Source organism: Lentzea sp. NPDC036949, assembly GCF_055608075.1.
Genome location: NZ_JBVJRA010000021.1, coordinates 1 through 97,130 on the forward strand (window position 1 = coordinate 1; position 97,130 = coordinate 97,130).

Consider the following 97,130-nt stretch of genomic DNA (forward strand, 5'->3'; position numbering starts at 1 on the left):
ATCAACTGGGTCATCGGCATCGTGTTGTTCATGCTCGGTGCGATCGAGGGCTTCCTGGGCTACTCGCTGCCCGACGACCTGCTCTCGGGCACCGGTCTGCGGGTGATGGCGGCGCTGCTGATCTCGTTCCCGGTGATCGGCACCTGGCTGAACTGGTTGATGTTCGGCGGTGAGTTCCCGGGCACGGACATCATCCCGTTGCTCTACACCGCGCACATCCTGCTCATCCCGGCGATCATCCTGGGGTTGATCGGCGCGCACCTGGGTCTGGTGTGGTACCAGAAGCACACCCAGTTCCCGGGTGTGGGCCGCAAGGAGACCAACGTCGTCGGTGTGCGGATCATGCCGGTGTTCGCGGCGAAGGGTGGCGGGTTCTTCGCCGTCGTCGTGGGTGTCATCGCGATCATGGGTGGGGTGTTCCAGATCAACCCGATCTGGAACATCGGCCCGTACAACCCGGCGCAGGTCTCGGCGGGGTCGCAGCCGGACTGGTACATGGGCTGGACCGACGGCCTGGTGCGCATCTGGCCGGCGTGGGAGTTCTACCTGGGCAACTACACGATCCCGGCGCCGTTCCTGCCGTTCATCCTGGGGTTGCCGTTGCTGACCGGGATCGCGGCGGTGTACCCGTGGATCGAACGGCGGATGACCAAGGACTACGCGCATCACAACCTGCTGCAGCGCCCGCGTGATGTTCCGGTGCGCACGGCGCTGGGGTGGATGGCGATCACGTACTTCATGGTGTTGCTGCTGATGGGCGCGAACGACATCTTCGCCTACCAGTTCGACATCTCGTTGAACCTGACGACGTGGATGGGCCGCATCGGCATGCTGGTCCTGCCGCCGATCGCGTACTTCATCGCGTACCGCACCTGCATCGGGTTGCAGCGGGCGGACCGTGAGGTGCTGGAGCACGGTGTGGAGACCGGCATCATCAAGCGGTTGCCGCACGGTGAGTTCATCGAGGTCCACCAGCCGCTGGGCCCGGTGGACGACCACGGTCACCCGATCCCCCTGGCCTATCAGGGTGCGTCGGTGCCGAAGAAGATGAACAAGCTGGGTTCGGCCGGGCACCCGGTCGCGGGCAGCACGTGGTCGCCGGACCCGGTCGAGGAGACCGTGGCCCTGGAGAATGCACGCCGCAGGGCGCATGTCTCCGAAGGCCTCAGCGCCGAGGACACCGCGGGCGAGCTGGCCGGCAAGCCCTCCGACCCCAAGGCCTGAGCCTGCTGAAGCAGTGAAAAGCCCCCGTGGACGATCTCCACGGGGGCTTTTCGCATGCGTCTTCGGCTACTGCGCGTCGTCCAGGCCGATCGCGAACGCCGCCTCGTCGTCCCGCTTCGAGTAGCTGCGGAACGCGATGTGCGTGTCGGTGTTCAGCACGCCCTCGACCTTGCTGATCTTGCCCGGCACCAGCGCGGCGAGGTCCTCGTGCTTGCTGACCTTGACCAGCGCGATCAGGTCCACGTCACCGGCGCAGGAGTACACCTCCGTGACTCCGTCGATGTCGGCGATCTCCTGCGCCGCCTCGGGAATGCGCTCGGCGGCGGCCTGGATCAGCACGATGGCGGTGACCACGGCGTCCTCCTCGGGTCTCACTACGGGTACCAAAGCACCCGTAGTCTGCCCTACCCGCTGATCGCGAGCGCCACGAACTCCGCACGCTCCCGCGACACCGACCTCCCGCGCACCGGACCGCCTCAGTGCCAGCGGTCCACCAGCGGGCGTGCGCTTGACGCCTGCTCAGCCCACGGCACCCATGCCGCCGCCGCACCGGCCGGTGAGGCCCACGGTTCGTCCGCGTACACCAGGCGGGTACCGGGCTGGTCGAGCCAGCGCAGCACCACCCCGGTCTCCTCCGGCGGCGCACCGCGCAACGGGCCCGCGGTCGGGATGACCGTCTCCGCCGAGGCCACCAGCGCGTCGACCACCGGCATCGGGCGGGTGCCGCGGCGGGCGACACCGGCCGAGGCCAGCCGGCCGTAGCGGACGACCGAGAACTCCCAGCCACCGTCGCGGTCCGGGCGGGCGGCCACGAGCTGCGGCAGGGCGGCCAGCGCGGCGAGGCGCTGGGCGCGGTCCAGCGAGCGGACGAGGCCCGCGAGGCGGTCGCGGCGGGTGGCGGCCTCCTCGAAGCGCTCGGCAGTGGCCAGGGAGCCGAGCTGCTCCGCGAGACCGCGCAACGGGTCCGCGCTGCGGCCCACCACCAGGTCGCGCACCGCCACGACGGCGGGGGAGTACTCCTCCACGGTCTGCCGGCCTGCGCAGGGGGCCTGGCAGCGGCCGAGCTCGGCCAGGGCGCACGGCGAGGCGCGCTGGTTCGTGGCCGGGATCTTGAGCGTGCACGACCGCAGCGGCACGGCGTCGAGCAGCGCGTCCGCCACCGACTCGGCCGCACGGCGGGTGCGGAACGGGCCCAGCGCACCGTCGCGCGGGGTGCGGACCAGCGACAACCGGGGGAACGGCTCGTCGGTCAGCACCAGCCACCACGCGTGGTGCGGGTTCTTCGACCTCTTGTTGTACGCGGGGCGGTGCGCGCGCAGCAGCCGCAGCTCGCGCACCTCGGCCTCCAGCGAATGAGCGCACTCGACGGCGTCGACCCGCACCGCGAGCGCGACCATCTCGCGCAGCCGGCGTCTGCCCTCGCTCGCGGTGAAGTACTGCCGCACCCGCCGCCGCAGGTCCGACGCCGTGCCGACGTACAGCACCTCCTCCTTGGGCCCGCGGAAGAGGTACACGCCGGGCACCGACGGCAGGTGCGCGGCCAGGGAGCGCTTGCGGCGCTGCTCCGGCGTCACCTCCGGCAGGTACGCCAGCAGCTCCTCCAGCGAGTGCACCCCCACGTTGCCCACGCGCTCCAGCAACGCGTGCAGCACCTCGACCGTGGTGCGCGCATCGGCCAGCGCCCGGTGCGTCGGCCGGGTCCGCGTGTGGAACAGGTCCGCCAGCGCCGACAGGCGGCACGACGGCGCCTCGTCGCGGCTCAGCACCCGTCGCGCCAGTCGCACCGTGCACACCACCGGCGGCTTCGGCCACCGGTAGCCCTGCCGCTCGCACGCCGCCTTGACGAACCCGACGTCGAACCCGGAGTTGTGCGCGACCAGCACCGCTCCGGCCGCGAACTCCAGGAACGCGGGCAGCACCGTCTGCATCCGGGGCGCACCGGTCACCATCAGCTGCGTGATCCCCGTCAGCTGCGCGACCTGCGGCGGGATGCCGCGCTCGGGGTCGACGAGCGTGGCGAACTCGCCGATCACCTCGCCGCCGCGCACCTTCACCGCGCCGATCTCGGTGACGGCGTCCTGCTCGGCGCTCCCTCCCGTCGTCTCCAGGTCGAAGACGACGAACGTCGTGTCGCGCAGCGGCGTCCCGAGCTCGTCGAAGGACAGTTGACCGGTCACCCCGGTGACGTTAGCGACGGGGTCTGACAATTTTTGGAGCTAGCCTCACCGGTGTGCGGATCACGCTCCTGGGACCTTCCGGCCTGCCCCTCAGCGTCCGGCAGCGGTCGCTGCTCGCGGCGCTCGCCCTGCAGCCCGGCCACGTGGTGCGGTCGGAACGCCTGATCGAGTCGATGTGGGGTGCCGACGAGAAGCCCATGCACGTCAACGCGCTGCACCAGCACGTCTTCCGGTTGCGGCAGGCGCTGGACGGCATAGTGGTCTCCACGCGCGCAGACGGCTATGTGCTCGAAGCAGGACCTGACGACGTCGATCTGCACCACTTCCGCCACCTCGTCGCGAACGCGCGCGCTCTGGACGACGACGCGGCAGCGGCCCGTTTGTTCGAAGCAGCGCTGGCGTTGTGGCAGCAGGAACCCCTCGCGGACCTGCCCGCGGCCCCGCCGTGGAGCGATGTCCGCGCCGCACTGGAGGAGGAGCGCCTGGAGGTCGTCGAGGACCACCTGGAACGCCGGCTGCGCCTCGGCGAGGACGTCTCCGCCGAGCTGGCCGACCTGGTCGACCGCTACCCGCACCGCCAACGCCCGCGTGAGCTGCGGGGCGTCACACCGGAGCCGACCCAGCGCGTTGTGCCGCACCAGCTCCCCGCGGACCTGCCGAACTTCACCGGCCGTGCGTCCGCGTTGGCCGAGCTCGGCGCCATCGGGCGAACGGTCGTCATCACCGCGATCGACGGCACAGCAGGCGTCGGCAAGACGGCGTTGGCGCTGCACCACGCGCACACGGTCGCCGACCAGTTCCCCGACGGCCAGCTCTACGCGAACCTGCGCGGCTTCGACCGGGACACCCCGCCGTTGCCGCCCGGCGACGTGCTGGCGCGGTTCCTGCGCGCACTGGGCATCGCCGGGCCGCGCATCCCGCAGCAGCTGGAGCAGCAGACCGACCTCTACCGCATGTTGTTGCGCGACCGGCGGATGCTGGTCGTGCTGGACAACGCCGCGACCGCCGCCCAGGTCGCACCGCTGCTGCCCGGCGCGGAGGGCTGCCGCGTCGTGATCACCAGCCGCAACCGGCTCTCCGGTCTCGACGCGTGGCCGGTGCTGCTGGACGTCATGGCGCCGGAGGAGGCCGTCGCGCTGCTGCGCGGCATGCTCGGCGACGCACCCGAGCTGCCCGAGCTGGCCCGGTTGTGCGGCCACCTCCCGCTCGCGCTGAGGATCGCCGCGGCGAACGCCACCGGATCGGTCGCGGACCTGGTCGACGAGCTGCGCGAAGAAGAAGGCAGGCTCGCGGCGTTGCGAGTCGACGACGACGAACGTCTCGCCGTGCGCGCAGCACTCGACCTCTCGTTCCGTTCGCTGCCCGCAGCAGCACAAGAGCTGTTCAGGCGGTTGGGCGCCATCGCCGGTCACGACTTCACGGCCGAGGTGGCCGCACTGCTCGGCACCGGCCTCGACCAGCTGGTCACGGCGAACCTCGTGGAACGCCAAGGTGATCGCTATCACCTCCACGACCTCGTGCGCCTGTACGCACGTGATCTGCTGACGGAGGAGGAGACGAACGCACTGCGCGCACGGCTGGCGTTGTGGCACATCGGTACAGCGGCCAACGCCTCGCGCATGTGTTACGTCGCCGACGACGTGCTGTTCGAGGCAACGGACGGCCGCACGTTCGAGACGTCGGCGGAGGCCTTGGCCTGGTTGGTCGCCGAGAAGACCAACCTCGTCGCGATCGCCGCCACCGGTCCGTTCGCCTGGCGGCTCGCCGACGCGACGCACAGCTTCTTCGCCGCACGCCGTGATCACGCGAGCTGGGCCGTGGTGCGCGAGGCCGGGCTTGCGTCCGCACGGCAAGAGGGGGAGATGCGCGGCGAGGCGGCGGCACTCGCGAGCGAGGCGATCGCACGCATGTACTCCGGTCGTTCCAGCGAAGCGCTGGGGTTGGTCCAGCAGGCGCTCGACCTGGCCGAACGCGACGACTGGCCCGCCGGCACGCTCCGGTTCCTCACGGTCCTCGGCCACGTCTCCCGCGAGGTCGGCGACACCGACCGCGCCGCCGAGAGCTACCTCAGGGTCGCCGAGCTCAGCCACGAGCTGGGGCAGCTGCGGCGGGAGGCGCACGCGTTGTCCCAGCTCGGGTCCACGTGCTGGATGCGCGGCCGATTGCGGGACGCCGAGGCACACCACCGCCGGTCCTTCGCGCTCTACCAGCAGATCGGCGTGAAGAACGGGCGCCCGATCGCCGAGCTGGGCTGTGCGCTGCGCGACCTGGGGCGGCTGGACGAGGCGGTGGTGACGTTCGAGCAGGCGCTGGTGGACATCAGGGCGCTGGGCCAGCGCGGCCTGGAGTCGTACCTGCTCGACGACGTCTCCGCCGTGCACCGCGAGGCCGGGCGGCTCGACCTGGCGGTGGAGGCCGGCCGGGAGGCGTTGCAGATCGCCCTGGAGGTGAACGACCCCGGCGGCGAGGTCGACGCACGGCACAGCATCGGCGCCGCGCTGCTGCGGCTCGGTGATCCGGCCGCGGAGGAGGAGTACCGGCGTGCGGTGTCCGTTGCCCAGCGCATCGGCTACAAACACGGCGAGGCGCAGGCGCTCGCGGGTCTCGGAAGGGCAACGGGCCGCGCCGAACACCTGCACCAGGCGCTGGCCATGGCACGGGAGCACGGCTACGGCCTGATCGAGGGCACGGCGCTGACCGCGTTGGCGACGCTGCACCTGGCCGATGATCCCGACCGGGCGCTGAAGTTCGCCCAGGAGGCCGTTGACCTGCATCGACGTAACGGCTGCCGACTCGGTGAAGCCCGTTCACTGCAGGTGCTCGGACACGGTCGCGAAGGCGCGTGGGAGCAGGCCCTGGCGATCTTCGAGGAGATCGGCGTGCCGGAGGCCGGAGATGTCCGTGCGCTGCTCAAGCGCGGGGGCTCTAGCCTGTAACGGTGCCAGACCCGATGCCCGAGCCCGAGTACGACCCGCCCGCCGACGAGGTGGGCGAGTCCACTGTGGACTGGGGTGCGCTGCCGGAGCCGCTGCGGATGCGGCTCGCGGAGCTCGGCGCCGACGCCCTCGGGGAGATGGCGAAGGTCGACGTGCCGCAGCACCTGCGGCCCGTGGCCAAGTTCGCGCCGACCAAACGCGCCCGGCTCGGCGGCGCACAGGTCGTGGCCGGGCTGCGCGACTCGGCGAACTTCCGCACCGCCGTCGTGGAGTGGCTGCGCAAGAACCGGCCATCGACGCTGGAGGTGACCTCGCCGGACCCGGTGGCCGCCGCCGCGGCCGCCGTGCTGACCGGGGACGAGGTCGCACCGCACTACGTGGAGCTGGTGTCGCGGCGGGTCGGCGACGCGACGCTGCGGGCCGAGCGGGACGCGGCGGTCGTGCGCTCGGAACGGCTGGAGGGCGAGCTCGAACGGCTGCGCGCCGAACGCAGCCAGCTCGACGGCGCCGCCGAACGCGTGCGCGCGGACGCCGAGGTCGAGCTGGAACGGCTGCGCAAGCGGTTGCGCGAACAGGGCGTGAAGCTGCGCGAGGCCAAGGACGCGGCCGAGGCGGCGGCGGCCGAGGTCGAACGCGTGCGGGAACGCACGGCCGAGGAGCTCAAGCGGCTGACCGCGGAGCGCGACCGGGAACGGGAACGTGCGGAGACCGAGCGGGGCAAGGCGCAACGGGCGATCGCGGACGCCGAGGTCGCCCGGCAGTCGGCGCGGGAGGCCCGGCAGGCCGACGAGGTGCGGCTCGCGCTGCTCGTGGACACCCTCGACGGCGCGGTGACGGGACTGCGGCGGGAGCTGGCGCTGGGCGGCTCCGGACCGCGTCCCGCCGACCTCGTGCGCGGTGCGTCGGCGTCGCAGGGCGCGGTGGGACGGGTGGAGGACCCGGCGGCGCTGGACCGGTTGCTGGCGTTGCCGGCCGTGCACCTCGTCGTGGACGGCTACAACGTCACGAAGACCGGTTACCCGGAGCTGTCGTTGTCCGATCAGCGCGACCGGCTCGTGCACCAGCTCGCGGTGCTCGCCGCGCGCACCGGTGCCGAGGTGACGCTGGTGTTCGACGGCGCCGGAGTGGTCGCCGTGCCCGCGGCGGCGCCTCGCGGCGTGCGGGTGCTCTTCAGCGATCCCGGTGTTCTCGCTGATGACGTCATTCGCGCGTTGGTCACCGCCGAGCCGGAGGGGCGGCCGGTGGTGGTGGTGACGTCGGATCGCGCGGTCGCCGACTCGGTGCGCCGGCGTGGTGCGCACCCGGTGCCGTCCGCGGTGTTGCTGGCCCGGCTCGGTCGCGTTTAGTCACGCGGTAGCCTGCTCGCGTCGATCTTGGAACTGTGTGACGCGAAGGGGATCGGCGACGTGCTGTCGCGCAAGCTCACCCGCGGTGCTCTGGTTGTCGTGCTGCTCTGCTGCGCCGCCCCGGCGGTGTCCTCGGCAGCGCAACCCGCCGACCCCGCCCGCAGGTACGCCCAGCTGACCGAGCAGGCGACCAAGCTGAACGAGGAGGTGCTGCGCGCGCAGGAGGACCTCACGCTGCGCAGGGCCGAGCTCGAACGCGCCACGGCGGACGTCGCGGCGGCGCAGCAGATCGAGGTGCAGGCCAAGGCCGACGAGGAGGGCTTCCGCGGCCAGGTCGACCTGCTGACCGAGGCGTCGTTCGAGGGCGCGCGGTTCAACCAGCTCTCCGCGCTGCTCGTCGCGGACTCGCAGCAGGACTTCCTGCTGCGGCTCGAGATGATGCGAATCCTGGCCGAGGACAAGGCCGACTCGCTCGCGCGGCTGTCCGGCGCGGTGGAGAAGGCGCGGCAGGCCCACCAGGTGGCGGAGAACGCGCGCTCGCGTGCCGCCGCGGCCACCGAGGCGGCGGAACGGCTGAAGGCCGACCTGGAGGCCCGCAAGCGGGCGTTGCAGGGCCAGGTCGACGAGGTGCGCACGGCACTGGCACGGCTGCCCGCGCCGGTCGTGCAGCAGCTGCGGGATCCGGGCGACCGGTCGCGGGTCAGCGTGCCGGGTGGTGCCGCCGGGATCGCGCTGCAGTTCGCGCTGGAGCAGCGCGGGGACGAGTACCGCTACGGCGCCACCGGGCTCGACCAGTGGGACTGCGCCGGGCTCACGATGAAGGCGTACGCCGCTGCGAACGTGGCCCTGCCCCGCACGTCCGGGGGACAGGCCTCGGTCGGACGCGCGGTGTCGCGCTCCGACGTCCGAGCCGGTGACCTGATCATCTACTACGCCAGCCGCTCGCACGTGGCCATGGCGGTCGACAACGCGCGCGCTGTGCACGCCTCCACCGAGGGGCAGCCGGTGAAGATCGCGCCGATCGACGCCATCGGGCCCATCGCGGCCATTCGTCGCATCGACGGCTAGCGTTGCGCGCGTGAGGCGCTTCAGGACGGTGTTGGCGGTGCTGGTCGTCGTCACGTTCCTGCTCAGCCTCAACGTGGCGTTGCACCCCAGCGCCGTTGAGTTGCCGTCGACCGCAACACCCGATTGCACAGCAACCTCGCGGTCGGCGGCGATGGGCACGGTGACCAGCAGTTCCTGTGACGGGGAGCTGGCGGCGCGGGTGCAGGGGTTGCTCGACGAAGCGGTAGCAGCCGTATCCAATGTATTGGATATCGGTCGTGGGCTGAGCTGGTCGCGGCGCGTCGACGTCGTCATCCCCGCCTCGGACGCCGAGCTGGTGTCGCTGGTCGGGCCGGCGTTCAAGGACATGGCCGGCATCGCGATCCGCGACGGCGCCGCACAACGGGTGGTGCTCAACCGGGTGCGGGTGGCGCCGTTGTCGGACCTGGAGCTGGGCGTGCTGCTGCGGCACGAGATCACCCACGTCGCGACCCGCGACCAGACGTCGGACTCGGCGCCGCTGTGGCTGGTGGAGGGGTTCGCGGACTGGGTGGCGTTCCAGGCGACCGGGCTGCCGCTGCGGGAGGCGGCGCCGCTGCTGACGGCCGACGTGTCCGCGTTGCCCACCGACTTCACCGGCCCCGGCCGCGACCTCGCCTACCAGCAGGCGTACTCGGTCGTGGTGTACCTGCAGTCGCGGCTGGGGGAGCGCGGCGTCGTCGAGTTCTTCCTGCGCAACGCTTCGCTGTCCGCTGTGGACGCCCGCGCCGTGGACGTGGCGGACTGGCGCGACTTCCTGCGGACCACGATCGGATAGCGTTGGTCCGTGCGCCGAACCTTGCTGGTGACCAACGACTTCCCGCCCCGCCCCGGTGGCATCCAGGCCTACCTGCACGCACTGGCGACCCGCCTGCCCGCCGACTCGCTCGTGGTCTACGCGCCGAAGTGGAAGGGCGACGCCGAGTTCGACGCGCGCCAGCCGTTCCCCGTCGTGCGGCACCCGACGTCGCTGATGCTGCCGACCCCCGACGTGCTGCGCCGCGCCCGTGCCATCGCGCGCACCGAGTCGTGCGACGCCGCCTGGTTCGGCGCGGCCGCCCCGCTCGCACTGCTGGCACCGCGCCTCGGCCTGAGCCGGTCGGTCGCGAGCACCCACGGCCACGAGGTCGGCTGGTCGATGCTGCCCGTGGCCAGCCAGGCGTTGCGCACCATCGGATCCGGTGTGGACGTCGTGACCTACGTCAGCCGCTACACCCGCTCCCGCTTCGCGGCGGCGTTCGGCCCGCTCGCCGCCCTCGAACACCTGCCGTCCGGTGTGGACACGGACCTCTACCGCCCCGACCCGGCCGCACGCGCGGAGCTCCGCCGCCGCTACGGCCTCGGCGACCGCCCGGTCGTCGTCTGCGTGTCCCGCCTCGTGCCGCGCAAGGGTCAGGACGTCCTCATCCGCGCGCTCCCGCTGATCCGCCGCTCCGTGCCGGACGCGGCCCTGCTGATCGTCGGCGGCGGCCCCTACCGCGCGAAGCTCGACGCCCTCGTCGCCGAAACCGGCCAGGCGGGCAACGTCGTGCTGACCGGCTCGGTGCCGTGGGAGGAGCTGCCGGCCCACTACAACGCCGGTGACGTCTTCGCGATGCCCTGCCGCACCCGTGGCCGCGGCCTCGACGTCGAAGGCCTCGGCATCGTCTACCTCGAAGCGTCCGCGACCGGTCTGCCCGTCGTCGCCGGACGGTCCGGCGGCGCACCCGAGACGGTCCGCGACGGCATCACCGGCAACGTCGTCGACGGCCGCGACGTCGACGACGTCGCCACCAAGGTCGCCGCCCTGCTCGCCGACCCCGCTATGGCCACCGAGATGGGCCGCGCCGGCCGGGACTGGGTGAGCACCCACTGGCAGTGGGACCAGCTCGCCCACCGGCTCCAGCAGCTCATCGGCTGACCGATATCCGATATGCCATATCCAATACCCGATATATCGCCTAGCTACGGGCGGCAATGCTCAGCTGGTCACATATGACAACGTTGTCATCAGCAGCTAACCGTCGTCAGCAGACTGATGTATTGGATATGGGATATGGCGCGATAGCTCGCGCCAAGCTCAGCTCATGCCAAGCTCCAGCTCACCAAGCTTCAGCTCACCAAGCTCCAGCTCGCTGAGCTGAAGCTCGCTGGGTCCGGCGCGTTTCAGCTGAGCTCAGCTCGCTGGCGCCGGCGCGTCTCAGCTGAGCGCGCGAGCTCGCGTCTCCAGGGCGTGCAGACCTAGCTCGGTGCTGCGCCGGATCGCCTCAGCGGCAGCCGAGCGAGCTTCCACGTCCGACCCGAGGTCGCGCCGCACCGCCGCCAGCACGATCAACGCCCGCACCTCGCCGGAGGCGTACCCGATGCGCCGGGCCGTCGCGAGCGCCTGGTCCAGGTACTCCACGGCCCCGTCGAGCTGGGCCAGCGCCCGGTGGACCTCGCCGAGCGTGATCCGCACCGACGCCGCCACCTGCTGGTCACCGCCGTCAGCGACCAGCGCCAGCGCGCGTGAGGCGAGGGAGAGGGCGAGGTCGGCGTTGCCCTCGGCGAGCTCCAGGGCGGCGAGGTTCTCCAGGGTCTCGGCCTCGCCGGCGGGGACGTTGCCGATCTCCAGGGCACGGGTCAGGTGAGCGCGGGCCTCGTCGTGACGGCCCTGCAGGCGCAGCGCCATGCCGAGGTAGGTGTGGCCGTCGGCGTTGGGCGCCAGCGCCAGGGCCTGGGTGAAGTGCTCCACGGCCTCGTCGACCTCGCCCAGCTCGACGGCCAGCTGACCGAGGTTGTACAGGCCCGTGCTGACGCTGTCCTCCGAGCGCAGCATCTCCAGGCACCGCAGCAGGGCGTCCTTCGCGGCACCGAGCTGACCGGAGCGGCGGTAGACGAGGCTGAGGTTGTTCAGCACGCCCGCCTCGGCGTCCTTGTCGCCCAGCGCGCGGTACAGCTCCACGGCCCGGCTGTGGTGGTCGACGGACCGCGCGTACTCACCGAGCCGCAGGTAGAGGGTGCCGAGGTTCGCGTGCATCGCCGCCTCCGCCGGGCGGTGCGCGGACGCCTGGGCGGCCTGCAGGCCGTGGTGGGCGGTCGCGAGCCATTCGCCGACGTGCTGGCCGATCCACAGGTAGCCGCGCAGCGCGTCGGCCAGCTGGAACGCCACGGGGGCCGGGCCGTGCAGGGCGGCGTGCCGGATGGCGGCGGTCAGGTTCGGGCGTTCGGCGTCGAGCCACGCCAGCGCGTCGGCCTGCGTCGAGATCCGCGGCACCGGGCCCGACGCCGTCGACGGCAGCCGCAGGATGCCGGGGTAGAGCAGCTCGGCGCAGCGTTCTGCGCCGCGCACGTAGTGGTCGAGCAACGCCGTCAGCGCCGCCTGCTGCTCGGCCGGCGTGTCCAGCTCCGCCCGCAGCGACGCCGCGTAGTGCATCAGCTCGTCGTGGAACCGGTAGCGACCCGGAGCGGGCGACACCACCAGGTTCGCGATCACCAGCACCGTCAGCAGGCCCTCGGCGTCCACGTCGGCCAGCGCGGACGCGGCCTCCGCGGTGAAGTCCGGTCCCGGCACCAGCGACAGCAACCGGAACAACCGCTGCGGCGCCGGTGGCAGCGCGGCGTAGGCGAGCTCGATCGGCGAACCCGAGATCGTCACGTCGTCGCGCCCGGCCAGGTACGCCGCCGCCACCCGCAGCGCCAGCGGCAGGTGCCCGCACCGCGCGGCCAGCTCCGCGTGCTCACCCGGTCCCAGCAGCTTCTCCAGCAACGCCACCGACTCGCCCGGCGTGAACACGTCCACCGGCACGGTCCGCGCGCCGTTCATGGCGATCAGCCCGCGCAGGTCGTCGCGCGAGGTCACGATCACCGGGCACGACGCCGTCCCCGGCAGCAGCGCCCGCACCTGGTCGGGCGCGGAGGCGTTGTCGAGCACCAGCAGCACCCGCCGGCCCGACAGCAACGACCGCAGCATCGTGCTCTGCTCGTCCGCGTCCGGTGGGATCTCGTCCGGCGGCACGCCCAGCGCCCGCAGGAACCGCGACAGCACGTCCACCCCGTCCGCGGGCGGGCCCAGCGCGTATCCGCGCAGGTCGACGTACAGCTGCCCGTCGGGGAACCGGTCCCGCAGCACGTGCGCCACCCGCACGGCCAGCGTCGTCTTGCCCACCCCCGGTGGCCCCGCCAGCGTCACGATCGGCACCGCGTTGCCCAGTGCCCCGGTGACCAGCGCCGTGATCCGCTCGACGTGCCGTTCCCGCCCGGTGAAGTCCGGGGTGTCCGCCGGCAGCTGCAGCGGTGACGGCGGCGCGCGGTCGGGTGCCCGCTCCGGCACCGGTGCCGCGAGCTCGGGTGAGCGGACCAGGATCGCCTGGTGCAACGCCCGCAGCTCGGCCGACGGGTCGATCCCGAGCTGCTCGTCCAGGGTCCGGTCGAGCTGCCGGAACGCCTCCAGCGCCTCCGCCTGCCGGCTGCTGCGGTACAGCGCGAGCATCAGCTGCCCCCAGAACCGCTCGCGCAACGGGTGGTCCCGAGTCAGCGCGAACAGCTCCGGCACCAGGTCCGCGTGGTTGCCCAGCGCGAGCTCCACGTCGACCCGCTGCTCGTGCACGGTCATCAGCAGCTCGGTCAACCGCGGCGCGTGCTCGGCGTACAACGTCTCCGAAGGCACGTCCGACAGCACCGGCCCGCGCCACAGCTCCAACGCTTCAGCAAACGCTTTCCGCGCCTCGACCAGGTCGTTCGCCGCCGCCGCTCGTCCGCGTGCCGCCGCGTCGGCGAACCGGTGGACGTCCACGGCCAACGGGTCGACGCGCATCCGGTAGCCGTCGGCGGCGGTCTGGATCAGCGACGGGTCGCCCAGTGCGGCACGCAACCGCATCACGTACGTCTGCAACGTGCCCCGCGTCCGCGCGGGCGGCGCGTCACCCCACACGTGCTCGACCAGTTCCGTCACGGGCACCACGCGGTTGGGCCGCAGCAGCAGCGCCGCGAGCAACGCCCGGTGCTTGCCGGCGCGGAGCAGGACGGCGGAGTCGCCCAGGCGCACCTCCATCGGGCCGAGCAGCCGGAACTGCGGACCCGAGGTCATTGCCTTCCCCCTACGCGCGCCGGATGATCCCGTCTCACTCACAGCCTATTAGCGCGCTGTCGCCGAGTGACATCGGCGCGTCAGCGATACGTCAGCGCCGTCCGGCAGTCTTCTACTCGTCCCGGTCGGGGGGCCGGGGCAACAACACTTCTCGGGTTCCGCGGAAGTTCGCGGATCACGATCGCTGGGGGTCGAAAGGCCCAGGAGCTCTCTTCCAGCTCCTGGGCCTTTCGCGCTGTTCAGGACCTACTTCGCGTAGATCGCGTCGATGTCGGAGGCGTACGTGTTCGCCACGACCGACCGCTTCAGCTTCAGCGACGGCGTCATCTCGCCACCGGCCTCGGTGAAGTCCACCGGCAGCACGCGGAACTTGCGGATCGCCTCCGCCTTGGACACCGACCTGTTCGCCTCGTCCACCACGGCCTGGATCTCGGCCAGCAGGTCGGGGTCCTCGACCAGGTCGGGCACCTCGGCCGAGGCCGGCTTGCCGTGCGACTCCTTCCAGGCCGGGAAGAACTCCGGGTCGATCGTGATCAGCGCGCCGATGAACGGTTGCTTGTCGCCGACGACCATGCACTGCGAGATCAGCGGGTGCGCCCGGATGCGGTCCTCGAGCTGTGCGGGGGAGACGTTCTTGCCACCGGCGGTGACGATGATCTCCTTCTTGCGCCCGGTGATCCTCAGGAAGCCCTCGCCGTCGAGCTCGCCGATGTCACCGGTGTGGAACCAGCCGTCCTCCAGCGCCTCCTCGGTGGCGGCCTCGTTGTTCCAGTAGCCGGTGAAGACGATGTCGCCCTTGATAAGGATCTCGCCGTCCTCGGCGATGCGCACCGACGTGCCGGGCACCGGCAGGCCGACCGTGCCGACCTTCTCCTGGCCCTTGAACGTCACGCACGCCGCCGCCGACGTCTCGGTCAGGCCGTAGCCCTCGTAGACCGGGATGCCCGCGCCGCGGAAGAAGTGCGACAACCGGTCGCCCAGCGGCGCACCACCGGACACTGCGGCGACCGCGCGGCCACCGAGCGCGGCGCGCAGCTTCGAGAACACCAGCTTGTCGAACACGGCGTGCTTGACCCGCAGGCCGAAGCCGGGGCCGCCGTCGTCGAGCGCCTGGCTGTAGGCGACCGAGGTGGCCTCGGCGGCGTCGAAGATCTTGCCCTTGCCGCCGGCGTGCGCCTTCTGCTTGGCGCCGTTGTAGACCTTCTCGAACACGCGCGGCACCGCGACGACGAACGTCGGGCGGAACTGGCCGAGGTCGCCGACGAGGTTCTGCACGTCCGCGGTGTGGCCCAGCGTGGCACGCGAGTACACGCACGCGAGGTACAGGGCACGCGCCAGGATGTGCGCGAGCGGCAGGAACAGCAGCAGCGAGTTGCCGGCCGCGAGGATCTCCGGGAACCGCGACAGCGCCGACCGCACCTCGGACAGCAGGTTGCGGTGCGTCAGCGTGCAGCCCTTGGGGCGGCCGGTGGTGCCGGAGGTGTAGACGAGCGTCGCCGTCTCGTCCGCCTTCACCTGGCCGCGGCGCTCGTGCACCTGCTCGTCGGTGATCTCGGCACCCAGCGCCGTCAGCTCGTCGACGGCGGGCGCGGAGCCCTCGATCTGCCACACGTGCCGCAGTTCGGGCAGCGTGCCGACGACCTCGTCGACCAGCGCGCGGTGCTGCGCGGCCTCGACGAACACCGCCTTCGCGCCCGAGTCGGACAGGATCCACTGGATCTGGCCTGCCGACGAGGTCTCGTAGATCGGCACGACCACGCCGCCCGCCGCCCAGATGGCGAAGTCGAGCAGCGACCACTCGTAGCGGGTCTTCGACACCAGGCCGACGCGGTCGCCGTGCTCCAGGCCGGCGGCGATCATGCCCTTGGCGACCGCCATCACCTGCGCGGCGAAGTCCCGCGCGGTGATGTCGACCCAGGTGCCGTCGACCTGCCTGCGGAAGCTGACGGCGTTGCCGAACCGTTCCGCGTTGGCCCACACCATGTCGGTGAGGTTCTCCTCAGGAGCCACTGCGGCGGTGGCGGGGACGCTGAACTCGCGCACGTCAACCTCCGTACGATGATTTGTTACTGGTGGGGAAACTTAGCGTGTGATTCCGGCGATACAAAGGTTGGTACGCCCTTCCGTTACCTTTTGACCCCATGGCCAGTGTGGACGTCGTCGACGAGACATTCCTGGCGGTCCCGCCCAGCGTGGTCGCCGCAGCCTTCTCCGTGCCGTCGTCGTGGCGGGCGTTCTGGCCGGACCTGGAGCTCGACGTCTACGCAGACCGGGGCCAGGAGGGCCTGCGCTGGACGGTGGGCGGCGCGCTCGTGGGCACCATGGAGGTCTGGCTCGAGCCGATGCTCGACGGCACCCTGCTGCACTACTTCCTCCGCGCTGATCCGCCCGCCGGGTCGCTCACCCCGCGCAGCGCGCGCCGTGAGGTGCAACGCCGCCAGCTCGCCGCCAAGTCCGTGGCACTCGGCCTCAAGCTGACCCTGGAGGACGGCCGTCCGGCCGGCTGCCCTCCGGCCGGGTGATCGACAGTGGCACGTGTCTCGTGAAACCCCGGTGCGCCCGTTGAACTAGGTTGGGACCGTGCGGGTTCACGTGGTTTCGGATGTGCACGGCAACGCGGAGGCGCTGGCGCGTGCCGGTGACGGGGCGGACGCGCTCGTCGTGCTGGGCGACCTCATCGACTTCGTGGACTACTACGACCACTCCAAGGGCATCATGGGCCGCGTGTTCGGCCCGGAGAAGGTCGGGGTCTTCGCCGAGCTGCGCCGCGGCACCCGGCGCGCCGACACCGCGGGCTACGTCCGGTCCCTGTGGGACGGTCTGGACGACGCCCGCGCGGTCGTGGAGGAAGCGGTGCTGGAGCAGTACCACGCGTTGTTCGGGGCGATGTCCGCGCCGACGTACGCGACACCGGGCAATGTGGACAGTCCGCACCTGTGGTCGCGGTTCGCCCGCGACGGCGTGCACGTCGTCGACGGCGCCGCGGTGGAGATCGGCGGGCTGCGGTTCGGGTTCGCGGGCGGCGGGCTGCTCATGCCGGGACACGTGCGCAACCCCGACGCGCCGTGGTTCCCGTACCTGCGCACCGAGCAGGACATGGCGGCCGCGCTGGACCGGATGGGGGAGGTCGACGTGCTGTGCACGCACATCCCGCCGCAGGTCCCCGACCTGACCTACGACGTCGTCGCGCGCCGCCCGGAGTGGGGCTCGCGGCCGGCGCTGGACAAGATCGTGCGGGAACGCCCGCGCTGGTCGGTGTTCGGGCACGTGCACCAGCCGCTGGCCCGCCGGGTGCGCGTCGGCTACACCGAGTGCATCAACGTCGGGCACTTCCAGCGCAGCGGCAAGCCTCACGTCCTCAACTGGTAAAGACGCGAGTAGCCTCCTGTTCCATGGCCGACGAGTCCACTCAGTCCATCGTCATCGACGCGCCGCCTGAGAAGATCATGGCGATCATCGCGGACTTCCCGTCGTACCCGGACTGGGCGAACGGGATGAAGGAGGTCGAGGTCCTCGACACCCGCGACGACGGCCGCGCCGAGCAGGTGCGGTTCGCGATCGACCAGGGTCCCGTGAAGGACGAGTACACGCTGAGGTACGACTGGGCGCCCGACGGCCTCTCGGTGCGCTGGGACCTCGTCAAGGGCACCATGCAGAAGTCGCAGCACGGCAGCTACGTGCTGGAGCCGTCGGGGACCGGCACCAAGGTCACCTACACGCTGTCGGTGCAGCTGGTGATCCCGATGATCGGGCTGTTCCGCCGCAAGGCCGAGAAGCTGATCCTCGACACCGCGCTCAAGGAGCTCAAGAAGCGCGCGGAGAAGGCGGCTTGAGCCGGGTCCTGCTCTTCACCGGCAAGGGCGGGGTCGGCAAGACCACCCTGGCCGCCGCGACGGCGGCGACGCTCGCGGCGCACGGCCGCAAGGCGCTCGTGGTGTCGACCGATCCCGCGCACTCCCTGGGCGACGCGCTCGACGTGCGCCTGGGTGCCGCCCCGTCCGAAGTGGACGGTGCAGGCGGCCTGTTCGCCTGCCAGATCGACCCCCGCGGACTCGTCGACGACGCCTGGGGTGACCTGCGCGGGCACCTGCGCACGGTGCTGGCCGGCGCCGGGGTCGACGAGCTCGACGCCGAGGAGCTGACCGTCCTGCCGGGCGTGGAGGAGCTCCTCGCGCTGGCGGAGGTGCGCAGGCTCGCCGCGGCCGGACCGTGGGAGGTCGTGGTCGTCGACTGCGGTCCGACGGCGGAGACGCTGCGGCTGCTGTCGCTGCCCGAGGCGTTCGCCGGCTACCTGGAGAGGCTCTTCCCGACGCACCGGCGCGTGGTGCGCGGCCTGCTGGCCGGTGTCGCGGGTACCGGCACCGTCGAGAAGTGGGACGCGACGGCGGACGCGCTGAGCCGGCTGGCGGAGCGGCTGGACGCGCTGCGGTCGATGCTCGCGGACCCGTCCTCGTGCTCGGTGCGGCTGGTGCTCACGCCCGAACGCGTGGTCGCCGCGGAGACCCGGCGGACGCTGACCGCGTTGGCGCTGCAGGGGATCCGGGTCGACAGCGTGATCGCGAACCGGCTGGTGCCGTCACCGGGACCGGCGCGCGGCGCGGCCGCCACGTGGCTGCGGACCCGGCGGCACGAGCAGGACGCGGTGCTCGCCGAGCTGACCGGCATCGGCGAGATCCGCACGGTCGACCACCGCGCGTCCGAACCCGTGGGCGTGACGGCGTTGCTGGAGGTCGCGGCGCAGCTGTACGGCGACGAGGACCCGTTGCCCGGTGCCGCGGTGTCGGAGTCGCTGCTGGAGGTGTCGGGCAGCGGACGCGGGCTCGACGCCCGATACTCGCTGCGGATCGCGTTGCCGCTGGCCGATGACACGGAACTGGACCTTGCGCGCGTGGGCGACGACCTGGCGTTGACCGTCGATGGCCGGCGTCGGCTCGTGGCGCTGCCCTCGTTGCTGAGGCGCTGCATCGTGACCGGTGCGGAGATGGACTCGGCCGGCGTGACGGTGGGGTTCCGGCCGGACCCGGCGCTGTGGCGTTGACCTCGTGGCGCTGATCAGGAGTTTTTCATGACCGAGAACAACGGCAAGCTCGCCGAGGAGCTGCGGCTGCTCATCGACACCGCCGCCGAGCGCATGCAGCCGTGGCTGCAGCGCGTGGCCGAAGCGGGCGATGGCGCGCACGCGCCGGAGACGTGCGGCTGGTGCCCGGTGTGCAACGGCGTCGCACTGCTGCGCGGCGACCGTTCCGAGCTCGCCGCGAAGGCCGCGGAGCACGCCGCCGGGCTGGTGGCGGTGCTGCGGGCCGCTCTGCGCGAACCGGGCACGCCCGCACCGGCCGAACCGGCCGAACCCGCTGACGCCGGGCAGCGCGTTCAGCACATCAAGGTCGTCAGGAAGACCGACTAGTGCTCACCGTCGGAGTCGATATCGGGGGCACCAGTGTGCGCGCTGGTGTCGTGGACGCGCGTGGGTCCGTGCTCGACACCTCGCGCGCACCGACACCCGCTGGCGAACGTGCACTTGAAGACGCGCTCGTCGCCGCCGTGGAAGAGGTCGCGGCCCGGCACGCGGTGGACGCCGTCGGCCTCGCCGTCGCCGGGTTCATCGCCTCGGACCGCCGCACGGTGCGGTTCGCGCCGCACCTGGCGTGGCGGCAGATGAACGTCGCCGACCGCATGAGCGACCGCCTCGGCCTGCCCGTCGTGCTGGAACACGACGCGAACGCCGCCGCGCTGGCCGAACACCGCTTCGGTGCCGCTCGCGGCGCCAAGACCGCTGTTCTGGTGGCCATCGGGACCGGTATCGGCGCGGCCCTGCTGCTGGACGGCGAGGTGTTCCGCGGCGCGTACGGCGTTGCACCCGAGCTCGGTCATCTGCGCGTGGTGCCCGACGGCCGTCCGTGCCCGTGCGGCAAGAACGGCTGCTGGGAGCGCTACTGCAGCGGGACGGCGTTGAGTGCGACCGCCGTGGAGCTGCTGGCCAAGCACCCCGGCATCTCGACCGTGCTCGGCCGTGAGGCCGCAGGCGACTCACGCGCCGTGACGGGTCGTCGGGTCGCCGGTGCCGCACGCGACGGTGACCCGTTGGCGCAACGCGCGATGGCCGACCTGGCGCGCTGGCTCGGCGAGGGCCTGGCGCTGGTCGCCGACGTCTACGACCCCGAGGTGATCGTCATCGGGGGAGGGGTGTCGGAGTCGGCGCCGCTGTTCCTCGACGACGCCCGCGAGCGCTACGCCGCCGTCGTGACCGGCGCCGGTCACCGCCCGCTGGCCAGGATCCGCACCGCGCAGCTCGGCGACGACGCCGGCATCGTCGGTGCGGCGACCCTGGCCCGCGAGACGGTGTCGTCGATGGCCCGCAACCACCACCGCCCCTGAGTCAGCTCTTCAGGGGGTCGTGGCCCCAGTTCATGAGCGAGTAGCGCCACCGGCTGCTCTCGATCTCGCTGGTGGGCTGGTCGGGCCGCTGGGCGAGGTGGCGGTGCACGTAGCCGACCACCTTGCGCATGTGCCCGTAGTCGTCATCGGTCAGGTCGGCCTTCTTCGCCTGCAGCAGCGCGACGATGCGGCGACCGGACGCGTGCCCGGTCGACTCGCCGCCGCTCTTGTCACCGACCTCCTTCGACTCGGCGGTGCCGAGCCACTTCTCCAGCTGGCTCGCGGTCATGTTCACGGCCTCGCCGAACTCCTTGCGCGTCTGCTCCTCGTCACCCACGTGCGTGTCCTCTCCTCCGTGTCGATCCCTGGCGGCCGGGTACCCGTGGTTACGCCGAACGACGCAACGCGACGAAGGGTCGGACGATGAGCGAGCACCCGTACAAGCCCGGCGACGAGGTCGAGTGGTCGAGTCACGGCAGCCGCACCCACGGCGAGGTGGAGGAGGAGATCATCACCGAGAAGCAGGCCGCCGGCCGCAAGGTGAAGGCGTCCGAGGACGAGCCGCAGTACCGCGTCCGCAGCGCCAAGAGCGGCCGCGACGCCGTCCACAAGCCGAGCGCCCTCCACCCGCACCGCTCGTCGTCCTCCGACTGACCGCCACTTGCCTCACCTTTGCAACGAGTCTTTTGCGGACGTCGTCAAAAGACTCGTTGCAAAGCAGCAGGTCAGCTTGGGCTCGGCGGCGTCTGGTTACTGGCTGCGGCGGTAGTCAAGAGCTGTGGGGCTAGCTGAGGCCAGCTGATATATCGCGAGAGGAGTGTCGCGGCGAGCGTGTCGGGGTCTGTTCGCCCGCCGCGAACACTCGGTCCGAAATGCCCGGTTCTGCCTGTCGAGGGCCGCGGGACTGTCGGTCTTCGCGAGGAGAATGAAAGCAAGGGGTCCCCCTTCGCGGGGGACCCCTGCGTCAGCTCGGAGAAGCGGTGGTCTGGGCGTCAGCGGCCGAGCACGCGCAGGATGCGCGGCCGGCGGCGCTTGGCGCGGTCGGCGTCCTTCTTGCCCAGGGTCGCCAGGGCGCGGGCCATCATCAGGTGCTGCATCTGGTCCATGCCGGCACCATAAGCACCGCCGAAACGTTATCTGAAGGTGTGAGTGGCCGTTATCACGCCGTTATCGACCCGGCCGTGAGGTGTCACACCTGGGCGCCGTCGTCCCAGCCCGAGTCCGGCGGCGGGGTGTTGCGCATGCGCAGGATCAGCAGGCCGATGCCCGCGCACAGGGCCACGAGCGACAGCGGCGTGCCCAGGCTCGCGTGCAACCCGAAGAGCCCGGGGGCCACCAGCAGCACGATGCCCAGCACCAGGATCAGCAGCGCCACGATCGTCGAGGCGCGCAGCACCGGGAACGGCGGCGGCTCCGGCGGCACGTAGTGGTCGTCGGCTTCGGACCGGTCGCGGTCGTCGTCCTCCGGTTCGGGGAGCACGTCCTCGGCCGGGTCGTCCCGGTCCTCGGTCCGCGTCCTCACGTCCTCCGTGCCCGCCTCGTCGAGGTCGAGCCAGTCCTTGCCGACCCCGTCCCGCTCGAGACCCGCGACGATCTCGGCAAAGAGCTCGTCGACGTTCTCGGGGCCGTCGGTCGAGTCGCGCCGGGCGTTCATCCAGAGCCTCTCCATGTGCCGCAACCCTCTGACCCCTCATCGTTGCACGGAGCGGATGTGTTGCGGGTTACGGCAGTCGGCTCAGTCACGCCCGTGACGCACAACCGCGGGACTCGTTGTGTGAGCAGCGGTCGGCTCCGTAGGCTGGTTGCCGGGATCAAGGTTCGCGGGGTCTAGGGAGGCGCTTCCCAAAGTGCTGTACTGGTTGATGAAGCACGTCCTCCTGGGACCGGTTCTGCGGCTGTTCTTCCAGCCGAAGATCATCGAGGGCGCCGAGAACATCCCCAAGGAGGGTGGCGCCATCCTGGCGAGCAACCACCTCGCCGTCTCCGACTCGTTCTTCCTGCCGCTGATGCTGTCGCGGCGGGTCACCTTCCCCGCGAAGATCGAGTACTTCACCGGCACGGGGATCAAGGGCAAGCTGCAGAAGTGGTTCTTCTCCGGCGTCGGCCAGGTGCCGATAGACCGGTCCAGCGCCTCCGCCGCGCAGGGCGCCCTCGACACCGGTGTGCGGATCGTGCGCGAGGGCAAGCTGCTCGGCATCTACCCCGAGGGCACCCGTTCGCCCGACGCCCGCCTCTACAAGGGCAAGGTCGGGGTCGCGTGGATCGCGCTGGAGTCCGGTGCGCCGGTCATCCCCGTGGCGATGTTCGGCACGGACAAGGCCAACCCCATCGGCTCGAGGATGTGGAAGCCGCACCCGATCCGCATCAAGATCGGCAAGCCGCTCGACTTCTCGCGCTACGAGGGCCTGTCCGGCGACCGGTTCGTGCTGCGGTCGATCACCGACGAGATCATGTACGCGCTCATGGAGCTTTCCGGCCAGGAGTACGTCGACGTCTACGCGGCCAAGGCCAAGGAGCTGCCCGGCAACGCGTCCGAGCAGGGCGGGAAGGCCGACCGGGTGCCCGAGAAGAAGGCGAGCTGAGCGGCACCCTAGGGTGTCGCGGTGCGGTTCTTCTACGACTGTGAGTTCATCGAGGACGGGGTGACGATCGACCTGGTGTCGATCGGTGTGGTCGACGAGGAAGGCCGCGAGTTCTACGCCGTGTCCACCGAGTTCGACCCCGAGCGCGCGGGTCCGTGGGTGCGGCAGAACGTCCTCAACCAGCTGCCCTCACCCGCGGACAAGGCGTGGCGCAGCCGCGCCCGCATCCGCGAGGACCTGCTCGACTTCCTCGGCGCCCGCAACGCCGCGCGCGACGACGTCGAGCTGTGGGCGTGGTTCGCCGCCTACGACCACGTGGCGCTGGCGCAGCTGTGGGGCGCCATGCCGGCGTTGCCGCGCGCCCTGCCCCGGTTCACCCGCGACTTGCGGCAACGCTGGGACGACGTCGGCCGCCCCAAGCTGCCCGCCCCTCCCGCCGACGCCCACGACGCCCTGGCCGACGCGCGGCACAACCTCGCGCGCTGGAAGGTGATCGAGGAACACCGGCAGAAAACCGGTTTTCCGGTCCGGTAAGTGAGACCCGCATTGCTGCACCGATACAGCTCGTGAAAGTCTGCGTGACACAGAACACGAGAGATGGGGAAGCAGATGCGCATCGGTGTGCTCACTGGCGGTGGTGACTGCCCCGGTCTGAACGCCGTGATCCGGGCCGTGGTCCGCAAGGGCATCAAGGCACACGGCTGGGAGATCGTCGGGTTCCGCAACGGGTGGCAGGGCCCGATCGAGAACCTCACCAAGTCGATCGACCTCGCGGACGTCGAGGAGATCCTGACCCGCGGTGGCACGATCCTGGGCTCGTCGCGCACGAACCCCTACAAGGTCGAGGGCGGTGTCGACCGCATCCGCGAGACCATCGCGGCGAACAACGTCGACGCCATCATCGCGATCGGCGGCGAGGACACCCTCGGTGTCGCCAAGCGCCTGACCGACGACGGCATCGGCGTCGTCGGCGTGCCGAAGACGATCGACAACGACCTCGGCGCCACGGACTACACGTTCGGCTTCGACACGGCCGTCCACATCGCGACCGAGGCCATCGACCGCCTGCGCACCACGGCCGAGTCGCACCACCGTGCGCTCGTCGTCGAGGTCATGGGCCGGCACGCGGGCTGGATCGCGCTGCACTCCGGTCTCGCCGGTGGCGCGAACGTCATCCTCGTCCCGGAGCGCCCGTTCAGCGTCGACAAGGTCGTCGAGCACGTCGAGCGCCGCTTCGAGAGCGAGTTCGCGCCGATCATCGTCGTCGCCGAGGGTGCGATCCCCGAGGGCGGCGCCGAGGTGCTGCACTCCGGTGAGCGCGACGCGTTCGGCCACGTCCGCCTCGGCGGTGTCGGCCAGTGGCTCGCGGAGGAGATCGCGGACCGCACCGGCAAGGAGTCCCGCGCGGCCGTCCTCGGCCACATCCAGCGCGGTGGTACGCCGACCGCCTACGACCGCGTGCTCGCGACGCGCTTCGGCCTGCACGCCGTCGACGCCGTCGCCGCCGGTGACTTCGGCACCATGGTCGCGCTGCGCGGCACCGAGATCGTGCGCGTGAAGCTCTCCGAGGCCACGGCCGAGCTCAAGACCGTCCCGGCCGAGCGCTACGAAGAGGCCGAGGTCTTCTTCGGCGCCTGACCCGGTAGCTCACGGGCAACCGATATATCAGTTGTGCAAAAGACGTTTGCGGACGACCGCAAACGTCTTTTGCATGAGTGGCGATTTGTGCTGGTCAGAAGGCTTTGACGTCGAGGTAGGCGGCGAAGGTGCCGAGCCAGTGGTCAGCCATGTAGCCGTGGCCGCCGAACACGTAGGTCCACCCGGCTTCGCGGTGTGCGGCGGAGGCCGTGCGCGCCAGGTCCGCGTACCGGTGCCCGGCCGGCACCGCGTCGGCGATCGCCTCCCAGTTCCAGGCGCGCGACAACGCGAGCCCGGCCAGGTGCGAGCCGTACGGGTCACTGGGGTCGTCGACCGGGAACGGCTCACGCAGCGACCGCCACCGTTCCGCGTCCAGCTCCGGCAGGTAGGCGTCGAGCCAGGCGGCGAACTCGCCGGTGCCCAGCGCGCGCCGCATCAGGTCGGCCGTCGTCAGCGCGGGGGACAGGAAGTCGGCGGCGTCCGGTTCGAACCCGCCGTACGCCTTCTCGTCGCCGTGCCAGCGCAACGCCGCCTCGGCGCACGCGGTGACCAGCTCGGTGTCGCCGTTCGCCTGAGCCGCGTCGAACACCAGCCCGGTCGCGAACGCCGTGTTGCTGTGCGTCCCCGTCCGGATCGGCAACCGGGCCGCCGAGACCCACTCCAGCCACCGGTCGCGCAGCACGTCCGCGATCGGCGCCACCGACCACGGCAGCCCGGACGACCGCAGCTCCGCGTCGAGCAGCAGCAACCACGCCCACCCGTAGGGCCGCTCCCAGTACCGGCCCGCCGGTGAGGCGAAGAACGCGGCCTCCACGGCGCAGTTGTCCTGCGTGACCAGCTTGTCCAGCACGTCCCGCGCCAGGTCCGCGCCCTCCAGCTCCGGCCGCAACCGCAGCAGCCGCACCGCGAGCCACGTCTGGTGCACGCAGGAGTGCCAGTCGAACGACCCGGCGAACACCGGGTGCAGCACCCGTTGCGGCACCAGCCGGTCGTCGTTGTCGATCACGTGGGTCCAGTGCACGGGGTGGTCGCGCTGGACGTTGTCGATCGCGATGGCCAGCAGCCGGGCCGCGGTGCGGTCATCCAATCGGGTGGCATTCATGTGGCAATCATGCAATGTGACGTCTCAACAGGGCAGAGGCCAGCTGCCGCTGCCGATCGTTGACAACTGACAGACGACCGGGCAAAGCCGCTCGTCAACCGGTCGTGGCCGCGGTCGTGATCTTCGGCGGGCGGCTGACAGGGCCGACCCGGTCTCTCAGTGTGGAACAACTAAGCTGAGCAGCGTGAACTGGACCGTGGACGTGCCCATCGACACGCTTCCCGAGCTTCCGCCGCTGCCTCCCGAGATGCGCAAGCGCCTGGACGACGCCCTGTCGCGCCCGGCCGCCCAGCAGCCGGAGTGGCCCGACGCCGAACAGGTGCGTCGTGTGCGGACGGTGCTCGAGAGCGTGCCGCCGATCACCGTGCCCGCCGAGATCGACCGGCTGCACACGCAACTGGCGCAGGTCGCGAACGGTCAGGCGTTTCTGCTGCAGGGTGGTGACTGCGCGGAGACGTTCGCGGACAACACCGAGCCGCACATCCGCGCGAACATCCGGACCCTGCTGCAGATGGCCGTGGTACTGACCTACGGCGCGAGCCTGCCGGTGGTGAAGGTCGGCCGCATCGCCGGCCAGTACGCCAAGCCGCGTTCGTCGAACATCGACGCCCTCGGCCTGCCGTCCTACCGCGGCGACATCATCAACTCCCTGGTGGCCACGCCCGAAGCCCGTGTCCCGGACCCCGGTCGCATGATCCGCGCGTACGCCAACGCCGGTGCCGCGATGAACCTGCTGCGGGCGCTGACCGGCGCGGGTCTGGCCGACCTGCACCGCGTGCACGACTGGAACCGCGACTTCGTGCGCACCTCGCCCGCCGGTGAGCGCTACGAGGCGCTGGCCGGTGAGATCGACCGCGGCCTGCGGTTCATGTCGGCCTGCGGGGTCACCGACCAGTCGCTGCACGGCACCGAGATCTTCGCCTCGCACGAGGCGCTGCTGCTCGACTACGAGCGCGCCCTGCTGCGCCTGGACACCACCGGTGAGCAGCCCAGGCTGTACGACCTGTCGTCGCACTTCGTGTGGATCGGCGAGCGCACCCGCCAGCTCGACGGCGCGCACATCGCGTTCGCGGAGCTGCTGGCCAACCCGATCGGCCTGAAGATCGGCCCGTCGACGTCGCCGGAGATGGCCGTGGAGTACGTCGAGCGCCTCGACCCGCGGGGCGAACCGGGCCGCCTGACGCTCATCTCGCGCATGGGCAACCAGAAGGTCCGCGACGTGCTCCCGGCGATCGTGGAGAAGGTCGAGGCCAGCGGCCACAAGGTCATCTGGCAGTGCGACCCGATGCACGGCAACACCCACGAGTCGAGCACCGGCTACAAGACCCGCCACTTCGACCGCATCGTCGACGAGGTGCAGGGCTTCTTCGAGGTGCACCGGCGCCTGGGCACCCACCCCGGCGGCATCCACATCGAGCTGACCGGCGAGGACGTCACCGAGTGCCTGGGCGGCGCCCAGGAGATCTCCGACGCCGACCTGGCCGGCCGCTACGAGACGGCCTGCGACCCGCGCCTGAACACCCAGCAGTCACTGGAGCTGGCGTTCCTCGTCGCGGAGATGCTGCGCTCGTAGGTTTCCTGAAGACCGGCTGAAGAACGGAGGGCCCCGCGTCGAGAACGCGGGGCCCTCCGTGTTCTCACGGTCAGAGACCGATGATCGTGATCTCGGTACCGCGGCGCACCTTGCTGCGCGGCTGCGGGTCCTGGTTCACGACGGTCGCGTTGCCGCTCTTGTTGAACTCGACCTTGACCTTGAAGCCGAGGCGTTCGAGCTCCTCCTTGGCCTCGCGGACCTTCTTGCGGGTCACGTCCGGCACCTCGACCTCGCTGGTGTCCTCGAAGAACACCGTGACGCGCTTGCTCGACCCGACCTCCAGCACCGTGTTGGCCGCGGGATCGGTCCGGGTGACCCGCAGGTCGTCGGGGTTGCCGCCGTTCTGGCCCGCCTCCACCGGTTCGAGGCCCAGGCGCTGCAGCTCGGCGAACGCCTCGTCCCTCTTCTTGCCCTTCAGGTCCGGCACGGTCACCCGCGGCGCCGGGCCCTTGCTCAGCACCAGCGTGACCGGCTTGCCGATCTCCAGCGCCGTACCGGGCCGCGGGTCGAGCGCCACGACCTTGCCGATCGGCACGGTCTCGTGGAACGCGTCCTTCGCCGGGTCCTTGGTCGCCGTCAGACCGACCGCCTCGACCTCCTTGGTCGCGACCTCCACCTCGACGCCGACGGTCACGAACGGCACGACCGGCTTGCCCCGCGACACGATGAGCTTCACCGACTCGCTCTTACGCATCTCCGTGCCCTTGCCCGGCTCGGTGCGGATGACCTCACCCAGCGGCACCGTGTTCGACGGCTCCCGCACGACCAGCGGCGTGAGGTCGGCGCTCGACAGCAACCGGGTCGCGTTCGTCTCCGACTGACCCGACACCTCCGGCACGGTCGTCCAGCGGCCCGCGCTGAGGTACCAGGAGAACAGCCCGGCGATCAGCACCAGCACCGCGGCAACGGACCCCCAGATGGTCATCAGCCGCTTCTTGCGCTTGCGCTCCTCCTCGGCCGCGTCGACCTTCTTCTTGCGCTCAGGGGGGCGCCGGCGGGGCGGTTCGGGCCGCTGCATCGTGCGGGTGGCCGTCGCGGCCGGAGGAGGGCCGGTGTTGACCGTCGTCATCGCCGGCTTGCGCACCGGCGTCGTCGCCTCGGCCACGGCCACCGGCGTCACACCGACGGCCACCGGGACGGGGCGCATCACGACGGTCCTGTCGTTCTCGGGCGCCGTACCGGGAACGGGCACCGGCTGCGGCGTCAGGCCCAGCTCCGCGCCCACGCGTTCGAGCTCGGCGAGGAACGCGTCCGCGTTCGCCGGCCGCAGCGCAGGGTCGCGCCGCGTCGCCTTGCGCACGAGCGTGTCCAGGGCCAGTGGGATCTCGGGGATCGACGGGACGTCCGAGGTCACGTGCCGGTAAGCGACGGAGATGGGGGTCTCACCGCGGTAGGGCGCCTGCCCGGCCAGCATCTCGTAGAGCACGATCCCGGCCGAGTACACGTCACTGCGCGCGTCCGCCGAACCCGTCTCCACCTGTTCGGGTGAAAGGTAGGCGACGGTGCCGAGGATCTCGCTGTCGCTGGTGATGCCGTTCTCACCGATCGCGCGCGCCAGCCCGAAGTCGGCGACCTTCACCTGGCCGGCCGACCCGATCAGCACGTTCTCCGGCTTCACGTCGCGGTGCACCAGGCCGGCGCGGTGGGCCGCACCCAGCGCGGACAGCACCGGGCCCAGCACGCTGAGCGCCGTGGCGGGAGGGAGCTTGCCGCGCTGGTTGAGCAGGTCGCGGAGGTTGCCGCCGTCGATCAGCTCCATCACCAGGTACACCTGGTCACCGTCGACGCCCTGGTCGTGCACCGACACCACGGCCGGGTGGTGCAGCTGCGCCGACGCACGCGCCTCGCGTTCGAAGCGCGCGACGAAAGCGGGGTCCGCGGTCAGGCGCGGATCCATCACCTTCACGGCGACCTCGCGGTCAAGGCGGGTGTCGCGACCTCGATAGACGGTGGACATGCCACCGCGCGCGAGCACGGAGTCCACCCGGTAGCGCTGCTCCAGCAGTCCACCCATCACGTTCGAAACCGACCTCTCCACAGTGCGAGATGGTAAAGCTCAGGATGACCCGGTTGGCGGAAGGGCGTTCACAGTTGAGTTATGGCATCGTGACCCCCGTGAGTGCGATTCCTGCCGCTGCGGATGTACTGGCTGCCGACCTGGAGGTTCTTCCCCTCCCGGAGGTGGCCGACCGATTGGGACTTCCGGTCACCCGGGTCCACCAAATGCTGCGCGACGGGCAGCTGCTCGCCGAGCGGCGCGACGGCGTCCTCGTCGTTCCCGAAGCCTTCCTCGCCGCCGCGGGGGTCGTGAAGGGGCTGCCCGGCACCATCACGGTGCTGCGCGACCAGGGCTTCTCGACGAACGAGATCCTGCGCTGGCTGTTCGCGGAGGACGACAGCCTCCCCGGCACTCCGATCGAAGCATTGCGCGGAGACCGTGGGCGTGAGGTGAAGCGACGCGCCCAGGCGATGGGCTTCTAGATCACCCGATGCGGCGGTTCCGGGCGTCTCCGCAGACCAGAGGCGTCCGGAACCCCTGACCCGACGTGCCCGGCCGCGACGCCGAACGTCGCCGGGTAACGCCGGCCTCATCCGGTGGACGCTCGGGCGAGCACCACCCGGCCTGCTGTGCCGGCGCTCATTCGTAGCGGGTGGACAGGCCGAACGGGTCCGGCTTCACCAGCGACCTCGCCGCGAGCGCAGACACCAGCAACGCGAAGAACAGGTAGCCCCACGAGTACAGCGCGGTGTCGCCGTTGGGGAACGTCACCAGCAGCAGGAACACCGAGGCCAGCGACACCGCCACCAGCGCGCCCGTGGTCCACGCGAACCCGGCGGCCAGCGCCAGCGGCCAGCTGAAGTACCACGGCAGCGTGGCGGGGGACAGCAGCGCGACCGCCAGCATCGTCACCGCGCCGCGGCGGATCGCGTTGCGGACCTCGCCGTCGCGCGACGCCCACCACTGCGTGTACGCGATCCAGACGAGCACGATCGACCCGAGGGCCCGTGCGACGCCGAGGAAGATGCCGCCGTCGACGTAGACGAACCAGTTGACGACCATCCGCACGAAGTCGCCGACCGCGCTCGGGACCGACAGCCAGTTGATGATCATCGACGAGCTGCGCAGCGCCGGGATCCAGCCGAGGCCCACCCCCGCGACGAGCGTGCACGCGAGGAACGCCCCGGCGAACGCCGCCACACCGGGCAGCAGCGCCTTGCGGAACCGGGCGCGCTTGTCGCCCTCCAGCCGCGCCGCCCAGATCCACACCAGGAACGGCACGACCACGACCGCCGTCGCCTTCACCGAGAACGCGAGGCCGAGCAGCACGAAACCCAGCACGTGCCTGCGGTCGAGCACCAGCAGCACACCGGCGGCCATCAGCCCGATCATCAGGAGGTCGTTGTGCGCGCCGCCGACCAGGTGGATCAGCAGCAGCGGGTTGGCCGCCACCAGCCACAGCGCGATCGCCGACTTCCCGCCCAGGTGCCGCGCGATGCCGGGCAGCGCCCAGCACAGCAGCACCAGCCCGCCGGCCAGCGCGAAGCGCATCGCGACGACGCCGAGGATCACGCTCGCGTCGGTGGCCCACACGATCGCCTTCGCGACCAGGATGAACAGCGGCCCGTACGGTGCCGGCGTGTGCTGCCAGACCCAGCTGACGTTGTCGCTCAGGGTGCTCTGCAGCACCGCGGGCCCGACCTCGTACGGGTCGTAGCCGGTCAGCGCGAGCTGGCCCTGCGCGAGGTAGCTGTAGATGTCCTTGCTGAACAGCGGCGGTGCGAACAGCAACGGCAACGTCCACACCGTCACCGCGACCAGCACCGCGAAGTCACCGATCTCGCCCCACCGCACGAGGCGGCCCAGGCGGACCCACGCCCAGATGACGAGGCCCAGGCCGATGTAGAGCACCATGTTGGCCAGGTCGTGGCCGTGGCCGTAGCGCAGCCAGCTCAGCCCGACCTTCGTGAGCAGCGGGTCCCGTTGCAGGATCGCGCCCGCGCCCATTCCGCCCAGCGCGATCAGCGCGACGCCCAGCAGGCCGAGCATGGTCGTGCGGATGGGGATGGCGTAGGGGTTCTTCTCGAGCACAGCTTCAAGAGGCTCCTGTGGAGACACCTCGGAGCTCGTGCGGGGAAGGGACGGGGTTGCAGCCATCGCCCGAACATCGTTGCACAAGGCGCGGAAGCGTCAGCAAGCAACGGCCCCCACTGGTCACGAGGAGTTAATCAGCGCACACGGCCGACGAGCGGCGGTCGTCCTCAGAAGGTCCGCTTCGTCGAGCTGATCGCGAGCTCGGCGAGCTTCGCGGCGGCCGGTTCCGCGACGGGGGCGTCGTCGAGCGCGGCGAGGGCGCTCTTGGTGAGGTCCTCGATGCGTTCCTCGACGGCGTCGACGGCGCCGACCTCGACGAGCTGGCGGCGGACCTCCTCGACGGTGGCGAGGTCGAGGTCCGGCTTGCCGAGCGCGATGTCCAACACATCGGCACCGAACTGCATGCCCAGCGCCACGAGCAGGGTGCGCTTGCCCTCGGCGAGGTCGTCGCCCGCGGGTTTGCCGGTCACCCCGGGGTCGCCGAACACGCCGAGCAGGTCGTCGCGCAGCTGGAACGCGACGCCGATGTCGGCGCCGAACGCCCGCAGCCCGTCGACCAGCTCCGGTGAGCCGCCGGCCATCGCCGCGCCCATGTGCAGCGGCCGTTCGACGGTGTAGGCGGCGGTCTTGAGCCGGTCGATCCGCACCGCCGCGTCCGCCGACGAGTCGCCCCGCGCCTGTGTGAGGACGTCGAGGTACTGGCCGGCGAGCATCTCGGTGCGCATGTCCCGCCACGGCTCGCTCAGCCGGCGCAGCACGTCCGACGGCAGCCCGGCGGCGAAGAGCATGTCGTCGGCCCAGGCCAGTGCGATGTCACCGATGAGCACCGCCGCCGACATGCCGAACCGCTCCGGCGAACCGAGCCAGCCCTGCTCGCGGTGCCGCTCGCCGAACGCGATGTGCACGGTCGGCTTGCCCCGGCGCACCGAGGAGGCGTCCATCAGGTCGTCGTGGATCAACGCGCACGCCTGGATCAGCTCCAGCGAGCTGACCGCGGTGAGCACCTCACCGGCGAGCTCGCCGTCGGGGTCGCCCCCCGCCGCGCGCCACCCCCACCACGCGTAGGTCGGGCGGATGCGCTTGCCGCCGCCCAGCACGAACCCGGACAGCGCGTCCACCGCGCTCGCGAAGCTCGGGTCCATCGCCTCGCCCGACGCGCGCCGGGAGGCCAGGTACGTGGTCAGCGCTTCTTCGACGTGCGCGGGCAGTGCGACGTCGACGGGGTGGTGGGACACCCCTCCATGGTCCGCTGTGTCGGGTGCCACCCGCACGTCGGGGCGACCCCGTCCACATCGTGAGCCACCGTCCCACCAGGCGGACGACCCATTAGGGTGGGGACCATGACGTCGGTGGTGGAGCGGCTGCAGGGGCAGTCCCCCAAGTTCTCGGTCGAGTTCCTCCCGCCGAGGAACGCGGACGACGAGCGTGTCCTGTGGACCGCCGTGCGCGAGCTGGAGGCGTTCGACCCGGCGTTCGTCTCGATCACCTACGGCGCCGGCGGTTCGAGCCGCGACCGCACGATCCGCGCCACCGCCCGCGTCGCCCAGGAGACGACGCTGCTGCCGGTCGCCCACCTCACCGCCGTCGACCACTCGGTGGCCGAGCTGCGCAACGTCATCGGCTGGTACGCGGCGGTCGGCGTGCGCAACGTGCTGGCGCTGCGCGGCGACCCCCCTGGCGACCCGATGGGCGAGTGGGTCGCGCACCCGCAGGGCCTGACCTACGCGGAGGAGCTCGTGCGGCTCGTGCGCGAGCTCGGCGACTTCTGCGTGGGCGTGGCGGCGTTCCCGTACGGCCACCCGCGCTCCGGTGACCTCGCGACCGACGTGAAGTTCCTGGTGCGCAAGCTGAACGCCGGCGCGGACTACGCGGTGGCGCAGCTGTTCCACGAACCGGAGCCGTTCCTGCGCATGCGCGACAGCGTGGCGGCGACGGGCTGCACGGCGACGTTGCTGCCGGGGATCATGCCGATCCTGTCGCCACGCGCGCTCACGAAGATCGTGGAGCTGTCCGGCGCCGACCTGCCGGTGGAGCTGGCACGCCGGCTGGACCGCTACGCCGACGACCCGGCCGGGTTCCGCGCGACCGGCATCGACATCGCCACCGAGATGTGCCGGCGCCTGCTCGACGAGGGCGTGCCAGCGCTGCACTTCTACACGATGAACCGGGCCAAGGCGACGCGCGAGGTGCTGGGCCGCCTGGGCCTGGTGACGCGCGCCTAGACCGTCACGTTGCGCTTGTGCGCGAGGAGCGCGAGCACGACGACGATCAGCGCCGCACCGCCGGTGAGACCCGCGACGAGCAACACCCAGCCGAGGAACGAGCTGGAGTTCTCGCCCGCGTACTGCACGGTGGCCTGCAGCATCGACGCCTGACCGGGTTTCGGAGACCACGCGATCGTGTTGTTCTCCTCCTCCCGGCCGTTGGTGTTCACGACCCGGCCGGGGAAGCTGACCTTGACCTGGATGTCCGCGCGTTCCACCGGCACCTGGGTCAGGTCGACCGAGCCCGACAGCGTGACCAGGTCGCCGGATCGCCGGAAGTTCAGGCTGTAGCGGCTGTTCGACGAGCTGGTGGCGGTGGAGAGCGTGCGCATCTCCTCGAACGACAACCCGTTGAAGAACAGCTGCGTGCCCGCGTACGACTCCACCCGGTACGGCTTGGTGGTGACGCGGCTCGCGAGCTCCGGCGGCACCTTGAGCTGGGGACCGGGGTCGTTGTCCTGCGTGGGCGGGGTGGCCGCGACGATCTCACCTGAGACGCGGTCGTCGTCGGACACGGCCATCGCCGCGTACACGCGAACGCAACCGCTCAACGAGAACAGGGTGAGCAGCAGGAAGACCGGCACGAGCAGTGCCGAGGATCTACGCACGGCGGACATCCTGCCAGGACGGCCGGGACGACGCAGTCCCTCCTTTGGTCGTGAGCTTGACTAACTACCTTTTGGCGTCGATCACCGCGAGGTAGCGTCTGCGGCCATGGCATCCGTGCACGACATCAGCAACAAGTTCGTCACCGACCACGTGGCGCTCGACCCCATCACGGCCACCAGCCTGGGCTTCGCCGGTTCCGACGACCAGCTGACGGACTTCTCCCCGGAAGGGCACGCGGCACGCGACGAGGTCGCCGCCCGCGCACTCGCCGACATCACGGCCGCCGACCCCGCGGATGCTTCTGAAGCGGCGGCGAAGGCCGTGTTCCAGGAAAGGGTCGGCCTCGAACGCGAGCTGTACGCCGCCGGCCTCACCGAATCCTCGCTGAACGTGATCGCGAGCCCCATCCAGTCGGTGCGCGACATCTTCGACCAGATGCCGACCGACACGCCCGGGCAATGGGCCACGATCGGGCGGCGTCTCGCGGCGGTACCTGCCTCCCTGTCCGGTCTGCGGGCCTCGCTGTCGGCCGCCGCGGCCCGCGGGAACGTGTCCGCGCTGCGCCAGGTGACCAAGGTGGCCGACCAGTGCGACACGTGGGCCGGCACGTTCTTCGGCTCCTTCGTCGCCAAGGCGGACGTCCCCGGCTCGGTGCGCGCCGACCTCGACTCCGGCGCCGCGGCCGCGTCCGCCGCCTACGCCGACTTCGCCTCGTTCCTGCGCACGTCGCTGGCACCGCTCGCACCCGAGAAGGACGCCGTCGGCGAGGAGCGCTACCGCCTCGGCTCCCGCTACTTCACCGGCTCGAAGCTCGACCTGGCCGAGGCCTACGCGTGGGGCTGGGAGGAGTTCCTCTCCATCGAGGCGGAGATGAAGGAGGTCGCGGCACGGCTCAAGCCCGGCGCCTCGCTCGCGGAGACGGCGGCGTACCTCGACGAGCACCCCCGCTACCAGGTGCACGGCCAGGACGGCCTGCGGGCGTGGATGCAGGAGCTGTCCGACAAGGCCCTGCTCGACCTGCGCGACGTGCACTTCGACCTGCCGGACGCGCTGATGAACCTCGAGTGCAAGATCGCCCCGCCCGGCGGTGGCGTCGGCGCCTACTACACGCCGCCGACCGCGGACTTCTCCCGGCCCGGCCGCATGTGGTGGTCGGTCGCCGAGGGCAAGACGGTGTTCCCGACGTGGCGGGAGACCTCGACGGTCTACCACGAGGGCGTGCCGGGGCACCACCTCCAGTGCGCGACGGCGGTGTACCAGTCGGAGAGCTTGAACGACTTCCAGCGCCTCATGTGCTGGGTGTCGGGTCACGGCGAGGGCTGGGCGCTGTACTCGGAACGCCTCATGCGCGAGCTCGGCTACCTCGACGACGACGGCGACCTGCTCGGCATGCTCGACGCGCACCTGTTCCGCGCCGCCCGCGTCATCATCGACATCGGCATGCACCTGGAGCTGGAGATCCCGCAGGGGACCGGGTTCCACCCCGGTGAGCGCTGGACGCCCGAGCTGGGCCTGGAGTTCATGCTCACCAGGACGCTGACCGAGGCCGCGCACGTCCACGACGAGATCGACCGCTACCTCGGCTGGCCCGGCCAGGCCCCGGCGTACAAGATCGGCGAACGCCTCTGGCTCGCTGCCCGCGAGGACGCCCGTGCCCGCAAGGGCGCGGACTTCGACCTCAAGCAGTTCCACCAGCAGTCGCTGGAGATGGGCTCGATGGGCCTCGACACCCTCCGCGAACGCCTCGCCGCGCTGTAGCTGCGTTCAGCAAGCGATGTGCGATGTGCGATGTGCGATATCCGGTATATCGGCGTGAGCACCGGCTGCGCCCCAGCTGACTGATACACCGGATATCGCACATCGGTGGTGTGCAACGCCACACCGGTCAGGACACGGCGGCGGCCCACCGCACGCGGACGCGGTTCGTGAACGGGTCGGCGTCGTCGGTGCGCACGAACTCCAGCCACGGCCCGCCGGCCTCCGGCCGCACCGAGGCGAACCCGTCCCCACTGCGCACCACCGGGTGCCCGGTCGCCCGCGCCGCCGCGAGCGGGTCGTGCGCGTCGACGACCACCGCCGCGATCGCACCGGTGTACTCGGGACGTGGTTCGAGCACGCAGAACTCGTTGCCCTGCGGGTCTCTCAGCACCACCCACGGCACGTCGCGCTGTCCGACGTCGGCGTGCTCGGCACCCAGTTCCACCGCCCGCGCCACGATGTCCGCCTGGTTCTGCGGCGAGGTCGACGCCAGGTCGAGGTGCACCCGGTTCTTCTCGATCTTCGGCGCGTCGCTCCACACGAACGTCAGCTCGACCTCGTCGCCCGCGAGCTCGGACCAGAACGCCGCCAGCGCGGAGGGATCTGCGGCGTCGAACGTGATTTCCACTCGTACGAGGGTACTGTCTCGCGGGTGACGAAGCTGGTGCTCGGACCGCTCCTCAGGTACGTCGACTCGACCTCGGCCACGGTGTGGGTCGAGACGGACGCGGCGTGTGAGGTGACCATCGCCGGCCACACGGCGAGGACGTTCCAGGTGGGCCGCCAGCACTACGCCCTGGTGCGCATCGAGAACCTGGGGCCCCGCACCGAGTACGACGTCCGGCTCGACCGCGAGCTGGTCTGGCCGGAGCCGGGCAGCGACTTCCCGAAGCCGGTCATCCGCACCGGCCGGGTGCGCCGCATCGCGTTCGGTTCCTGCCGCGCCGCCCCCGACCAGCCGCTGGGCCCCGACGCCCTCGACGCCTTCGCGCAACGGCTGATGCGCCAGCCGGAGGAGGAGTGGCCGCAGGCGTTGCTCCTGCTGGGAGACCAGGTCTACGCCGATGAACCGACCGAGGGCACCAAGCAGTGGCTGCGCGAGCACCGCCGCGGTTCGGAGGAACCCGACGGCGAGGTCGTGCACTTCTCCGAGTACGCCCGGCTCTACCACGAGACCTGGGGCGACCCGGAGATCCGCTGGCTGCTGTCGGTCGTGCCGACGTCGATGATCTTCGACGACCACGACGTGCGCGACGACTGGAACACCTCCTCCGCCTGGAAGCAGCGGATGCAGGACAAGCCGTGGTGGCGCGACCGCATCCGCGGCGCGCTGTCCTCGTACTGGGTGTACCAGCACATCGGCAACCTCGCCCCGGACGAGCTCGCCCGCGATCCCTTGTACGCCAAGGTGAAGGCGCAAGGCACCGACGTGCAGCCGATGCTGGAGGAGTTCGCCGAGCAGGCCGACAAGGAGAACGAGGGCCGCAAGTCCACGCGGTGGAGCTACCGGCGCGACTTCGACCGCATCCGGCTGCTGATGATCGACACGCGCTGCGGCCGCATCCTGGAGGACGACCGCAGGCAGATGGTCAGCGACGCGGAGTTCGAGTGGCTCGAACGCAACTCCGAGGGCGACTACGACCACCTGCTGATCGGCTCGTCGCTGCCGTGGCTGATGCCGCACGCGCTCAGCCACTTCCAGTCCATCAACGAGGTCGGCGCGCGCAAACCCGGCTGGCAGGGCAAAGCCGCCGAGCAGGTCCGCCAGGTGCTCGACCTGGAGCACTGGCCCGCGTTCCGCGAGTCGTTCGACCGGCTGACCCGGATGATCCGCAACGCGGCCGACAACGGCTGCGCCACCGTGAACGTGCTGTCCGGCGACGTCCACCACAGCTACGTCGCCGAAGCTGACTTCCCCGTGCCCGCCAAGGCAACGGTCACGCAGCTCGTGTGCTCGCCGGTGCACAACGAGGCGCCCAAGGCGTTGCGCCCGGCGTTCCGGCTGTCGTGGTCACGCGGCGCCGGACGGGTGTTCCGCCGGCTCGCCACGTTCGCCGGTGTGCCGGAGGACGTCGTGCGGTGGCGCAAGACCACCGGCCCGCACTTCGGGAACTCCGTGGCACTGCTGGACTTCGACGGCCGCCGCGCCCGCTACCGGCTGATCTCGGCAGCGGGCGGGGAGACCGCCTCGGTGTCACTTGGTCGCGAGCCGCAGTAGCGCCCACAGCTGCGCGATGGCGTCGTGGTCGCCGTAGACCTCGATCATCCGGTCGGGCAGGCGACCCCACAGCCAGCGGTACATCGTCATCGGGCTCGCCGTCACCAGTGCGTCGGCGTGGTCGGCCTCCTCCGGTTCGACCCGCCACGCCGAAGCGCCCTGCGGCCCGCACCGGGTGAGCCACACGTGGTCCTCGACGCGCACGGCGACCAGCTCGTCACGCGACCCCCGCACACCGAGGGTGTCGAGCTTGTGCCCCAGCCACAACGTGAGCACCTCGTCGACGCCGTCGAGCGCGACCTCGTCGCCGACCGGACCGGCCGCCAAGCCCGCGGCGCCCTGCACGTCCATGCGGTGCACCGTGGTCTCGTGCGCGAGCCGGCGCCGCCAGAAACCGTAGTTCCGCTGTTCCGGCCACCACGTCGTGCACGGCTCGTCCTCGTCGTGCGCGGCGAGCTCCGCGATCACGGCCTCGGCACCCGAACGCGTGAAGTCCAGCAGGTCCTGCCCGTCCGCGGGGTGGCGCTGCCACTGCCGCGGCTCCTCCCCGACGCGCAGGTACTCCAACGTCCAGTGGTAGCCGCTGCCGACGTGCCGCACGGTCTCGCCCAGGTTCAGGCCGGGACAGGCGGGCACGCCCTTGTGCGTGGGCTGGCCGAGCGCGGACATGACGAGCAGATCAGCCTCACGCCGCAACACTTCCAGTGCGTTCACCGCCTGCCCTCGTTCATCACGTGACCCACCAGACCGACGAACTGCTCGGTCTGCCTCACCAAGTCGTCGGCCGTGCGCGCGTTGACGTGGCGTGTGATCCCCGCGAGCACAGCGGCGCGCGTCGAGGACCACTCCGCGAAGAACGCCGCCCACTCCCGCATCTCCGGTGCTATCGCGGCAAGCAACACCCACGCGCTCGTAGGCCTGGAACGCCCGCGGTGCGGGCGTCCGCGCAACGCGAGCACCGCCGCCGCGGCGCGCAGAGCGGCCAGGTAGGCGGCGGCGAACCGCTCCGGTGGGTCGGGGGTGCGTTCCGCCTCGGCGAGCGAGTCGCGTGCCTGCTGCAGCAACGCGAGCGCTGAAGCGGGGGGCAAGGGGATCGGGAAGGCTGGTGCTGACATCTCGGCCTCCTCGTGGCGTCGGTGAACGACGTCTCCGCCGAGGGGAAGCCGGCGGCTCTCGGAGGTGGGGTGCTTCCCCCACCCCACCTCCGAGGCATTGTGCGACTCGAACACATGTTCGAGCCCTCTCCAGCGTAGCTCCCGGCCGATGGATTCCTCAACCCGGCCCACCGCTCAGCGCCCGCTCGTGGTCTGATGGTGTGGTGAGTGCTGTCGAAAACCCTGCGGAGCACCCCGGGATCCGCAAAGTCGCCGCCGCTCTGCCGCCCGCCGCCGCGGCGCGCATCGTCGTGCTGTCCGACGCGGTGCGCACGGCGGCCGCCGCAGCCGAGGCGGTGGGGGTACCGGTGGGCGCGATCGCGAACAGCCTGCTGTTCGCCGCCGTCCGCGACGGCGTCGCGACCCCGCTGCTGGTGCTGACCTCCGGCGCGCACCGCGCGGACACCGCGCTGGTGGCCGGGCTGGTGGGCGCGGACGCGGTCAAGCGCGCCGACCCCGACTTCGTGCGCGAGCACACGGGCCAGGTGATCGGCGGCGTCTCCCCGGTCGGGCACCCGGCGCCGATCGAGACGCTGGTCGACGAGTCGCTGTCGGGCTACGAGGAGGTCTGGGCCGCCGCCGGGCACCCCCGCGCCGTGTACCCCACGACGTTCGCGGAGCTGGTCGAGCTGACCGGTGGCCGCGTCGCGGTGGTCGCGCAATGACCGCGTCGCCACGCCTGGAGCGCATCGTCGAGATGAGCGCCGCCGAGCTGAACGTGCGACTGAGCGAGGCGCTCGAGCTGTACGTGACCGCGATGAACTACCCGCCCGGCACCGTCGAGCAGCGCGCCCCGATGTGGCTCGCGCACATGATGCGCGAGGACTGGCGCTGCGTGGTCGCGGTGGGGGAGCAGGACGAGCTCGTCGGCATCGGCTACGGCTACCGCGGCGCCACCGGGCAGTGGTGGCACGAACAGGTGCGGCGCGGCCTCATGGCCGTCTCGTCGCCCTCGGTCGTCGACGAGTGGCTCCAGGACTACTTCGAGCTCACCGAGCTGCACGTGCTGCCGCGCGCCCAGGGTCGTGGCCTCGGCGAGGAGCTGCTGCGCAGGCTGCTGGACGGCGTTTCCTCCTCGCGCGTGCTGCTGTCCACCCCCGAAGGCCCGAGCAAGGCGTGGAAGCTGTACCGCCGCGTCGGTTTCCAGGACGTGCTGCGGCACTACCAGTTCACCGGCGACCCGCGCCCGTTCGCCGTGCTCGGCCGCACTCTGCCGGTCACCTAGCTCTCGTCGTCCCACTTCCCGGCCGCAGCACACCTCGTGCTGCGGCCGGTTGCGTTTGCCTGTGACCCACCCTACTCTCACCAATATGCAATATATTGGATATGGGTCGCTGAAAGAGCGAGCTGCGGCGGAGATCAGGTCGGCGATCGTGCGCGGCGACCTCGAACCGGGCACCGCCATCAAGGACGTCGAGCTGGCCCAGAAGCTCGGCCTCTCCCGCACCCCGGTGCGCGAAGCCCTGGCGACCCTCACCGACGAAGGCCTCGTCGAGACCAAACCACACGCCTACACCCGCGTCACCGCACTGGAAGCAGAACCCGTGCGCGACGCCCTCGTCGTCGTCCAGACGATGCACGCCCTCGCCGCCGGCCTCGCCGTCCCCCGGATGACCGACGACGACTTCACCGCCATGCACACCGCCAACAAGGCGTTCAAGAAGGCCCTCGACGCCAACGACGCCGTAGCCGCCCTCGCCGCCGACGACGAGTTCCACGCCGTCGCCGTTCACCGCTGCGACAACTTCGCGATCACCGCCACCATCGACCGCTTCACCCCACTCGTCCGCCGCGCCGAGCACAGCCGCTTCTCGTCCCCCCACGCCCGCCACTCGGTGACCCAGCACCAGCAGATCATCGAGGCCTGCGAACGACGCGACGACAAGCAGGCCGCTCTTCTCGTGGACGAGAACTGGGGCACCCTCCTGGAGGAGCTGTGAACAGGTTCCCGCTGCTCTTCGGCCCGTCCCCGGTCCACCGCCTCGACCGCCTGACCGACCACCTCGGCGGCGCCGCGATCTGGGCCAAGCGCGAGGACTGCAACTCCGGCCTCGCCTACGGCGGCAACAAGACCCGCAAACTCGAGTACCTCGTCGCCGACGCCCTCGCCACCGGCTGCGACACCCTCGTCTCCATCGGCGGCATCCAGTCCAACCACACCCGCCAGGTGGCCGCCGCAGCCGCCCGCGCCGGCCTCAAAGCCGTGCTGGTGCAGGAAAGCTGGGTCGACTGGACCGACACCGGCCACGACCGCGTGGGCAACATCCTGCTGAGCCGCATGATGGGCGCCGACGTCCGCCTCGTGAACGCCGACTTCGGCATCGGCGTCAAACCCGCCTGGGAACAGGCCATCAACGACGTCCGCGCCGCCGGCGGCACCCCCTACCCGATCCCGGCAGGCGCCTCCGACCACCCCCTGGGCGGCATGGGCTTCGCGACCTGGGCCGACGAGGTCCGCGAACAAGAGGCCCAGCTCGGCGTCTTCTTCGACACCATCATCGTCTGCTCGGTCACCGGCAGCACCCAGGCCGGCATGGTCGCCGGCTTCGCAGGCGACCCCAACCGCCGCGTCCTGGGCATCGACGCCTCCGCGAAGCCCGCGGAAACCCTCGCCCAGATCACCCGCATCGCCCACAACACCGCCAAGCTCCGCAACACCACGGTGTCCGAAGAGGACATCCTCCTCGACGACCGCTTCCACGCCGGCGTCTACGGCCTGGCCGACGACACCACCCTCGACGCCATGCGCCTCGGCGCCCAGCTCGAAGGCATGATCACCGACCCCGTCTACGAGGGTAAGTCCCTGGCCGGCCTCATCCACCTCGTGAGCTCAGGCGAGATCGACCGCAACTCCACCGTCCTCTACGCCCACCTCGGCGGCCAACCCGCACTCAACGCTTACAGCTCCCTCTTCCCGGCCTGATGCTCGTTGCCTGTCACTCCAACGGGTGAACCTTGTCCTGATCCGCCCTGTCTGTCGTCTTCTTCCACATGCACCCGCCGAACGATGTCCTGATCCGTCAGTTCGCCCGCCCGCAATGCGGAGGAACGCGGGGGTGCGGCCAGGGTTCGGATTTGAAGTGAGGAGGAAGGTCGACGAGCAGACACGGTTCGAGCCAGCTGACGGAAGCCGGGTCAGCACGGCCAGTGCCGAGTGAGATGGGTGGAGTTGCAGGGCGGGTGAGATGTCAGCGCGGGTTGTCGACTGTGGACTGTCGTCGATGAGTGGGTGGCATCTGCGACGTGGTGAGTCGGGAGTGCTCGGCTCGGCGGGCTGGGCTCGGCGGTAGCGCAGGATCGGGTGTCGCACTTGGATTGGAGATCGTGCTGGGTGAAGCGCGCCCATCGAGTCAGCCAACGCTGCTCGGGTCGGCATCAGCAGGCTTGTTGAGCCGGACCGGGTGATCGGGCACCAGCGGAAGTTTGCTGGCTGCACCTGACCAATCGCACTCGGCCAAGTGGTGCCGCGCCAAGCCGTGCGTGCCTGCTCGCGCCGCGCTCCGCTAACCCGCACCTTTCTGTCACGCCGCACTCCGGACGACCTGCGCCCGGCCGGCCTGCGCCCCTGCCAACCCGCGCCCCTGCCAACCCGCGTCCCGCCAACCTGGACCCTCGCCACGCCGCGGCCCGGCCAATCCGCGCCCCGGCCAACTCGCGCCTGGCCACAGCCGCGCGCCACCCATGCTGCCTACGCCAATCCGGCTCTGGGGTGGGGTCAGGCGCGGAGGCGGAGGCCCTTCGGGGTGGCGCGGAAGCCGGCCTCTTGGAGGACGGTGGCCAGGTGGGAGGTGAGGGCGGATTCGCCGTCGGCGCGTTGGACGGCCAGTTGGCCCAGCCAGCCGTCGCGGACTGCGCGGCTCAGGGCGGTTGCGGCGGTGCGGAGGGTTTGGTCGTCGTCGGTGAAGGAGAGCAGGGACTTGCCGCCGCGTTCCACGTAGAGGGCCGGGGTGCCGTCGACCAGGACGGCCAGGGCACCGGCTTTGCGGGCGGGGCGGTGTTTGCCTTCGCCGAGTGGGGTGGGCCAGGTGAGGGCGGCGCCGTAGGGCTGGGCCGGGTCGGCTGCGGCCAGGACCACGGCGGGCTGGTCCGCCTGTGCGGGTTGGCCCGGGGAGCGGGAGAGGGTGCGGAGGCGGTCGACGGCGCCGCGGGCGGCGAACTGGGCGGCGCCCAGGCCTTCCACGACGTAGCCGCGGATGACCTGACCGGACTCCTCCATGGCGCGCAGGACGCGGTAGACGGAGCTGAAGCCGCCGGTCACGCGTTCGGTGTCGAGGGCGCCGCGGGTGAGGACGCCGTGGCGTTCGAGGAACGACTCGGCGCGGGCGGCGGCGCGGCGGGTCGGGTCGGCGGCCGGGGCGATGGCGAGGGACCAGCGGCCGGCCGCTGATGGCGGGCCGGTGCGGGAGGGCAAGTCGGGGCGGGCGGCGCGCAGGCGGGCGTAGCGGCCGCGCGGGGTGGCGCGGCGGGACTTGTGGGCGGCGCCGCCGCCGGAGACCAGGGCGCGCAGCGGGGCCAGGGTGTCGTTCGTGGCCAGGCCCGCCCAGACCAGGTCCCAGAGGGTGCCGACGACCTCGGCGTCGGTGCACTGCACGGACAGCGAGGTGCGGTCGACGACCTGGCGGAAGAAGAGCGCGCCGCCGGACAGGGACTCCAGCACCGCGGTGTGCAGCGGGGACTCGGGGATCGACTCCGGCACCAGGTCGGGCAGCAGCAGGTCGGCCACGTCGGTGGGGGCCAGCGCGATCCAGCCGTCGCCACCGGACAGGGAACCGCACCCGGTCCAGGTGACCTCGCCGGACGCGGTCAGCTCGTCGAGCAGGGCCGGGTAGTAGCCGGGCAGGCGCGACGGCAGCAGCAGCGACTCCAGCGCACTCGCGGGCAATGGGGCGCCGGCGAGCTGTTCGACGACGGAGAACACGTCGTCGGCGGTCGGGGCGGAGCGCAGGCGGCGGCCGAGACCGTGCCACGCGGGCAGGAAACGGCCGAGCGCTGCGGGTTCGACCGGTTCGACCTCGGAGCGCAGGCGGGCGAGGGAGCCGCGGCGCAGGCGGCGCAGCACGTCGGCGTCGCAGTACTCGGTGTGGGTGCCGCCGGGGCGCAGCTCACCGCGGACCAGGCGGCCGGTGGCGGCCATGCGTTCCAGCACACCCGTCACGACGGCCACGCCCAGGCCGAAACGGGCTGCGGGCTCGGTGGCGGGGAACGGGCCGTGCGTGCGGGCGTAGCGGTTCAGCAGGTCGCCGAGCGGATCGGCGACCGGTTCGGTGAAGGCCTCCGGGACGCCGACGGGCAGTGCCACGCCCAACGCGTCGCGCACCCGGCCCGCGTCCTCGATGGCGATCGTGCGTTCCTCACCGGCGATGCGGACGCGGATCGCACGGCGCTCCGCCACCAGCTCGTCCAGCCACTCCCGCGGCACACCGCGCTCCGCCGCCTCCGCGTCGGAGAGGTCTCCCAGGAACCGCAACAGGTCCGCGGTGTCCTCCGCGTGCCGGGGACGGCGGTCCGCGGACAGGCGCTGCAGGCTCTGCTCGACCTCGGCGACCACCTCGGGGTCGAGCAGCTCGCGGATCGCCTCGGAGCCCAGCAGCTCGGCCAGCAGCGTCGAGTCGAGCGACAACGCGGCCGCGCGGCGTTCGGCGAGCGGTGCGTCGAGCTCGTAGAGAAACATGCCGACGTACCCGAAGAGCAGACTGCGGGCGAACGGCGACGGCGACGGCGTCTCCACCTCGACCACGCGCACCCGCCGCGCGCGCACGTCCGACATCAGCTCACGCAGGCCCGGCACGTCGTAGACGTCCTGCAGGCACTCGCGCATCGCTTCCAGCACAACGGGAAAACGCTCGTACTTCGAGGCCACCGACAACAGCTGCGCCGAACGCTGCCGCTGCTGCCACAACGGCGTGCGCCGGCGCGGGTCGCGACGGGGCAGCAACAGCGACCGGGCCGCGCATTCGCGGAACCGGGCCGCGAACAACGCCGAGCCACCGACCTCGGCGACCACGATCTGCTCGACCTCGTCCGGGTCCAGCAGCACGTCCTCCGCGCTCGCGGTGACCTCCTGCCCGTCGGCGTCCAGCGCGTCGGGCAGCCGCAGGACGATGCCGTCGTCCGAGTGCGCCGTCTGCGCCTCGACCCCGCGCCGCTCCCGCAACCGTGCCGCGATCGCGAGGGCCCACGGCGCGTTCACCTGCGCGCCGAACGGCGAGTGCACCACGAGCCGCCAGTCGCCCAGCTCGTCGCGGAACCGCTCCACCAGCACGGTCCGGTCGTTCGGCACGTGCCGCGTGGCCTCCCGCTGCTCACCCAGGTACGCCAGCAGGTTGTCCGTCGCCCACTCGTCCAGCCCCGCCGAAGCCGCACGGGCACGCGCCGCCGCGTCCTCCATCGTGGACACCTCGCGCAGGAACTTCCCCATGGCACGGCCCAGTTCCAGCGGCCGGCCCGGCGCGTCGCCCTTCCAGAACGGCATCCGCGCCGGCTGGCCGGGAGCGGGCACCACGATCACCCGGTCGTGCGTGATGTCCTCGACCCGCCACGACGACGTGCCCAGCAGGAACGTGTCGCCCACCCGCGACTCGTAGACCATCTCCTCGTCGAGCTCACCGACCCGCGACCCGGGACCGTTCTCCGACGGCGGCGTCATCACCGCGAACAGCCCGCGGTCGGGGATCGTGCCGCCCGAGGTGACCGCCAGCCGCTGCGAACCAGGACGGCCGCGCAGCTCGGAGTTCACCCGGTCCCACGTGATCCGCGGCCGCAGCTCGCCGAACTCCTCCGACGGGTACCGGCCCGACAGCATGTCCAGCACCGCGTGCAACGCCGAGTCCGGCAGCCCCGCGAACGGTGCCGCCCGCCGCACCAGCGCCGTCAGCTCGTCGACCGGCCACGCCTCCATGGCCACCATCGCGACGATGTGCTGCGCCAGCACGTCCAACGGGTTGCGCGGGAACCGCACCGCCTCGATCGCACCGCTCTGCATCCGCTCGGCCACCACCGCGCACGACACCAGGTCGCCGCGGAACTTCGGGAACATCACGCCCCGCGACACCGCACCCACCTGGTGACCCGCGCGGCCGACGCGCTGCAGCCCCGACGCGACCGACGGCGGCGCCTCCACCTGCACCACCAGGTCGACCGCGCCCATGTCGATGCCGAGCTCCAGCGACGACGTGGCCACCACGCACGGCAGCCGCCCCGACTTCAGGTCCTCCTCCACGGCGGTGCGCTGCTCCCGCGACATCGACCCGTGGTGCGCACGGGCCACCGACGCGGACTTCTGCACCGTCAGCCCCGACTGCCCGATTGCCTCCACCGGGAACGACTCCGGCCCGGTGCCCTCCGCGGCCGCGGCCGCCTCCTCGTCGAGCTCGTTCAGCCGCGCCGTGAGCCGCTCCGCGAGCCGGCGCGAGTTCGCGAACACGATCGTCGACCGGTGCGCCCGCACCAGCTCCAGGATCCGCGCCTCGACCGACGGCCAGATCGACGTGCGCTGCTCGGCACCGGCCGCCGACCCCGACACCTCACCCGTCGGCTGGCCGAGCACCGACATGTCCTCGACCGGCACCTCCACCTCGACCTGGATGGTCTTCGGGGTCTTCGGCTGCACCACCGACACCGGCCGCCCACCGGCGAGGAACGTGCTGATCTCCTCGACCGGCCGCACCGTGGCCGACAGCCCGATCCGCTGCGCCGGCCGTTCCAGCAGCGAGTCCAGCCGTTCGAGTGACAACGCCAGGTGCGCGCCGCGCTTGGTGCCCGCCACCGCGTGCACCTCGTCGACGATCACCGTCTCCACCCCGCGCAGCGACTCCCGCGCCGAGGACGTGAGCAGCAGGAACAACGACTCCGGCGTCGTCACCAGCACGTCCGGCGGGGTCCGCCCGAACGCCCGCCGCTCCTCGGGCGACGTGTCACCCGTGCGCATGCCCACCGTGATCGACGGTTCCGCCAGCCCCAGCCGCTGCGCCGCCTGCCGGATGCCCGTCAGCGGCGCCCGCAGGTTCCGCTCCACGTCCACGGCCAGCGCCTTCAGCGGCGACACGTACAGCACCCGGCACCGCCGCCGCGGCTCCTCCGGGACCGCGGCCGACGCCAGCCGGTCCAGCGCCCACAGGAACGCGGCCAGCGTCTTGCCCGAGCCCGTCGGGGCGATGACCAGCGCGTGCTCGCCCGCCGCAGCGGCCGCCCACGCACCCGTCTGCGCCTGGGTGGGCGCCGCGAAGGCCCCGGCGAACCACTGCCTGGTCGCCGGTGAGAATGCCTTCGTCACGTCCATGGAGACCATCATGACGCCGGGGTCTGACAATTTCTGATTGCGCAGGTCCGAGCACCCGCCGGAGCCCCCTGTGGCACGATCACCCCCGAACGTCTGTGAGGGGAGACCGGTGCGCGTCCTGTCCGTCGACCTGGGCACCGCCAACACGGTTGCGGTGCTGTCCGACCACGGTGTCGTGGATGTGGACGGAGGGCCGACCATGCCCTCGTCGGTCTACCTCGACGAGGACGGCACCCTGCTCGTCGGCAGGGAGGCCGAACGCCGGTCCCGGCAGGACCCGTCGCGCTACGAGGCCACGCCCAAGCGCCACATCGACAAGCCCACGATCAAGCTCGCCGGCACGCAGCTCCCGCTCAACGACGCGCTCGCGGCCGTCTACGCACGCGTGATGGAGGCGGTGACCCCGCTGCTGCAGGGCGGGCAGCTCGACGAGATCCGCCTGACCCACCCGGCCGAATGGGGCCCGACCAGGCGCAACAAGCTCCTGTCCGCCGCACGGCTCGCGGGCATGACCGGTGAGCTCGTGCCCGTCCCCGAGGCCATCGCGGTGGCCTCGCTCGGCGGTGGCCGCCCGCTCGCGGTCTACGACTTCGGCGCCGACACGTTCGACGTTTCCGTGCTCGACGCGGAGCACCGCATCCTCGCCGACGGCAGCCTCAGCGACGTCGGTGGCCTGGACGTGGACGAGGCGCTGCTGGAGCACATCGGCCGCACCGTCTCGCACAAGGACCCGGCTGGCTGGCAGCGGCTGCTGCGCCCGGTCACCACCGACGACCACCGCGCCCGCCTCGGTCTGCGCGAGGAGCTGCGGCTCGCGAAGGAGGACCTCTCCGAGCTGCCCCAGGTCGAGGTGATGATGCCGGAGCCGTTCGAGAAGGTCGTCGTCACGCGCGGCGAGCTGGAGGCGCTGATCCGGCCCAGCCTGATCCGCAGCACCGAGCTGCTCATCTCCACCGTCCGCAGAGCCGGCGTCACGCCCGAGCACGTCTACCTCGTCGGCGGCTCCTGCCGGATGCCGCTGGTCGCGCAGACCATCGCGGAGAAGGTCGGCATCGTCCCGACCAACCCCGACCACCCCGAGACCATCGTCGCGTCCGGTGCCCTCGCCGTGGACCGCGCGACGATCACCCTGAAGGCCGAGGACGACAAGCCCCGGTACGACGAGCCGCCCACGGTCGTGACCACGCCGGTCAGCCCGGCCGTGAGCGCTCCGCACCCGGTCGGCCCCACCACCAGCGGCTCGTACCCGGTCAGCCCCACCGCGAGCGGTTCGCACCCGGTCAACCCGAGCACCAGCGGCGCCTACTCCGCCAGTGGCAGCTACCCGGTCACCGGCCCCTACCCGGTGAACCCGTCGGTCAGCGGCAGCTACCCGATGAACTTCCCCGTCCCCCAGCAGGTGCAGAAGAAGGACAACAAGAAGGTCCTGCTCGGCATCGGCGGCGCGGTCGTGCTGGTCGCCGGCGTCATCGGCGCGGTCTTCGCGCTGTCCGGCCCCGACCTGCCCAGCGCCGACGAGTGCAAGGACGACGTCACCCAGGACGGCCAGGGCTTCACCCGCTGCCTGCGCCAGCTCGCCGGCACCGTGCCCGACGGCGGCGGCTGCGAGAAGGCCGACTCCGCGCAGATCACCGGCATGGACGAGATCAAGGGCACGGTCGTGAGCTGCGCGGTCCGCGACGGCTACGAGGTCCAGTACATCCTCACCGACAGCGTCACCGGCGCCGAGAACAACGCCGACGCCGTCGTGAGGTCGTTCCAGACCGACCGGGTCGAGGCCGACTGGACCGGCAACGGCCTGGAGGGCACCTACCGGGCGGCCACCTCGAGCGGTACCGGCGTGCTGGTCTTCACGGCCAAGGGCCGCCCCATGTTCGGCATCCTCACCAAGCACGCCGAGGAGAACGCCGACGAGCTCAAGCCCGACGAGGTCGCCGACTTCTTCGAGAAGTCCGTCCAACCGGGGGAGTAACCGCAACGGCCCTGTCGGCGGGGCGCCCCGGCGTGCCACGATCGCGATCATGGTGACCGTCGCGCCGCAGGTCGAACGCGTGCAGCGCAAGGTCGTTCGGGTCCTGACCGGCACCCAGATCATGGGGTCGGCCGCGATGACGATCGGCCTCGCGATCAGCACGCTGATCGCCGCATCGCTGTCCGGGTCCGACGCCGTCGGCGGGCTCGCGCAGACCGCGGCCGTCGCCGGAGCCGCACTGCTCGCCCTGCCCGGCGCCCGTCTCGCACAACGGCGCGGGCGCCGCCCGGCGTTGACCCTCGGCTACGGCATGGGCGCTATCGGTGCGTTGGTCGCCGCTGTCGCCGTGGCCCTCGGATGGTGGCCCATGTTGTTGGTGGGACTCCTCCTGTTCGGCGGTGCGTCGAGTGCGAACCTCGCGGCTCGTTATGCCGCAACGGATCTCGCGCACCCACAACGCCGTGCGCGTGAGCTGTCGCGCGTGGTGTGGGCGGCCATGATCGGCGCGATCGTCGGGCCGAACCTCGCGGATCCAGCCGGTCGGGTGATGGCCGCGATCGGGCTGCCGGTGGGCGTCGGGCCGTTCGTCCTCGCCGCGCTGGTGCTCGGGATCGCGGTGCTGGGCATCCAGCTCGGCCTGCGCCCCGACCCGTTGGTGGTGGTCAGGAGTACCCGGCCGGTGCAACCGGCGCACTGCTCCGGCGGCGGGGCGCCCGGCGGGGTGCGGATCTGGGGATCGCTCGGGCCGATGGCACGGCTTGCACTCGTTGGGGTGATGTTGTGCCACACGGCGATGGTCGGGCTGATGTCGATGACACCGGTCCACATGAACCACGCCGGGTCGTCGTTGCGCGTGGTCGGCATCGTGATCAGCCTGCACGTGGCCGCGATGTACGCGGCGAGCCCGTTGTTCGGGTGGCTGGCGGACCGGCTGGGCCGGGTGCCGGTGCTCGCCGTCGGGGCGTCGCTGGTCGTGGCGGCCGCCGCGATCGCGGGCATGGCGCCCTCGCACGACGCCCCGCAGCTCGCCGCGGGCCTGGTGGTGCTCGGGTTCGGCTGGTCAGCGGGGCTGGTGTCGGGGTCCGCGCTGCTCACGGAGTCCGTGAGTGTGGACGAGCGCCCCGCGGCGCAGGGGCTGTCCGATCTGATGATGAACGTCGGCGGCGCCGTGGGTGGCGCGGTGGCCGGTGTCGTCGTGACGGCGTGGTCGTACGCCGCGCTCGGGCTGATCGTGGGGTTCACCGCGCTGCCGCTGCTCGTCGTCTGCCTCTTCGCGTCGCTGCGCAGGACCGCCCGTTAGGGTCTGTGCGTGCGCCTCACCATGTTCCGCAAGCTGATGTCGGGGGAGTTCGGCGAGGTCAGGGGGGAGATGATCGCCCGCGACCACGTGCTGTCGTCGCTCGGCGGCCGCACCGCCGACCAGGCGCTGGAGGCCGGGATCGACGCGAAAGCGGTCTGGGTCGCCGTGTGCGAGGCGTTCGAAATCCCCGAAAACCGCCGCTGACCTCGCGGGCCGGAGTGTCACGTGTGCTCGAACACGTGTTCGGCTACAGTGGCCCTGACCCCCGGCTTCGCAAAATTGTCAGACCCCGCCAGTAGCGTCAGGTCCAACATGACGAAGCAACGGCAGACGACAAAAGGTGGACCCAAGATGGCACCCGCAGCACCCGACCGGGACAAGGCGCTCGAGCTGGCCCTGGCGCAGATCGACAAGCAGTTCGGCAAGGGCTCCGTGATGCGCCTCGGCGAAGAGGGCCGCGCTCCGATCGAGGTGATCCCGACCGGTGCGATCGCCCTGGACGTGGCGCTCGGCATCGGTGGTCTGCCGAGGGGTCGTGTCGTCGAGATCTACGGTCCGGAGTCCTCCGGTAAGACGACCGTGGCGCTGCACGCCGTGGCGAACGCCCAGAAGGCCGGTGGCATCGCGGCGTTCATCGACGCCGAGCACGCGCTCGACCCTGAGTACGCGAAGAAGCTGGGCGTCGACACCGACGCGCTGCTGGTCTCCCAGCCCGACACCGGTGAGCAGGCCCTGGAGATCGCGGACATGCTGGTCCGCTCCGGTGCGCTCGACATCCTGGTCATCGACTCGGTCGCCGCACTCGTGCCGCGCGCCGAGATCGAGGGCGAGATGGGCGACAACCACGTCGGTCTGCAGGCCCGCCTGATGAGCCAGGCGCTTCGCAAGATCACCGGTGCGCTCAGCGCGTCCAACACGACCGCGATCTTCATCAACCAGCTGCGCGAGAAGATCGGCGTGATGTTCGGCTCCCCGGAGACCACGACCGGTGGTAAGGCGCTGAAGTTCTACGCCTCCGTGCGCCTGGACGTCCGCCGCATCGAGACCCTGAAGGACGGCGGCGAGCCCGTCGGCAACCGCACCAGGGTCAAGGTCGTGAAGAACAAGGTCGCGCCGCCGTTCAAGCAGGCCGAGTTCGACATCCTCTACGGCAAGGGCGTCAGCCGCGAGGGCTCGCTCATCGACATGGGCGTCGACCAGGGCATCCTGCGCAAGTCCGGTGCCTGGTACACCTACGAGGGCGACCAGCTCGGCCAGGGCAAGGAGAACGCCCGCAAGTTCCTGCTGGAGAACCCCGACATCGCGAACGAGATCGAGAAGCGGATCAAGGACAAGCTCGGCATCGGCGCCACGCTCGACGCCGACGAGTCGGCACCCGCGGCTCCCGTCGAGTTCTGAGTTCCGCGTTGGACGAGGCTGAGGAGCAGCGCAAGGCACGCGACATCTGCTACGCGCTGCTCACCGCTCGTGCCCGGTCCCGGCGCGAGCTGCACGACGCGTTGCTGCGCAAGGGGATCAGCGAAGGCGTGGCCGAGGTCGTCCTCGGCAAGTTCGACCGCGCCGGCCTGATCGACGACGCGCAGTTCGCGGAGATGTGGGTGCAGTCGCGGCACAACTACAACGGTCTCGGCCGCCGCGCCCTCACCATGGAGCTGCGCCGCAAGGGCGTCGCCGACGAGGTGGTGGCCGAGGCCGTCGCCGCCGTCGACGGTGAGGCCGAGGAGGAGAAGGCCCGCGAGCTGGTCCGCAAACGGCTGCGCACCATGTCCGGTGTGGACGAGACGGCGAAGATACGCCGTCTCGTGGGGGCGTTGGCGCGCAAGGGATACGCGGAAGGCCTCGCGTACCGGGTGGTGCGCGACGAGCTGCGTGCCGCCGGGGACGAGGCCTCGGCGCTGGACGAGCCCTGGTCGTAGGCCCGTGCAGCACGGGGCCGCGCTCGCCCGGTTACCGGTGGACGACCAGGTCATGGCGTTGCGTGCGGTCCTCGCGCGCAACGAGCTGCTGGTCGAGGTCCTGACCCAAGCCGCGGGACTGGCCCTGCCGGGTTGGTACCTCACGGCGGGCTGCGTGGTCCAGACGGTGTGGAACGTCGTCACCGGCCGCCCGCCGGGCGAGGGCATCAAGGACTACGACCTGTTCTACTTCGACGACTCCGACCTCGGCTGGGCCGCCGAGAACGAGGTCATCGAGGCCGGCGCGCGGGTTTTCGGCGACCTGCCGGTGGACGTCGAGATCCGCAACGAGGCTCGTGTGCACCTCTGGTACGAGGACCGGTTCGAGGTGCCCTGCGCGCCCCACACTTCAACCGAGGCGGCCATCGACTCGTTCGCGCCACGACCTGTTGCGTGGGCATCAGGCTCGAAGGCGACCGGTGGCGGGTCTACGCGCCACACGGGCTGGCCGACGTGTTCACCCTCGTAGTCCGCCCGAACCCGGTGCTCGCTCCTCGCGGTGTCTACGGGGAGAAGACCCGGCGGTGGCGTGCTCAGTGGCCGGAGCTGACTGTGCTGCCGTGGCCCGAACCGGTGATCGACGGCCGGTGACCGATCTTGCCGCTCGTCCGGTTCGTCACGAGTAGCCTGAACCACGTGAGCACCACTCCCGAGGCGTCGCCCGCTGTGACCCCCACGGTCTCCGAACTGCTGTGCTTCGACCTCTACACGACGTCGCGGGCGGTCACCGGGTTCTACCGGCCGATCCTGGACAAGGCCGGCATCACCTACCCGCAGTTCCTGGTGATGCTGCTGCTGTGGGAGCGGGACTCGCGACCGATCAGGGAGCTCGTCCAGGAGCTCGACCTGGAGTACAGCACCCTGTCGCCGTTGATCAAACGGCTGGAGAAGAGCGGGCTGCTGGTGCGCGTCACGCACCCCGATGACGAGCGTTCGGTGCTGGTCCAGCTCACCGACAAGGGCCGTGAGCTCAGGTGGATCGGTGCGGAGATCACCACCCGGCTGAGCCAGGCGCTCGGCATGGACGCCCAGGAGATCGAGGTCCTGCGCAAGGCCCTGCACCGGGTGAAGCACGGCGCCGAACGCCAGTGAGCTGAATTACATCGCGTACGAGTTAACTCGTCCGATAGGTTACATCGTGCACGACTTAATCGAGCGCGATGCACCATCACCCGGTGCCGGACGAGAGTGAGAGAGCAATGCGAGTTCGCAAGGTTTTCGCCGTTCTGGGGACCCTTCTGGCCCTGGCCGCCGCCGTTCCGTCGGGTGCCGGTGCCGCGGAGAAGACCGAGAAGCCCGGCGCCAAGAAGCCGACCATCGTGCTGGTGCACGGCGCGTTCGCGGACGCCTCCAGCTGGAACGGGGTCGTGGAACGCCTGCAGCGCAAGGGATTCCCGGTCGTCGCGGTGGCGAACCCGCTGCGCGGCCTGACCTACGACGCCAACTACCTGCGCAGGGTCCTCGCCTCGATCGAGGGTCCCGTCGTGCTGGCCGGCCACTCCTACGGCGGCATGGTCGGGTCGCAGGCCGCGCTGGGCAACCAGAACGTGAAGTCGCTGGTCTACGTCGCCGCGTTCGCGCCGGAGAAGGGCGAGAGCGCGCTGGAGCTGTCGAACAAGTTCCCCGGCAGCACGCTCGGCGACACGCTGCAGGTCATCGACCTCGGTGACGGCACCAAGGACCTCGCGATCCAGCAGGACGGGTACTGGCAGCAGTTCGCCGCCGACGTCCCGCGCCGTGAGGCGACGCTGGCCGCGGCGACGCAGCGGCCGGTCAACGACTCCGCGCTGTCGGAGGGCGCCGGTGAGCCCGCGTGGCACGCGATCCCGTCGTACTTCGTGAACGCGGGCAAGGACAAGAACATCCCGGTCGCAGCGCAGCGGTGGATGGCCGAGCGCGCCCACGCCAAGGCCGTCGTCGAGGTCCGCGACGCCTCGCACTCGGTCGCGGTGTCGCACCCGGAGGCCGTCGCCGACATGATCGTCCGCGCGGCGCGGTAGTGCGCGGACCAGGAAGCCGGGACGCGGCAAGGGGCGTCCCGGCTTCCGCCGTGCCTACGGCTTCGCGACCGCGCAGTCCGGCAACGACAGGTCGAGCGTCGTTCCGGGACCGAAGCAGGAGACGAAGCCGAACGTCTGCTGGCCGTAGTTGATGCCGCGCCGGACGGTCACCTGGCCGGCGGCGTCCACCTCGCACGGGTTGTTCATCGTGCAGCGGCCACCGCTCTCGTTGCCGGTGTTGTTGACGCCGACGACCTTGCCGCTGGTGTTGTCGATGATCGGCGAGCCCGAGGTTCCGCCGATCGTGTTGCACGCGGACGTGTAGCGGATGGAGTCGCGCCAGGTCCAGGCGTCCTCCCTGAGCTGGTGCACGAACCCGTCGATCTGGCAGGAGTAGATCCGCTTCCAGTAGCCGGAGACGACACGGATGTCCGTCTGGGCAACGGGGTGCGAGGCCGACAGTTCCAGCGCACGGCTGCCGTACTGCTGCTGGATCTGCCCGTAGGTCGTGTTGAGCTGGTAGAGCGCGGCGTCCGTGCCCGTCATCGTCGCGTAGACGAGCTTGGTGCCGGTGAGGGTCGCGATCTTCGAGCCGGACCCGCCGAGCAGGCTGAAGCTGCGGGACACGGTCTGGTTGACGATCACCTCGCCGGCCTTCATCAGCTTGACGCAGTGCCCGTTGGTGAGCACGAGCGCCTTGTCCGCCGCCGTCGAGGACGGCAGCCGGACCAGTGAGCCGGAGCAGTTGTTGAGCGCCACGATGCCGGTGAAGTCGACAGCGGCCTGAGCGGGTGCCGTCGTCACGCCGAGCGCGGCGATCGCCGCGAGCAGGGTTCCGAGGAGTCGTCGTGCCATTGCAGGGTCCTTTCGGGAAATGGCATCCAACCGGGCCAGCGTGTACGGATCGTATCCGCGCCGCTACCTTCGGAAGTCGGGTGCCGCGCCCGCGTTAACTCGATCGGGCGGTGTCCGTAGGTGGATCTCCGCGCTGTTCGTGCTGTTCACGGCCGGTGTCGTGGTCGGCCTGCCGTGGAATGTAGCGGGTAACGGGCGAAGCAGACCAATCGACTTGGTGATCACACTTCGCAACCGCCCGAGGAGTCCGGCAAGACCCACACCTACGAGGTCGCCTACGCAGTCGGCGCTCAGTCGGGCGAGGTGCAGCTCGTGTTCGAACCGAGCCTCGGCTCCGACAAGGCGGCGTTCGTCGGCCAGGCGTAAACCGTTCGCCCCGCCTGCCGCGGCGAGCTACAAATCGGGGCATGTTGCGCAAGTACCCGCGGACGCCCCACCTCCAGGGCTCGCGCCTGCAACCGGGCGACGAGGACCTCGACCAGGTGCCGTTCCGTGCGATCGCGGGACGGCACCTCGTCGTCGAGGAGAAGCTCGACGGTGCCAACGCGGGCATCAGCTTCACGCCCGACGGCGTGCTGCGGCTCCAGTCCCGCGGCCACTACCTGACCGGTGGGCCGCGCGAACGGCAGTTCGCGCCGCTCAAGGCGTGGGCCGCGACGCATCAGGCGCTGCTGCACGAACGCCTCGGCTCGCGTTTCGTGCTGTACGGGGAATGGTTGTACGCCAAGCACACCGTGTTCTACGACGCGCTGCCGCACCACTTCTGCGAGTTCGACCTGCTCGACCGGGAGACCGGCGAGTTCCTGTCCACTCCGGAACGCCGGCGCGTGCTCGCGGGCACGCCCGTGGTGTCCGTGCCCGTGCTGCACGAAGGTCCGTTGCGGGTGCTCAAGGACCTGAAGGCGTTGGTCGGGCCGTCGACGTGCCGCACGGCGCGATGGCGTGACGTCTTGGTGGAGGCGGCGCGCTCGGCCGGACAGGACCCGGATGTCGTTGTCGCGGAAACGGATTCCGACGACGACATGGAAGGCCTCTACATCAAGGTGGAGGAGGACGGTCGTACGGTCGAGCGGTACAAGTGGGTGCGCCCGACGTTCCTCACCGCCGTGCTGGACTCGGGCAGCCATTGGCAGGACCGGCCTGTCCTGCCGAACCGGGTGGTGGACCGTGTTTGAGCAGCTCTGCCCAGTCGGTCCATCGTGGACGCTGGACTGGGATGCGGTGCGTGACGAGTTCGCCTGGGTGCGCGCGTTGGAAGGTGTTCCGCAGGACTCGGTGCATCACGCCGAGGGAGACGTTGCGACGCACACGCGAATGGCGTGCGAGGCGTTGGCCGAGCTGCCGGAGTGGCGGGCGCGACCGGAGGCGGACCGGGTGCGGTTGTTCGCGGCGGTGCTGCTGCACGACGTGGCGAAACCGTTCCGCACGCAGGTCGAGGACGGCCGGATCACCGCACACGGCCACTCGCGGGCCGGGGACCTGATGGCGCGCCGGCTGCTGTGGGAGATGGGGCGGCCGATCGAGTGGCGTGAGCACGTCGCCGCCCTGGTGCGCCACCACCAGGTGCCGTTCTGGGCGCTGGAACGGCCGGACCTCGACCGCATCGCGTTCCGGGTGAGCCTGCTCGCGCGCAACGACGACCTGGCGACGCTCGCCCGCGCCGACATCCTCGGCCGGATCTGCGGTGACGCCGCGTCGGTGCTGGAGAACATCGCGCTGTTCGAGGAGTACTGCCGCGAACGCGCGTGCCTGGACCGGCCGCGGGAGTTCCCGTCGGACCACGCCCGGTTCCAGTACTTCCGAACGCCCGGCCGCGACCCCGGTTACGCCGCCTACGACGACACGCGCGTCGAGGTGACCGTGCTGTCGGGTCTGCCCGGTGTCGGGAAGGACCACTGGATCGCCACCCATCGGCCAGGCTGGCCCGTGGTGAGCTTGGACGCCGTGCGCACACGGCTCGGTATCGCTCCCGATGGCGACCAACGGGCCGTGGCGGCGGCTGCGTTCGAAGAAGCGCGGGTGCTGCTGCGGGCGGGGGAGCGGTTTGTGTGGAACGCGACCAACATCTCGCGGCAGCTCCGTGACCGTTGCATCGGGCTCGCGGCGGACTACCGCGCGCGCGTCACGCTCGTCGGGCTGGAAGCACCGAAGAACATGATCCACGCCCGCAACCGCTCCCGCCCGGAACCCGTGCCGGCTGCCGTGATCGACCGGCTCGTCGACAGGTGGGAAGCCGTCGACCCCACCGAGGCGCACATCGTCGACCGCGTCGACACCTCCCGCTGCTGACGACCTCGTCATCCGGCAGCTGACGAGCTCATACCGCGCTGACCTGGCCTCTAGCAACCAGTCTTTTGACGACGACCGCAAACGAGTCATTGCAAAGGCTGCTTCCGGTGGGTGCAGAGCTATAGGGAGAGCTAAGGGCGGGGCGCTGATATATCGGTTGGTGAGGACTCAGCCGATATATCAGCGGCGGTGCTCGCCGTGGTGGCCGACGGCGCGGACGAGCCAGAGGGTTACGGCGCCGGCGACGACGAGCACGGCGATGCCGGTGAGGAAGCCGATGCTCGTGGAGGAGTCGCCGGGTGGCGGCGGGGTGTTCTGCTTGGCCTGGGCGACCGGTGCCTCGGTCATCTGCAGGGACGTCGCCTTCACCAGGCCTGTGCTCTCCAGCAGCAGCATGTGCTTGAGCAGTAGCGTCAGGCCGGTCTGCGCGGCGGAGCGGGCAGGGGCGCTCCTGGTCGTCGCGCGAGCTTGGGCGACCTCGACGATGAGCGAGCCGTCCGCGGCGCGCGCCAGGTTCGCGAACATGCGGTCGAGCTCATCGCCCGAGCTGGACGAGACGGCGTTCGCCCACGACTTCTGCTCGGCTGTCGGCTCCGCCGGCAGAGCCACGCCGAGCTGCGCGGCGGCGTCGGTCACCGCCCGGGACAGCTGGGTGTGCTCGGCGGCGAGCTGACCCGCCACCTTGCGGACCTGGGCGTCCCTGCCCCGGTCGGAGGCCTCCCGGCTGGTCGGCTTCTGCCACAGCGAATGCCGGGCGAGCAGCACCAGCACCTCGCGGTCCGGTGGTTCCACGTCGCCGCGGTCCTCTCGGTACCGAAGGCAGGGTGGGCGGCGGTAACGACTCCATTGCTCGGACGGGATGCGGAGCTCGCGACACTCGGACGGTTGCTGGACGACGCGTTGGCGGGCGTTGCATCGTGCGTGGTCGTCGGCGGCAGGTTCGGCATTGGCAAGACGGCGCTGCTCGACGCGTTCAGCGCGGAGGGCCGCCGGCGCGGTTTCACCGTCCGCTTGGCCAAAAGCGCCCGCCTGGAAAGCCACCTGCCCGGCGCCGTCGTGCGCCAGCTCGCCCCCTGCCTGGCTGGTGAACACGACCTCGAAGAGCTCTATGCCCGTGCCGCGAACTCCGCGCGCCGGGCCCCGGTCCTCCTGGTCGTCGACGACGTGCACGTCGCGGACACGTTCTCCAAGCGCGCCCTCGCCTACCTGCGGCCGCGGCTGCAGGGCCTGCCCGTCGTCATCGCACTCGGTGCGTCCCAGGGTTATCTGTCCACCGACGAGGTGACGCTGCCCGAGATCGCCGGCGCCCACCCGCGGCGCATTGACCTCAACGGCCTCGACGTCGCCACCATCGCACGGCTCACCGACCGCGACCCGCACCGCTGCCACGAGCTCACCGGCGGCAACCCCTACCTGCTGCAGGCCCTGCTGCGCGAGGAGGGCGAGGGATCGGCCGCGGTCGGCGAGATGATCGGCATGCGGCTGCGCGAGTACGGCGGTGCCGCCGAGGTCGCCCGCTCCGCCGCGGTGCTGGACGGTGACGCCGGACTCGACCTGCTGTCCGCGCTCACCGGGTTCGACGCGCTGCCCGCCGTCGACACGCTGGTCCGCCTCGGCGTGCTCGCCGACACCGACCCGCTGACGTTCCGGTATCCGTTCGTGCGCAACAGCATCATCGCCGACATGCCGGTCGCGGTCCGCTCCGCCGCGCACGCCCGCGCCGCCCGGTTGCTGTTCGAGTCCGACGCCCCCGCCGGGCGCGTTGCCGAGCACGTGCTGAAGGCGCGGTCGGTGCGCCTGCCATGGGCCGTCGGCCTGCTGCGCGAGACCGGCGGGGGCGAGCACCTCGAACGGGTGCTCGAAGAACACCTGTCCGAACAGGACCGGCTGTCGGTCGAGGTCGAGCTCGGGCACGCCGAACACCTGGGGGACAACAGGCTCGGCCGCGACCGGGTGCGTGACGCGTTGATGCGGTGCGAGGACCCGCAGCTCGCTGCCACCGTCGCGTTGTCGTTGATCCAGCGCATGTGCACGGGCTCGGACGCCCACTTCGCGGTGTCGCTCGCGATCATGGTCATCGCGCGGTTGCTGCCCGAGGACCGCGACCTGGTCTGGAACCTCGTCTGCACCACGTACCTGCTTTCGGCGAACCGCGACGCGCAGATGGCGCACTGCGCGGGCAAGTACTTCGAGGACCTCGTCGGCGAGGTCCCGCAGGACCGGACCTGCGGCGCGCGCGGTCGGCGTTGCTGGCGGTCGGCAACGCCCGCGGCGGTGACTCGTCCGCGGAGGCCGTCGGACACGCGCTGGAGGCGCTGGAGGGCGGCTGGGTCGACGTCTTCGGTGAACCCTACCTGTTCACGTTCCTGGTGCCGGTGCTCGGCGACGACCCGGAGCACATCGCCAAGCTCTGGCTCACCCACAGCACCGCGCCGGTTGCGAACGACCCGCACCTGCGCCGCGGCATGCTCAGCACGATCGCCCGCGGCTGCGCGTTCCACAACGGCGGCGACCTCGCACGCGCCTACACGTTCCTGACGCCGCCGGTCTCGACCGGCAACCTCGACTGCCCCGCGGTCCTGCTCGCCTCCGCGAAGCTCGCCGAGGTGTGTGTCGAGATGGGATAGTTCGACGAAGCCGCTCCGTTGGTCACCGCGGACGGGGAACTGTTGCAGCACATCAACGTCCTCTACGCGCGAGGCCGGCTCAAGCTCGCGTCGTGCCACGCGGAGGGCGCACTGGAGGACCTGCTGGAAGCCGGTCGCCGCCTGGCTGCGCGGGAGATGCCGAACCCGGCGCTGATGGCGTGGCGGCACCACGCCGTGCGCGCGCACCTGGTGGTGGGCAACCGGGATGACGCCGCACGGCTCGCGCACGAGGAGCTCGACCTGGCCAAGCGGTGGGGGTCGCCGCGGGTGGTCGGGACGGCGTTGATGAGCGTCGGCATCAGCACCGACGACGTCGACGTCCTCGCCGAGGCCGAACAGGTGCTCGCCGGGACACCGCACCGGCTGCTGCACGCGCAGTCGCTGTACTGGCTGGGGCACCACCTGCGCCGCAAGGGCCGCACCGACGCCGCGGCCCCGCACCTGCGCCGTGCGTTCGACCTGGCCCGCCAGCTCAGCGCGTACCCGCTGGCCAAGCTCGCGGGTGACGAGGTGCGCGACGAGGGCGACCAGGTGCAGGGTCTGACCAGGCAGGAGAACCGGGTCGCGCGGATGGCGGCGCAGGGGCAGACGAACCGGCAGATCGCCGAGACCCTGCACCTCACCCGCCGCACGGTCGAGCTGCACCTGTCGAGCGCTTACCGCAAGCTCGGCATCACGGGACGGGCCGAGCTCGTCGCCGCTCTGTGGTCCTGAACCGATGAGCACGGCGCCTTTCGACGCCGTGCTCGTGGCGCCGCCGGGCTAACCGAGCTGGCTCGCCTCGCGGGCGAGGGCCTCGACGCGGTCCCAGTCGCCTGCCTGCAGGGCGTCCTTGGGGGCGAGCCAGGAGCCGCCGACGCAGCCGACGTTGGGCAGCTTCAGGTAGTTCGGCGCCGTCTGCGGGGTGATGCCGCCGGTGGGGCAGAACCGGACGTGCGGGATCGGGCCGCCGATCGACTTCAGGTAGTCGACGCCGCCCGCGGCCTCGGCCGGGAAGAACTTGAGCGCGTCGAGCCCGCGTTCCACCAGCCGCATCACCTCGGACACGGTCGCGGCACCGGGCAGGTACGGCAGCCCGGTCGCGTCGGCGGCGTCGAGGACCCGGTCGGTCGTGCCGGGCGTGACGAGGAACGCCGCCCCCGCCTTCGCCGCCTGCTCGGCGTGCTCGGGCGCGGTGACGGTGCCCGCGCCGATCACGATCTCCGGCACCTCGCGGGCGACGTTCTCGATCGCGGCGAGCGCGGCCGGCGTGCGCAGCGTGAGCTCGATGACGCGGACGCCCCCGCGCAGCAGTGCCTGCGCGAGCGGCACGGCGTGGTCGGCGTCGTCGACCACGACGACGGGGATGACGGGCGACAACGCGAGCAGGTCCGCCCCGGTGGTCGCCCTCGAAATGTCACCGCTGGTCACTGGTGCTCTCCTTGATCGAAAACCGATATATCGCGTGCTGCGTGCTGTGCCGCCCACCCTGCTGCAGCGGTCTCGCAGATGCAAAGCCGAACTCGCTGTCGTGCCGAGCTCACCGACCCCGGATGCAAAAAACGTTTGCGGACGTCCGCAAAAGACTGGTTGCAAAGGTGGTGAGCTGGGCGCCGGTGGGTTGGGCGGAGCTCGTGAGCGGGGGTAGCTCGACGCCGCCGTCCCGAGCTTCGACGCGCCTTAGCAATGACTCGTTTGCGGTCGACCGCAAACGAGTCATTGCTAAGGCGCAGGTCAGCGAGCAGGGGAGGCGGCAATATATGGGCTAGTGGTGGGTGACCGGGGCGAAGTGGTCGGCGGTGATGGGGCCGAACACGGTGGCTCCGCGATCGGCCGGGCCGACGCTCCGGCGCAGTGCCGCGAAGAGCTCGCGGCCCGTGCCGACCCATTCGCGGCCGGTCGGCGGGAAGTCGACGAGCGGGCGTTCGGCGAGCTCGTCGGCGGAGACCTGGACCTCGAGGGTTCCGGCGGTGGCGTCGAGGCGGACGACGTCACCGTCGCGGACCCGGCCGAGCGGGCCACCGATGGCGGCTTCCGGGGTGAGCTGGATGGCGGCCGGGATCTTGCCCGAAGCGCCGGACATGCGGCCGTCGGTCACGAGCGCGACCCGGTAGCCGCGGTCCATCAGCACGCCCAGCGGCGGGGTCAGCTTGTGCAGCTCGGGCATGCCGTTGGCCTGCGGGCCCTGCTGGCGGACGACGACGACCACGTCGCGGTCGAGCTCGCCGGCTTTGAACGCCTCCTGGAACGCCTCCTGCGTGGTGAACACGCGGGCGGGGGCCTCGACGACGTGGTTCTCCTCCGCCACCGCCGACACCTTGATGACCGAACGGCCGAGGTTGCCCGACAGCATCCGCAGGCCACCGTCGGCGGCGAACGGGGCCGAGGCGGGGCGCAGGACGTTCTCGTCGAGGCTGTGACCAGGGCCGTCGAGCCACACCAGCTCGCCGTCGACCAGCGCCGGCTCCTGGCGGTAGCGGTCCAGCCCGAAGCCCGCCACGGTGTTCACGTCACCGTGCAGCAGGCCCGCGTCGAGCAGCGTGCCCACCACGAACTGCACGCCGCCCGCGGCCTGGAAGTGGTTGATGTCGGCGCTGCCGTTCGGGTAGACCCGCGCGATCAGCGGCACGACCGACGACAGGTCGGAGAAGTCGTCCCAGCTCAGCTCGATGCCCGCCGCCGCGGCGACCGCCACGAGGTGCATCGTGTGGTTCGTCGAGCCGCCGGTCGCCAGCAGCGCCACCACGCCGTTGACGACGGCCTTCTCGTCGACGATGTGCGCGATCGGCGTGTACGACTCGCCCTTGGCCATCTCGACGGCACGGCGGCCCGCGTGCTCGGTCAGCGCGCGGCGCAACGGCGTGCCCGGCGGCACGAACGACGCGCCCGGCAGGTGCAGGCCCATGACCTCGACGACCATCTGGTTCGAGTTCGCGGTGCCGTAGAACGTGCAGGTGCCGGGGGAGTGGTACGACGCGGCCTCGGCGTCGAGCAGCTCCTCGCGGGTCGCCTTGCCCTCCGCGTACAGCTGCCGGACGCGGGCCTTCTCCTTGTTCGACAGACCCGACTCCATCGGTCCTGCGGGCACCAGGATCGACGGCAGGTGGCCGAACGACAGGGCGCCGATCAGCAGGCCCGGCACGATCTTGTCGCACACGCCGAGCAGCACGGCGGCGTCGAACATCTCGTGCGACAGCGCTACACCGGTGGACATGGCGATGACGTCGCGGCTGAACAGCGACAGCTCCATGCCCTCACGGCCCTGCGTGATGCCGTCGCACATCGCGGGCACACCGCCCGCGAACTGGGACACCCCGCCGGCGGCGCGGACCGAGTCCTTGATCCAGGACGGGTACTCCTGGAACGGCTGGTGGGCCGACAGCATGTCGTTGTAGGAGGACACGATCGCGATGTTCGACTTGCGCAGCGCGCGCAGCGCGGCCTTGTCGCCACCGGTGATCCCGGCGAAGCCGTGCGCGAGGTTGCTGCACGCGAAGCCGGACCGGGACGTGCCGTCCTGCGCGGCCGCGGTCACTCGTTCGAGGTAGACGCGGCGGGAGTCCGCGCTGCGGGCGGCAATCCTGCGTGTCACCTCGGTCAGTACGGGATGCACAGCGCTCATGGGGATCTCCGGGTCATCACGGGCCGTGGTGGGGCCCTTACGAGACGACAACGGTGGCGTCCCACAGACGGGCGTGACGCCACACACAGTAAGTCATGGCTGGTCGCCGACACAAAAACGATTCAGTAAGTGGGAGGCGGCCAGTGTCGAATGTTGGCGTGTGGTGCTTGTCACATGGCTTGAGATTGGGCAGAGTGCGGGGCACGACCTTGGAACGGAGGTGTCCCCATGACGTCCACGGAGATCGTCGAACTGCGCCGGGTCATCGGTCAGATGCGGCACTGCGTCAGCTCGCTGCGAGCCAGGTACGGCGATGTGGCGGCCGTGCAGCGGCTCGCCAACGACGTTGAACGCATGGACATCGACGCCACCGAGCTCGTCGACCTGAGCACCCCGAGGCAGCGTGAAGCGCCTCTGGTGGAACGCGAGGTCGTGGTCGTGCCAGACACGCCCTACGACGAGTCGTTGTGGAAGGACGCGGACGACGAAGGACTCGGTGGCTACCGGCACCGGACCTGATCCGAGCTGATCACACGGCCCCCGCCTGACGCGGGGGCCGCTGTCGTTCCTCCACAACGGCGTGGACCCCCAGAAAGGTGAGCAATGGCGAGGGCAGAGATCGCCGCCAGGACTCTGCGCACGGACCGATGGTGGTTGCCGCCGCTGACGACATTCGTCGGGCTGCTGCTCATCTCGATCTACGCGGCGTTCCGCACGTTCCAGGGGGACTACTACTGGGTCGACCAGTACCACTACCTCACACCGATGTACTCCCCGTGCCTCACCGAGGAGTGCATCCCGGCAGCCTCGCACTTCGGCCAGTGGTTCCCCGCACTGCCCGGCTTCCTGACCCCGCCGCTGCTGATCATCCCGTTCCTGCTGGGCTTCCGGATCACCTGCTACTACTACCGCAAGGCCTACTACCGCGCGGCCTGGGCGTCACCGCCCGCCTGCGCCGTGGCCGAGCCGCACTCGAAGTACACCGGCGAGACCCGGTTCCCGCTGATCGCGCAGAACCTGCACCGCTACTTCTTCTACGCGGCCTCGCTCCTGCTGCTGATCAACATCTACGACGCGGTGCTCGCGTTCGGCACCGGCCTGGGCCTCGGCAACATCATCCTGCTCGTCAACGTCAGCCTGCTCGCCGCGTACACGCTGTCGTGCCACTCGTGCCGCCACATCGCCGGCGGCCGGCTCAAGCACTTCTCCAAGCACCCGGTCCGGTACTGGATGTGGACGCAGATCTCGAAGCTCAACAACCGGCACATGCAGCTCGCGTGGGCCTCGCTGATCTTCGTCTGCCTCACCGACCTCTACGTCGCGCTGGTCGCCTCGGGAACGATCTCCGACCTCCGCTTCATCAACTAAGGAGTGGTTTTGCCCGAGCTGGAAAGGCATTCGTTCGACGTCCTCGTGATCGGCGCGGGTGGTGCCGGTCTGCGCGCCGCGATCGAGGCCCGTGAGCACGGCATGCGCACCGCTGTCCTCTGCAAGTCGTTGTTCGGCAAGGCCCACACCGTCATGGCCGAGGGTGGTATCGCGGCCGCCATGGGCAACGCGAACGAGAACGACAACTGGCAGGTGCACTTCCGCGACACCATGCGCGGCGGCAAGTTCCTCAACAACTGGCGCATGGCCGAGCTGCACGCGCAGGAGGCGCCGCAACGGGTCTGGGAGCTGGAGACCTACGGCGCGCTGTTCGACCGCACCAAGGACGGCCGCATCTCGCAGCGCAACTTCGGCGGCCACGAGTACCCGCGCCTCGCGCACGTCGGTGACCGCACCGGCCTGGAGCTGATCCGCACGCTGCAGCAGAAGATCGTGTCGTTGCAGCAGGACGACTTCAAGGAGTCCGGCGACTACGAGGAACGCCTGCGGGTCTTCCAGGAGTTCACCGTCACCGACCTCGTGAAGGACGGCGACCGGATCGCCGGCGTGTTCGGCTACTGGCGCGAGTCCGGCCGGTTCGTGCTGTTCGAGGCACCGGCGGTGATCCTCGCGACCGGCGGCATCGGCAAGTCGTTCAAGGTCACCTCGAACTCCTGGGAGTACACCGGCGACGGCCACGCGCTGGCCCTGCGCGCGGGCGCCTCGCTGATCAACATGGAGTTCATCCAGTTCCACCCCACCGGGATGGTCTGGCCGCCGTCGGTCAAGGGCATCCTCGTCACCGAGTCCGTCCGCGGTGACGGCGGCGTGCTGCGCAACTCCGACGGCAAGCGGTTCATGTTCGACTACGTCCCCGACGTCTTCAAGGACAAGTACGCCGACAACGAGGAGGAAGCCGACCGCTGGTACACCGACCAGGCGAACAACCGGCGCCCACCGGAGCTGCTGCCGCGCGACGAGGTGGCGCGCGCGATCAACTCCGAGGTCAAGGCCGGGCGCGGGTCACCCCACGGCGGTGTCTTCCTCGACGTGTCGACCCGGTTGCCCGCCGAGGAGATCCGCCGCCGGCTGCCGTCGATGCACCACCAGTTCAAGGAACTGGCCGACGTCGACATCACCGCGCAACCCATGGAGGTCGGCCCGACCTGCCACTACGTGATGGGCGGCGTCGAGGTCGACCCGGACACCGGGTCGTCCGCCGTGCCGGGGCTCTTCGCCGCCGGTGAGGTCTCCGGCGGCATGCACGGCTCGAACCGCCTGGGCGGCAACTCGTTGTCGGACCTGCTGGTCTTCGGACGGCGGGCAGGTGCGGGTGCCTCCGAGTACGTGCGCTCGATGGGCGAACGGCCTGCCGTCGCCGAGGAGGCGGTCACCGAAGCGCGTGCGACCGCGTTGAAGCCCTTCCAGCAGGAGGGCGGGGAGAACCCGTACACGCTGCACATGGAGCTGCAGCAGTCGATGAACGACCTCGTCGGCATCATCCGGCGCGCGGGCGAGATGGAAGAAGCCCTGCAACGCCTGGAGAAGCTCAAGGAACGGGCCCGCTCGCTCAGCGTCGAGGGCCACCAGCAGTTCAACCCGGGCTGGCACCTCGCGCTCGACCTGAGGAACATGTTGCTGGTGTCGGAGTGCGTCGCGAAGGCCGCGCTGCTGCGGACCGAGTCCCGCGGCGGGCACACCCGCGACGACCACCCGTCGATGGACGCGCAGTGGCGGCGCAAGCTGCTGGTGTGCACCGCGTCCGGCGACGGGGCGGAGGTCGCGGAGAAACCGCAGATCCCGATCCGGTCCGACCTGCTCGACCTGTTCGACCGCACCGAGCTGGAGAAGTACCTCACCGCCGAGGAGCTGTCATGAGCTACCAGGGGAAGTTCCGGGTGTGGCGTGGCGACGACACCGGCGGCGGGCTGGAGGACTTCACCGTCGAGGTCAACGAGGGCGAGGTCGTCCTCGACATCATCCACCGCCTGCAGGCCACCCAGGCACCGGACCTCGCGGTGCGGTGGAACTGCAAGGCCGGCAAGTGCGGGTCGTGCTCCGCGGAGATCAACGGCAGGCCGCGGCTGCTGTGCATGACGCGCATGTCGGTGTTCTCCGAGACCGAGACGATCACGGTCACGCCGATGCGGACGTTCCCGATCATCCGCGACCTCGTGACCGACGTGTCCTTCAACTACACCAAGGCCCGCGAGGTCCCGTCGTTCCAGCCGCCGAAGGACCTCGCACCGGGCGAGTACCGGATGCAGCAGGTGGACGTCGAGCGCTCGCAGGAGTTCCGCAAGTGCATCGAGTGCTTCCTGTGCCAGAACACCTGCCACGTGGTGCGTGACCACGAGGAGAACAAGGAGGCGTTCTCAGGGCCGAGGTTCCTGATGCGCGTGGCCGAGCTGGAGATGCACCCGCTCGACACCGCGGACCGCGTGGACCAGGCGCAGGACGAGCACGGCCTCGGGTACTGCAACATCACCAAGTGCTGCAGCGAGGTGTGCCCCGAGCACATCCACATCACCGACAACGCGCTCATCCCGATGAAGGAACGCGTCGCCGACCGCAAGTACGACCCGGTCGTGTGGCTCGGCAACAAGCTGTTCCGGCGGTCCTAGCGACGAGCCGCGGCCTGACCAGCCCCGGCTCGCGGAGACGCGAACGGGGCGCGTCCGAAGTGGACACGCCCCGTTCCGGTCAGCCCGGCGTCAAGCCTGGTGGTCGTTCCCGATGACCACCAGCTCCGCCTTGTCGTTCTCCAGCGCAATGACCTTCTTGTTGCGGCGGTTGCGCTTCTCCAGGTAGTTCGCGAACCACGTCAGCAACAGGCACAGTCCGATGTAGGTGGCCGCGACCACGATCATCGTCGGGATCAGCGGACGGCCGAACTGCAGCTGACCACCGATCTGACGGCCCCAGTACAGCAGCTCCTCGAACGTGATGAGGAAGCCGAGCGCGGTGTCCTTCAGCAGCACGACGAGCTGGCTGATGATGGTCGGCATCATCGCCCGCAACGCCTGCGGCAGCAGCACGAACACCATCACCTGCGTCTTGCGCATGCCCAGCGCGTACGCGGCCTCCGCCTGCCCCTTGGGCAGCGAGTTGATGCCCGCGCGGAACACCTCGGCGAGCACCGAGCCGTTGTACAGCATGAGGCTCAGCACCACGGACGTGAAGGCGGTGAGCTTCACGCCCGTCGCCGGCAGGCCGTAGTAGAAGAAGAACATCATGATGACGAGCGGGATCGCCCGGAACAGCTCGACGACCACGGCGGCGGGAGCGCTGACCCACCGGTGGTCCGACAGCCGGGCCGCGGCGAAGACCGCACCGAACACGAGCGCGAGCGCCGCGCCGACCGCGAACGCGCTGAGCGTGCGGCCGAGTGCCTCGACCAGCGAGATCTGGATCTGCTTGTACTCGATCCAGCTCCACTTGCGGCCCTCGAACTGGCCGGTGTCGATGAAGCGCCAGATCACGTAGCCGAGGAACGCGACGATCGCGGCGATGCCGACGACCGCGAGCAGCCGGTGCCGGACCCTGGCCCGCGGGCCGGGGACGTCGAAGAGGACGGTGGTCATCGGGCCACGCTCCAGCGCTTTTCGAGAACCCGCTGCAGGAACGTCAGCGGCAGGACCAGCAGGACGAAGATGCCGGCGACCCACAGCATGCCGACCAGCGTGCTCTCACCGGCCTCCGACAGCGCGTCGCGGATGGCACCCGCCTCCCGGACCGAGAAGCCCGCCGCGACGGTGGTGTTCTTCAGCAGGGCGATGAACGTGCTCACCATCGGCGGGACGACCGACCGCATGGCCTGCGGCAGCACGATGCTGCCGAGCATCTGGGTGAACGTGAGCCCCAGCGCCCTGGACGCCTCAGCCTGGCCGACCGGCACCGTGTTGATGCCCGACCGGACCACCTCGCAGACGAACGCCGAGGTGTAGATCGACAGCGCCACGACAGCGGCGGTGAAGAACTCGAACTTGATGATCTCCAGGTACGGGTACGCGAACACGAAGAACACGAACACCAGGGTCAGCGGGGTGTTGCGCACCACCGTGACGTACAGCGTGCCGACCCCGCGGAACACCGGGACGGGGCTGACGCGCAGCATGGCCAGGAAGACACCGGCCAGCAGTGAGATCACCGCGGAGAACGCGAACAGCCGCAGCGTTTCCCCGAAGTGAGCCACGAAGAGGTCGAGATTGCGGGTGAGGACGCCCATCGATTTCCTTGCCGTCGTCCGTCGTCAATGGAACGGCCGGTGAACCCGCCGTGCGAGTCCACCGGCCACAGAGGAACGTCAGTACTTCTCGAGGGTCGGGTGCTTGCCCTCAGAGCCCGACTTGCCCAGCGTGTTCTTGTAGATGTCGTCCCACTTGCCGTCGGACAGCGACTTCTCGAGGATCTCGTTGACCTTGTCGCGCAGCGCCTTGTCGTCCTTCGGCAGGCCGATGCCGTACTTCTCCGTGGAGAACGTCTTGCCGACGACCTTCAGCTTGTCCGGCTCGGCGGCCGCGTAGCCCTTGAGGATCGCGTCGTCGGTGCTGACCGCGTCGATCTCACCGTCGAGCAGCTTCGTGACGCACAGCGAGTAGCTCTGCAGCTCGACCACGTTGGTGTCGGGCTGGACCAGCTTGTCCTCGCGCAGCTTCTTGGCCGGCGTCGCGCCCGTGACCGAGCAGACCTTCTTGTCCTTGATGGTGTCCGGACCGGTGATGGCGGAGTTGTCCTTCTTCACCAGCAGGTCCTGGCCCGCGATGTAGTACGGGCCGGCGAAGGACACCTTCTCCTTGCGGGCGGCGGTGATCGAGTACGTGCCGACGTAGTAGTCGATGTCCCCGTTGATGATCGCCTGCTCGCGGGCGGCCGACTGGATCGTCTTGAACTCGACCTTCGACGCGGGGTCGAAGCCCAGCTGCGCTGCGATCAGCTTCGCCATGTCGATGTCGAAGCCGGTGTACTTGTTGGTCGTCGGGTCCTTGAAGCCCAGACCCGGCTGGTCCTCCTTGACGCCGACCACCAGCGAACCACGCGACTTGATCTTGTCGAACGTCGGCGAGCCCTCGACCTTGACGTCCTTGGCCACCTCGAAGACGCCGGCGGGTGCCGCCGCCGTGTCGGTGCCGGTGCCTTCCTTGCCACACGCGGTCAGGGCGAGGCCACCCGCCAGCAGTACCGCCGTAAGGGCGCGAACCCTCATCGTCCTTCTCCTGCCATTCGTTCGAAAAGTGAGCTGACTACTAGTGAGTCAGGATCTTGCCAAGGAAGTCCTTCGCGCGGTTGGACTTCGGGGCCGAGAAGAACTCTTCCGGGGTGGAATCCTCGACGACTTCACCGTCGGACATGAAGATCACCCGGTCTGCGGCCTTGCGGGCGAAGCCCATCTCGTGGGTGACCACGAGCATCGTCATGCCGTCCTTCGCGAGGCCGGTCATGACGTCGAGCACCTCCTGGACCATCTCGGGGTCCAAAGCGGAGGTCGGCTCGTCGAACAGCATCACCTTCGGCTTCATCGCGAGCGCACGGGCGATCGCCGCGCGCTGCTGCTGACCACCGGAGAGCTGAGCCGGGAACTTGTCGGCCTGGTTCGCGATGCCGACGCGCTCGAGCAGTTCCATCGCGGTCCTGCGGGCCTCCGCGGCCGGGGTCTTGCGCACCTTGACCGGCGCGAGCATCACGTTCTCGACGATGGTCTTGTGCGCGAAGAGGTTGAAGGACTGGAACACCATGCCCACGTCGGCACGCAGGCGAGCCAGTTCCTTGCCCTCCGCGGGAAGCGGCTGGCCGTCCACCTCGATGACACCGGAGTCGATCGGTTCGAGGCGGTTGATGGTCCTGCACAGGGTCGACTTGCCGGAACCCGACGGCCCGAGCACGACCACGACCTGCCCCTTCGGCACCTCCAGCTGCACGTTCTTGAGCACGTGCAGCGGGCCGAAGAACTTGTCCACACCCGCCACACGGATCATCGGCGGGGTAGAGGCGGCAGTCATCCAGTCCTCCATGAGGGGTCGTCGGCGTTGGCGGAAACCTAGGTGTCCGCCACCACAGCAGTCCAGGGCATTGAGCAAGACTTAGGGTCTCAACTCTGTCACAGGCAGACATCGGTTGCCCGGGAGGTAGCGAAAGTGCGCGTGCTGCTGGTCGAAGACGACGACCGGGTCGCGGAGGCGCTGGTACCGGCCCTGACCAGACGGGGTTTCCACGTGGACCGGCAGGCCACCGGCCGCGGCACCCTCGACCGTCTCGCGGGCGTCGACGTGGTGCTGCTCGACCTGGGCCTGCCCGACATGGACGGCGTGACGCTGTGCCGTGCCATCAGAGCGGCCTCGGACGTGGCGATCATCGTGGTGTCCGCCCGCGGGGAGATCGACGACCGCATCCTCGGCCTGCACGCGGGGGCCGACGACTACCTGGTCAAGCCCTACGACGTGGGGGAGCTGGTCGCGCGGGTGCACGCGGTGCGGCGCCGCCGCGGTGCCGACCCGGTCGCGCCCGGCTCGTCGTCGACGGAGGTGTTCGAGACCGGCGACGTCCGCGTCGACCTGGGCCGCCACGAGGTCACCGTGGCGGGTGAATCCGTGGCTCTTTCGCGCAAGGAGTTCCAGGTGCTCGCGCTCGTCATGGCGGCCGGCGGGGCGGTGTGCACGCGGGAGCGGATCCTCGCCGAGGTGTGGGGACGGACGTGGTCGGGTGCGAACAGGACACTGGACGTGCACGTCGCGACGTTGCGCACCAAGCTGGGCCGGCCCGCGCTGCTCGAGACCGTGCGCGGGGTCGGGTACCGGCTGGGTCAGGTGTCGTGAGCGCGTGAGTTGGTGTGATCTGGGTCGCCGCGTCTTTCGCGGGTGCGTCCCCTCGCGGTTGGGTGACCCACCGTGAGGTCTCGACTGCTGGGCGTGGTGCTCGCCCTGATCGTGCTGGTGCTCGTCGGTCTCGGCGTGCCGCTGGGCCGTGGCGTGGCGACCGCGGAGCAGCAGGAGATGTTCCTCGACCGGCTGACCGACACCAGCCGGTTCGCCTCGCTCGCGCAGGGACCGCTGATCGACGACCGGCCGCACCTGATGCTGCCCGAGCTCCAGCGCTACGACGACATCTACGGCATCGGCGTCGCGGTCGTCGCCCGTGACGCGCCGACGGTGCCGTTGGTGGCCTCGCGCAACGACCTCGCGCTGGGCGACCCGGCGGTGCAGGAGCTGATCGGCAAGGCGCTGGCGGGCCGGTTGCCGGTGGCGCCGCCGTTCTTCATGCCGTGGAGCGACACCCAGGTGGTGCTCGCCGAGCCGGTGCTGGTCGACGGCGAGGTGCGCGGGGCGGTGATCACGTTCTCGCCGACGTCGAAGACCCGCTTCGAGATCCTGGCCTGGTGGGCGTTGCTGCTCGCGGCGAGCCTGCTGGTGCTGGCGCTCGCGGTGCTGCTGGCACTGCCCGTGGTCCGCTGGACGCTGCGCCCGGTGCAGGCACTCGACGACGCCACCGGCAAGCTCCTCGCCGCCGTCGTGGCCGGCCGCCCGGTGCCGCCGGTGGGGGCCGAGAGCGGTCCGCCGGAGCTGCGCCAGCTCAGCCGGTCGTTCGACCAGATGGCCGCGAACGTCAGCGATGTGCTCGCCGCGCAACGCGCCTTCGTCGCCGACGCCTCGCACCAGCTGCGCAACCCGTTGACCGCGCTGAAGCTGCGACTGTCCAACCTGGAGGGACACGTCGACGCCGAGGCCGAGGTGCACCAGGTCGAGGCGCTGAGCGAGACCGACCGGCTCAACCGCATCCTCGACGAGCTGCTCGCCATGGCCCGCACCGAGTCGAGCTCGGTGGACCCGGTGCCGGTCGACGTCGACAGGTCCGTGGCCGCCCGGCTATCCGCGTGGCAGGCCGCCGCGGCCGCGAAGGAGGTCCACCTCGTGCTCGACGGCCAGCCCGTCGGCATGGCCCTCGCCCCGCCGCGCGGCGTCGAGACGGTGCTCGACGCGCTGCTCGACAACGCCCTCAAGTTCACCCCGGAGGGCACGCTCGTCATCGTCGACGTCCGCAAGGAAGGCGACGTCGTCCGCCTGTCGGTGGCCGACCACGGCCCCGGGTTGCAGCCCGACGAGCTGGACCGGGCGACCGACCGGTTCTGGCGCAGCCCCGCCCACCAGAACGTCCCCGGCTCCGGTCTGGGGCTGTCGATCGTCCGGCTGGTGGTCGAACGCGTGAACGGCACCGTCCGCCTGGAGTCGCCAGAGGACGGCGGCTTGAAGGTCGTGATCGAGCTACCGGCCATCTGATATCCGATATACGGGCAGCTGATATCCGATATCCAATATTTAGAACATCGGATATTGGATATCGCGGAGCTGCGTTGCTGCTGCTCAGACCTTGAAGTCGCGGTAGTACCGGACCGCACCGGGGTGCAGCTGCACCGGCGACGTCTCGATCGCCGACCGCTGCTCTATCGTGCGCGCCGCCGAATGCGCCTTCACCAGGTCCGGCTGCGCCTCGAACAACTGCCGGACCAGCGCCTCGGCCACGTCGTCGGGCATGGATTCGGTGACGAGCAGGAAGTTGCGCACCACGAGCGTGATGACCGGGCCGGACGGCAGGTTGTAGATGGACGCGGGCAGCGTCGCCGAGCCGTAGGCGGGGTACTGCTCGCGGAACGACGACAGCACGTCCTTCAGGTCGAGCATCCGCACCTGGAGGTCCCTGGTGAGCCGCGTGATGCTCCCGGTCGGCAGGCCGCCGGACCAGAAGAACGCGTCGAGCCTGCCCTCCCGCATCGCGTCCGCCGAGGCGTCCAGGCCGAGGTTCAGCTGCTGCTGCGGCTTCACGTTCGTCGCCTTCAGCAGGCTGTTCGCGATGATCTCGACACCCGACTCCCTGGCGCCGATCGACACCCGCAGCCCGGCCAGGTCGGCGAACCGCGTCACCGGCAGGTCGGCCCGCACGATCACCTGCAGGTAGTCGTCGTGCATCCGGGCCAGCGCCCGCAGCTTCGACCCGCCCGGCACGTCCTCGATGGCGTCTGCCTGCGAGAACCCGACCTGCGCCTGGTTGTTGACCAGGCGCAGCACGTTGTCCTTCGAGCCGTTCGTCACCACGACCTGCGGCCGCGCGATGCCCAGCCGCCCGCTCCAGGCGTCGGCCAGGCCGTTGCCCAGGGAGTAGTAGACGCCGCCCTGCGGGCCGGTCGCCATCGTGATCTTGACGTCCTCGAGCGTGCTGCTGCAGCCCGTCAGGACCGTTGCGGCGGCCAGCAGGCTCACGGCGGCATGCACTCGTCCCAGCACCAGCGCATCGTGCCACGCGGACGTTCGCCGCCTGCACCCGACGAAAGGTTGGTAGCCGTCTCACCAGCTCACCGGTGGTCAACGGGTAACCCCTGGTCAGGGCGGACGTGGGCGCCCGCGCGCCCGGTCCGCCGGAGAGGGGCTGCTGACCAGGCGTTATCGTGTCGGTGTGAGCACGGTGCAGGTTCAGAAGACCTTCCAGATCCGCACGTTCGGGTGTCAGATGAACGTGCACGACTCCGAGCGGCTCGCCGGTCTGCTGGAGGACGCCGGGTACGAGCGGGCCGCTGAGGACCAGCAGGCCGACGTCGTCGTCTTCAACACCTGCGCGGTGCGCGAGAACGCCGACAACAAGCTCTACGGCACCCTCGGGCACCTGGCCCCGCAGAAGGCGGCCAAGCCCGGCATGCAGATCGCCGTCGGCGGCTGCCTGGCGCAGAAGGACCGCAGCGAGATCGTGCGGCGCGCCCCGTGGGTGGACGTCGTGTTCGGCACGCACAACATCGGCTCGCTGCCGGTGCTGCTCGAACGCGCCCGCCACAACTCGGAGGCGCAGGTCGAGATCCTCGACGCGCTGGAGACGTTCCCGTCGGCGCTGCCGGCCGCCCGCGACTCCGCCTACTCGGGCTGGGTGTCGATCTCGGTGGGCTGCAACAACACCTGCACGTTCTGCATCGTGCCGTCGTTGCGCGGCAAGGAGAAGGACCGCCGTCCCGGCGACGTGCTCGCCGAGGTGCAGACGCTGGTCGACGAGGGCGTGCTGGAGGTGACGCTGCTGGGGCAGAACGTCAACTCCTACGGCGTCGAGTTCGGCGACCGGTTCGCGTTCGGCAAGCTGCTGCGCGCCTGCGGCGAGATCGACGGCCTCGAACGGGTGCGCTTCACCTCGCCGCACCCCAAGGACTTCACCGACGACGTCATCGCCGCCATGGCCGAGACGCCGAACGTGTGCCACCAGCTGCACATGCCGCTGCAGTCCGGTTCGGACCGGGTGCTGAAGGCGATGCGCCGCTCGTACCGCACCGAGAAGTACCTCGGCATCATCGAGAAGGTCCGCGCAGCCATGCCGGACGCCGCGATCACCACGGACATCATCGTGGGCTTCCCCGGCGAGACCGAGGAGGACTTCCAGGGCACCCTCGACGTGGTGCGCCGGGCCAGGTTCTCCTCCGCGTTCACGTTCCAGTACTCGAAGCGCCCCGGCACCCCGGCCGCCGACCTGCCCGACCAGCTGCCGAAGGCCGTCGTGCAGGAACGCTTCGACCGCCTCGTCGCGGTGCAGAACGAGATGACCCACTCGCTCAACACCGAGCAGCTCGGCCGCACCGTCGAGGTTCTGGTCGCCACCGGTGAGGGCAAGCGCGACGCCGAGACCCACCGCATGAGCGGCCGCGCCCGCGACGGCCGGCTCGTGCACTTCACGCCCGGCACCACCGCCCCGCGCCCCGGCGACGTCGTCGAGACCGTCGTCACCTATGCCGCCCCGCACTACCTGGTCGCCGACGGCGAACCGCTGTCGTGGCGCCGCACCAGGGCGGGTGACCGGTCGGAGGCGGGCCTCAAGCCCAAGACCCAGGGCGTCGGCCTGGGCCTGCCGTCGTTCGGCAAGCCGGCCCCGCTGCCCGTCGCCGTGTCGGGATGTGCTGCCCAGTGAGCGACGAGGAGTACCTGCGCAGGGAGATCGACGAGGTGGAACGCACCGCCGCCCGCCGCATCGACCCCGGCACCGGAGCGCTGACGATCTCCATCGCGGTGCTCGCCCTGCTCGTCTCGCTGATCCTGCCGTGGGTCGGCGAGCACACCGGCCTGCAGGTCGTGCTGGGCGAGTCCGAGACGTTCCTGCCGCGCCTGTTCGCGTTCCTCGCCCTCGGCGTCGGCGTGGTCGGCTCCGGCCTCACGCTCGCCGTGCGCCGCTGGACGCTCGCGTGGGTGTGCTCGCTGGGCCTGTTCGCGGCGTCGGTCACCGGTGTGCTGTCGATCTGGACCCAGCAGACCACCACCAGCAACAAGACGATCGGCCCCGGTCCGGGCCTCGGCCTGACCATCGCCGTCGTCGCCGTGCTGGTGCTGCTGGTGAAGTGGCTGCGGATGGCCGCGTCCCGCCCGCCGCAGCTCTGAGCGGGTGCACGGTCCCGGCTTCCTCTTGCCTCGAAGGTGAACGCGGAGGCCGGGAGAGTGCCTCGACGACGTGAGCCAACGCTGGCGAATTGCCCGCTGAACGCACCGAGGGGCCCCTCCCACACGGGAGGGGCCCCTCGGTGCGTCAAACCTGACTAGCGGGTCGCCAGCGCCTGCTCAGCCGCGGCCAGCCACTCACGCCACTGCGCGGCCTGCGCCTCGGCCTGCTCGGTGCGGCGCTTGTCGCCCGCGGCACGGGCCTTGGCGGCCTGCGCCTCGAACTGCTCCACGCGCTCGCGGAACTGCGCCACGCGAGCCTCGGCCTCGGGGTCGGAGCGACGCCACTGGGCGTCGACCGCGCCGCGCACCCTCTCCTCGATCGAGCGCAGCTTGCCCTCGAGCTCGCGAATCCGCTCGCGCGGCACCTTGCCGATGGCGTCCCAGCGCTCCTGGATCTTGTACAGGTGTGCCCTGGCCGCCTCGAGGTCGCCCGACGGGTCGATCGTCTCGGCCTCGGCGAGCAGCTCCTCCTTCAGCTTCGCGTTGGCCGTGAACTCGGCGTCCCGCTCGCTGAAGGCCTCGGAGCGCTTCTGGAAGAACGCGTCCTGCGCGGCGCGGAAGCGCTGCCACAGCGCGTCGTCGGCCTCCTTGGGCGCACGCCCGGCGGCCTTCCACTCGACCATGAGCTCCTTGTAGCGACCGGCCGTGGCACCCCAGTCGTCGGAGTCGACGAGCTTCTCCGCCTCCTCGACGAGGGACTGCTTGGAGGACTTCGCCACCGAACGCTGCCGGTCGAGGTCCGCGAAGTGCGAGCCGCGACGGCGGTTGAACGCGTCACGGGCCTTCGAGAACCGGCGCCACAGCTGCTCGTCGGTCTTGCGGTCGACGCCGCGGATGGTCTTCCACTCGTCGAGGATCTGGCGCAGCCGGTCGCCGGCGACCTTCCACTGGGTCGACTCGTTCGCGATCGACTCGGCCTCGTCGACCAGCGCCTGCTTGCGCGCGACGGACTGGGCGCGGGCGGCCTCCTTGGCCTCCTTCGCCTTCTCCATGCCCGCCTCGGCCCGCTCCAGCACGTGCTCGACGCGGGCGGCCAGCGCCTTCAGGTCGCCGACCACCGCGGCTTCGGCGAGCTGCTCCTTGACGTGCTTCGCGCTGGTCAGGGCGTGCTTCGGGTCGCCGGCACCGGACGCGAGCCGCGTCACCAGCAGCTCGACCTCGGTGCGCAGGTCGTCGAACCGGCGCGCGAAGTGCGCGAGGCCCTCGACCGGCTCGCCCGCCTGCCACGACCCGACGGCGCGCTCGCCGTCCTCGGTCTTCACGTAAACGGTGCCGTCGGCGTCCACGCGCCCCCAGCGGTCAGGGTGGTCCGACGCCACGGGGACGGCCGGAGGCGTTGCCGCCGCGGTCTCCTTCGGCGTTTCCTCGACTCCACCCTCGACCTCGGTGACGGTCTCGACCTCGGTCGCGACCGCGACGGTCTCCGGTGTGCTGTCCTGCTCCGACATCGCCGGTTCCTCCCATCTGACGCCCGTGCCAGCCACGAGCGCCCCGCCAGCGGCGGGGCCGATGCAATACGGGCGCTGGAGGGTCTCCCGTCCCCAGTTCCCCGCGCGCATTCAAACAGGTCAGGGCTCGACTCGGTACTGGGAGTCCACGATAGGTAGCCTGGTTCGTCGTGATCACCCGTGCCGCGGTGGTGCCGCACCCGCCGCTTCTGGTGCCAGAACTGGTCGCCGGAGCCGCCGCAGAAACCGCCCCCGTGCGAGCCGCAACCGTTGCCGCGGCAGGGAAGTTGCTTGGCCCGTGGATCGCCGTGGCGGTCGACGCCGGTGGCCGGGCGACGTACCGGCCGCCGTTGTCGGGAACTTTTCTCGGCTACGGGGTCGACGTGCCGGTGACCCTCGGGGGTGATGCTCCCGCCGACCCCCGGCTGCCGCTGCCGGTGCTGGTCACCGGGTGGCTGAGGGAACGCTGCGCGGTCGAGGTGTCACGCGTTGAGCTCGTCCCGCCCGGCTGGTCCGCGGCCGACTGCGTCTCGTTCGGACGGCAGCTCGCGGACGAGGAGTGCGGTCTGCTCGTCCTCGGCGACGGCTCCACCCGTCACGGCCCGCGCTCACCCGGTTCGGACGACGAGCGTTCGGGACCGTTCGACGAGCACGTCCACCGCCTGCTGGCCGCCGCGGACACCGCCGGCCTGCTCGCACTCGACCCCGGCCTCGCCCGCGAGCTGGGCGCGCAGGGCCGCGCGGCGTGGCAGGTCCTCGCCGGCGTGCCCGGTCCGTGGCGCTGCGCGAGCGCCGAGTTCTTCGCACCGTTCGGCGTGGGCTACCACGTCGCAGTCTGGGAGCGCCCGTGATCAGTCCGATCGCCGTCGTCGGCCCCACCGCGACCGGCAAGTCCGACCTGGCCGTCGCCCTCGCCGAGCGGTTCGGGGGAGAGGTCGTCAACGCCGACGCCCTGCAGCTCTACCGCGGCATGGACATCGGCACGGCCAAGATGCCCCTCGCCGACCGCCGCGGCGTCCCGCACCACCTGCTCGACGTGCTCGACGTGACCGAGACCGCCTCCGTCGCCGCCTACCAGCGCGAGACCCGCGCCGTGGTCGAACGCCTCCTGGCCGCCGGACGCCCGCCGGTCCTCGTCGGCGGCTCGGGGCTGTACGTGCAGGCCGTGCTCGACGACCTGAAGTTCCCCGGCACCGACGACGCCGTGCGCGAGCGGTTCGAGGCCGAGCTCGCCTCGGCCGGCCCCGAGGTGCTGCACCGGCGCCTGCGGGAGCTGGACCCGGTCGCCGCGATCGCGATCCTGCCGTCGAACGGCCGCCGCATCGTGCGCGCGCTGGAGGTCATCGAGCTCACCGGCCAGCCGTTCTCGGCGAACCTGCCCAAGCCCGGTCCCGCCCGCTACGGCACCGTCCAGATCGGCATTGACCGCGAGGTGTCCGAACTGGACGCGCGCGTGGACCGGCGGGTGGACCTGATGTTCGAGGCGGGCCTGGAGGACGAGGTCCGCGCGCTGGTGAAGCTCGGCCTGCGCGACGGCAGGACCGCCTCGCGGGCGCTGGGCTACCAGCAGGTGCTGTCCGCGATGGACGGAGCCTGCACGATCGACTTCGCCGCCGAGGAGACCAAGCGCGCCACCCGCCGGTTCGTGCGCAGGCAGCGGTCCTGGTTCCGGCGCGACCAGCGCATCACCTGGTTGGACGGTGCGCGCCCCGACCTGGTGGCGGCCGCCGGTAACCTGGTGCCGTGGAGTTCCTGAAGGGGCACGGCACGGAGAACGACTTCGTCGTCCTGCCCGACCTCGACGACCGGCTGGACCTGACGGTGGCGCGCGTGCAGGCGCTGTGCGACCGGCAGCGCGGCCTCGGCGCGGACGGCGTGCTGCGCGTCGTTCGGACCGACGGCCAGTGGTTCATGGACTACCGCAACGCCGACGGCTCCATCGCCGAGATGTGCGGCAACGGCCTGCGCGTCTTCGCCCGCTACCTGGTCGACGCGGGCCACCAGCCGCAGGGCACGTTCGTCGTTGCCACGCGGGCGGGGGACCGGACCGTGACCACGCACCCGGACGGCTCGGTCACCAACGACATGGGCCCGGCGCGCGTCACCGGCACCTCCATCGCCGCGGTCGACGGCCACGGCATCGGCGGCTTCGCGGTCGACGTCGGCAACCCGCACCTCGCCTGCGTCACCGACGTCCCGGTCGACGGCTTCGACCTCACCGTCCCGCCCGGCCACGACCCGGTGATGTTCCCGCACGGCGTCAACGTCGAGCTGGTCAACGTCCTCGACGCCGGCTCCGGCGGCACCACCCGCGGTGCGCTGAAGATGCGCGTCCACGAACGCGGCGTCGGCGAGACCCGCTCCTGCGGCACCGGCACCGTCGCGGCCGTCGCGTCGTGGCTCGCCGGTCAGGGCAGGACGACCGGCTCGGCCACCGTCGACGTCCTCGGCGGCCAGGTCATCGTCACGATCGAGCCGACGACGTCGACGCTCACCGGTCCCGCGGTGTTCGTGGCACGCGGTGAGCTCGACAAGTCGTGGTGGGACGCTCTCGCCTAGGGCGACATCCGATATATCAGTTCCGGTTCACCTCAGGTCGCAGACCTCGACCCGGCCGAGCCGTTCCGCCCTGACCACGTTCGGGTGCGAGTCGGGTGCGGTGAGGCAGACGAGCTTGTCGCCGACGACGGCGACGGCGAAGCAGTTCTGCGTCGTCTCCACCCGGTGCGTGACCGTGCCGCCCTCGGTCACCCGGAACACCGCCGGTTGCACCGACGGCGCCACCCACACGCCGTCCCCGTCGCCGGCGATGCCGTCGGGCGCGATGCCGAGCTCCGCCACCTCCGCCCACGTCCCGCGGTTGTGCAACGATCCGTTGCGGTCGACCGCGAACGAAGTGAGCTTGAACGCAACGGTCTCCGCGACGACGAGGATGTTGCCGCTCTCCGACTCACCGGTCGGGTCGGGCAGCAGCGCCATGCCGTTCGGGAACTTGAGGTCCTCGGCGGCGGCGGAGACCGACCCGTCGGGCCGCACCAGCGCGAGCGCCGCGCCCTGCGGGACGAAGTCCGGTTCGAGCAACCGCGGCAGGCCGACCTCGTCGATCAGCCCGTGCAGGTCGAAGCCGAAGTTGCCCACGTAGGCGCGACCCTCGTCGTCGACGAGCATGTCGTTGGCGTGGTAGCTCGCGATATCCGATATATCGGCGTGCAGGACGAGGTCGTCGCCTTCCAGCCGCCGCACGGTGCGGTCGAGCATCGACACGACGAGCAGCCGGCCGTCGGGCAGCCAGCCGAGCCCGGACGGCTGGCCGTCGAAGGCGACGACGAGCTCGTCCGCACCGGACGCGAGGTCGAGCGCGTGCACCTCGCCCGCGTAGAAGTCCGAGTAGTACAGGCGACCGTCGGGGCCGCGCCGCGGTCCCTCGCCGAAGTGCAGACCGTCCCGCAGCACCGTCGTGTCAGCCATGGGCGTCGACGCTAGTAGCGGCCGGCAGGTCCCGCATAGACCGCAGCGGCGACACCAGCAGCCACACCATCCCGAGCACCGCGCCGACCAAGGAGACCCACAGCGTCGGCACCACGCCGATCCACGACCCGAGCGCACCACCGGTGAGCGCGCCCAGCGGCGTCGCACCCCACACCACCCAGCGGATCGAGGCGTTCATCCGGCCCAGCAGGTGGTCGGGGCAGATCGCCTGCCGGTAGCTCACCTGGCCCACGTTGTAGACGACGACGCCGAACACCGAGATCGCGAGCCCCACCATCGGCAGCACGAGCCCCCAGCCGCCGGAGACGAACGGCAGCGCCAAGGTGAACGGCCAGGTCAGCACGGGCACGAGCCAGATCATCCTGGCCTGCCCGAACACCGTGCCCAGCCGGAACGCCACCGCCGCGCCGGCCACGCCGCCGACGCCGCCCGCGCTCAGCACCAGCCCCGCGGTGCCCTCGCTGAGCCCGGCGACGTTCAGCAGGAAGAGGACCAGCACGGCGTTCTGGACGCCGTGGAAGAAGTTCGACGTGCCGGTGCAGGCCACGATCGCGCGCAGGTTCACGTTGCCGAAGACGAACCGCAGCCCCTCCATGACCTCACGGCGCAGGTTCGGTGTGGCGTGCCGGTGCGGCACCGGCTCCACCGCCGAGATCCGGAACAGGAAGAACGCCGAGCTCAGGTAGCCCACACCGGTCGCGAGCACGCCGTTGGCGGCGCCGAGGAACTGCGCGACGTACCCGCCGATCGCGGGCCCCGAGACCTCCGCGACCGACATGCTGGCCTGCAGCTTCGAGTTGCCCTCGACGAGCTGGTCGCGCCCCACCAGCGACGGCAGGTACGACTGGTAGGCCACGTCGAAGAACACCGTGCACACGCCCACCGCCAGGCTCACGACGACCAGCTGCGGCAGGTCGAGCACGCCCAGCCACCACGCCACCGGCACGCTGAGCATGAGCACGGCGCGGGCGATGTCCATCGCGATCATCAACGGCTTGCGGCGCACCCGGTCGACCCACACGCCCGCGGGCAGCCCGATCAGCAGGAACGCCATCGTGCCCGCCGCCGCCAGCAGGCCCATCTCGAACGGAGTCGCGTTCAGCACCCCCGCCGCGAGCAGCGGGATCACCATCAGGCCGATCGTCGACCCGAACTGGCTGATCGTGTCGCCGGCCCACAGCCTGCGGAAGTCCCGATGCCCCCAAAGCGTCATGGCGGCGAGTCTGCGCCCAGTGATTGGAAACTGTCAATCACTTAGACTGCGCCTGTGCCCCTCTACAAGGACCGGCGTCCCGCGACGAGCGAGGAGGCCGCCGCGCTCAGCTCCGACCTGCGGCTGCGGATGATCCGCATGACGTTCGAACGCCCCCTCACCAACAAGGAGCTGGCGCAGCGCCTCGGCAAGGACCCCGCCACGACGCTGCACCACGTGCGCAAGCTCGTCGCCGCCGGGTTCATGGAGGCGATGCCCCCGCGCGCGGGCAACCGGGGCGCGAAGGAGATCCCCTACCGGTCGACCGGATTGTCACGGGAGCTCGACAACAGCGAAAACATGGTGGCCGTCGGCGAAGCGATGTTGCACGCTTTCCTCGGCGAGGTCGCCGACATCGGGCTCAGTGACGTGGATCAGAGCCGTCTGGTCGTCACCGTCGACCCCGAGGAACTAAAGCAGCGGCTCGCAGCGTTGATGGATGAGCTGGCCGCGCAACCGGTCAGACCGGACGTTCCCCGTGTGGCGATCTACCTCGCGGTGTATCCGGGGGACTGACGGTCCATGGGACGATGAAGGGCAAATGACGGAAAACATCCAGAGCACAGAGTTCGACCCGGAGTTCGACTCGACGTGGGAAGAGGAGAACCTCTCCACGGGCGACTTCGAACGCGCCGAACGCGCCGCGCTGCGCCGTGTCGCGGGGTTGTCCACCGAACTCGAGGACATCACCGAGGTCGAGTACCGGCAGCTCCGCCTGGAGCGGGTCGTGCTCGTCGGGGTGTGGACCGAGGGCACGGCCGCCGACTCCGACGCCTCGATGGCCGAGCTCGCGCGCCTCGCCGAGACCGCGGGTTCCGAGGTCCTCGAAGGCGTCGTGCAACGGCGTGACAAACCGGACGCGGCGACGTACATCGGCTCCGGCAAGGTCTCCGAGCTGCGCGACGTGGTGCAGGCGACCGGCGCGGACACGGTGATCTGCGACGGTGAGCTCTCGCCCGGCCAGCTGCGGCAGCTGGAGGAGAAGCTCAAGGTCAAGGTCATCGACCGCACCGCGCTCATCCTGGACATCTTCGCGCAGCACGCGCAGTCCAAGGAGGGCAAGGCGCAGGTCGAGCTGGCCCAGCTGCAGTACCTGATGCCGAGGCTGCGCGGCTGGGGTGAGTCGCTGTCCCGGCAGGCCGGTGGTCGTGCCGGCGGCGGCAACGGCGGCGTGGGTCTGCGCGGTCCCGGTGAGACCAAGATCGAGACCGACCGCCGCCGGATCCGCGCGCGCATCTCGAAGCTGCGCCGCGAGATCGCCGCGATCGGCGTCATCCGCGAGACCAAGCGGGGCCGCCGCACCGCGAACGAGATCCCGAGCGTCGCCATCGCCGGGTACACGAACGCGGGCAAGTCGTCGCTGCTCAACGCGCTGACGGGCGCCGGTGTCCTGGTGGAGGACGCGCTGTTCGCCACCCTCGACCCGACGACGCGCCGCGCGCTGACGCCCGAGGGCCTGCCGTACACGCTGACCGACACGGTCGGCTTCGTCCGGCACCTGCCGCACCAGCTGGTCGAGGCGTTCCGCTCCACGCTGGAGGAGGTCGGCCAGGCCGACCTGCTCGTGCACGTGGTCGACGGCTCCGACGCCATGCCGGAGAGCCAGGTCAAGGCGGTGCGCGAGGTGCTCGCCGAGATCAACGAGCGCAACGACGTGCCCATGCCGCGCGAGCTGCTGGTCGTCAACAAGATCGACGCGGTGGGCGACCTGGGCCTGGCCCGGCTGCGGCACCTGTTCCCGGACGCGTCGTTCGTGTCGGCGCACTCGGGCGTGGGCATCGAGGAGCTGAAGATCCGCGTCGCCGAGCTGATGCCGCGGCCCGAGGTCGTGGTCGAGGCGCACGTGCCGTACGCGCGCGGCGAGGTCGTCGCCCGCGTGCACCGCGACGGCGAGGTGCTGTCCGAGAAGCACACCGAGTCGGGCACGTTGCTCAGCGCTCGCGTGCGCCCGGACCTCGCGGGTGTGCTTGAGGAGTTCGCGACGAACGGGTCACCTGCTTGATCCTCCCGCCTCCACCGGTGGACGTGTGCCCGGTAGCCATGCAGGAGCTCTCCGGGCTCACGTCCGACGGCAAGCAGTTCTACGCCGTCAGCGACAGCGACAACGGGACGCTGCGCATCCAGGTCATGGGCCGCGACTGCGTCGTGAAGCGCACGATCACCGCGGCCGTCGACCCCTACGACGTCGAGGACCTGGCGATGGCGCCGGACGGCACCCTGTGGGCGTCCGACACCGGCGACAACGGCAAGACCCGCTCCACGGTCGCCCTGCACAAGGTCTCACCGACAGGTGCCGTGGAGCGGTTCCGCCTCACGTACCCGGACGGCAAGCACGACGCCGAGGCGTTGCTCCTCGACAGGTCCGGTACGCCGTACATCATCACCAAGGAACCGCTCGGCTCCGCGCTCGTCTACCGCCCGGCAGCGGCACTGCGCACTGATATATCGGTGCCGTTGGAGCAGGTGGCGCGCGTGTCGCTGTCGACCACCGACACGCCGGGCGGCCCGCTGGAGGGCACCCTCGACTCGCGCCTGGTGACGGGTGCCGCGTCGACGGCCGACGGTTCCGTCATCGCCCTGCGCACCTACACCGACGCCTACCTCTACCCGGTCCCCGACGGAGACCTGGTGAAGGCGCTGTCCGGCGACCCGGTCCGCGTGCCGCTGCCGAACGAGCCGCAGGGCGAGGCCATCGCCTTCGACCCCGACGGCACCCTGCTCTCCGCCTCGGAAGGCGCCGGCACGCCGATCCGCGCGGTCGCGGGTGCCGCCGCTCTGGCGAAATCAGCTCCGCCGCCGACGACGACGGCCCCGGCACCCGCCGCGGACCAGCCGCAGGCGTCGCCGGCGGAGACCGCGACGAGCTCGTCGTGGCAGAACTGGCCGCTCGCGCTGAGCCTCGGCGGCATCGTGCTCGTCGTCGCTCTCGTCGTCGGCCTGCGCCTGCGCCGCCGAGCCTGAGAACCGGTGTATCAGCTGCTCAGTCCCAGGCGACGGGCAGCCGCTCCAAACCGCCGATCACCAAGCTCGCGCGGTGCGGCAGCTCCTCCTCCGCGACGGCGAGCCGGAGCTTCGGGAACCGCGTGAACAACGCGGGGAACGCGATCCTCAGCTCGACCCGCGCCAGGTGCTGCCCGATGCACTGGTGGATGCCGTGCCCGAACGCGACATGTCCCGCCGAGCCGCGAGCCAGGTCGAGGACGTCGGGATCGGCGTAGCGCGCCGGGTCGCGGTTCGCGGAGCCCAGCTCGACCTTGACGGTGTCGCCCTTGCGCACGAGCACGCCGTCGAGCTCGACGTCCTCCAACGCCGTGCGCACGGTCACCGGCGTCAGACTGATATATCGCAGCAGCTCCTCTACTGCGGCGTCGGGACCGGCGAGCATCGCGTCGACCCGTGCCCGGTCGCGCAGCAGCTCCAGCGTGCCGAGCGACAGCATGTTCGTCGTCGTGTCGAGTCCACCTCCGAGCAACGCCATGCCCATCGTGGCCATCTCGTCGTCGGAGAGCGGGTCGGCAGCTCCGCCGTCGGCCTCGGAGCTGACCAGGTCGCTGAGCACGTCGTCGGTCGGCGCAGCCCGCTTCGCCGCGACCATCTCCAGCATGAACCGCTGCAACCGCTCGAACGCCGCGAACATCGCCTCGGCCTCACCGGCCTCCGCGCCGCTGGCACCGGTCAGCAGCACCGCGTCCTGCTGGAACTCGGCGCGCCGCTCGTAGGGCACGCCCAGCAGCTCGCAGATCATCAGCCCCGGCACCGGCGACGCGACGTGCTCGACGAGGTCCGCCGGCGACCCCGCACCCGCGAGCTCGTCGAGCTGCGCCGCGGTGATCTCCTCCAGCCGTTGCGCGAGCAACCGCATCCGCCGCACGGTGAACTGCCCGGTCAGCCGGCCGCGGTAGCGGGTGTGCTCTGGCGGGTCGTGGTCGGTGAACGCACCGGGCGGCGACGGCGGCGCGTCACCGGGACTGCCCGGCCCGAGCGGGTTGTGCATCAGGTCCGGCCGGATGCTGAACCGGTGGTCCGCGAGCACGGCACGCACGCTCGCGTGGTCGTGCGCGCGCCAGCCGACGTGCCCGTCCGGGTACGTCATCGGACTGAGCGGCATTGCTCCCCCTTGCAACGAGTCCGTTTCTCTCCCCTTCAAGCTAAAAACGTTTGCGGACGTCGTCAAAAGACTCGTTGCAATGGCTTGAAGGGCAAGGCACGATGAGGTCGTGCCTGGTAAACGGCTGGATGAAGAGGAACGGCAGCTCATCGCCCAATGGCTGTGGGACGGGCTGGGGTACTCCGAGATCGGCAGGCGGTTGCAAAGGCCGGCCTCGACGATCCAGCGCGAGGTGCTGCGCAACGGAGGCCACAACAACTACCTGCCGGGCGCCGCGCACCGGGCCGCGAGCGAACGGGCCATGCGCCGGATGCCAGCGGTGGACGACCTGGACGTCGACGACGAGGCCTACTCGTTCGACCGCAGCCCCGGCGAGGTGCAGGAGTTCCACCTGCGGCTGGTCGCGGTGTTCCGGCAGACCGGGCTGACGCGCACGGCGGCGCGGATCCTCGCCGAGGTCTTCATGTGCGACAGGGGCAGCCTGACCGCGACGGAGCTGGTGCTGCGGCTGTCGGTCAGCCCGGGCACGATCTCACGCTCCACCGCTCACCTGCAGGAGCTCGACCTGCTGCGCGCCGAGCGCGACGGCAAGCGCATGCGCTACTACCTCGACGACGACATCTGGTACCGGGCGTGGCTGTCGAGCGCCCAGCGCAACTCCACCTGGGCGCGCACCGCACTGGACGGTGCCGAGATCTTCGGTCTCGGCACGCCAGTGGGTGCACGCCTCAAGGACATGGGGCAGTTCTTCAGCTTCGTCGTCGTGGACATGGAGGCCACGCGGCAGAAGTGGCTCGACTTCTTCGAGAAGGAGAAACGCGCCCGCGGAGACAGCCCGAGCAGCTAGGGAAGCCGCCGCAGCACGGTGACGACCTTGCCGAGGATGGTGGCCTCGTCGCCGTTGATCGGCTGGTAGGCCGGGTTGTGCGGCATCAGCCACACGTGGCCGTCCTTGCGCTTGAACGTCTTCACCGTGGCCTCGCCGTCGATCATGGCGGCCACGATCTCGCCCTGGTCGGCCGTCGGCTGCTTGCGGATCACGACCCAGTCGCCGTCGGTGATCGCGGCGTCGATCATCGAGTCGCCGACGACGCGCAGCAGGAACAGCTCGCCCTCACCGACGATCTCGCGCGGCAGCGGGAACACGTCCTCGATCGACTCCTCGGCCAGGATCGGGCCACCTGCCGCGATCCGGCCGACCATCGGCACGTACGCGGGCGTCGGCTTGGACATCGGGTCGAGACCGGCGTCGATCTCGGTGGGCAGCATCCCCACCGCGCGCGGGCGGTTCGGGTCGCGGCGCAGGAAGCCCTTCCGCTCCAGCGCGCGCAGCTGGTAGGCCACCGACGAGGTCGAGGTCAGGCCGACGGCCTCACCGATCTCCCGCACGCTCGGCGGGTAGCCGAAGCGGTCGACCCAGTCGCGGATCACGTCGAGCACCTTGCGTTGCCGCAGGGTCAGACCGGCGTTGCCCGCGATCTCACTCACCGCCGGCTCGACAAGAGCGGGGTCTGGGTCGATCGTCTTGCCTGCCACGGTCGCTGTCCTCCTCGCCGCCCCCAGTTCGAATGGGATTCCGGCCTCCGTCGATCTTCCTGCCCGACGGTAGTCGTGTTTGCTGTGCAGATCAAACACCTGTTCGAGGTATTTGACGGCGTGTTGTGGCGTCCCGAGAGGCGGTCTGGTAGAAATTCGCACGGACGTTCGATAGAACGCATGTTCGATCAAGGTGCTTGACCTGCGATGGAGGGCGTCATGGCGGTTCTGGTCGAGAAGCGGTTGCGCGTTGTCGAGGACGCGGACGTCGCAGCGGGCCGCCCACTCCGTTCGGGTCCCCGCGTCATGCCCAGGCGCCCCGCCACCAAGCCGCACCCGGTTGTCGTCCCGGACGCGCGCGAGTCGAGCTCATGCGACGTCCGGTCGAAGCGCGAGTCCACCCTGGAGCTCATCGCCGTTGGCGTGCTGAGCGCGCTGACCGTCGTCGCCCTTGGGGTGCTCTACCTCCAGCAGATGGGTGTCACGCCGTAAGGCGCCCCCACATCTTGTGTCCGACACGCCCGCAGTGACGCCAACGCAGCGTCATGTGCGGGCGTCTTTGCGTAATCACCGCTGATCATTCGCGGTTCCGCCAACCGGGTGATGGCCGACGCGTCGTGTCGACTTGCATCCCCGCAGGCGTCGATCTAGGTTCTACCCCTACATCTAGTGGTTGCACCGTTGTAAGTAGTCCACAGGTTGTGGGTAACCCGACCAGTGTGGTTACTGCGACGAATGCTGCGCGGGGGAAGGGGTGAGGTGGCGTGCGGTGTCCGTTCTGCCGCCATTCGGACTCGCGGGTGGTCGACTCCCGTGAGGTGGACGAGGGTCAGGTGATCCGTCGTCGCCGCTCCTGCAACAGCTGCAGCCGCAGGTTCACCACGGTCGAGGAAGCGGTTCTCGCCGTGGTCAAGCGCTCCGGGGTGACGGAGCCCTTCAGCCGCGACAAGGTGGTCGTCGGCGTGCGCAGGGCGTGCCAGGGCCGCCCGGTCGACGAGGACGCGTTCCAGGTGCTCGCACAGCGGGTGGAAGAGTCGATCCGGTCGACGGGATGTGCGGAAATCCCGAGCCACGAGGTGGGGCTGGCCATTCTGGGGCCCCTGCGCGAGCTCGACGAGGTCGCTTATCTGCGCTTCGCGAGCGTCTACAGGTCCTTCTCGTCCGTCGAGGACTTCGAGAAGGAAATCCTCGATCTTCGCACTGCCCGGGCCGAAGCGGCCCAGGAGCAGTGATTCGCGCGCATTGAGTGCGCGCGACAACACCATCTTTCTGAAGCACCAGCACGAGGGAGATCCACCGTGACCGAGACCGTCGGCGGCTCAGCCAAGAAGACAGCCGCACGGGCGGCTGCCAAGCCTGCTGCCGCGCTGAAGGTCCAGCGCGTCTACACCACCGAGGGCCGCCACCCCTATGACGAGGTCACGTGGGAGCGCCGCGACGTCGTCATGACGAACTGGCGTGACGGCTCGGTGAACTTCGAGCAGCGCGGTGTCGAGTTCCCCGAGTTCTGGTCGGTGAACGCCACGAACATCGTCACCAGCAAGTACTTCCGCGGTGCCGTCGGCAGCGAGAAGCGCGAGCAGTCGCTGCGCCAGCTCATCGACCGCGTGGTGAAGACCTACGTGGGCGCCGGCAAGGAGCACGGGTACTTCGCGGGCGAGCAGGACGCGGAGATCTTCGAGCACGAGCTGACGTACATGCTGCTGCACCAGGTGTTCAGCTTCAACTCGCCGGTGTGGTTCAACGTCGGCACGTCGTCGCCGCAGCAGGTCAGCGCCTGCTTCATCCTCGCGGTCGACGACACCATGGAGTCGATCCTGAACTGGTACCGCGAGGAGGGCCTGATCTTCAAGGGCGGCTCCGGTGCCGGCCTGAACCTCTCGCGCATCCGCTCCTCCAAGGAGCTGCTGTCCTCCGGCGGCACCGCGTCCGGCCCGGTGTCGTTCATGCGCGGCGCCGACGCGTCCGCGGGCACCATCAAGTCCGGTGGCGCCACCCGCCGTGCCGCGAAGATGGTGGTCCTCGACGTCGACCACCCCGACGTGGTCGAGTTCATCGAGACCAAGGCGCGCGAGGAGGACAAGATCCGCGCGCTGCGCGACGCCGGGTTCGACATGGACCTCGGTGGCGCGGACATCGTGTCGGTGCAGTACCAGAACGCGAACAACTCGATCCGCGTGTCGGACGAGTTCATGCACGCCTACGAGAGCGGAGGCGACTTCGGCCTGCGTGCCCGCCAGACCGGCGAGGTCATCGAGCGCATCGACGCCAAGGAGCTGTTCGGCAAGCTCGCCAAGGCCGCGTGGGAGTGCGCCGACCCCGGCATCCAGTACGACGACACGATCAACGACTGGCACACCTGCCCCGAGTCGGGCCGCATCACCGCGTCCAACCCGTGCTCGGAGTACATGCACCTGGACAACTCCAGCTGCAACCTCGCCTCGCTGAACCTGATGAAGTTCCTCGGCGCCGACGGCAAGTTCGACGCCGTCACGTTCGCCAAGGCCGTCGAGCTGATCATCACCGCGATGGACATCTCGATCTGCTTCGCGGACTTCCCGACCGAGCCGATCGCGGACACCACCCGCAGGTTCCGCCAGCTCGGCATCGGCTACGCCAACCTCGGCGCGCTGCTGATGGCCACCGGCCACGCGTACGACTCCGAGGGCGGCCGCGCGCTCGCCGCGACCATCACCTCGCTGATGACCGGTGTGTCCTACCGCCGTTCCGCGGAGCTCGCGGGCATCGTCGGCGCGTACGACGGCTACAAGCGCAACGCCACCGCGCACCAGCGCGTCATGCGCAAGCACGCCGCGGCGAACGACCTGATCCGCACCTACCACGCGAACGACTCGGCGGTGCACAAGGTCGCGACCGAGGCGTGGCAGCAGGCCCTGGAGGTCGGCGCGAAGAACGGCTGGCGCAACGCCCAGGCGTCCGTGCTGGCCCCCACCGGCACCATCGGCCTGATGATGGACTGCGACACCACTGGCATCGAGCCCGACCTGGCGCTGGTCAAGTTCAAGAAGCTCGTCGGCGGCGGCTCGATGCAGATCGTCAACCAGACGGTCCCGCGCGCGCTGAAGGCACTGGGCTACCAGGACGAGCAGATCGAGGCGATCGTCGAGTTCATCGGCGAGCACGGCCACGTCGTGGACGCGCCGGGCCTGCGCCGCGAGCACTACGAGGTCTTCGACTGCGCCATGGGCGAGCGTTCCATCGCGCCCATGGGCCACGTGCGGATGATGGCGGCCACGCAGCCGTTCCTGTCCGGCGCGATCTCCAAGACGGTCAACATGCCGGAGACGGCGACCGTCGAGGACGTCGAGGGGATCTACTACCAGGGCTGGAAGCTCGGTCTGAAGGCGCTCGCGATCTACCGCGACAACTGCAAGGTCGGCCAGCCGCTGTCGGCGGGCAAGGGCGCGAAGGCGACCGAGGAGAAGAAGGCCGCGACCGAGACGGTCGTCGAGTACCGCCCGGTCCGCAAGCGCCTGCCGAAGAAGCGCCCGTCGCAGACCGTGTCGTTCACCGTCGGTGGCGCCGAGGGCTACCTGACCGCCGGCTCCTACCCGGACAACGGTCTCGGCGAGGTGTTCGTCAAGCTCGGCAAGCAGGGCTCCACGCTGGCCGGTGTGATGGACGCGTTCTCGATGTCGATCTCGGTGGGCCTGCAGTACGGCATCCCGCTGGAGTTCTACGTCTCGAAGTTCCAGAACCTGCGTTTCGAGCCGGCGGGCATGACCGACGACCCGGACGTGCGCATCGCGACCTCGGTGCTGGACTACCTGTTCCGCCGCCTGGCGCTCGACTACCTGCCGTACGACAAGCGCGCGCAGCTCGGCATCTTCACCGCCGACGAGCGTTCGGCGCAGGTCGCCGGCGAGTACGGCGCCCCGGTGACGTCCGATGTGGACCTCGAGGGCCTGCGTGGTTCCGTCGAGGCGGCGCCGACCCAGGTCGACGCGCCCGCGGAGGCGCCGAAGCAGGTCGGCAGCTCGACCGAGCTGCTGGAGCTGCACCTGGGCAAGGCGGCGGACGCGCCGTTGTGCATGACCTGTGGCACGAAGATGCGTCCGGCCGGCTCGTGCTACCTGTGCGAGGGCTGCGGCAGCACCTCCGGCTGCAGCTGATGCGGTGAGCGGACCGTCACGGCAGCTCGATGCCGTGGCGGTCCGCCAGCTTCCTCTCGATCTCCGCGATCACGCACGCGATCGTCGACGGGTTGAGCCTGCCCTCCCCGAACTGCACGACGGTCTTCGCGAACTCGTCAGCCGCCAGCTCGCGGCACTCCGCGTTCAACGTCCCGTGGTCGACCGCGGCTTCTTTGAAGCACTCCAACGGTTTTCGGCCGAAGATGACCTCGAACTCCGCCCACCCGCGGATGGTCCAGTAAGTGTCGTGCGAGGACACTGACGTCGCACGCAGCCATCGCCACAGGTAGCGCGGATCGGTGTGCGTCGGGGCCTCGCGGTGGCAGCGGCCGCACAGCAGCACGAGGTTCGACACCACATCGGTGCCACCCAGCGACCGTCGGCACGATGTGGCACTGTTCCAGCGAGGCCCGGTATCCGCAGCGCCAGCACCGTTCGCAGGCTTCGCTCCAGTCGACGGCGACCCGCTCCAGCGGCGCCCAGTGCCCGACGATCTGCTCGGCGTCCATCTGCCCTCCCCGGTTGTTGACCATCCTGTCGTCGGTGGAGCCATTTGCGTTTCGCATGTGGGCCGTCTGATAGAACAACGGCAAAGGGGCGGCCATCTCCCGGCCGTCCCTTTCCGTGTTGTCGCAGGGGGATGGATGCGTTCGTTCGACGACTTGCGCGATTACCTGTCCGAGCAGCTCAACGCCGCGATCAGGCGGCCGGGCATGCACGGCGGCGAGCCGGTGATCCTGACGTTGTTCGACGCCTTGGCGTTCGCCGACAGCCGCACGGACCGGTGGCAGGCCGAGCTGGAGGCACTGGTGACGCGCGGTGCGGCGAACGCGGCGATGGTGACCGGTGCCGTGCACGAGGTGCTCGGGTACCGCAGCGAGGACGTGATGGCGTCGGTGTACGCCGACCTCGCGCACCGGCAGGGCTGGCTGACGCTCGACACCGACAGCCGGATCCCCGGTGTGCTCGGGGAGGGCGACTGCGTGCTGACCGAGGTGGTCGAGGAGTTCGGGGCGCCACCGCTGTGGTTCGGCGGCACGAACCCGGCGTTCCCGAAAACGCTCGGCTACCCGGACCGGTCGGGTGCCCTGGTGTTCTTCCACTTCATGCCGGAGCTGCGGCTGATGGCGACGAGGCGGGGTGACGGCGACTTCCGCGACAGCTTCCTGTTCACCCCCGCCGGGCGGTCCCGGTGAACCGCTTCACGCCCAGGGCGGCGCGCTAGTCCTTGTGCCGCTGGTAGTACCGCGCCACCCGCACCCGGTTCCCGCACGTCGCGGGGTCGCACCACCGGCGTCGCGGGTGCGCGGGCACGAACAGCAGCCGGCAGCCCGGCCCCTCGCACGTCTTCACCTTCCGCACGACCGGTGACGCCAGCAGCTCCGCCGCCGCACCCGCGAGCAGGCCGAGCGCCCGCGCGACCTCGTTCCCGGCGCGTTCGCGGGACACCACGACGCCGTCGGACCACGACAGCACCTCGAACGCCGGAGCGCCGCGCAACGCCGCGTTCAACGGCGCCAGGTCCGGTTCGGTGCCGTCACGGGCGGCGAGCACCGCCGCCTCCACCTGTCCCCGCAGCTCCACCACGGCCTCCGACCAGGGCAGACCCTGCTCGGCCAGCCACTGCGGCAGCCGGATCACCGTCTTCTACCGGGAGGCGGGCGATCCCGCGGCACCCAAACTCCTGCTGCTGCACGGCTTCCCGTCCGCGTCGCACCAGTACGCGCGGCTCATCGAGGAGCTGAAGGACGACTTCCACGTCGTGGCGCCCGGCACCCCGGCTCCGGCCACACCGTGGTGCCGGGGGAGCGGCACCACACGTTCGACCTCCTCGCCGACACCGTCGAGAAGTTCTTGCAGGCGCTGAACTCCACCGGTTTCACCATGTACGTCTTCGACTTCGGCGCACCGGTCGGCTTCCGCGTCGCGACCCGCCACCCGGAGTGGGTGAAGGGGCTCGTCGTCCAGAACGGCAACGCCTACGAGGACGGCCTCTCCGACGTCGCCAAGGGCTTCATCGGCAACAGCGACCCGCAGGCCGCGCGCGCCCTGCTCGCGCCGGAGCACACGAGGTTCGGCTACCTGGAGGGCGTCCGCGACCCCGAGTCGATCTCGCCGGACACCTGGACGCTGGACCAGCACCACCTCGACCTGCGCCCGCAGCCCCAGGTGGACCTGTTCCTCGACTACCACACCAACGTCGCCCGGTACCCGCAGTGGCAGGCGTACTTCCGCGAGCACCAGCCGCCCACGCTGATCGTGTGGGGCCAGGGCGACCCGTTCTTCCTCGAACCCGGCGCCAGGGCCTACCTGCGCGACCTGCCCGGCGCGCGGCTGCGCCTGTTCGACACCGGCCACTTCGCGCTGGAGGAGGAGCTGACCGAGATCGCCGCGCTGATCAGGGAGTTCGCCGCGAAGAGGTGATTTATTCATCAGGTGTTGAGTTTTTGGTCGCGTGCTCGTAGCGTCATCCCCTGGGCAGACCGCGGAGGGGTTGCGATGGCGTTCGTCAGGGACTTCGAGGAGATCGACGGCACGATGACGGCCGTCGTGGGCGGCAAGGCGGCGAACCTCGGCGAGCTCACCCGAGCGGGCCTGCCGGTGCCGCAGGGCTTCTGCGTCACCACGGACGCGTACCGCGCGGTCGCGGAAGCCGGCGCGCCGGCGGGCACCACACCGGAGAACGCGCGCCGCACCGTGCTGGAAACCCCGGTGCCGCAGGAGATCAGGGACGCGGTCGTCACCGCGTACCGGGGCCTCGGCGACGACGTCCCGGTCGCGGTGCGTTCCAGTGCCACGGCCGAGGACCTGCCGTTCGCGAGCTTCGCGGGCCAGCAGGACACGTTCCTCAACGTCGTCGGTGAGGACGCCGTGGTCGACGCGGTGCGCCGGTGCTGGGCCTCGCTGTGGACCGGCCGCGCCGTCAGCTACCGCGAGACGAACGGCATCGACCACCGCACGACCTACCTTGCCGTCGTGGTGCAGCGGATGGTGCAGTCTGCGGTGTCCGGCGTGCTGTTCACCGCGAACCCGGTCACCGGCACGCGCGACCAGCTCGTCATCGACGCGAGCCCCGGCCTGGGCGAGGCGGTCGTGTCCGGGGCGGTGAACCCGGACCACTTCGTCGTTGACGGCACCGAGATCGTCGAGAAGCGCCTGGGGGACAAGCGGTTCCTCATCAGGTCGCTGCCCGGCGGCGGCACCGAGCACGTCGAGGTCGACGCCGCCGACGGGCCGTGCCTGACCGACGACCAGGTCCACGCGCTCGCCGAGCTGGGCCGCAGGACGCAGGCGCACTACGGCAGCCCGCAGGACGTCGAGTGGGCGATCGACGCCGCCGGCGCGCTCCACCTCACCCAGGCGCGGCCGATCACGACGCTGTTCCCGTTGCCGGAGAACAACAAAGCCGGGCACGCCTACTTCTGCTTCAGCCTCGCCCAGGGGCTGGAACGGCCGATCACGCCGATGGGCCGCGCGGTGTTCCGGGAGATCGCCGGGTCGGCGTTCGAGATCGTCATCGGCGACCCGGCCAGTCAGTCCTATGTGGAGGTCGGTGAGCGCATCTTCTTCGACGTCACCAAGGTGCTGCACAGCCGGGTGGGCCGCGAGTTCGTCACCCGGCTGCTCGGGGTCATGGAGGCGCGGTCGGCGGAGGTGCTGCGCGGGCTGTTCGACGACCCGCGGTTCGCCGTCACGAGCTCCTCGCCGATGCCGGCGCTCCGGCGCGTCCTCCGGCTCGCACGCCGCTTCCACGCGCCGCAGACCGTGCTGAGGGCGCTCGCCGACCCGGAGAAGGCCGCACGCGGCGCTCGTGCGCTGGAACGCGAGGTCCTGGAGAAGGCCGCCGGTCTGACGGTCGAGCAGGCGTTGCGGCAGTGCGTCGTCCCGGTGCTGCCGCGGCTCGCACCGACCGCTCTCGCCGGGTTCGCGCTGCTCGGGCTCGTCGGCAAGGTCGCCGACGTCAGGCCGGGGGAGCTGCAGGCGGTGCTGCGCGGCCTGCCGAACAACGTCACCACCGAGATGGACCTGGCGATGTGGGACCTCGCGCGGGAGATCCGCCGAGACCCGGCCGCCCTGCGGCAGTTCCGCAACGGTGAACGCCCGGCGGCGCTGGACGCGTTCCTGGCGAAGAGGTCCTAACAGAATCGTTGGACGTGGCGGTAGCAGATGATGCAGGTAGCGAGGCCGAGGAAGGCTTCGTGGATGTCGTCGCGGCGTTCCCAG

Annotated in this window: 88 protein-coding genes and 1 pseudogene; 58 read left to right on the forward strand and 31 right to left on the reverse strand. The window is 70.6% G+C overall.

The genetic code is table 11. The features are described 5' to 3' along the window. Positions 1 to 1,224 (forward strand): cytochrome bc1 complex cytochrome b subunit (gene qcrB / locus ACZ7CD_RS36295; RefSeq protein WP_470380670.1); only part of this gene is annotated, 1,224 nt, incomplete at its 5' end. Positions 1,225 to 1,290: 66 nt separating this feature from the next. Here qcrB and ACZ7CD_RS36300 read toward each other — a convergent pair. Together ACZ7CD_RS36300 and ACZ7CD_RS36305 are read right to left on the reverse strand one after the other, a co-directional pair. Next, positions 1,291 to 1,578 carry an Lrp/AsnC family transcriptional regulator gene (locus tag ACZ7CD_RS36300; protein ID WP_360398600.1) on the reverse strand — a complete coding sequence of 96 codons (288 nt, stop codon included), beginning with the start codon at positions 1,576 to 1,578 and terminating at the stop codon, positions 1,291 to 1,293. A gap of 122 nt (positions 1,579 to 1,700) precedes the next feature. Then, positions 1,701 to 3,401 (reverse strand): DEDD exonuclease domain-containing protein, encoded by a 1,701-nt coding sequence (locus ACZ7CD_RS36305; protein ID WP_360398598.1) that lies wholly within the window; start codon positions 3,399 to 3,401, stop codon positions 1,701 to 1,703. A 53-nt stretch (positions 3,402 to 3,454) separates the two neighbouring features. Between ACZ7CD_RS36305 and ACZ7CD_RS36310 the strand changes: the two genes are divergently transcribed. From ACZ7CD_RS36310 to ACZ7CD_RS36330, 5 genes are read left to right on the forward strand one after another with little or no spacing between them, the layout of a single operon-like run. Then, positions 3,455 to 6,337: an AfsR/SARP family transcriptional regulator gene (locus tag ACZ7CD_RS36310; protein ID WP_470380671.1), complete on the forward strand. Its 2,883-nt coding sequence runs from the start codon at positions 3,455 to 3,457 to the stop codon at positions 6,335 to 6,337. 14 nt (positions 6,338 to 6,351) lie between these two features. After that, a complete protein-coding gene (locus ACZ7CD_RS36315; RefSeq protein ID WP_360398614.1) occupies positions 6,352 to 7,683 on the forward strand; it encodes an NYN domain-containing protein in 1,332 nt (443 codons plus the stop codon). A 27-nt stretch (positions 7,684 to 7,710) separates the two neighbouring features. Further along, on the forward strand, positions 7,711 to 8,751 hold the full coding sequence (locus tag ACZ7CD_RS36320; protein ID WP_470380672.1) for a C40 family peptidase: 1,041 nt from the start codon (positions 7,711 to 7,713) through the stop codon (positions 8,749 to 8,751). Between the two features lie 10 nt (positions 8,752 to 8,761). Beyond that, complete coding sequence (locus ACZ7CD_RS36325; protein WP_470380673.1) at positions 8,762 to 9,547, forward strand: basic secretory protein-like protein; 786 nt, start codon at positions 8,762 to 8,764, stop codon at positions 9,545 to 9,547. Positions 9,548 to 9,556: 9 nt separating this feature from the next. After that, a complete protein-coding gene (locus tag ACZ7CD_RS36330) occupies positions 9,557 to 10,669 on the forward strand; it encodes a glycosyltransferase family 4 protein (protein WP_470380674.1) in 1,113 nt (370 codons plus the stop codon). A gap of 279 nt (positions 10,670 to 10,948) precedes the next feature. On the opposite strand, the gene ACZ7CD_RS36335 is transcribed toward ACZ7CD_RS36330, so the two are convergent. Both ACZ7CD_RS36335 and ACZ7CD_RS36340 read right to left on the reverse strand, forming a co-directional pair. After that, positions 10,949 to 13,816: an AfsR/SARP family transcriptional regulator gene (locus ACZ7CD_RS36335; RefSeq protein WP_470380675.1), complete on the reverse strand. Its 2,868-nt coding sequence runs from the start codon at positions 13,814 to 13,816 to the stop codon at positions 10,949 to 10,951. A 246-nt stretch (positions 13,817 to 14,062) separates the two neighbouring features. Then, positions 14,063 to 15,859, reverse strand: a complete 1,797-nt coding sequence (locus tag ACZ7CD_RS36340) for an AMP-dependent synthetase/ligase (RefSeq protein ID WP_360398586.1) — start codon at positions 15,857 to 15,859, stop codon at positions 14,063 to 14,065. 98 nt (positions 15,860 to 15,957) lie between these two features. Between ACZ7CD_RS36340 and ACZ7CD_RS36345 the strand changes: the two genes are divergently transcribed. From ACZ7CD_RS36345 to ACZ7CD_RS36370, 6 genes are read left to right on the forward strand one after another with little or no spacing between them, the layout of a single operon-like run. Then, positions 15,958 to 16,338, forward strand: a complete 381-nt coding sequence (locus tag ACZ7CD_RS36345; protein WP_360398584.1) for a polyketide cyclase / dehydrase and lipid transport — start codon at positions 15,958 to 15,960, stop codon at positions 16,336 to 16,338. A gap of 58 nt (positions 16,339 to 16,396) precedes the next feature. Next, entirely contained in the window at positions 16,397 to 17,185 is a 789-nt protein-coding gene (locus ACZ7CD_RS36350; RefSeq protein WP_470380676.1) for a metallophosphoesterase family protein, read from the forward strand. A 23-nt stretch (positions 17,186 to 17,208) separates the two neighbouring features. Next, positions 17,209 to 17,649: an SRPBCC family protein gene (locus tag ACZ7CD_RS36355; RefSeq protein ID WP_360398580.1), complete on the forward strand. Its 441-nt coding sequence runs from the start codon at positions 17,209 to 17,211 to the stop codon at positions 17,647 to 17,649. After that, the gene (locus tag ACZ7CD_RS36360; RefSeq protein ID WP_458433759.1) at positions 17,646 to 18,854 is read left to right on the forward strand and encodes an ArsA family ATPase; all 1,209 of its coding nucleotides are present in this window, start codon (positions 17,646 to 17,648) and stop codon (positions 18,852 to 18,854) included. Before ACZ7CD_RS36355 ends, ACZ7CD_RS36360 begins: the two co-directional genes overlap by 4 nt. Positions 18,855 to 18,881: 27 nt before the next feature. Next, the gene (locus ACZ7CD_RS36365) at positions 18,882 to 19,220 is read left to right on the forward strand and encodes a hypothetical protein (protein ID WP_360398576.1); all 339 of its coding nucleotides are present in this window, start codon (positions 18,882 to 18,884) and stop codon (positions 19,218 to 19,220) included. Further along, positions 19,220 to 20,191 carry an ROK family glucokinase gene (locus ACZ7CD_RS36370; RefSeq protein WP_458433757.1) on the forward strand — a complete coding sequence of 324 codons (972 nt, stop codon included), beginning with the start codon at positions 19,220 to 19,222 and terminating at the stop codon, positions 20,189 to 20,191. The genes ACZ7CD_RS36365 and ACZ7CD_RS36370 overlap by 1 nt, the downstream gene beginning before the upstream one ends. A gap of 1 nt (position 20,192) precedes the next feature. Here ACZ7CD_RS36370 and ACZ7CD_RS36375 read toward each other — a convergent pair whose 3' ends face one another. Then, complete coding sequence (locus tag ACZ7CD_RS36375) at positions 20,193 to 20,528, reverse strand: DUF3140 domain-containing protein (RefSeq protein WP_360398572.1); 336 nt, start codon at positions 20,526 to 20,528, stop codon at positions 20,193 to 20,195. Between the two features lie 86 nt (positions 20,529 to 20,614). On the opposite strand from ACZ7CD_RS36375, the gene ACZ7CD_RS36380 reads away from it, so the two are divergent. Then, positions 20,615 to 20,845 (forward strand): hypervirulence associated TUDOR domain-containing protein, encoded by a 231-nt coding sequence (locus ACZ7CD_RS36380; RefSeq protein ID WP_470380677.1) that lies wholly within the window; start codon positions 20,615 to 20,617, stop codon positions 20,843 to 20,845. A gap of 535 nt (positions 20,846 to 21,380) precedes the next feature. On the opposite strand, the gene ACZ7CD_RS36385 is transcribed toward ACZ7CD_RS36380, so the two are convergent. Next, positions 21,381 to 21,860, reverse strand: a complete 480-nt coding sequence (locus ACZ7CD_RS36385) for a hypothetical protein (protein WP_470380678.1) — start codon at positions 21,858 to 21,860, stop codon at positions 21,381 to 21,383. A 178-nt stretch (positions 21,861 to 22,038) separates the two neighbouring features. Here ACZ7CD_RS36385 and ACZ7CD_RS36390 point away from each other — a divergent pair, with 178 nt between their 5' ends. The 3 genes from ACZ7CD_RS36390 (at position 22,039) to ACZ7CD_RS36400 (ending at position 24,411) form a co-directional block, all read left to right on the forward strand. Then, positions 22,039 to 22,773 carry a lysophospholipid acyltransferase family protein gene (locus ACZ7CD_RS36390; protein ID WP_360398566.1) on the forward strand — a complete coding sequence of 245 codons (735 nt, stop codon included), beginning with the start codon at positions 22,039 to 22,041 and terminating at the stop codon, positions 22,771 to 22,773. A 21-nt stretch (positions 22,774 to 22,794) separates the two neighbouring features. Further along, the gene (locus tag ACZ7CD_RS36395) at positions 22,795 to 23,307 is read left to right on the forward strand and encodes a polyadenylate-specific 3'-exoribonuclease AS (protein ID WP_360398564.1); all 513 of its coding nucleotides are present in this window, start codon (positions 22,795 to 22,797) and stop codon (positions 23,305 to 23,307) included. A gap of 75 nt (positions 23,308 to 23,382) precedes the next feature. After that, positions 23,383 to 24,411: a 6-phosphofructokinase gene (locus tag ACZ7CD_RS36400; RefSeq protein ID WP_360398612.1), complete on the forward strand. Its 1,029-nt coding sequence runs from the start codon at positions 23,383 to 23,385 to the stop codon at positions 24,409 to 24,411. Between the two features lie 94 nt (positions 24,412 to 24,505). Here ACZ7CD_RS36400 and ACZ7CD_RS36405 read toward each other — a convergent pair whose 3' ends face one another. Next, positions 24,506 to 25,513: a DUF2891 domain-containing protein gene (locus ACZ7CD_RS36405; RefSeq protein ID WP_470380679.1), complete on the reverse strand. Its 1,008-nt coding sequence runs from the start codon at positions 25,511 to 25,513 to the stop codon at positions 24,506 to 24,508. A 184-nt stretch (positions 25,514 to 25,697) separates the two neighbouring features. Between ACZ7CD_RS36405 and ACZ7CD_RS36410 the strand changes: the two genes are divergently transcribed. Then, on the forward strand, positions 25,698 to 27,086 hold the full coding sequence (locus ACZ7CD_RS36410; RefSeq protein WP_360398560.1) for a class II 3-deoxy-7-phosphoheptulonate synthase: 1,389 nt from the start codon (positions 25,698 to 25,700) through the stop codon (positions 27,084 to 27,086). Positions 27,087 to 27,156: 70 nt separating this feature from the next. Here ACZ7CD_RS36410 and pknB read toward each other — a convergent pair whose 3' ends face one another. Beyond that, complete coding sequence (pknB, locus tag ACZ7CD_RS36415) at positions 27,157 to 29,145, reverse strand: Stk1 family PASTA domain-containing Ser/Thr kinase (protein ID WP_470375989.1); 1,989 nt, start codon at positions 29,143 to 29,145, stop codon at positions 27,157 to 27,159. Between the two features lie 77 nt (positions 29,146 to 29,222). Between pknB and ACZ7CD_RS36420 the strand changes: the two genes are divergently transcribed. Beyond that, entirely contained in the window at positions 29,223 to 29,588 is a 366-nt protein-coding gene (locus ACZ7CD_RS36420; protein ID WP_360398556.1) for an Rv2175c family DNA-binding protein, read from the forward strand. Positions 29,589 to 29,745: 157 nt separating this feature from the next. Here the strand turns inward: ACZ7CD_RS36420 and mptB are convergent, their stop codons facing one another. Beyond that, positions 29,746 to 31,197: a polyprenol phosphomannose-dependent alpha 1,6 mannosyltransferase MptB gene (gene mptB / locus ACZ7CD_RS36425; protein WP_458433754.1), complete on the reverse strand. Its 1,452-nt coding sequence runs from the start codon at positions 31,195 to 31,197 to the stop codon at positions 29,746 to 29,748. Between the two features lie 170 nt (positions 31,198 to 31,367). Beyond that, entirely contained in the window at positions 31,368 to 32,435 is a 1,068-nt protein-coding gene (locus tag ACZ7CD_RS36430) for a polyprenyl synthetase family protein (protein ID WP_470375988.1), read from the reverse strand. Between the two features lie 105 nt (positions 32,436 to 32,540). On the opposite strand from ACZ7CD_RS36430, the gene metF reads away from it, so the two are divergent. Continuing rightward, positions 32,541 to 33,422 carry a methylenetetrahydrofolate reductase [NAD(P)H] gene (gene metF, locus ACZ7CD_RS36435; RefSeq protein ID WP_360398552.1) on the forward strand — a complete coding sequence of 294 codons (882 nt, stop codon included), beginning with the start codon at positions 32,541 to 32,543 and terminating at the stop codon, positions 33,420 to 33,422. On the opposite strand, the gene ACZ7CD_RS36440 is transcribed toward metF, so the two are convergent. Next, positions 33,419 to 34,072 (reverse strand): DUF3153 domain-containing protein, encoded by a 654-nt coding sequence (locus ACZ7CD_RS36440; RefSeq protein ID WP_360398550.1) that lies wholly within the window; start codon positions 34,070 to 34,072, stop codon positions 33,419 to 33,421. The genes metF and ACZ7CD_RS36440 overlap by 4 nt on opposite strands. A 106-nt stretch (positions 34,073 to 34,178) precedes the next feature. On the opposite strand from ACZ7CD_RS36440, the gene ACZ7CD_RS36445 reads away from it, so the two are divergent. Then, entirely contained in the window at positions 34,179 to 35,831 is a 1,653-nt protein-coding gene (locus tag ACZ7CD_RS36445; protein WP_360398548.1) for a DUF885 domain-containing protein, read from the forward strand. A gap of 127 nt (positions 35,832 to 35,958) precedes the next feature. On the opposite strand, the gene ACZ7CD_RS36450 is transcribed toward ACZ7CD_RS36445, so the two are convergent. Then, positions 35,959 to 36,459 carry a VOC family protein gene (locus ACZ7CD_RS36450; RefSeq protein WP_360398546.1) on the reverse strand — a complete coding sequence of 167 codons (501 nt, stop codon included), beginning with the start codon at positions 36,457 to 36,459 and terminating at the stop codon, positions 35,959 to 35,961. Between the two features lie 24 nt (positions 36,460 to 36,483). Here ACZ7CD_RS36450 and ACZ7CD_RS36455 point away from each other — a divergent pair, with 24 nt between their 5' ends. Beyond that, a complete protein-coding gene (locus ACZ7CD_RS36455) occupies positions 36,484 to 38,049 on the forward strand; it encodes an alkaline phosphatase D family protein (protein ID WP_360398544.1) in 1,566 nt (521 codons plus the stop codon). Here the strand turns inward: ACZ7CD_RS36455 and ACZ7CD_RS36460 are convergent. Together ACZ7CD_RS36460 and ACZ7CD_RS36465 are read right to left on the reverse strand one after the other, a co-directional pair. After that, positions 38,026 to 38,763 (reverse strand): maleylpyruvate isomerase N-terminal domain-containing protein, encoded by a 738-nt coding sequence (locus tag ACZ7CD_RS36460; protein WP_470380680.1) that lies wholly within the window; start codon positions 38,761 to 38,763, stop codon positions 38,026 to 38,028. The two genes, ACZ7CD_RS36455 and ACZ7CD_RS36460, sit on opposite strands and share 24 nt — an antisense overlap. Then, positions 38,760 to 39,164 (reverse strand): SAV_6107 family HEPN domain-containing protein, encoded by a 405-nt coding sequence (locus ACZ7CD_RS36465; protein WP_360398540.1) that lies wholly within the window; start codon positions 39,162 to 39,164, stop codon positions 38,760 to 38,762. Before ACZ7CD_RS36465 ends, ACZ7CD_RS36460 begins: the two co-directional genes overlap by 4 nt. 203 nt (positions 39,165 to 39,367) lie before the next feature. Here ACZ7CD_RS36465 and ACZ7CD_RS36470 point away from each other — a divergent pair, with 203 nt between their 5' ends. From ACZ7CD_RS36470 to ACZ7CD_RS36485, 4 genes are all read left to right on the forward strand, one after another. Next, positions 39,368 to 39,868: a YbaK/EbsC family protein gene (locus ACZ7CD_RS36470; protein WP_360398538.1), complete on the forward strand. Its 501-nt coding sequence runs from the start codon at positions 39,368 to 39,370 to the stop codon at positions 39,866 to 39,868. After that, positions 39,865 to 40,428: a GNAT family N-acetyltransferase gene (locus tag ACZ7CD_RS36475; RefSeq protein WP_470372202.1), complete on the forward strand. Its 564-nt coding sequence runs from the start codon at positions 39,865 to 39,867 to the stop codon at positions 40,426 to 40,428. The genes ACZ7CD_RS36470 and ACZ7CD_RS36475 overlap by 4 nt, the downstream gene beginning before the upstream one ends. Before the next feature lie 85 nt (positions 40,429 to 40,513). Then, positions 40,514 to 41,143, forward strand: a complete 630-nt coding sequence (locus ACZ7CD_RS36480) for a GntR family transcriptional regulator (protein ID WP_470380681.1) — start codon at positions 40,514 to 40,516, stop codon at positions 41,141 to 41,143. Next, entirely contained in the window at positions 41,140 to 42,126 is a 987-nt protein-coding gene (locus ACZ7CD_RS36485; RefSeq protein ID WP_470380682.1) for a 1-aminocyclopropane-1-carboxylate deaminase, read from the forward strand. The genes ACZ7CD_RS36480 and ACZ7CD_RS36485 overlap by 4 nt, the downstream gene beginning before the upstream one ends. A 792-nt stretch (positions 42,127 to 42,918) precedes the next feature. Here ACZ7CD_RS36485 and ACZ7CD_RS36490 read toward each other — a convergent pair. Further along, positions 42,919 to 47,481 (reverse strand): ATP-dependent helicase, encoded by a 4,563-nt coding sequence (locus tag ACZ7CD_RS36490; protein ID WP_470380683.1) that lies wholly within the window; start codon positions 47,479 to 47,481, stop codon positions 42,919 to 42,921. A 109-nt stretch (positions 47,482 to 47,590) separates the two neighbouring features. Between ACZ7CD_RS36490 and ACZ7CD_RS36495 the strand changes: the two genes are divergently transcribed. The 8 genes and pseudogenes from ACZ7CD_RS36495 to ACZ7CD_RS36530 all read left to right on the forward strand — a co-directional run bounded on the left by ACZ7CD_RS36495 (position 47,591) and on the right by ACZ7CD_RS36530 (position 54,708). Continuing rightward, positions 47,591 to 49,453, forward strand: a complete 1,863-nt coding sequence (locus tag ACZ7CD_RS36495; RefSeq protein ID WP_360398528.1) for an Hsp70 family protein — start codon at positions 47,591 to 47,593, stop codon at positions 49,451 to 49,453. A 49-nt stretch (positions 49,454 to 49,502) separates the two neighbouring features. Then, positions 49,503 to 50,753 carry an MFS transporter gene (locus ACZ7CD_RS36500; RefSeq protein WP_470380684.1) on the forward strand — a complete coding sequence of 417 codons (1,251 nt, stop codon included), beginning with the start codon at positions 49,503 to 49,505 and terminating at the stop codon, positions 50,751 to 50,753. 9 nt (positions 50,754 to 50,762) lie between these two features. Further along, complete coding sequence (locus ACZ7CD_RS36505) at positions 50,763 to 50,957, forward strand: DUF3046 domain-containing protein (RefSeq protein ID WP_360398524.1); 195 nt, start codon at positions 50,763 to 50,765, stop codon at positions 50,955 to 50,957. A gap of 147 nt (positions 50,958 to 51,104) precedes the next feature. Further along, positions 51,105 to 52,151: a recombinase RecA gene (recA, locus tag ACZ7CD_RS36510; protein ID WP_360398522.1), complete on the forward strand. Its 1,047-nt coding sequence runs from the start codon at positions 51,105 to 51,107 to the stop codon at positions 52,149 to 52,151. An 8-nt stretch (positions 52,152 to 52,159) separates the two neighbouring features. Further along, positions 52,160 to 52,669: a regulatory protein RecX gene (locus ACZ7CD_RS36515; RefSeq protein WP_458433745.1), complete on the forward strand. Its 510-nt coding sequence runs from the start codon at positions 52,160 to 52,162 to the stop codon at positions 52,667 to 52,669. Between the two features lie 52 nt (positions 52,670 to 52,721). Beyond that, a pseudogene (locus tag ACZ7CD_RS36520) lies at positions 52,722 to 53,299 on the forward strand (nucleotidyltransferase family protein). 45 nt (positions 53,300 to 53,344) lie between these two features. After that, a complete protein-coding gene (locus ACZ7CD_RS36525; protein ID WP_360398516.1) occupies positions 53,345 to 53,800 on the forward strand; it encodes a MarR family winged helix-turn-helix transcriptional regulator in 456 nt (151 codons plus the stop codon). 107 nt (positions 53,801 to 53,907) lie between these two features. Next, positions 53,908 to 54,708 (forward strand): alpha/beta fold hydrolase, encoded by an 801-nt coding sequence (locus tag ACZ7CD_RS36530; RefSeq protein ID WP_470380685.1) that lies wholly within the window; start codon positions 53,908 to 53,910, stop codon positions 54,706 to 54,708. A 54-nt stretch (positions 54,709 to 54,762) separates the two neighbouring features. On the opposite strand, the gene ACZ7CD_RS36535 is transcribed toward ACZ7CD_RS36530, so the two are convergent. Further along, complete coding sequence (locus tag ACZ7CD_RS36535) at positions 54,763 to 55,563, reverse strand: S1 family peptidase (RefSeq protein ID WP_470372209.1); 801 nt, start codon at positions 55,561 to 55,563, stop codon at positions 54,763 to 54,765. Between the two features lie 407 nt (positions 55,564 to 55,970). Here ACZ7CD_RS36535 and ACZ7CD_RS36540 point away from each other — a divergent pair, with 407 nt between their 5' ends. Continuing rightward, on the forward strand, positions 55,971 to 56,738 hold the full coding sequence (locus tag ACZ7CD_RS36540) for an RNA ligase family protein (RefSeq protein WP_470380686.1): 768 nt from the start codon (positions 55,971 to 55,973) through the stop codon (positions 56,736 to 56,738). 46 nt (positions 56,739 to 56,784) lie between these two features. Further along, positions 56,785 to 57,852, forward strand: coding sequence for an AAA family ATPase (locus tag ACZ7CD_RS36545; protein WP_470380687.1), 1,068 nt, complete (start codon positions 56,785 to 56,787; stop codon positions 57,850 to 57,852). A 180-nt stretch (positions 57,853 to 58,032) separates the two neighbouring features. Here the strand turns inward: ACZ7CD_RS36545 and ACZ7CD_RS36550 are convergent, their stop codons facing one another. Then, the gene (locus tag ACZ7CD_RS36550; protein ID WP_470380688.1) at positions 58,033 to 58,644 is read right to left on the reverse strand and encodes a DUF4142 domain-containing protein; all 612 of its coding nucleotides are present in this window, start codon (positions 58,642 to 58,644) and stop codon (positions 58,033 to 58,035) included. Between ACZ7CD_RS36550 and ACZ7CD_RS36555 the strand changes: the two genes are divergently transcribed. Further along, positions 58,600 to 60,390 carry an AAA family ATPase gene (locus ACZ7CD_RS36555; RefSeq protein WP_470380689.1) on the forward strand — a complete coding sequence of 597 codons (1,791 nt, stop codon included), beginning with the start codon at positions 58,600 to 58,602 and terminating at the stop codon, positions 60,388 to 60,390. The two genes, ACZ7CD_RS36550 and ACZ7CD_RS36555, sit on opposite strands and share 45 nt — an antisense overlap. 107 nt (positions 60,391 to 60,497) lie before the next feature. Continuing rightward, positions 60,498 to 61,214: a helix-turn-helix transcriptional regulator gene (locus ACZ7CD_RS36560; RefSeq protein WP_470380690.1), complete on the forward strand. Its 717-nt coding sequence runs from the start codon at positions 60,498 to 60,500 to the stop codon at positions 61,212 to 61,214. Between the two features lie 48 nt (positions 61,215 to 61,262). Here the strand turns inward: ACZ7CD_RS36560 and eda are convergent, their stop codons facing one another. Next, complete coding sequence (eda, locus tag ACZ7CD_RS36565) at positions 61,263 to 61,910, reverse strand: bifunctional 4-hydroxy-2-oxoglutarate aldolase/2-dehydro-3-deoxy-phosphogluconate aldolase (RefSeq protein WP_360398498.1); 648 nt, start codon at positions 61,908 to 61,910, stop codon at positions 61,263 to 61,265. A 334-nt stretch (positions 61,911 to 62,244) separates the two neighbouring features. Beyond that, entirely contained in the window at positions 62,245 to 64,101 is a 1,857-nt protein-coding gene (edd, locus tag ACZ7CD_RS36570; RefSeq protein WP_360398496.1) for a phosphogluconate dehydratase, read from the reverse strand. Between the two features lie 228 nt (positions 64,102 to 64,329). Between edd and ACZ7CD_RS36575 the strand changes: the two genes are divergently transcribed. The 4 genes from ACZ7CD_RS36575 (at position 64,330) to ACZ7CD_RS36590 (ending at position 68,093) form a co-directional block, all read left to right on the forward strand. Continuing rightward, positions 64,330 to 64,620, forward strand: a complete 291-nt coding sequence (locus ACZ7CD_RS36575) for a hypothetical protein (protein ID WP_360398494.1) — start codon at positions 64,330 to 64,332, stop codon at positions 64,618 to 64,620. Positions 64,621 to 64,704: 84 nt separating this feature from the next. Further along, on the forward strand, positions 64,705 to 65,469 hold the full coding sequence (locus tag ACZ7CD_RS36580; protein WP_360398492.1) for a hypothetical protein: 765 nt from the start codon (positions 64,705 to 64,707) through the stop codon (positions 65,467 to 65,469). A 9-nt stretch (positions 65,470 to 65,478) separates the two neighbouring features. Further along, complete coding sequence (locus ACZ7CD_RS36585; protein WP_360398490.1) at positions 65,479 to 67,347, forward strand: fumarate reductase/succinate dehydrogenase flavoprotein subunit; 1,869 nt, start codon at positions 65,479 to 65,481, stop codon at positions 67,345 to 67,347. Continuing rightward, positions 67,344 to 68,093: a succinate dehydrogenase/fumarate reductase iron-sulfur subunit gene (locus ACZ7CD_RS36590; protein WP_360398488.1), complete on the forward strand. Its 750-nt coding sequence runs from the start codon at positions 67,344 to 67,346 to the stop codon at positions 68,091 to 68,093. The genes ACZ7CD_RS36585 and ACZ7CD_RS36590 overlap by 4 nt, the downstream gene beginning before the upstream one ends. A 90-nt stretch (positions 68,094 to 68,183) precedes the next feature. Here ACZ7CD_RS36590 and ACZ7CD_RS36595 read toward each other — a convergent pair whose 3' ends face one another. The 4 genes from ACZ7CD_RS36595 to ACZ7CD_RS36610 form a co-directional block, all read right to left on the reverse strand. After that, a complete protein-coding gene (locus ACZ7CD_RS36595; protein WP_360398486.1) occupies positions 68,184 to 69,053 on the reverse strand; it encodes an amino acid ABC transporter permease in 870 nt (289 codons plus the stop codon). Next, positions 69,050 to 69,697, reverse strand: a complete 648-nt coding sequence (locus tag ACZ7CD_RS36600; protein ID WP_360398484.1) for an amino acid ABC transporter permease — start codon at positions 69,695 to 69,697, stop codon at positions 69,050 to 69,052. The genes ACZ7CD_RS36595 and ACZ7CD_RS36600 overlap by 4 nt, the downstream gene beginning before the upstream one ends. 78 nt (positions 69,698 to 69,775) lie before the next feature. Next, positions 69,776 to 70,675: a glutamate ABC transporter substrate-binding protein gene (locus ACZ7CD_RS36605; RefSeq protein ID WP_360398482.1), complete on the reverse strand. Its 900-nt coding sequence runs from the start codon at positions 70,673 to 70,675 to the stop codon at positions 69,776 to 69,778. A gap of 40 nt (positions 70,676 to 70,715) precedes the next feature. Next, positions 70,716 to 71,444 (reverse strand): amino acid ABC transporter ATP-binding protein, encoded by a 729-nt coding sequence (locus ACZ7CD_RS36610; protein ID WP_360398608.1) that lies wholly within the window; start codon positions 71,442 to 71,444, stop codon positions 70,716 to 70,718. Between the two features lie 159 nt (positions 71,445 to 71,603). On the opposite strand from ACZ7CD_RS36610, the gene ACZ7CD_RS36615 reads away from it, so the two are divergent. Next, positions 71,604 to 72,281 carry a response regulator transcription factor gene (locus ACZ7CD_RS36615; protein ID WP_065913426.1) on the forward strand — a complete coding sequence of 226 codons (678 nt, stop codon included), beginning with the start codon at positions 71,604 to 71,606 and terminating at the stop codon, positions 72,279 to 72,281. Positions 72,282 to 72,353: 72 nt separating this feature from the next. Next, positions 72,354 to 73,739: a sensor histidine kinase gene (locus ACZ7CD_RS36620; RefSeq protein WP_360398480.1), complete on the forward strand. Its 1,386-nt coding sequence runs from the start codon at positions 72,354 to 72,356 to the stop codon at positions 73,737 to 73,739. Between the two features lie 84 nt (positions 73,740 to 73,823). Here the strand turns inward: ACZ7CD_RS36620 and ACZ7CD_RS36625 are convergent, their stop codons facing one another. Further along, positions 73,824 to 74,741, reverse strand: a complete 918-nt coding sequence (locus ACZ7CD_RS36625; RefSeq protein ID WP_360398478.1) for a TAXI family TRAP transporter solute-binding subunit — start codon at positions 74,739 to 74,741, stop codon at positions 73,824 to 73,826. Positions 74,742 to 74,910: 169 nt separating this feature from the next. Here ACZ7CD_RS36625 and miaB point away from each other — a divergent pair, with 169 nt between their 5' ends. Both miaB and ACZ7CD_RS36635 read left to right on the forward strand, forming a co-directional pair. Further along, a complete protein-coding gene (gene miaB / locus ACZ7CD_RS36630) occupies positions 74,911 to 76,395 on the forward strand; it encodes a tRNA (N6-isopentenyl adenosine(37)-C2)-methylthiotransferase MiaB (RefSeq protein WP_470372219.1) in 1,485 nt (494 codons plus the stop codon). Continuing rightward, the gene (locus ACZ7CD_RS36635; RefSeq protein ID WP_360398476.1) at positions 76,392 to 76,859 is read left to right on the forward strand and encodes an Rv2732c family membrane protein; all 468 of its coding nucleotides are present in this window, start codon (positions 76,392 to 76,394) and stop codon (positions 76,857 to 76,859) included. Before miaB ends, ACZ7CD_RS36635 begins: the two co-directional genes overlap by 4 nt. Positions 76,860 to 77,014: 155 nt before the next feature. Here ACZ7CD_RS36635 and ACZ7CD_RS36640 read toward each other — a convergent pair whose 3' ends face one another. After that, on the reverse strand, positions 77,015 to 78,367 hold the full coding sequence (locus ACZ7CD_RS36640) for a DUF349 domain-containing protein (RefSeq protein ID WP_360398474.1): 1,353 nt from the start codon (positions 78,365 to 78,367) through the stop codon (positions 77,015 to 77,017). 170 nt (positions 78,368 to 78,537) lie between these two features. Between ACZ7CD_RS36640 and ACZ7CD_RS36645 the strand changes: the two genes are divergently transcribed. The 3 genes from ACZ7CD_RS36645 to dapF are packed head-to-tail and all read left to right on the forward strand — an operon-like array spanning position 78,538 to position 80,926. Beyond that, positions 78,538 to 79,218 (forward strand): class III extradiol dioxygenase subunit B-like domain-containing protein, encoded by a 681-nt coding sequence (locus ACZ7CD_RS36645; protein ID WP_470380691.1) that lies wholly within the window; start codon positions 78,538 to 78,540, stop codon positions 79,216 to 79,218. Further along, positions 79,215 to 80,123, forward strand: coding sequence for a tRNA (adenosine(37)-N6)-dimethylallyltransferase MiaA (miaA, locus tag ACZ7CD_RS36650; RefSeq protein WP_470372221.1), 909 nt, complete (start codon positions 79,215 to 79,217; stop codon positions 80,121 to 80,123). Before ACZ7CD_RS36645 ends, miaA begins: the two co-directional genes overlap by 4 nt. Continuing rightward, positions 80,111 to 80,926 carry a diaminopimelate epimerase gene (gene dapF, locus ACZ7CD_RS36655; protein WP_360398468.1) on the forward strand — a complete coding sequence of 272 codons (816 nt, stop codon included), beginning with the start codon at positions 80,111 to 80,113 and terminating at the stop codon, positions 80,924 to 80,926. Before miaA ends, dapF begins: the two co-directional genes overlap by 13 nt. A 27-nt stretch (positions 80,927 to 80,953) precedes the next feature. Here dapF and ACZ7CD_RS36660 read toward each other — a convergent pair whose 3' ends face one another. Next, positions 80,954 to 81,835, reverse strand: a complete 882-nt coding sequence (locus ACZ7CD_RS36660) for an SMP-30/gluconolactonase/LRE family protein (protein WP_470380692.1) — start codon at positions 81,833 to 81,835, stop codon at positions 80,954 to 80,956. After that, the gene (locus tag ACZ7CD_RS36665) at positions 81,828 to 83,069 is read right to left on the reverse strand and encodes an MFS transporter (protein ID WP_470380693.1); all 1,242 of its coding nucleotides are present in this window, start codon (positions 83,067 to 83,069) and stop codon (positions 81,828 to 81,830) included. Before ACZ7CD_RS36665 ends, ACZ7CD_RS36660 begins: the two co-directional genes overlap by 8 nt. 54 nt (positions 83,070 to 83,123) lie before the next feature. Here ACZ7CD_RS36665 and ACZ7CD_RS36670 point away from each other — a divergent pair, with 54 nt between their 5' ends. The 3 genes from ACZ7CD_RS36670 to ACZ7CD_RS36680 are packed head-to-tail and all read left to right on the forward strand — an operon-like array spanning position 83,124 to position 86,069. Beyond that, positions 83,124 to 83,624 carry an ArsR/SmtB family transcription factor gene (locus ACZ7CD_RS36670; RefSeq protein ID WP_360398462.1) on the forward strand — a complete coding sequence of 167 codons (501 nt, stop codon included), beginning with the start codon at positions 83,124 to 83,126 and terminating at the stop codon, positions 83,622 to 83,624. A gap of 25 nt (positions 83,625 to 83,649) precedes the next feature. Further along, positions 83,650 to 85,110, forward strand: a complete 1,461-nt coding sequence (hflX, locus tag ACZ7CD_RS36675) for a GTPase HflX (RefSeq protein ID WP_470380694.1) — start codon at positions 83,650 to 83,652, stop codon at positions 85,108 to 85,110. 38 nt (positions 85,111 to 85,148) lie between these two features. Next, a complete protein-coding gene (locus ACZ7CD_RS36680) occupies positions 85,149 to 86,069 on the forward strand; it encodes an SdiA-regulated/phytase-like domain-containing protein (protein WP_470380695.1) in 921 nt (306 codons plus the stop codon). 19 nt (positions 86,070 to 86,088) lie between these two features. On the opposite strand, the gene ACZ7CD_RS36685 is transcribed toward ACZ7CD_RS36680, so the two are convergent. Next, positions 86,089 to 87,216, reverse strand: a complete 1,128-nt coding sequence (locus ACZ7CD_RS36685) for a cytochrome P450 (RefSeq protein ID WP_470380696.1) — start codon at positions 87,214 to 87,216, stop codon at positions 86,089 to 86,091. 109 nt (positions 87,217 to 87,325) lie between these two features. On the opposite strand from ACZ7CD_RS36685, the gene ACZ7CD_RS36690 reads away from it, so the two are divergent. Then, positions 87,326 to 88,063 carry a GbsR/MarR family transcriptional regulator gene (locus ACZ7CD_RS36690; RefSeq protein ID WP_470380697.1) on the forward strand — a complete coding sequence of 246 codons (738 nt, stop codon included), beginning with the start codon at positions 87,326 to 87,328 and terminating at the stop codon, positions 88,061 to 88,063. Here ACZ7CD_RS36690 and lexA read toward each other — a convergent pair. Next, positions 88,060 to 88,737: a transcriptional repressor LexA gene (lexA, locus tag ACZ7CD_RS36695; protein WP_360398604.1), complete on the reverse strand. Its 678-nt coding sequence runs from the start codon at positions 88,735 to 88,737 to the stop codon at positions 88,060 to 88,062. The genes ACZ7CD_RS36690 and lexA overlap by 4 nt on opposite strands. A gap of 234 nt (positions 88,738 to 88,971) precedes the next feature. On the opposite strand from lexA, the gene ACZ7CD_RS36700 reads away from it, so the two are divergent. From ACZ7CD_RS36700 to ACZ7CD_RS36710, 3 genes are all read left to right on the forward strand, one after another. Beyond that, on the forward strand, positions 88,972 to 89,244 hold the full coding sequence (locus tag ACZ7CD_RS36700; protein WP_470375965.1) for a hypothetical protein: 273 nt from the start codon (positions 88,972 to 88,974) through the stop codon (positions 89,242 to 89,244). Positions 89,245 to 89,516: 272 nt separating this feature from the next. Then, a complete protein-coding gene (gene nrdR / locus ACZ7CD_RS36705; RefSeq protein ID WP_065913411.1) occupies positions 89,517 to 89,984 on the forward strand; it encodes a transcriptional regulator NrdR in 468 nt (155 codons plus the stop codon). Between the two features lie 66 nt (positions 89,985 to 90,050). After that, entirely contained in the window at positions 90,051 to 92,885 is a 2,835-nt protein-coding gene (locus ACZ7CD_RS36710; protein ID WP_360398450.1) for a vitamin B12-dependent ribonucleotide reductase, read from the forward strand. Between the two features lie 16 nt (positions 92,886 to 92,901). On the opposite strand, the gene ACZ7CD_RS36715 is transcribed toward ACZ7CD_RS36710, so the two are convergent. Next, on the reverse strand, positions 92,902 to 93,261 hold the full coding sequence (locus ACZ7CD_RS36715) for a hypothetical protein (protein ID WP_470380698.1): 360 nt from the start codon (positions 93,259 to 93,261) through the stop codon (positions 92,902 to 92,904). A gap of 289 nt (positions 93,262 to 93,550) precedes the next feature. On the opposite strand from ACZ7CD_RS36715, the gene ACZ7CD_RS36720 reads away from it, so the two are divergent. Continuing rightward, positions 93,551 to 94,102, forward strand: coding sequence for a hypothetical protein (locus ACZ7CD_RS36720; protein WP_470372226.1), 552 nt, complete (start codon positions 93,551 to 93,553; stop codon positions 94,100 to 94,102). 25 nt (positions 94,103 to 94,127) lie between these two features. Here the strand turns inward: ACZ7CD_RS36720 and ACZ7CD_RS36725 are convergent, their stop codons facing one another. Further along, entirely contained in the window at positions 94,128 to 94,547 is a 420-nt protein-coding gene (locus ACZ7CD_RS36725) for a CGNR zinc finger domain-containing protein (RefSeq protein ID WP_470380699.1), read from the reverse strand. A gap of 153 nt (positions 94,548 to 94,700) precedes the next feature. On the opposite strand from ACZ7CD_RS36725, the gene ACZ7CD_RS36730 reads away from it, so the two are divergent. Together ACZ7CD_RS36730 and ACZ7CD_RS36735 are read left to right on the forward strand one after the other, a co-directional pair. Further along, positions 94,701 to 95,330 carry an alpha/beta fold hydrolase gene (locus ACZ7CD_RS36730; protein WP_470380700.1) on the forward strand — a complete coding sequence of 210 codons (630 nt, stop codon included), beginning with the start codon at positions 94,701 to 94,703 and terminating at the stop codon, positions 95,328 to 95,330. 75 nt (positions 95,331 to 95,405) lie between these two features. Then, positions 95,406 to 97,046 (forward strand): PEP/pyruvate-binding domain-containing protein, encoded by a 1,641-nt coding sequence (locus tag ACZ7CD_RS36735; RefSeq protein WP_470380701.1) that lies wholly within the window; start codon positions 95,406 to 95,408, stop codon positions 97,044 to 97,046. Positions 97,047 to 97,130 lie beyond the last annotated feature (84 nt).

Coding starts and splice junctions, on each gene's coding strand:
- ACZ7CD_RS36315 (WP_360398614.1), top strand. CDS start 6,352: ATGCCCGAGCCCGAGTACGACCCGCCCGCCGACGAGGTGGGCGAGTCC.
- ACZ7CD_RS36335 (WP_470380675.1), bottom strand. CDS start 13,816: ATGACCTCGGGTCCGCAGTTCCGGCTGCTCGGCCCGATGGAGGTGCGC.
- ACZ7CD_RS36345 (WP_360398584.1), top strand. CDS start 15,958: ATGGCCAGTGTGGACGTCGTCGACGAGACATTCCTGGCGGTCCCGCCC.
- ACZ7CD_RS36355 (WP_360398580.1), top strand. CDS start 17,209: ATGGCCGACGAGTCCACTCAGTCCATCGTCATCGACGCGCCGCCTGAG.
- ACZ7CD_RS36365 (WP_360398576.1), top strand. CDS start 18,882: ATGACCGAGAACAACGGCAAGCTCGCCGAGGAGCTGCGGCTGCTCATC.
- ACZ7CD_RS36380 (WP_470380677.1), top strand. CDS start 20,615: ATGAGCGAGCACCCGTACAAGCCCGGCGACGAGGTCGAGTGGTCGAGT.
- ACZ7CD_RS36385 (WP_470380678.1), bottom strand. CDS start 21,860: ATGGAGAGGCTCTGGATGAACGCCCGGCGCGACTCGACCGACGGCCCC.
- ACZ7CD_RS36400 (WP_360398612.1), top strand. CDS start 23,383: ATGCGCATCGGTGTGCTCACTGGCGGTGGTGACTGCCCCGGTCTGAAC.
- ACZ7CD_RS36405 (WP_470380679.1), bottom strand. CDS start 25,513: ATGAATGCCACCCGATTGGATGACCGCACCGCGGCCCGGCTGCTGGCC.
- metF (WP_360398552.1), top strand. CDS start 32,541: ATGACGTCGGTGGTGGAGCGGCTGCAGGGGCAGTCCCCCAAGTTCTCG.
- ACZ7CD_RS36445 (WP_360398548.1), top strand. CDS start 34,179: ATGGCATCCGTGCACGACATCAGCAACAAGTTCGTCACCGACCACGTG.
- ACZ7CD_RS36465 (WP_360398540.1), bottom strand. CDS start 39,164: ATGTCAGCACCAGCCTTCCCGATCCCCTTGCCCCCCGCTTCAGCGCTC.
- ACZ7CD_RS36475 (WP_470372202.1), top strand. CDS start 39,865: ATGACCGCGTCGCCACGCCTGGAGCGCATCGTCGAGATGAGCGCCGCC.
- ACZ7CD_RS36480 (WP_470380681.1), top strand. CDS start 40,514: ATGCAATATATTGGATATGGGTCGCTGAAAGAGCGAGCTGCGGCGGAG.
- ACZ7CD_RS36490 (WP_470380683.1), bottom strand. CDS start 47,481: ATGGACGTGACGAAGGCATTCTCACCGGCGACCAGGCAGTGGTTCGCC.
- ACZ7CD_RS36500 (WP_470380684.1), top strand. CDS start 49,503: ATGGTGACCGTCGCGCCGCAGGTCGAACGCGTGCAGCGCAAGGTCGTT.
- recA (WP_360398522.1), top strand. CDS start 51,105: ATGGCACCCGCAGCACCCGACCGGGACAAGGCGCTCGAGCTGGCCCTG.
- ACZ7CD_RS36530 (WP_470380685.1), top strand. CDS start 53,908: ATGCGAGTTCGCAAGGTTTTCGCCGTTCTGGGGACCCTTCTGGCCCTG.
- ACZ7CD_RS36535 (WP_470372209.1), bottom strand. CDS start 55,563: ATGGCACGACGACTCCTCGGAACCCTGCTCGCGGCGATCGCCGCGCTC.
- ACZ7CD_RS36540 (WP_470380686.1), top strand. CDS start 55,971: ATGTTGCGCAAGTACCCGCGGACGCCCCACCTCCAGGGCTCGCGCCTG.
- ACZ7CD_RS36555 (WP_470380689.1), top strand. CDS start 58,600: ATGCCGGGCGAGCAGCACCAGCACCTCGCGGTCCGGTGGTTCCACGTC.
- edd (WP_360398496.1), bottom strand. CDS start 64,101: ATGAGCGCTGTGCATCCCGTACTGACCGAGGTGACACGCAGGATTGCC.
- ACZ7CD_RS36575 (WP_360398494.1), top strand. CDS start 64,330: ATGACGTCCACGGAGATCGTCGAACTGCGCCGGGTCATCGGTCAGATG.
- ACZ7CD_RS36580 (WP_360398492.1), top strand. CDS start 64,705: ATGGCGAGGGCAGAGATCGCCGCCAGGACTCTGCGCACGGACCGATGG.
- ACZ7CD_RS36590 (WP_360398488.1), top strand. CDS start 67,344: ATGAGCTACCAGGGGAAGTTCCGGGTGTGGCGTGGCGACGACACCGGC.
- ACZ7CD_RS36595 (WP_360398486.1), bottom strand. CDS start 69,053: ATGACCACCGTCCTCTTCGACGTCCCCGGCCCGCGGGCCAGGGTCCGG.
- ACZ7CD_RS36600 (WP_360398484.1), bottom strand. CDS start 69,697: ATGGGCGTCCTCACCCGCAATCTCGACCTCTTCGTGGCTCACTTCGGG.
- ACZ7CD_RS36605 (WP_360398482.1), bottom strand. CDS start 70,675: ATGAGGGTTCGCGCCCTTACGGCGGTACTGCTGGCGGGTGGCCTCGCC.
- ACZ7CD_RS36610 (WP_360398608.1), bottom strand. CDS start 71,444: ATGATCCGTGTGGCGGGTGTGGACAAGTTCTTCGGCCCGCTGCACGTG.
- ACZ7CD_RS36640 (WP_360398474.1), bottom strand. CDS start 78,367: ATGTCGGAGCAGGACAGCACACCGGAGACCGTCGCGGTCGCGACCGAG.
- ACZ7CD_RS36660 (WP_470380692.1), bottom strand. CDS start 81,835: ATGGCTGACACGACGGTGCTGCGGGACGGTCTGCACTTCGGCGAGGGA.
- ACZ7CD_RS36665 (WP_470380693.1), bottom strand. CDS start 83,069: ATGACGCTTTGGGGGCATCGGGACTTCCGCAGGCTGTGGGCCGGCGAC.
- hflX (WP_470380694.1), top strand. CDS start 83,650: ATGACGGAAAACATCCAGAGCACAGAGTTCGACCCGGAGTTCGACTCG.
- ACZ7CD_RS36680 (WP_470380695.1), top strand. CDS start 85,149: ATGCAGGAGCTCTCCGGGCTCACGTCCGACGGCAAGCAGTTCTACGCC.
- ACZ7CD_RS36685 (WP_470380696.1), bottom strand. CDS start 87,216: ATGCCGCTCAGTCCGATGACGTACCCGGACGGGCACGTCGGCTGGCGC.
- ACZ7CD_RS36700 (WP_470375965.1), top strand. CDS start 88,972: ATGGCGGTTCTGGTCGAGAAGCGGTTGCGCGTTGTCGAGGACGCGGAC.
- ACZ7CD_RS36720 (WP_470372226.1), top strand. CDS start 93,551: ATGCGTTCGTTCGACGACTTGCGCGATTACCTGTCCGAGCAGCTCAAC.
- ACZ7CD_RS36735 (WP_470380701.1), top strand. CDS start 95,406: ATGGCGTTCGTCAGGGACTTCGAGGAGATCGACGGCACGATGACGGCC.